Raw genomic sequence first — 114,500 nt, forward strand, 5'->3', positions numbered from 1 at the left:
AATGCCGAATGGCTAAGCAGCGCCCATGAATTCGAAAAACTTATTGGTTTCTATGACATTCTGGCAGAAGAAAAAGAGATTACCCTCGCAAGCCGGGGGGACATTTCATTCTATGCTGACCCGCAGCTTATCCAGCGGGCACTCTCAAATTTGCTCTCTAATGCCCTGCGCCACACGCCTGAAAAAGGGCATATCACGCTCAGTGCAAAAATTGCCGATGAACGGGTGATATTGAGCGTGAGTGATGATGGAGAAGGCATCAAACCCGAACATCTGCCGCTGATTTTTGATCGCTTTTTCCGGGGAGAAGCCTCCCGCAGCGCCACGGAAAACACCGGGCTGGGGCTGGCGATTGTGAAAACCATTGCGGAACTGCACGGCGGCAAAATCAGCGTGGTCAGCGAGCCGGGGCGCGGCAGCACGTTTACGCTCTCATTGCCGCTGCACGACAAGGCCTGAATCACGCAGAATAATCTCTCATGGCAGGAACAATACTAAGCGGAATGAGTCTCAGTGAGGTAAACAGGTAGCCTTTTGTGCCGACCTGAATAAAATCCAAACAGATGAAACGTGTTTAGCTCCAGTAGAGACTGGGGCGTTCACTATGAGTTTCTGGGATCATCGCTTTTATTGTTATGGAAAACCTGCCCAATGCTATTGAAACACTTTTCTCGCCGTGCCATTGCCCTGGCCGTGGCGCTGATCATCCTCCTGACTATCGCTCTGTTCTTCTTCCTCAGAAGCCCGGATACACCTGATTATGTGACTGCTCCTGTACGCAAGGGCGATATCGAAAACTCTGTCCTGGCTACCGGGCGAATCGATGCTATCGAGCGTGTTAACGTCGGGGCGCAGGTTTCAGGCCAGGTCAAGTCGCTCAAAGTGAAGCTGGGAGATCATGTCACCAAAGGGCAGTCCATCGCCGACATTGATGATGTGCCGCAGCGTAACGAACTGCGTAACGCCGAAGCCGCGCTCAATGTAGTCAAAGCCGATCTGCAGGCTAAGCAAGCGCTCCTGAAACAATCTGAGCTACGGTTCAAACGCCAGCGCCAGATGCTGAGCGAAGATGCCAGCTCGCGCGAAGATTTTGAGTCTGCAGAAGCTACGCTTGCCACTACTCGGGCAGAATTGCTGTCTCTGAATGCCAAACTTGTTCAGGCGCAGATTGAAGTGGATAAGAAAAAAGTCGATCTTGGCTATACGCGAGTCGTGGCACCGATGGACGGGATTGTTATCGCCGTTGTCACGCAGCAAGGGCAGACCGTGAACTCCAGCCAAAGTGCGCCGACCATCATCAAGCTGGCTCGTCTCGACGTCATGACCATCAAGGCTCAGATTTCTGAAGCCGATATCACCCGCATTTCAGCAGGGCAAAAAGCCCGTTTCACTATTTTCTCTGAGCCGGACAAACATTATGACGCGACACTGCGCACCGTTGAACTGGCGCCGGAGTCGGTGATGAAAGATGACTCTCTTGCTGGCAGCAGCACGGCATCTGGCTCTGGCACGTCCAATGCGTCCGTCTATTACAACGCGCTGCTCGACGTGCCGAATCCGGAAAATCGCCTCCGTATTGCGATGACGGCTCAGGTCACGCTGCTGGCCGGAGAGGCCAAAGACACGCTGCTGGTCCCGATTCAGGCCGTGCATAAAGCCGAAGGAAATAAACAGGAAGTACAGGTGCTGCGGGCTGACGGCAAGCTGGAGGCTCGGGAGGTGAAAACAGGGATCACCAACAGCGTCGATATTCAGATCCTCGAGGGCGTAAAAGTCGGGGAAAATGTCGTGCTGTCACAGCCTGGTGAGAAAGCACCAGGGGAAGGGTTTGTCCTGTGAGTAACATCATCGAGTTAAAGGGCATTAGCCGGACCTACGGCAACGGCGGGCAGGCGCTAACCGTGCTGAAAAATATCGATCTGACCATAGCTGCCGGGGAAATGGTGGCGATCATCGGTGCATCAGGATCGGGTAAGTCGACCTTGATGAACATTATGGGCTGCCTCGATGTACCTGACAGCGGCGATTACTACATCGGCGGGCAAAATGCCGCCCAGCTTTCGCCGGATGAACTGGCTCGAGTGCGGCGAGAGCATATCGGTTTTATTTTCCAGCGCTACCACCTGATGCCTGACCTTAGCGCCCTAGGCAACGTTGAGATCCCGGCTATTTACGCCAACAGTGAGCGTGACAAGCGTCGCCTGCGTGCCGCCGCACTGCTTGGCAGGCTCGGGCTGGAAGGGCGTGAGCACCATAAGCCCGGCGAGCTTTCTGGCGGCCAGCAGCAGCGCGTCAGTATTGCCCGCTCGTTGATCAATGGCGGGGAAATTATTCTTGCCGATGAGCCGACCGGCGCGCTGGACTCTCAGTCAGGTCAGGAGGTGTTAGCCATCCTGAGCGAACTTAACCAGCGTGGTCATACGGTCGTGATGGTGACCCACGACATGAAAGTGGCCCAGCACGCTCAGCGCATTATCGAACTGCGGGACGGCGAAATCATCGCCGACAGCGGCAGCCACGTAACGGCCACACAAACGCTGCCGCCGCCTAATCGCACCCGCCAAAGCCGCTGGCAAAGTCTGCTCGACCGCACGCGAGAATCGCTACAAATGGCGATCAAAGCGATGAATGCGCATCGCTTACGCACCACGTTGACCATGACAGGGATAATTTTCGGTATTGCCGCCGTTGTCACCGTTGTGGCGTTGGGCGAGGGCGCGAAGCAGAAAACGCTGGAGAATATTAAGGATCTGGGGACCAACGTCGTCAGCATTTATCCGGGCCGGGACTTTTTTGATGACGGTATCGAAGGCATTCGGACGCTGGTGCCAGCAGACGCGGAGGCGCTGGCAAAGCAGGGTTTCGTCGACAGCGTAAGCCCGGAGGTTAGCGCCTCAGACAATATTCGTTTTCTCGGTAAATCCGCAACCGCGTCGATCAACGGCGTCGGGCGAGATCACTTCCGCGTTAACGGCATTCAGCTTTTGCAAGGGACAACCTTCAGGGATGACCGTAACGCCCTGCAGGAAGTGATTATCGATGAGAACGCCCGTAAGGCGCTGTTTGATGAAGCCGGGCTACAGGCGCTGGGGCAAATTGTTTTCCTGGGCTCCGTTCCGGCACGCGTGGTGGGTATCGCCCAAAGCAACAATCGCAGCTATGCACCCAACCGTATCACCGTATGGATGCCCTACAGCACGGTGATGTACCGCATGGTCGGTAAAACGGTGCTGACCAGCATCAGTGTCCGGCTAAAAGACAACGTGGCTAACGAAGCTGCGGTGAGCGCCATCTCGCAGCTATTGACCCAGCGCCACGGCGTTAAAGACTTCCAGCTTTATAACTTCGAGCAGATCAGAAAATCTATCGAACGCACTTCGATGACCTTCAGCATTTTAATTCTGATGGTCGCCTGTATCTCGCTGATGATCGGCAGTCTCGGCGTGATGAATATCATGCTGGTGTCGGTCACCGAACGAACCCATGAAATCGGCGTGCGCATGGCGGTAGGGGCGCGGCGAAGCGACATTATGCAGCAGTTTATGATTGAAGCCGTGCTGGTTTGCCTGATTGGCGGTGCGCTGGGTATTGCCCTGTCGTATGCCGCTGGTGCGCTATTTACCGCCCTGGCAGGCGGGATGTTCACGGCGATTTATTCGTGGCAGGCCGCAGCAGTCGCGTTTTTCTGCTCAACATTAATCGGCATGATCTTCGGTTATCTCCCCGCCCGCAAAGCGGCAAGGATGGACCCGGTCGTTTCACTGGCCAGCGAGTAACCTATGAAAATTTTATCACCTTTGGCTTTGTGCCTCGCCGCCGCGCTCAGCGCAGGCTGCGCTAATACGCTGAAAAGCGACTATCACGCGCCGGAAGTACGCTATCCCGTCAGCTGGGACAAGAGCGATGCTACCCACGACCTGGCGCCGTTTGACTGGCAAGCGTTTAACGATCCCCATCTCGATAACTGGCTGCGCCAGGTCATGGCAAGCAATAACGATGTCGCTATTGCCGTGCTTCGGGTATACCGGGCGCGACTCGACGCGGAAAGAGTCGGTATCACCAACGATCCCGGGTTGAAAGGTTCATTGGGTGTAGACGGGAAAAATCAGCTCAATAACTCGTCCGGCTGGACAAAAGGCAGTAGCGCCAGCCTCAGCACCAGCTATGAGCTGGATCTCTGGGGCAAAATAGCCCGCCAGCGCGATGCGGCGGAGTGGGCAAGTCATGCCAGCGAAGAAGATTTACGCGCCGCACGCCTGACGCTGCTTTCCGAGGCCAGCAATAATTACTGGCGCATTGGCTTTGTGAACCAGCAGATTGCCGTCCTCCAGCAGAGCATTGGCTATTCAAGAGAGACGCTGCGTCTGGCCGAGTCTCGCTATCGTGCAGGCGGTGCTTCCGCGCTGGATGTCGTGGACGCGCAGCAAAGTTTGCTCGCGCAGGAAAACCGACTTACCGGGCTGCAGCGAGATCGTCTGCAGGTGCTGAACCAGCAGGCCGTATTGCTGGGGACCGCTCCGGGCAGCTCAGTGGTTGAGCCAACAAAACTGCCCAACGGCCCTCTGCCGCAAGTTAACGCGAATATTCCTGCCAGCGTACTGAGACACCGACCTGATATCAGTGCGCAAGAGTGGCGGGTACATGAAGCCCTGGCCAACGTTGATATACGGCGTACCGAATACTATCCCGCGTTCACCCTGACGGGGTCGCTGGGTTCCGGCAGCAGCACGCTGCTGAACGTGCTGCATAATCCCATCGCTTCCGTGGGCGCAAGTCTGACGCTGCCGTTCCTGGACTGGCGGCAGCGGGGCGTGGAGGTGAAAATCGCCCGTAACGATTACGAGCAGCGGGTGCTGGCGTTTAAACAGTCGCTTTATAAAGCCATGAGCAGCATTGAAGACGAACTCTCCCTGCGCAGTCAATTGCTGGAGCAGGAAATAAGGCTCCGGGAGGGGCTTGAGCTTGCGCGTAAGTCAGAGCGCTTAAATGAAGTGCGCTACCGTCAAGGCGCGGCACGTATTTCATTCTGGCTCGATGCCCAGGAAAAACGCCGCCAGGCAGAACTGTTGCTGGATGAAAACCGCTTTAATCAGTTCCAGAATCTGGCAAAAATTTATCTCGAGTTTGGCGGGTCGTCTACTTTCCCCTAAATCTTGCTAACTAATTCTCCTCAAACAGAAAACGGTTTTTCTTTCTCCGGCGCTCGTTTAAAGTCTTGCTGGTTTAGCGTGTTTAAACGAACAAAATGATAAACGAGCGCTTATTTTATGGGGAAGGGTGAAGGCATGCGTGTGTCAGATTATATCAGGCTGTTATTTCTTGCCGCAGTATGGGGAGCCAGCTTCCTTTTTATGAAAATAGCCACGCCCGAGTTTGGGGCGGTAAACACAGCTTTTTTGAGGGTGTTTTTTGGTTTTGTCGGGCTGGCGGTGATTCTTGTCACCCTTAGATCTTCTTTTCGCTTTGAGGGTAAATTCCGTTCGGCGCTTATTTTAGGCGCGATTAACTCCGGGCTGCCTTTCTTTATGTATTGTCTGGCCGCAAAATGGCTACCGGCCGGATACTCCGCTATTTTAAACGCGACCACGCCGCTAATGGGCGCCATTATTGGTTTTTCTTTTTTTGGTGAAAAATTAACGGCACGAAAATGGCTGGGGGTAGTGCTGGGCCTGGTGGGGATTATGGTGATTACCTCGGTCGGTGACGCACAGTCAAACGAGGATAAAATCGCCGGGATTATTGCCTGTTTGGTCGCCACGAGCTGCTACGGCGTGGCGGGCTTTTTAACCCGCCGCTGGATCTCCAACAAGGGCGGGCTTAACCCTAAAATCGTCGCATTTGGCAGCCAAATTGGTGCCGTGCTTTTCCTGCTGCCGTTCTTTGCCTGGAGCGTGGCGACCGGTCCTTCCATAAACTGGTTACAAGGCAATGTCTGGTTCAGCGTGTTGGGATTAGGTATTCTCTGCACCGCCGTGGCCTATATTTTTTACTTCCGTTTAATCGCCGATATCGGGCCATTACGCAGCCTGACGGTGACCTTTTTAATTCCGCCGTTTGGCGTGCTGTGGGGATACCTCATTTTGCATGAAACCATCAGCGAAGTATTTATTATCGGCGCGGCGATTGTCTGTTTCTCCGTCTGGCTGGTGATAAGCCCGGACAAGAAAGTGCTCTCTCCCAAAGTGAATCCGAACATCCGCTAACGAATAATTGTAGTTATACTAGCCGCGAGCCCGGATAAGTTTTCCGGGGCACGCGGTTAAGGAAAAACGATGAAACGAGAAGCGCTGTTCGCGGCGGTGTTTGACAAGTACCAGGTTGAGCCGGACTACCCGTGGGATAAATTTAAGGATTACGCCGTGCTCCGGCATCGCTATAAGCGTAAATGGTTTGGCGTGGTGCTGAGTATTTCCGCCGCAAAACTGGGGCTGGAAAGCGATGAGGTGGTTGATATCCTCAACGTGAAAGTCATGCCTGGCGCCGTTGGTTCGCTGAGAATGCAGCCCGGTATTTTACCCGCTTACCATATGAACAAAGAGCATTGGGTAACGGTGTTAATTGACAAGGTGCCGGATGAATTCATTCTGGGGCTTATCGACGAAAGCTTTAGCCTGACACGGTAGTTTTATTATCCCGGGCATAATATTAAATAAGATGCCCGGGGGCGTATTACAAATAATCCTTCGCTATTTTAATGACCGCTTTTTTGACTGGGGCGGCATTGCCATTAATCATGCAAAGTGGCTTATGAACTTCACCGGGATAAAAAATAACAAAGTCCCCGACATTCAGGTTAATAATCCTTTCATCATCCGGCGTTTTAATAAAAGCAATATCACTTTTTGCCAGCTTATCCTCCATCATTTCCGTATGTAGTGGCTTCAGGCTAAAAGCCATACCTTCTTGCCCACTTAGCACAAGCTGAACGTCCAGATATCTTTCATGATACTCCGGGAGCGCATCCCAGGCGGATCGCGTATTACCCTCAATGACTAAAGCCCACACACTCTCGCCTGCAACCGCGTATTTCCCCGTCGGAGAATCGGCATTGATATTCTTCAAAACATAATCCAGGGCCTCGATTATTTTCGATGGCAGCCACGGATTTAAACCTAGCTCATTAATGTTTCCAACAATCATATAACATCCTTTATTCAATACGGGCGGGAACGTCTTTTTTATTAAATAGCCACCATTAAAAAATAAAGATATTAGTGAAATATGGAAATGTGATCTACTTCACGCATTTAAATTATAAATAACCTGGCAGGATAATAAGTTGCTTCCCTTAACGTTTTTTAGGCTAATTTCCGTATATTGTTTCACATATGAGTTGCACTGTTCTATATATGAAACAAAACGACGAATTAATTCGCAGTAAAATAAGTTCGATATATAAAACAAACGAGCATTCTATATATAAAACAAATAATCAAAGCGGAAATAAACATGCGTATTCCAGAGAGCCTAAAAGAGAGCAAAGCCCCCGCAGCCGTCAGGCTGGTGGCTATTCTTGATTTTATTGCGGAGAAAGGTAGCGCCAGTTTTAGCGAAATCAGCACCCAACTGGCGATCCCAAAAAGCAGCACGCACCATTTGCTGGAGGTGCTGTGCGCCACGCAAATGCTGCGTCTTCGCGTTGACGGGCGTTACGCGCTCGGGCTGCACCTGTTTGAGCTGGGTGGCCTGGCGGCCAGCGGGCTGGATATTCGCCTGGAAGCTATTCCGTACCTGCACGAGCTGGTTGAACTCACCGGGTTGACCTGCCATCAGGGCATTATGGAAGGTGATGAAGCATTTTTCCTCAGCAAAATTCAGTCGCCACAGGCGATTATATTGACGTCCTGGGAAGGGAAGCGCATTCGGCTACACAGTACGTCATTAGGGAAAATTCTGCTGGCCTGGCGTCAGACAGAACAGGTTGAGCAGATTCTGGCGAAGGCTACTTTCGTGAAAAAAACGGAAACTACCATCACCGATAAGCAGCGCTTTATTGAGCATCTTGCCTTAGTGAGGCAGCAGGGCTGGGCCTACGATGACGGCGAGAACATTAATGAAATTCGCTGTATTTCCGCCCCGGTATTTGACACCAAAGGTGACGTACTTTGTGCCATTGGCCTGACGGGAATGGTTTCTCAATTTACCAATGGCAAAAAGGAAGAGTATTTAAGCCATTTACTGGCGACCACCGAGCGAATATCAAATGCAGTTAATTTTGGTATGAAGTCCAGGGCCGTAAGTCAGTAGCTAGTCTGTATTAATTAAGTCGTAAATTATCCGTGAATTATTCACGGAGGTTTACTTTTGGGGTTTTTCAATAAAATGGTTAATTTCTTTTATCTTTTACTGAGGAAACAAACATGCAAATCAAGAAGGCAATAGACAAAATCCCCGGGGGATTAATGCTTGTGCCGCTATTTTTAGGTGCCCTGTGTAATACATTTGCTCCCGGCACCGGTAAATATCTTGGCTCATTTACCAACGGGCTAATTACCGGGACGGTACCGATACTTGCCGTCTGGTTCTTTTGTATGGGGGCATCCATTGAGCTTAAAGCCACGGGTACTATGTTGAAAAAGTCTGGTGTCCTGGTGGTAACCAAAATAGCCACTGCATGGGTTGTGGCGATGGCCGTCGGGTCGTTTCTGCCGCTGAACGGCGTTGAGGCCGGGATTTTTGCCGGGATCTCAACGCTGGCGCTGGTTGCAGCGATGGACATGACAAACGGTGGGCTGTATGCCGCGCTGATGAATCAGTACGGTTCTAAAGAAGAGTCAGGGGCGTTTGTGCTGATGTCGCTGGAGTCAGGGCCGCTGATGACGATGGTTGTGCTGGGCACCGCGGGGATTGCCTCTTTCGAGCCGCAGCTGTTTGTCGGGGCGGTGCTGCCGTTCCTGGTGGGCTTTGTACTCGGTAACCTTGATCCAGATCTGCGGAAAATGTTCGGCGGGGCGGTACAAACGCTGATCCCGTTCTTTGCCTTTGCACTCGGTAACACCATCAAACTACAGGTGATTATCGAAACGGGTTTTGCCGGGATATTCCTGGGCTTTGCGGTGATTATCATCACCGGCATTCCTTTAATCCTTGCGGATAAGTTCCTCGGGGGTGGCGACGGTACCGCAGGCGTGGCGGCGTCCAGCACGGCTGGTGCGGCGGTGGCCACACCGGTATTGATAGCGCAGATGGTGCCCGAGTTTGCGCCAGCGGCTCCTGCGGCCACGGCTCTGGTAGCAACCAGCGTGATCGTGACTTCCGTAGTGGTGCCGATTATTACCGCGCTTTGGGCTAAACAGGTTAAAAAAGAAAAGCTGGAACAAGAGGTGATTATCGCGAAATAACGGGTGCGTTAATACCGCTTAAAAACACATTTAATTAATAAATACTCTAATGGCATCAATTACGCCAGGGGCCCACTCGCATTAAAATTGACGTTAACTAAGGAATTAAATATGGATATCAGACAAAGTATTCACAGCGATCACGCTAAAACGCTGGACACCGCTGGAATTAGAAAAGAGTTTTTAGTTGAAAAGATTTTCGAAGCCGATAAATACACGATGGTTTACAGCCATATTGATCGCATCGTGATTGGCGGCATTATGCCGGTGAATAAAAGCGTTTCTATTGGCGAAGAAGTGGGCAAACAGTTCGGCGTGAACTATTTCCTAGAACGCCGCGAGCTGGGGCTGATTAATATCGGCGGTGCGGCCGTGATTACCGTGGATGGCACCGAATATCGCGTAGAAAAAGAAGAGGCGATGTATATCGGTAAAGGCGCTAAGCAAGTGATGTTCACAAGCGTGGACAGCGCAACACCCGCCAAACTCTATTACAACAGCGCCCCGGCACACCATACGTACCCAACCCGCATTATCACAGGCGCAGATACGGTGGCAGCGCCGTTGGGCAGCGTGGAAAGCTGTAATAAGCGCACCATTCGTAAGTATCTGGTGCCGGAGGTCCTCGACACCTGCCAGCTCAGCATGGGTATGACCCGCCTTGAAGAGGGCAGCAACTGGAACTCGATGCCCAGCCACACCCATGAACGCCGCATGGAAGTCTACTTCTACTTCGACATGGATGAGGACACCATCGTGTTCCACATGATGGGCAAACCGCAGGAAACGCGCCACGTTGTCCTGCACAACGAACAGGCGGTGATTTCGCCGAGCTGGTCCATTCACTCGGGCGTCGGAACCAAACGCTACACCTTCATTTGGGGCATGATCGGCGAAAACCTAACGTTCGACGACATGGACCACATCGCTATGAAAGATATTCGCTAACTCGCTATCGCACGTAAGGAGTACACCATGGTTTTAGAAAAGTTTGCTTTAACAGGAAAAGTAGCGTTGGTGACCGGCTGTAACACCGGGCTGGGGCAGGGCATGGCGGTTGGCCTGGCCCAGGCGGGCTGCGACATTATCGGCGCAAATATTGCCGAACCGGTGGAAACCCGCCAGCAAATTGAAGCGCTGGGGCGGCGTTTCGTGAATATCGCCGCCGACCTGGGCCGCTATGAGAATCTGCAAAACGTGGCTAATGAAGCCGCCGCCGTTTTTGGGCGCATAGACATTCTGGTGAACAACGCCGGGATCATTCGTCGCCAGGATGCCCTCGAGTTTTCCGAACAGGACTGGGACGACGTGATGAACGTGAACGTCAAAACGGTTTTCTTCCTTTCTCAGGCGGTGGCGAAGCAGTTTATTAAGCAGGAAACCGGGGGCAAAATCATCAATATTGCATCGATGCTTTCATTCCAGGGCGGGATCCGCGTGCCGTCCTATACGGCGTCCAAAAGCGGCGTCATGGGCATCACCCGGCTGATGGCGAATGAATGGGCGAAACACAACATCAACGTCAATGCGATTGCGCCGGGCTATATGTCCACCAACAACACCGCGCAGTTAAGAGCGGATGCGGAACGCAGCAGCGAGATCCTGGAGCGTATTCCTGCGGGGCGCTGGGGGCTTCCGTCTGACCTGATGGGGCCGGTTGTGTTCCTGGCTTCACCGGCGTCGGACTACGTTAACGGCTACACCGTTGCCGTCGACGGCGGCTGGCTGGCTCGCTAAAGTTGCTGACGAAGAGGGAAAAAGCGTGGTTTTTCCCTCTACGTGGTGAAAGGCTGCCTGGGTAACAGGCGGCTTTTTCGCTTACTTTTTCTGCCAGCTAACAGCGTAGTGATAATGCGTCCCGGAGAGCAAAAACTCCGGCGAGACGCTCGGACTCCAGGAATCATCCCCACCCACGCCCATATGATAGCCGTCGATATTCAGCCAGCAGCCTTCTTCTTCATTTAACAAATGCCGGTGCGTGGTTTCCCGCAGCTGTTTTTGGCTGTAGCGGCTGATGTTGAAGTGAAACGCCCCTCGCCAGCGGTGGCTGCCGTATTCAAGTCGTGAAGTGTCGCAGCGCAGGCCATTTTCGCTCGGGAAAACATAAGGCGTGTACATGTCGGCCAGCGGCAGCGTCCATTGGTCAAACAGCGCCGAGCTTTTACGGTCGGGGTAGTTTTCATGTGGGCCACGGCCAGACCAGGTCACCTCAGATTCAATATCTGCAAGCTGGCAGCAAAGACCAATGCGTGCGGGCGCTGGCGTGCCGAAGGCAATGCCCACATCCACCGTAATATGCAGCTCACCCAGGCTGTCGATGAGATAGTTTTTGTGGCTGATAAACAGCGTTTTACCGTTGCCCTGCCAGCGATGAACGGTGCGAACCAACACGCCGTTGCTCAGCCTGTCCACGTCGAAACTCAACAATTCCGTCTTCAGGTCGTACATGCCTGCGGCCTTCCAGCGTTCCACCCAGGCATTAGGATCAATGTGCGCGGCCTCGCTAATGCCGATGTCATTATCCAGCGGCGCACGAGTGAAGTTATCCTGCAAAGGCGTGAGCAGCGCAGGGCGTTGATGGCTAAACCACTGGCTGAGCAGGCCGCTTCTACGCTCAAAACGCCAGTGCTGATCGCCGTGGAACACATCAACGTGCCTGTCGTCCATTTGCATCAACGGAGCAGAACCGGCGGGAAGGGTCGTGGGCTGCGCTAACGCTGACGGCAACTGCCACTGCGCCTGAGCGCAACAATGCCCGGCTTCGCTCCATGAGGTTGCCTTTATCTGCCGGATTTCAACATTCAGCCAGAGATCGCCAGGACAGCTTATCTCCGGCATAACAAGCTGAAGCACGCAGGTTTGTTCTGGTTCCAGAGCCAGTGCCAGTTCACCGCTGGACAGCAATTCACCCTCGCTTTTCAGCATCCATACCAGGCGTTCGTTATCGCTTTGGCGGAACAGGTATTCGCTGGTCACTTCCAGTCTGTTGTCCGACAGCAGGCGGAACTGGAAGAACTGCTGCGCATATTTCGCTTCATGTAACGCTGGATGCGGCGTGCGGTCGGCGAAGACCAGACCGTTCATGCAGAACTGCCGATCGTTTGGCTTGTCGCCAAAATCACCGCCATAGGCGGCCCAGGGCTGGCCGCTTTCGTCATATTTCACCAGCGACTGATCGACCCAGTCCCAGACAAAACCGCCCTGCAGCCGTGGGTGCTGGCGAAATGCCTCCCAGTACTTGCTGAACCCGCCAAGGCTGTTGCCCATCGCGTGGGCGTACTCACACAGAATCAGCGGGCGGCTTTCTTCAGGCAGCCCCAGCCATTTCTTTATCGACCACTTCGGCACCTGCGGGAAGGGCTGATCCTGATCGACCCTGGCGTACATCGGGCAAATAATATCGGTGGCCGCCGTGTCCGCGCCGCCGCCTTCATACTGCACTGGTCGGGTGGGATCGTTGGATTTTATCCAGCGGTAGAGCGCGTCGTGATTACTGCCGTGGCCGGATTCGTTGCCGAGCGACCAGATGATAATGGACGGATGGTTGCGATCGCGCTGCACCATCCGCGTCACGCGCTCGGCCATCGCGGGCAGCCAGGTCGGGTTGTCGCTAAGGCGATTCATCGGCACCATGCCGTGGGTTTCTATATTGGCTTCATCCACGACATAAAGGCCGTAAAAATCGCACAGCTTGTACCACAGCGGATGATTGGGATAATGGGAACAGCGCACGGCGTTGAAGTTATTCTGCTTCATCAACAGAATGTCACGCCGCATGGTGTCTTCATCCATCACCTGGCCGTTTACCGGATGGTGTTCGTGTCGGTTGGTGCCACGTAAAAGCAGCGGTTTGCCGTTGAGCTTCAGCAGCCCGCCGGTAATCTCCACTTTGCGGAAACCAACGTCATAGCCTTCAGCTTCAAGAATATCTTCACCTTGCTTCAGGACAACGATCGCCCGATAAAGGTTTGGCACTTCTGCGCTCCACAGCAGCGGTTGTTCAACCGGCAAGCGCAGGGTAGTGCGGTCATGATAAGCGCCGCGTTCGTCAATAATTTCGCTGCCGATGGGGTACTGTTTTTCTGCCAGTAGCGCTTCTCCGCGCCAGAGCTGTACCAGCACTTCGCAGGCGCTGAGGTTCTGGCCCTCGAGCTTCACTAAAGCCCGCAGCTCGCCGCGTGAAAAATCGTCGTTAAGATCGGTCTGCAGCTGCACGTCGGCGAGGCGTGTGTCCGGCTTATGCAGCAGCGAAACATCCCGGAAGATACCGCTCATGCGCCACATATCCTGATCTTCCAGGTAAGTGCCGTCGCTCCAGCGCAGAACCATCACCGAAATGCGGTTATGGCCGGTGTTTAGTACAGCGCTGAGGTCAAATTCAGAGGGCAGGCGGCTGTCCTGGGCGTAGCCGATCCAGATACCGTTGCACCACAGATGAAAGGCGGAGTTTACGCCATCAAAAATAATCCTCGTTTGCCCGCTCGTCAGCCAGCTTTCATCCACATTAAATGTGAGCGAGTAACAGCCGGTGGGGTTTTCCTGCGGGACAAAAGGGGGATTAACCGGGATCGGGTAAGTAATATTGGTATAAACAGGCGCATCATAGCCCAGCATTTGCCAGTTCGACGGGACGGGAATAGCGTCAGCATTGGGAAGATCCTCGCTGAGCCAGCTCTCCGGCACCGCTTCGGGACGAGAGAAATAACTGAAGATCCATTCGCCGTTAAGAGCTTGTCGCGATGGTGAGCGCTTATCATTCCTGGCATCCTCCAGCGAACGCCAGCTGGAAAATGGGGGATGCGCCGCCAGCGAGTTAAGCTGGGTCACGCCGGGGGATTCCCAGTCGCGGCGGGCCAGCGTGGCATGGAGTGAAGGTGATATGTTGGTCATAGTGATGCGCCTGCGAGAGAATTGTTATTCGCTCACAATTTAACGCTAGTTGTTCAGGAGTAAAGCCATCGCGCCGCATTCGGTGATGGGCTTCACAAAGAACCCCGGTTTTATTTCAGGCGCGAAATCTGCTGCGCGAGGCGAGTAAGCTCGTCGGCCAGCTGTGCTGCCGTGGGCTGCATCAGGCTACCCGGTGCGGCGGTCGTTTTGCGTTCTACGAGGTTGACAGGGTGCAACGCCGCTAATTCGCCTCCCTGATGAATTAGCGTCACTATGCCGTTCACGCTGGCTTCTCCGAGTTGCCTGAAATCCTGCCGGATGGTGGTCAGCGGAGGAAGAAAGCAGGCGCTGTCTGCGGTGTCATCAAAACCAATAACGGAAATGTCCTGCGGCACCGCGAACCCGGCTTCGTGAATGGCACGCAGCGCGCCCAGCGCCATCTGATCGTTAGCCACAAGGATCGCCGTCGGCTTCTGCTCATCGCGTAAAAGCTGGCTAACCTGCTGGTAGCCCGAAAGGGAACTCCAGTCCCCACGCATAAAAGCCACCGGAGAAAGCTGATGCTGTGCCAGAGCACGCTGCCAGCCTTCACGCCGCAACCGGGCGGAGACTGAATTTTCAGGGCCGGCCAGCAAGGCAATATGGCGATGCCCAAGCGTCACCAGATGTTTCACAGCAAGCTCAGCCCCTGATGCGGCGTCGGTAACAATGTGATTAGCTTTCACTTCAGGCGAAACATCAAGGAACAACACGGGAACATAGCCGCAGGCCGCCTGTACGGTCTCCACTTCCGCCGTTTCCAGCGGAATGTTCACAATCAGCCCGTCAACGCGCTGGGCAAGCAGGCTATTCACGGCGGCGCAGGCCGCATCCACACCAGGCTGTTCAACCATCGAAATCATCACGTTGAACTGCAGCTCACCGGCTTTGGATTTTATTGCCGCCGCGATCTGTGAGGGGGCATGCAGGGAAAGTGTGGTGGTCGCCAGGCCAAGCGTCTGGCTGAGTTTCCCCGCCAGCTGCTGCGCCACGCGATTCGGCACATAGTTCAGCGCTTTCATTGCGGCTTCAACTTTTTGCCGGGTTTTTGCTGAAACATGCGAAGCCTGGTTGATCACTCGCGAAACGGTTTGATACGACACGCCCGCCGACTCGGCAACATCGTACAGTGTCACAGATTTCGCTTTCATTGCAGGCTTCCTTCTCGCAGACGCTGGTAGGGCGGCTATTCTACACATAACGCGAAAGCCGGGAGAAACTTATGTACAAACTGTATGGCGTGTCGAGTTTTGGGTCGGCCATTACTGAATTGATGCTAACGCTGGTTGAGGAACCTTACAAATTCATTGACGTTGACGGGTTTGACACTCCCGGGCCGATGCGGGATCGGCTGCTGGTGATTAACCCGCTGGCGCAGGTGCCAACCCTTGTGCTGGACAACGGGGAAGTACTGACCGAAAGCGCGGCCATCGCGCTCTGGATCCTCGATCGCCACCCGCAGTATGCCCCGCCCATTGGCACACCGGAGCGGCAACAGTTTTATCGCTTGCTTATCTGGATTGTGGCCAACGTTTACCCCACCTTTACCTACGGCGATTACGGTGAACGCTGGGTAGAAGAAGAGGCCACGGTGCTAACCGAAAACCTTTATCGCTACCGTGAATCGCTGTGGCTGTGGTTTGAAACGCAGCTCGGTGCCGGCCCCTATATTTTTGGCGAACAGCTGACGCTGCTGGATTTGTATCTGCCGGCGATGACCCGCTGGCGGCCGCGGCAGGCCTGGTTTGACCAACACACGCCCAAGCTTGCCGCCGTGGCAAATCAGGTTCGCGCGCTGCCGCAGCTTAATAAAGTGTTGGGCAGAAACGGCATGCTTTAAAGCACTAACGATCATCCGCCTGCGGGCTGCCGCATTTATAGTGAGGCCATTCATTCGCAGCAGGGAATCCGCAAAATGGCATTAGATCTGGGGCTTTATTTCGACCGCATTAACTATCACGGGCCGCGCGAGGCCACCGTAGAAACGCTACGTGCGCTGCATCTGGCGCACGCCTGCGCAATTCCGTTTGAGAATCTGGACGTTTTGCTCGGCAGAACACTCCATGTCGACGACGAGAGCGTCTTTGAAAAGCTGGTTGTGGCCGGGCGCGGCGGCTGGTGTTTTGAGCAAAACGGCCTGTTCAGAAATGTCCTCGCCGGGCTTGGGTTTGAGGTGGAAAACTTAGCGGCGCGCGTGCTGCTGGCCAACCCGCCGCAGATGCCCGCCAGGACGCATCGCCTCACGAAGGTTACCGTCGATGGACAGGACTGGATTGCTGACGTTGGTTTCGGGGGCAAAACGCTGCCCGAACCGGTTCGCCTGGTGGAAGGTGAGATGCAGCAGACGACGCATGGCGTTTACAGTTTCGAACGAGTTGAGCACGACTGGCTGCTGAAATTCCATGATGCTGACAAGGTGATTAACCTGTATCGTTTTAGCCTCGAACAGCAGTACGACTCTGATTACGAAGCCGGGAACCACTACGTGGCTACGTGGCCGCATTCGCACTTCCGCCACTGCCTGACGCTGAGTTTGTACAAGGCCAATGGCGAAAAGAATACGCTCTATAGCGCCGGGGAAAACGCACCGGTCTTTACCCATGCACAAGAGGTTTATGACCTGCTGCAGCAAAACTTCAATTTGCGCTTCGATCATCCGCGCCACGGCATCAGCCTCGAAGAGTTTTCAGCGATGCTGATACGGATTGGCGTGATAAAACCAGCCTGATATTTCCGCTTAAACGCCGCAGTTCGTGCCAGCACGCTGCGGCGATCCTCCGCGATCGTAAAATCACACCTAAAAACTCAAAATAAAATAGCGACGGTACGCGCGTAGATGGTGGATATATCTTGTTTCAAAACCAATGCAAGGGTAAAAGGCCGAATAATATGAGGAATATTCAAAAATTGACGTTACTTTGAAAATTTCCTTTATCAATTTGAGCCTTTTTCTTTTAGCATAACGGCGGTTCTCATCAGGCGGCACAGCGGTTAACACAGGTTATGAAAAACATCTTTCTGGCAATTATCCTTTCTCTTATGGTTATTGGCGCTTTTGCTCACGATCCGCAGCCGGGTACCGGCCTTGATACTCTCGCTTCTGTACAGGGCAGGTGACAGCTAAGCCACCCGCCTGACGTCGCTTAGCCCGCCCAGCGGGAAGCTCGAATAATGCTGCAGAAGTTCAGCGGTTCGAACCCAGGTTCTTTATCCTGAATGACATCGGCCTTCACGTTGCCAAACGTGGTGGCCGGTTTGTTTTTAATCCCGTCGTAAAACGCCTGAATAATCTCCTCTTTAAATGCCGCCGGGCGAGGGTGCAGTTTCACCACCTGCTCACGCTGCTCGTCGCTGAATTTATCGTAATCAATCCCCAGCACGTCCATTTCTACGCCCGCCGTCACCAGCGCAATTTCCGGGGCCATAAACTCAGGAATACCCGGCGTGGTATGCAGGGCAATCGCCGTCCACACTTTGTCGATATCGGCCTGGTTGACGCCGTACTGGCGCATAAAATCCTGCGCGGCAAACGCGCCGTCCACTTCAAAACGCCTGTCGCAGCTGCAGTGTTCGTGGGTCAGCCCCATATCGTGGAACATACAGCCGATATACAGCAGCTCATGGTCAACCTTCAGTTCACGCCGCTGCCCGGCCAGCGCCGCCCAGTAGTAAACCCGGCTGGAGTGGTGGAACAGTAAATCTGATTCCGTGTCGCGTACCAGCTGGGTGGCCTCACGCGCCATTTTGGTGTCTGGAATGGCGATACCGTTAATTTTTAAGCTCATCTCTTTCTCCTCATGTGGGTGTTGGAGTAGCATAGGCCGCAGTTGAAATGTCTCAAATAGTCACATAGCGACGATTTAAGACTTATGCCGCAGTTCGCGACGTGGAGAAAAGAATGGCGCATCAAATCCTGATCCTGGCGGTACCCGGCGTTCAGCTGCTGGATGTTTCGGGGCCGCTGGATGTGTTTGCCGAAGCGAACCGGGTGCTGCACCGCGAGGTTTACCAGCCACAGATTATTGCGCTGGAAGCCCCGACTATTGTTGCTTCTTCCGGAGTGAAAATGCTGGCTGACGATGTGCTTGAAACGGCAGTTAGCGGCCGGGAAACCACCTTTCTTATTGCCGGTGCGCCGGATGCGGCAGACAGAACGTTGAGCCGCGAACAGTGCAAAAAAATGACCGCGCTTTGTGCCCGGAGCCGCCGCTTTGGCTCCGTCTGTACCGGCGCGCTTTTGCTGGCACAAACCGGATTATTACAGGGCAGGAAAGTCACTACTCACTGGTCAGCTGCATCGCTTTTAGCGGCGCGTTACCCTGAAACGGAAGTGACCGCCGATGCGCTTTACGTCATGGACGGAGCCTTACGCACGGCGGCAGGTGTGACTTCAGGGCTTGATCTCGCACTAAGGCTTGTAGAGGAGGATCTGGGCCGGGAAGTCGCGCAGGACGTCGCGGCCAGGCTGGTGATGTTCTTCAAGCGTCCAGTGAACCAGAACCACTTCATCCGCGAGCAGAAAACCTCACTCAGCGGCCGTAGCGCGCTGCAGGATCTCCAACGCTGGACCATCGCCAACATAACGGAAGTTGCCACGGTGCAGCAGATGGCGGCACATATTCACCTCAGCGTGCGGCATTTAACACGCCTGTTTCATCAGGAAATGCAGATCACGCCGGGCGACTGGCTGGAAGCGGAGAAAGTGGCAAGGGCGAGGCAATTGCTGGAATCAGGAGATCTTCCGGTAAAAGCCATTCCTGCAGCAAGCGGCTTTTCCGGGGTAGATACGCTGCGGCGGGCGTTTGTGCGCCGAATGGGCATAACGCCCGCCGCGTATAAAAAGATTTGCTAACGCTACACGTTCGGGAACGTAATGCTGTTCCCCGGTGCCTCACGGTGCAGGTGGATAAAGTTCAGGTGGCGTTCGTACTGGTCGAGAATGTCGATGATCACCTGTTCTTTGCTGTAGTCCATCAGGTCATTGCCCTGGCTGCCCTCCAGCAGGAAGGTTTCCAGTCGGTAATAGGTCGATTTGCCGCTGCGGGCCCGGTAGGTAAAGCCCGGCACCGAGTATTTCTGCGGCCAGATCTGGTAGACGAAGTTTTGCTCGTCGCCCATATGCACCCGCAGCTCCAGGTGCCCCAGCTTCTCATCCGGCAGCGGCGGCTCAACGGAAAGTTCCACCTTCGCGCCACGCAGCTCCAGTTCCTGAGAAACCTCTTCCATTGCCGGGTAGCAAACGGTGTCCATCATCTTCTGGGTATAGCGCGTGCCAGGGTAGTTCATCAGCCGGGACAGGCGCTTTTTCCAGCCGAGGCGATCCTGCGCGGTCATCATGTACGGCGCGGTGTCGCGACTGGCGCTGACGCGGCGGTAATCCTCTATTTTCAGAGATTTGTACAATCCGGCCATCACAAAGAAAATCACGAAGCTGAACGGCAGGCCCATAATCACCGTCATGTTCTGCAGCGCGGAAATGCCGTTGGTCATCAGCATCCCCATGGTCAGCAGGCCAATCGCAATGGACCAGAAGATACGCAGCCAGTTGGGCGCATCACTGTTGATGTCCTTCAACTTAGAGGTGAAATTCCCCAGCACCAGCGCACCTGAATCCGCCGAGGTGACATAGAACAGCAGGCCGGTGATCGTCGCCACCGAAGCGCTGAAGGTAAAGCCGGGATATTGCGCCAGCAGGCTGTAGAAGCCACGCTCCGGGTGGGCCATCGCTTCCTGAGCAAATGTACCGTCGCCGTGAATAATTTCGTAGAGCGCGCTGTTACCGAACACCGACAGCCAAAGCAGGGTAAAGGTGAACGGAATAATCAGCGTGCCGAGCACAAACTCACGAATGGTGCGGCCACGGGAGATTCGTGCGAGGAACAGGCCAACAAACGGCGACCACGCTACCCACCAGGCCCAGAAGAACAGGGTCCAGTTGTTCATCCATTCCACCGGGCGGTCAAACGCAAAGCTGTTAAGCGTCATGCCCATAAAGCGGTTGATGTAATCGCCCACGTTCAGCACCAGCGCGTTCAGCAGAAACTCGGTGTTGCCCATGAACAGCACGAACAGGATCAGCCCCAGCGCCAACGCCACGTTCAGCTCGGAAAGAATTCGAATGCCTTTATCGACGCCGGAGGTCACCGAAATAGTGGCGATAATCACCGACAGCACGATCAGTGCCGCTTTGGCCCCCAGGCTGTCCGGGATATCAAACAGCACGTTCAGCCCATAGTTCAGCTGCACAACGCCAATCCCCAGCGTAGTGGCGATGCCGAAAATGGTGCCGATCACCGCCGCGATATCCACCGAGTGACCAATCGGGCCATTAATTCTTTTGCCAAAAATAGGGTACAGCGCCGAGCGGATCGTCAGCGGCAGGTTATAGCGGTAGCTGAAATAACCCAGCGCGATGCCCATCAGCGCATACATCGACCAGCCGGTCAGGCCGTAGTGGAACAGCGTCCAGACCATCGCCTGGCGAGCCGCTTCAATGGTTTGCCCGGCACCTTCCGGCGGCTGCATATATTGCGTTACCGGTTCGGCAACGGAGAAGAACATCAGGTCGATGCCTATCCCGGCGGCAAACAGCATTGCCGCCCAGCTCAGCACGCTGAATTCAGGCTTCGACTGTTCCGGCCCGAGCTTGATGGAGCCGAAACGGGAACAGGCGATAAACACCACAAACACAATGTAGAGCGTAGCGGCAAGCAGGTAGTACCAGCCAAAGCGAGAGGAGACCCAGTTCAGGGTATGACTAATCAGATTTGCGGAGAAATCGCTATAAAAAATGGTCATCAGGGAAAAGCACAAAATCAGCCCGGCGGACGTGTAGAACACCACCGGGTTGATTTTGTCTTTTTCGCTGGCAGCAGAAGCAGTAACGGGATTCGTCATCGATTACCTCAGGTTAAGTAACGGTGACTACTCAGATGAGCAGTTAAGTTTTTCTTGTGAATGCAGGTGAGATTGTTTTTTAACAATTCCATAATCAATTTATGGTCTTAAATTGTTCATTGATATTAATATATTGAATATATTCAAATAAAATCCTCATTTTTATTGTTTGGAATGCGAACACATCGCTGTTTTCTTGCCTTTGCGTAACAATTAATACACATTTTATATTGAACGTTCAATCAATAAACGCTTAAATAGATAACAATTACTGATGAATGGAGCAGGGCGATGCCGAAAAAAGGTATGCAGCCGATACGGCGGCGACAGCTGATCGACGCCACATTAAACGCCATAAATGAGGTCGGCATGCATGATGCCACGGTGGCGCAGATTGCCCGCCGGGCCGGGGTTTCGACCGGCATCATCAGCCATTACTTTCAGGATAAAAACGGCCTGCTGGAGGCCACCATGCGGGACGTCACCGCCCAGCTTCGCGATGCGGTAGTGGGGCGACTGAAAGCTTTACCGGGCGCTTCTGCCGAACGGCGCCTGTGCGCCATCGTGGATGGCAATTTTGACGAAACGCAGACTCACAGCGCGGCGATGAAAGCCTGGCTGGCATTCTGGGCCAGCAGCATGCACCAGCCGATGCTCTACCGCTTACAGCAGGTGAGCAGCCGCCGCCTGCTGTCCACGCTCACCGCCGAATTCAGGCGCGAGCTGCCGCAGGAGGAAGCCAGGCTGGCGGGTTATGGCCTTGCCGCGCTGATAGACGGCCTTTGGCTGCGAGCAGCCTTGAGTGGCAAGCCGTTTGACCGCAAAGCGGCGAGCGTACTCACCACGCAATTTATCAACCAGCACCTGGTTGCTGCGGTGAAAAAGTAATTAGCAAGGAGAAATCATGTCCCGATTTGGTGAACAACAGCTCTATATCGACGGCGCTTACGTGAATGCGCTCAGCGGTAAAACGTTCGAAACCATCAACCCGGCTAACGGCGAAGTGCTGGCGGTCGTTCAGGCCGCAGGCCGGGAAGACGTTGACCGCGCCGTAGCTGCGGCGAAGAAAGGGCAGAAAATATGGGCAGCAAAAACGCCCGTTGAGCGTGCACGCATTTTGCGCCGTGCGGTCGACATTCTGCGCGAGCGTAACGATGAGCTGGCCGAGCTGGAAACGCTCGACACCGGCAAAGCTTTCAGCGAAACCTCCAGCGTGGATATCGCCACCGGTGCAGACGTGCTGGAATATTACGCCGGGCTGACAACCACCCTGGAAGGCCAGCAGATCCCGCTGCGGGATACCTCATTCGTCTACACCCGCCGGGAGCCATTGGGCGTTGTGGCTGGCATCGGCGCATGGAATTACCCGATTCAGATTGCGCTTTGGAAATCTGCCCCCGCGCTGGCAGCGGGCAATGCGATGATCTTTAAACCGAGTGAAGTGACGCCGCTTACCGCGCTTAAGCTAGCCGAAATCTATACCGAAGCCGGGCTGCCGGACGGCGTCTTTAGCGTGCTACCTGGCGTTGGCGCAGAAACGGGTCAACTGCTGACGGAACACCCTGGCATCGCCAAAGTTTCCTTCACCGGCGGCGTTGCCAGCGGCAAGAAAGTGATGGCCAACGCTGCGGGTTCAACGCTGAAACAGGTCACGATGGAGCTGGGCGGCAAATCACCGCTGATTATCTTCGACGATGCCGATCTTAACCTGGCGGCAGACATCGCGATGATGGCTAACTTCTACAGCTCCGGCCAGGTCTGCACCAACGGCACTCGCGTATTTATTCCCGCGGCGCTGAAAGCCGAGTTTGAGCAGAAAATTATTGAACGCGTCGGTCGCATTCGCGCCGGTGACGTGATGGATCCGCACACCAACTTTGGCCCGCTGGTCAGCTTCCCGCACCGCGAAAACGTTCTGCGCTACATCGAATCCGGCCGCGAAGAGGGCGCCACGCTGCTGTGCGGGGGCGACAAGCTGCGCGGAGAAGGTTTTGATAACGGTGCCTGGGTTGCGCCCACGGTGTTCACCGACTGCCGCGATGAGATGACAATCGTCCGCGAAGAGATCTTCGGGCCGGTGATGTCGATCCTTAGCTATGAAACAGAAGAGGAAGTGATTTGCCGCGCCAATGATACGGATTATGGCCTGGCGGCAGGCGTGGTCACTAACGATCTCACTCGCGCACACCGCGTTATCCATCAGCTTGAAGCCGGGATTTGCTGGATTAACACCTGGGGTGAATCTGCAGCAGAGATGCCGGTCGGCGGCTACAAGCATTCCGGCATTGGCCGCGAAAATGGCCTGATGACCCTGCAAAACTATACGCAAGTTAAGTCAATCCAACTGGAGATGGGCACCTATCAGTCAATCTTTTAACCCCACCTGAGGAGGATGAATGGAATTTGATTACATCATTATTGGAGCTGGTTCCGCAGGTAATGTTTTAGCTGCACGTTTAACGGAAGATCCTGATACCACCGTCCTGCTGCTTGAGGCGGGCGGCCCGGACTACCGCTTTGATTTTCGCACCCAAATGCCCGCGGCGCTGGCGTTCCCGCTGCAGGGCAGGCGCTACAACTGGGCCTATGAAACCGACCCCGAGCCGTTTATGAATCACCGCCGTATGGAGTGCGGGCGGGGCAAAGGGCTGGGCGGTTCCTCCCTGATTAACGGCATGTGCTATATCCGTGGGAACGCGATGGATCTCGACAACTGGGCGTCGATGCCGGGCCTGGAGAACTGGAGCTATCTGGACTGCCTGCCGTACTACCGCAAAGCGGAAACCCGCGATATTGGCCCGAATGATTACCACGGCGGCGAGGGCCCGGTGTCCGTCACCACACCGAAGCAGGGGAACAATCCGCTGTTTCACGCGATGATCGAAGCGGGCGTTGAGGCGGGCTATCCGCGTACCGATGATCTGAACGGCTATCAGCAGGAAGGCTTTGGGCCGATGGACCGTACCGTGACGCCAAAAGGCCGCCGCGCCAGCACCGCTCGTGGCTATCTTGACGAGGCAAAGCGCCGGGATAATCTGACCATTGTGACCCATGCAACCACCGACAGGATTATTTTTGATAATTTGCGCGCGGTTGGAGTGGAATACCTTGTGAACGACAGCACGGTGCATTCCGTAGCCAAAGCGCGCAAAGAAGTTCTGCTGAGCGCTGGCGCGATTGCTTCGCCGCAAATTCTGCAGCGCTCTGGGGTGGGCGATGCAGAATTCCTGGCGAGCATTGAAATCCCTGTGGTTCATGACCTGCCGGGCGTGGGCGAAAACCTGCAAGATCACCTGGAAATGTACCTGCAGTATGAATGCAAAGAACCGGTGTCACTTTACCCGGCGCTGCAATGGTACAACCAGCCCAAAATAGGCGCAGAATGGCTGTTCAACGGCACCGGCGTAGGCGCGAGCAACCAGTTTGAAGCGGGGGGCTTTATCCGCAGCCGCGAAGAGTTTAGCTGGCCGAACATTCAGTATCACTTCCTGCCGGTGGCGATTAACTACAACGGCTCAAACGCGGTGAAAGAGCACGGCTTCCAGTGTCACGTCGGCTCTATGCGTTCTCCAAGCCGGGGCCGCGTGAAGCTGAAATCGCGCGACCCGCACGAGCACCCAAGCATACTGTTCAACTATATGTCCCACGAACAGGACTGGCAGGAGTTCCGCGACGCGATTCGTATTACCCGCGAGATCATGCAGCAGCCCGCTCTGGATAAATACCGAGGCCGTGAAATTAGCCCCGGCGTTGACTGCCAGACGGACGAACAGCTGGATGAGTTTGTGCGTAACCATGCGGAAACCGCTTTTCACCCGTGCGGCAGCTGTAAAATGGGGCACGATGAAATGGCCGTTGTGGACGAGCAGGGCCGGGTTCACGGCCTGCAGGGGCTACGCGTAGTGGATGCTTCCATCATGCCGCAGATCATTACCGGCAACCTGAACGCCACCACCATTATGATCGGTGAAAAAATTGCCGATGCCATTCGCGGCAAAGCGCCTCTGCCGCGCAGTACCGCCAGCTATTACACAGCGGGGCAGTCGCCGGTGAGAAAAACGCCGGTGCGAAAAATCCAGTAACCATTCAAGGCCAGTAAAACTGGCCTTTCTTCTATCCACCGCTTGCCCGATCCCCTCGTGAAGCAGTAAAACTACTGTTCAACAACAAAAAGGAGAATCACCGTGCCGCATATCGAAATCAAATGTTTCCCTCGTGAGCTGACCGAAGAGCAAAAGCAGGCCGTGGCCAGCGAAATGTGTGACGTGCTGAAAAAGCACTTCGGCTCGAAGGACGAATCGCTGTCCGTGGCGCTGAAAATGATCGACCAGGCGAACTGGAAAGCCGAAGTGTGGGATACGCAGATTGCGCCCGAGATGGATTCACTGCTGAAAAAACCGGGTTACAGTCTTTAAGACATCATAAAGTGACAATGTCACCTTATGTGTAACGGATTATCGTCAACCCTTCGCGCTCATCGGGCGCAACGAAGTAGCTAGTAATCAAATCAAACTGCGCGTCCGTGGCGGCAAAATCATGAATCCCGCGGCTGTTGCGGGCGCGTAATCTCTCCCGGCAAACGTCATCAGGCACGTCCAGGTAATGCAGGCGATTATCTGCCCCGGCTTCATCCACAATCGACTTCATCCACTGCCTATTCGCCAGCGTATTGGCCGGGAAATCGAGCACCACCGAAAGCCCGTTCCTCAGCAGGGAAACAAGATGCGGCGTTAGCGCTTTTTTCAGTTTGCCGGAGCAGGCGACATAATCCGCCACGCTCAGCATTTGCTCGCCGTAAAGCGCCGCGAGCCAGGTGTCTTCACTGACCAGAATGGTATTGGGCGCTTCCATCAGCTTTGCGCTTAGCGTGGATTTACCGGCGGCGATTTTGCCGCAGAGAAGGTGAAGTGTCGGGGGATTGTTGGCAGCGACCATTTGGACCTCGTCAGTAACATTCTATGAGGCTTCACTCTCTACCGTAAAAGTGAGATATGCAATGGTAAGAATGAATACCCTTCAATTCAAACTTTTACTTAGAAACCGGAACAGGTAGACTTCTGGCATCCCGCAAAAACTCGGCTAAATACATGAAATCTCCTTTACGCCCATTACTTGTTTGTGTCTTTCTTTTTGTGCTGCCACTGTTAATGGCCAATATTTATTATATTGATGACAATGGTCGGGCTGCATTTGGTTATACCCACTGGGGACCGGACGGCAGGCCACTTGCGGATATCATGGTCAAAGCACTTTTTCTCAGTTCTCATATTGCTGATATTTTTCCACTGCCTTTGATTCTTGCTGTTGTTCTACTCAGCGTAAGCCTGGTAAAATTTTCGAGCCACTTTTTAAACAATTACCGGATGAGTTATGCTGTATTGGTCGCATTAACCTTTTTCTGTAATCCCTATTTGGCTGAAGTTTTCTCCTATCGTTTTGATGTGCTGACATTAAGTGCCGCACTTAGCCTTAGCCTGCTCTACTGTAGCGTGATGGTGGGAAAGCGATTGTGGATCCGATTCGCAATCGGGACACTAATTATTGTGGCGATATACTGTCTCTATCAGACAATTATAAATATTGCTGCGATAATGGTTATCGCAGCACTTTATTATCAAATGAATTCTCGCGAACCAGCTAAAGTTATTTTTATTTCTTTGCTGAAAAGGCTAGGAGAGTTAATCGCTGGCACCCTTATCTACATGAAATTAATTTTGCCAGCGACTTTTTCAGGAAAAGTTGAGATTAATCATCCCACGCTAGCGGGGAGCGATCTCATTTCTACCGCCATTAACAATCTGCATATCTATAGCCAATTTATAAACGATACCTTGCTGAAAGGACAGGGCGGGATCCGTTTCCTGGTTCTGCTTCTGGCTGTTGCCAGCATCGCATCAGTCGTCGTCTCGCTACGTTATCTGCGTCAAAATCGTGAGCCTATGGCTATCATCATTTGCATTGGTGCTGTTATTGCGCCTTTTGTGGCTATTCTGATGATTCCTGGCAGTTTGCTTTTACTCCAAAACCCATTACTTTCACCACGTTCACTGGTGGGATTAAGTGGATTTACGTTGCTAACTGCACTCTTGCTGGCCATAGCACTACCGGAACGACTCAAAATGCTGACATGGGTACTACTGATACCTATAATGCATTCGCTTGTATTTTATTATGCTTATGGTAACTCGCTTCGTGAACAATCGAAGTTTAATGATAACCTGGTCCGGCAAATAAAATCAGATACTCGTGACCTGAATTATAATTCGGTCTATTTCATTTACAGTGGAGAAGCGCCCCGTTCACCTGTTTATGAAAATGCGGCACAAAACTATCCGGTATTATCATTCTTAGTGCCTAACTATTTTAGCAACTGGTATTGGCCGGAAGGAAACATGAGAATGAACGGTCTGCAACAACCCTGGGTTGCTCCTGATGCGGGTGTGGACTCTGATATCAGTCACTATATCTGTCAGACCGCAGTATTTGCCAGCAATCAGGATTATAAAATGTGGATGAAAGGCAATGTGATTGTCATTGATTTCAATAGAACACACTGCCCGTAATTAAAATACGCTCAGGCTAAATTTATTTAGCCTGAGCGTGCTTTTACTTTTTAATGATATAACGAGGCCTTCTTTTTGTCTCGATATAAATTCTACCTATATATTCCCCAAGCACACCGATGCCAATCAACTGAACGCCACCTAGAAAAAGTATTGAAACTAACAGAGAAGGGTACCCGGCGACAGGATTTCCCCAGATTAATTTGTCAATAATCATCCATACGCCGTATAGAAAAGACAACATAGCAACAAAGAAACCAATGTAGGTCCAAACGCGTAGGGGCACGGTAGAGAAACTCGTTACGCCTTCAAGTGCAAGATTCCAAAGTTTCCAGCCATTAAATTTGGTTTTCCCTGCTGAACGGGAAGGTCGAGTGTATTCAACTACGGCAACCTCACCGCCAACCCAGCTTAATATCCCTTTCATGAAGAGATTTCTCTCGCCTAATAGCTTTATGTTTTCTACGGTTTCTCTGGATAATAGCCTGAAATCGCCCACATTTTCTTCTATCTTAGGTGAACTGATTTTATTGTGCAGTCGGTAAAACCATGTTGCAGTTTTACGCTTCAAATGGCTATCCGTACTCCTGTCAATCCGCTTAGCAAGAACAACCTGACAGCCGCCAAGCCATTTATTCACCATCAAAGGAATGACTTCTATTGGATCTTGTAGATCAACATCTATAGGGATAACGACATCACCAGTAGAGTGTTCAAGCCCCGCCAGCAGTGCCGGTTCTTTGCCAAAATTACGAACAAAATTTATGGCCTTAACAGAGGCGTCACTTTCAGATAATGAGTTTATTATTTGTTCGGTTTTGTCTGTGCTGCCGTCATTTATAAAAATAATTTCCAAATTATATTCAGATAACGTTTTCTTGACTGCTTGATAAAATACAGGAATGGCATCTTCCTCATTGAACACTGGAATTATCAATGAAATTATCACTTTTTAGCCCTGAATATAATGTAATGTGAATAGACGAAGCCTGACAGTAGACTTATAAAAGAAAATGCGATAAGCGTTACTAACGGACTGGTATGAGTCAGGTCGGCAAGCCAACCGACACAGGCAGCCATGGCACCCATAAAAAGCACGTAAAACATATAGCGCAGGCTTGTCGCTTCGGCATTGAATGTCCATCGAGCATTAGCAAAAAATGAAAAGGTAACAGCAGCGCAGAACGCCAAAATATTAGCCAGGGATTGCCGTGCGCCGCAGGTGTACAAACCCGCAAATATCAGCCAGTGTATCAATGTATTAATCACACCTACCGATGTGTACCTTGCAAATAACTTCAGCATATTTAAGAACCAGCGGAACCCGAACTATAATTTAAAATATTCTCAACTAGCGTCACTTTATCAGCAACATTGTAAGATAGGAAGGCGTAGCGACTTAGTGCTTAGGGATTTCAAAAGGTACTGTATACTCTTGAGGCGTTCGGCCTGTCGACTTGAGGCTCAGGAATGAGGCTGGATGCAACAGAAAGCAGCGGGATTAGCCGCTGCTCCATTTTTACTTTAGCTTCGTCCAGTAGGTTCCTGTTTCTTTCACCGCCAGAAACTGCCGGTTCATCTCATCCAGCGTTTGCTGCGGATCCATATCCGCGAACAGCTGCGGGTGGAAGGTTTTGGCAAAGAATTCAACGTCCAGTAAATGCCACGGCGAGAGGTAGAAGTTATGCCAGACCGCCCAGGCTTTGCCGTTTTGAATCGCGTTCAGGTTAGAAATCACTTTCTGCTGGCTAAGCACCTGCGTAAAGCTTTGCTGCGCCTGACTGGCCGTGACTTCCGATCCCAATTGCAGCCTGCCAGTTTGATCCGGCCCGGCGCTGCCGGTGGCGATGTAAATATCCGGGTTCACCGTCAGCAACGCCTCCGGGGAAATCTTGCCGTACACGCCGGGGAAGCGGCTCACGGCAATGTTATCCCCACCGGCAAAGGCCAGCAGATCCGCCAGGTTACCGCGCCCGACGGTGGTGCAGCAGTCGCTTTTATCCCCTAAATGCAGCTGAAGCATTACCGTAGGTTTCACGGGTTTAGCCTCAGCCAGGCGTTCGGCTATTTTCGCCATGTGCTGCTGATAGAAGGCGATAAACTTTTCCGTTTTCGGCTGGTCGTTTAGCGCTTCGCCCAGAATACGCAGGCTCGGAACTGTGTTATTCAGCTGATCGACGCGGAAATCAACGTAAATCACCGGAATATGCGCCTGGGTCAGCTGGCTAAGAAAACTGTCGTGACTGCTCTCTTTTTTGGCGTAAATAGGCAGAATTACAAGGTCCGGATGCAGGGCAATGACTTTCTCCACGCTTATCTGCGAGAAGTTATTGTTGCCGATAATCGGGATGTTTTTGATATCCGGGAACGCCGCGGTGTAGCGGTTCCAGGTCTGCGGATCCAGACGCTGCAGATCCGCAGGCCAGCCGACGACGCGCTTCGCCGGGTTGCCGTCTTCCACCAGGGCGAGGGTATAAATCATCCGGCTTTCGCCGACGATCACACGCTGCGGGTTATCCGGCACCTCAACTTTACGCTGCAGAATATCGGTTATCGTTTTGGCCTGACTGCCGGCGCTAAGCGCCAGCAGGGCCGCGAGCAACAGCGACTTTTTCATCTCAGAAGTCCACGCTGGCGGAGAGATAAGCGGTGCGCGGTTCGCCTTCGATAACGCGCAGGTTACCGGCGCTGGATTCATAGTACTCGCGGTCGAACAGGTTTTTGACGTTCAGCTTCAGCTCGGTATTTTTGCCCAGCAGCTTGCTGTCCCAGGCGACAAACGCATCCGCCACGGTATAAGCCGGCATGGTGAAGCTGTTTTCCGGATCACCCGCGCGGCTGCCGACGTAGCGCCCGCCGCCGCCCAGACGTAATTCACCCGGCAGCCAGGAGAAACGCAGGGTATGGCTGAGGTAAAGCCCGCCCATCGTGGTCGGGGCGTTCACCAGACGGTTGCCGACGTTCACCGGGTTAATATCGTCTTCGACGATCTCGGTTTTGTCGTAGCTGTAGTTCGCCGTCAGGTTCCAGTCCTGTGCAATTTCGCCGTTAAGCTCTAATTCCGCGCCGGTAGAGCGCGCTTTCGGGATGTTACGAGTCACGCCGTTGATAAATACCGACATGTCTTTTTCATCAATGCGGTAGAGCGCCAGGCTGCTGGTCAGGCGAGGGGCCATCTGCCATTTCGCGCCCACTTCCCATGTTGTCCCTTTTTCGGTGGAGGCGACGTTGCCGTTGTCATCCGTTTGCGTGGAAGGAGTGAACGACTTGCTGTAGCTGCCGTACAGCGACACGTCAGGCACGATTTTGTACACCAGGCCCAGCTGCGGCAGGAAGGCGTTGCCCCTGTCTTCCAGCGTGGTTTGCGGGTTCACCCAACCTGCGCTGGAGGTCTGGGTATAGCGCTGCAGGCGGCCACCTAATACGGCAATCCACTGGTCAGTCAGGTGAATGCTGTCTTTCGCAAACACGGAGCGGCTGTAGAGATTCGTGCGCAGGTTACTGTTGGAATCGCTATAGGTGCTGCTGTTGGTTATCGGCGAAACGCCGTACACCGGGTTATACATATTGAAGGTTTTCGTCACCTTCCCACGGTACGAATACTTCTTGTAGGTTTCGTTTTGCTCGTAATCCGCGCCCAGCGTGACGTCGTGGGTCATGCCCAGCAGTTCTGGGCTGCCACTGATGTCCCAGGAAGCGTAATCCGTCTGGTGGTTAAAGCCCCGGTTAGCATCCGCGCGGCGGGAAACCAGGCCGCTGTTAGGATCGACCGCCGTGGCACGGACTTCGTTGCTGTCGTAGCGGCGCTGCATCCACGCGTAGTTCAGGTTCGTTTCCCAGGTGTCATCCAGCTTGTACGAGTAATTAGTCGTCAGCCGTTTGTTCTTGCCCCAGGCGTGGTTGGCGTAATCGTCAATGCGGCGATCGTAAGGGATATTCAGCGGTTTGCCGTTGATAAACGCGGTGCCGCGGTCATAGGGAATGTCGAACTTATATTCCACGTAGCTGATATTGAAGGAGGCTTTATCGCCGTACCAGCTGAGCGACGGGGCAATCAGCGTGTGTTCGTCGGTGCCGAAATTCCGCCAGTAATCCTCATGCTGGCGCTCGGCGACCAGGCGGAAAGCGAAGCCGTTACCGAGCGGGCCGGTGACGTCAACCATGCCGGAGCCACCCCCGTTGCTGCTGCTGGTGCCGCTGACGTGGGTGTTCCAGGTGTACTGCGGTTTCTTGCTGACGAGGTTAATCACGCCGCCGGGGTTCAGGATGCCATAGAGCAGGGAGGCTGAGCCTTTCAGCACCTCGACATGGTCGATGCTGGAATCCATCGCCAGCCCCTGGTTGCTGCGCACCCCGTCAATAAACACGGAGCCGTCGCTGTTCGAGCCAAACCCGCGTTTGACAAAGCCATCTTCGATGCCGCCGAGGGTATTACTCTGCGTAACGCCGCTGACAAACTTCATAGCGTCATTGACCGAGGTCACCGCGTAGTCGTCAATTACCTGCGGCGTGACCACGCTAACGGATTGAGGGATTTCGCTGCGCGGCGTTTTGCTGCGGGAGGCGATGGAGGAGTCATCCTGGGTATAGCTGGTTGGTGAGCCGTCCGGGTTAGCGTTGGCGACCACGGTTAAGGTGTCTTCCTTCGGTTTGTCAGCGGCGAAAGCCGGGCCACCAACGATGAAGGTTGAAATGATTAATAATTTTGAATTAAGAAGTGCCTGGCGAACAAAAGTGGAACCAAAAGGAATGCGATTCATGATGTTGTTTATCTGAACTGAAGCGATTTTATAATGGGAATTGAGATGATAATAACAATAATTAGCATTTACAATATTAACTCTGCTTACATAATTACTGGTTTTATATCCAAAATCCTGATGATTTAGCGGGGAATTAGCAGAAAAAACGAAGAACGCGGGACGAATGCCCCGCGTGAATATCAGGAACGTTAACCAACTTCCGGCAGCAGGCCGACGGTAATTAAAAACTGAATAACAATGACGGCGATCCCGCAGGCAAAGACCAGCGCCAGCAGCGGTTTACCGCCCGCCACGCGCCACGTCGCCTCCGCGTGTTGTTTACGGCTTTGCCACACCAGCATTGAAGGCACCAGCAGGGCAAGTACCGCCAGCGCCACGCCCGCATAGCCCAGCGCCATCACAAACCCCTGCGGGTAGAACAGCGCAAAAACCAGCGGCGGCAGGAAAGTCATCAGCCCGGTTTGCAGGCGGCCAGAGGCTTTCCGGTTACGGGCAAAGAGATCGCTCAGGTAATCGAATAAACCCAGGGAGACGCCAAGGAACGAGGTTGCCAGCGCGAAGTCGGCGAACAGATGAATGGCCAGCTCAACGTGAGGAGTCGCCACGACCTGACGAACAACCTGCAGGAACCCGTTCAAGCCGGAATGCTCCGCCATCAGCCCGGTAAAGGTTGGCGAGTCAATGGCGCCGAGAGTGGCGAGCTGCCAGAAAATATAGGCCACCAGTGGAATGGCGCTGCCGACGATAAACACCCAGCGCAGCTTACGAATATTGCCGTTCATGTAGCTGACAATACTCGGCACGCTGCCGTGGAAGCCAAACGAGGTAAAGATGACCGGGATAGCGGAAAGCGCCAGGCCTTTCTCAATCGGCAGCGTGAGCAGGTTGGTGTGGTGGATATGCGGCATCATCAGCGCCAGCATTACTACCAGCAGAATGATTTTGGCGCTGAACAGTACGCGGTTAAACATATCGACCATGTGGGTGCCGATACAAACAATCCCGCCCGCCACAATGGTAAAGAGCAGTACGCCGGAAGTAGCAGAGATAGACGTGGACAGCCACTGGCTAAGGCTTGCCGCCAGCAATTCACCGGCACCGCTGATGTAGGCCGCCGTCAGGGCATACATCAGGAACAGCATACTGAACCCGGTTAACCACTGCCCGGGGCGGCCAAGATAGCGCCGGGCGAGGGTGCCCAGGCCGGTGTCCGCAGAAACATGCTGATAAACCTCGACCAGCAGCAGCGCGGTGTAACACATCAATGCCCAAAGCCCGACGAGCATCAATAACGTGATGCTAAACCCTACGCCAGCAGAGGCCAGCGGCATCGCCAGCATTCCTGCGCCAATTGTGGTTCCCGCCACGATAAAAACACTGCCAAGAGTCCTGTTCTTCACGCTTTCCTCTGATTTTACGAAGAGCTGTATGTCATTATGCCGCGCAGGGTAAGGTAAAAGCGCGGGTGCGTCAAATGAGGGTTACGGGTGGTGTATTGATATGTTTACGATTTTGTTTAAGTTTGTGTGACGTTGTCACGTAATAAAATTAAACCAATCAGTGCTTGCCATGTCGCGGGAAATTAAGGCTTTATTAATATAAATAGTAATAATAACTAATCTCTTTCTCATGGAGAGCATCAAACAATGAAAGCAAATTTGGTCCTGACAGGGTTACTGCTCGCTTCGGCGGGCTGCGGCGCCACCACTTATCCCATCACGGTTACCGACATGGATAACCAGCGTATTACCATTCAGAAAGAACCTCAGCATGTGATCCTGCAGGACGGGCGTGACATTTTGTCTCTTGCCTTGCTTGACCGTGAAGATCCGTTCAAACGCGTCGTGGCCTGGAATAACCTGCCCAAAAAACAGGACACTCAAACCTGGGATGTGCTGAAGCGCAAATGGCCTGAAGCCACCAAAATTATTGATATGGGCTTTAGCGACCAGGGCGAAGTAAACCTTGAGAGCGTGCTGGCGCAGCAGCCGGATATCATGATTGCGCAACTGCGGGCCAAACCTGCGCTGGAGCAAACCGGCGTGATTAACTCCCTTAAAAAGCTCAACGTTCCTGTGGTGTTTGTTGACTATGAACTGCACCCGGTAGAGAACACTGCCAACAGCGTGAAGCTGCTGGGCACCGTGCTTAACCAGGAAAAACGCGCCAAAGAGTACACTGATTATTATCAGCAGCACCTGGCCCGCATTAAGCAGGTTGCCGACGAGGTGAAAAATAAACCTACGGTGTTTATTGAGCCGATCGCCGGTAACACTGAGAACTGCTGTTTTACTCACGGACATAACGGCTGGGGCGCGCTGGTAGAAGCGGTAGGTGGCAAGAACATCGGTTCTAAGCTGCTGCCTGGCAGTGCCGGGTTTGTGTCTATGGAGCAGATTATTGCCATGAAACCGGACGTCTATATCATGTCCGGCTCTAAGCGCCCGAACCCGAGCGTATTGCCGTTTGGCTACGGTGGCACGCCGCAGGAAGTGAACGCGACGTTCAGTAAACTGCTGGCTCGCAACACGTTCCAGAACATCGAGCCGGTAAAAGAAGGCAAGGTCTACGGCGTTTATCACCATTTCTATAATCACCCGTACAACATCATCGGGATGGAAATTTTAGCCAAAGACCTGTACCCGCAAAAACTGCAGGATCTTGACCCTACTGCGGATTACCACCAGATAATCACGCAGTTCACCCAAATTCCTGACGATCCTATCCTGCTGAGTTACGCCTACAAAAAGCCGTGATTCAAAGAACACCGCAATAATCAAACCCGCCAGCAGGCGGGTTTGGCTTTATCAGTCGCGAATAACGTCGATCCCGGCGTCTTTCATTTGCTGCAGCGCCTCGGCCATGTCCAGCAGCGCCTCGGCGGCAAGCAGCCCACCTTTATCACATTTCAGCATCGCCCTAATCACTGTCAGTACGCCAAAAGCAGTCATATGCGCCTGGCCGAGTGGGTCGGAAGCAATCACACGCTTTTTAGCATGCGCACCGGCGTGATCCGTGCCGGCAATATCAACGTACAGCTCAATCGACGGCTTGCCACGCTGATGCGTACCCATTGAGGTGCCCGCCGCGATATCCAGCCTGACAGAACTCGCATGGGTCATGGCCGACACCGCAGTAACATCCAGAATGCTGAACGGTACACCCTGAATCACTTCGCCATTCTGGAGCGTGATATCCCGGGGAGTGGATGAATGCGTCCAGTTTCCTGAGTCCCGGATCAGCGCGGGCGCAAGCTCGTTGCCTAATTCGCTGCTGGAAAGTTCTCCCAACGGATCTGCCAGGTCATGAAGCGCGGAAAGCTGCACATGATCAACCACGCTAAAATCAGCGGCAAGCAGGCTCACCAACGGTAAAAACATGCCCGCTTCGTAATAGCCCAGCGGCACGACGGGCTGAGTCGGCTGATAGCGCTGAGTTAAATTCAGCAGCGGCAAAATAGCGTCGCCCGTTGCCTGGGTAATATTGATGAAGGCGATGTTATTTTTAATAGCAAACTCCGCCAGCAGGTTCTTAGGGTCAGGTACGGCAGCAATAATCAACTGCGCGTTAGCGGCCTGCTCAGGCACTTCCGCTCCGGTGAGGTCGATAAACGCCGGATGCGCGAACCCCAGTTGCTCAATTAACTTCGCGCCTTTTGCCGGATTTCGGCCTGCAATCACCAGTTCAACCGCAGGAAAATGCTCACGAATCTGGCAGGCAATAGCTGACCCAATCATGCCGTAGCCACCGGCGATAAAGACTTTTTCTAATTTAATATTTTTCATCTTAAAACCTCGTTATCAGGGATATCTATTGCGATAGCGAGACTTTATCCTCCGTCTGGTGTGTAATAAAGATCATGAATTTTCTTGGGGAAGTGAGGAATATTCACTAATGAGCATCAAACTGGTGGATTTCAGCTATTTCGTGATCGTGGCGAAGTACCGTAGTTTTCGTCAGGCGGCGGAAGAGGTTGGGTTAACGCCCTCGGCGGTTAGCCATTCCATTCGCCAGTTGGAGGAGCGGCTTAAAGTCAGGCTGTTCAACCGGACGACGCGCAGCGTGTCGCTTACCGAGGCGGGAAGAAAACTGTATGAGAAGGTTGCTCCGGCGTTTGACGACATCAGCCTCACGCTTGACGAACTCAACCTTTATCGCGATACGCCGATGGGCATTATTCGGCTCAATGTTGTGCGCCAGGGCGGCAGGCTTCAGCTTGCGCCGCTGATTGCCGACTTTACCCGTCAGTACCCTGACATTCAGGTTGAAATACAAATGGATGACCGGCTGGTGGATATCGTGAAGGCGCAGCTGGATGCAGGCGTGAGGCTAAACAGGGTCATAGAGAAGGACATGAAGGCGATCCCTTTAGGCCCGCCGGTACGCTACGCGGTTGTCGCCACGCCAGAGTATTTTGCGCTTCACGGTTCCCCGACCGAGCCACAAGGGTTAACTCAACACCAATGTATTCAATTCCGTTACCCCAGCGGGAAAGCTTTTGGCTGGTATTTTGAACAGGCTGAGCAGCGTGAAGAAATTGTTGTCAATGGACCGGTGGTCGTGGACGACCTGGATATTGCTCTCGACATGGCACTTAACGGTGTGGGGCTGGCCTATGTGCTGCGGGAGATGGCCGAACCGTATCTTAAAAGCGGGAAGTTGATTTCCGTCCTGGATGACTGGCTGCCAGAGTTGCCAGGTTTTCACCTCTATTTCCCTAATCGTAAGCATCCGTCCGCCGCTTTCCGCGCTTTTCTGGACTTTCTTAAGACGTGGCAATAAAAACGCAAAAAGTCTTATTGACGTGCATCAGGTAATTACCCTGGTGTAAATCAGAATATACTGCGTAGATTCTAATATTTAAAAAATATAAAATATACATTTGTATTTTTAGAAGGAGCTAATATGTTTACGTCACGAGAGCGTAGTCTGGGAAAGTTAGTTGTTGAGCGTTTTAGAAAAAGACGGGCCGAGCGAATAAATAACCTGATGGTTAAGGAAGGCGCTTATTGGTACGATAATTTCATCACCCGAACGTCACTGCTTGAAGGGCTATCACTTTTAATTCCAGGCCTTAAATTTGGTGAAAATGTTAATGATTTTAGAGATTTAGGCAACAGCAATTACAGGGCGCTATTGAGGGCTCTTGATAAACTTGATGACAATGAGTTACAGTTCTTTAAAACATTTATCAATTCGCATTTTTATGTTTGCCATGCCACAAATAACCCTGCCATAGCAACCAAAAAAGATATGGTGTTATTTTCCAGAAGAAAATTAATTGAGCAAGATATAAAGTTTAACACTTATAATACCGCGTATGTAGACATTGCTGGACTTGCAAATGATGATAATGTCTTTTTCTCTTTAGAAATAGGTGCCAGACCGCAAAAAGCAATCCCCGGCGCAGGTGGAAGCCGATTCGGCAATACTTATTATAAAGTTGCTTACACAGATCCTTCCTTTGATTTTTCATCTTTATATCTTTTTGATCAAGCATTGATGGATATACCTCAGTGCAAAATATCAGATATTAGTGAGGAGGCAAAAGCAATTTTAAATAGCCGGAAGTATACCAGAAAATCAATTTGTTTTTATGGCAGAAAGTCGCTTCCCGCACTGGCATTGTCAATCATATCTGCAACAAGGCTGTTGCCTGAAAGAGACAGGCTGGTGTTACTTGGCTGCAGAACAGAAAAAGAAAAAAACGAACTGCTGCGTTATCTTTTTAGAATTGAGATCAGGGTTCCGAGGTTAGTAGGAATTAAACATGGAGGATACTACCGTTTCGCTCGGAAAAAATAACACTCACATGTTATCTCAAACTTATTTTTACTCCGACTCATTAATCTCGTTCCTTACCCAATAAAAAACCCGCCGAAAGGCGGGTTTGAACACGTACCACAATGGCTTCGTTAGATGGAAGTCCGGCGATAGTCGCGGTATTCCGGCAGCCAGAAGTTATCGTCGATAGCCTGCTTCAGGGCTTCAGCGGAGGTGACCACCGCCACGCCTTGCTGCTGGGCGATCTTCGCTACGGCAAAGGCAATAGCGCGGGACACTTTCTGAATGTCCTTCAGCTCTGGCAGCACCATGCCTTCCCCGTCGTTCAGCAGTGGGGAGTGCTGCGCCAGCGACTCGCTCGCCGCCATCAGCATTTCGTCCGTGATTCGAGACGCGCCGGAGGCAATCACCCCAAGGCCAATGCCCGGGAAGATATAGGCATTGTTGCACTGGGCGATAGGGTACGTTTTATCTTTCCAGGTAACCGGAGCGAACGGGCTGCCGGTCGCCACCAGCGCAGCGCCGTCGGTCCAGGTGATGATATCCTGCGGCGTCGCTTCCACGCGGGAAGTCGGGTTAGACAGTGGCATCACGATCGGACGAGCGCAGTGCTTGTGCATCTCGCGGATGATCTCTTCGGTGAACAGGCCGGTCTGGCCAGAAACGCCGATAAGAATGTTTGGTTTCGCGTTACGCACCACGTCCAGCAGGGAAATCGCTTCGTTTTCCAGATCCCACTCCGCCAGGCTTTCGCGGCTCTGCACCAGTTTAGTCTGGAAGGAGAGCAGGTTAGGCATGTTGTCGGTGAGCAGGCCAAAACGGTCAACCATGAACACGTTGCCACGGGCGGCTTCTTCGCTCAGCCCTTCGCGCTGCATCTGAGCAATGATCTGCTCGGCGATACCGCAGCCCGCGGAGCCTGCGCCCAGGAAGACAATTTTCTGCTGGTTAAGCTGGCTGCCTGCCGCACGGCTGGCGGCGATCAGCGTCCCGACGGTCACAGCGGCGGTGCCCTGAATGTCATCGTTGAACGAGCAGATCTCGTCGCGGTAACGGGTCAGCAGCGGCATAGCGTTTTTCTGCGCGAAGTCTTCGAACTGCAGCAGCACGTCCGGCCAGCGATGGCGCACAGCCTGAATAAACTCATCCACGAACTCGTAGTAGTCGTCGCCGGTAATACGCGGATGACGAGAACCCATATACAGCGGATCGTTCAGCAGTTGCTGATTGTTGGTGCCGACGTCCAGCACCACCGGCAGGGTGTAAGCCGGGCTGATGCCGCCACAGGCGGTGTACAGCGACAGCTTACCGATAGGAATGCCCATCCCGCCGATGCCCTGGTCGCCCAGGCCGAGAATACGTTCGCCGTCCGTTACCACGATGACTTTGATGTTGTGGTTCGGCACGTTCTGCAGAATATCGTCCATGTGGTGACGATTTTCATAGTTGATGAACACGCCACGAGAGCGGCGGTAGATTTCTGAGAAACGTTCGCAGGCGGCACCCACGGTTGGGGTGTAGATCACCGGCATCATCTCTTCCAGATGATTTTCAACCAGGCGGTAGAACAGCGTTTCGTTGGTGTCCTGGATGTTGCGCAGGTAGATGTGCTTATCGATTTCGGTTTTGAAGCCCTGGTACTGAATCCAGGCGCGTTCCGCCTGTTCTTCGATGGTTTCAACCACTTCCGGCAGCAGGCCAAGCAGGTTGAAGTTGCGGCGCTCTTCGATGCTGAAAGCGCTGCCTTTATTTAACAGGGGGAATTCAAGTAAAACGGGTCCGGCGTAAGGGATGTAAAGCGAGCGATGTTTTTTTGGTTTGATGTCCATGTGCATACTCTTTTTTCGACGTAACGTCTTGCCAATAAGGCTCATTCGGTAAGTTTTCGCGCGATATTATGGCACAGCGATTTTGCATCCGACACCGTCAGGCCAAGAACTTTGGTTACACAAGTCCTCAAATCAGCAGGAATTTTGTTTCAGCGCGTTCCGTGAGTGTGTTTAAATAGCTAAATCAGTTTAGCAATATTTAGCTTGATAATGGAGACACCATGAACGTACAAGTTTGGGTTCTGGGCGATGCCGTCGTCGATCTGCTTCCGGACGGTAATGGCCGGTTGCTGCAATGCCCCGGCGGGGCACCAGCCAACGTCGCCGTCGGGATTGCCCGTCTTGGCGGTAGCAGCGGATTCATTGGCCGCGTGGGGGACGATCCCTTTGGCCGCTTCATGCGGTATACGCTGCAGGAAGAAAGAGTAAACACGGATTTTATGCGCCTGGACGCCAATCAGAGAACTTCTACAGTAGTGGTAGATCTGGACGAACACGGCGAACGCACGTTCACCTTTATGGTTCGCCCCAGTGCAGATTTATTTCTGCACTACGATGATATTCCCTCCTTCAACCACAATCAGTGGTTGCATGTCTGCTCGATAGCCTTAAGCGCGGAACCCAGCCGGAGCACAACGTTTTCCGCCATGGAGCAGATAAAAAAAGCCGGCGGCCAGGTCAGCTTTGATCCCAATATCCGCCACGACCTTTGGCATGACGTCGCAGAGCTGCAGGCTTGCCTGACGAGGGCGCTTCTGCTGGCTGATGTCGTCAAACTTTCCGTTGAAGAGCTGATTTTTATCAGCGGGAAAACCCACCTCCATGAGGGCATCAAAAAACTGGTCAGCCGCTTCGATATGCGACTTTTGCTGGTCACTCAGGGCAAGGAAGGAGTACTGGTGTATTACCACGGTCAAATCTACCACTTTGAGGCGAGGCCAGTAGTCTGCGTGGATACCACCGGGGCGGGCGATGCCTTTGTGGCAGGATTGCTCAGTGGCCTGGCCACCAAAGGTTTACCCGACAGCGAAGAAGCGCTGGCCGGGATTATCGCTCAGGCACAGCTTTGCGGCGCGCTGGCGACGACGGCAAAAGGTGCGATGACAGCGCTGCCTCACAGGGAAGAGGTCGAGCAGTCTCTGTAAGACGGTAAAAATATATTCTGATTGTCGTGCCTGTCACATTTACTAAATCGGTTTAGCAAAATTCATTGCCTTCGGCATTTCGCCCTGGTTACCATTTTTTAACTAAACCGGTTTAGCTAAACAAATGACATTAGCCTCTCAGGGACACGACGAACATGTATAAGAAAAACAAACTGGCGGTGATGATAGCCTTGCTGATCGGCACGGCGTCCGCGCACGCCGCTACGGATTTGAGTAGTATTGAATCACGCCTGGCCGCAATGGAGCAGCGCTTGCAGGATGCAGAAAGCAGGGCGAAGGCCGCAGAACAACGCGCCAGCGCCGCCGAAAGCAAAGCGCAATTGCTCGCCACTCAACAACAGCAAACTCAGGCAACTGCGCAGGCGGTTGCAGACCGGACTACCCGGCTGGAATCAAAAGCAGATAAGCAAAGTGGTTTTGAATTCCACGGCTACGCGCGTTCCGGCCTGTTAATGAATGATTCCGCATCCAGCAGTAAAAGCGGCCCTTATTTAACACCAGCCGGGGAAACAGGGGGCGCAGTCGGCCGACTGGGTAACGAAGCAGACACCTACGTTGAGCTGAATCTGGAACACCGCCAGACGCTGGATAACGGCGCGACGACTCGCTTCAAAGCCATGCTCGCGGACGGGCAAAAGACCTATAACGACTGGTCGGCGGACACCAGCGATCTGAATATTCGCCAGGCTTTCGCTGAACTGGGCAATCTCCCCGGTTTTGATGGCCCGCTAAAAGGCAGCACCTGGTGGGCAGGCAAGCGCTTTGATCGCGACAATTTCGACATTCACTGGCTGGACTCCGACGTAGTGTTTCTCGCTGGCACCGGCGGCGGCGTGTATGACGTGAAATGGAACGACGGGCTGCGCAGCAACTTTGCGGTCTATGGCCGCAATTTCGGCAACCTCGAAGACACCGGCAACACCGTCCAGAACTATATGCTGACCATGAATCACTTTGCCGGGCCGTTACAACTGATGGTCACCGGGCTTCGGGCGAAGGATAACGACGATCGCAAAGATGCCAATGGCGATCTGATTCAAAAAGAGGCCGCCAATACCGGCGTGCATACTTTGGTAGGGCTGCATAATGACAGTTTCTACGGCTTGCGCGAAGGCAGCGCCAAAACCGCGCTGCTCTATGGCCACGGTCTTGGGGCCGAAGTGAAAGGGATCGGATCCGATGGCGCGCTGCTGTCGGAGGCGAATACCTGGCGCTTCGCCAGCTTTGGCGTGACGCCGATTGGCGGCGGCTGGCATATTGCTCCGGCGATATTGGCGCAAAGCAGCAAAGATCGCTACGTGAAGGGGGACAGCTATGAATGGGCCACGGTCAACGCGCGGCTTATCAAAGAAGTCACCCAGAACTTTGCTCTGGCGTTTGAGGGTAGCTATCAGTACATGGATCTGCGGCCAGAAGGCTATAAAGATCGTAATGCGGTCAACGGCAGCTTCTACAAGCTGACCTTTGCTCCGACGTTGAAAGCTGGCAGCATCGGCGACTTCTTCAGCCGCCCGGAACTGCGCCTGTTTGCCACCTGGATGGACTGGAGCAGCAAGCTGGATAAATACGCCAGCAATGACGCCTTCGGCAGCAGTGGCTTTAACGCCGGTGGGGAATGGAACTTTGGCGTTCAGATGGAAACCTGGTTTTAACGAACTGGCCTCCCGCCCCGGCGGGAGTGCCACGACATAACAAGAAAGCGTTTAGAGGTGACTATGGATTTCAATCACATTGCCCGCGAGCTGATTCCTCTGCTCGGCGGCAAAGAAAATATCGCCAGCGCGGCCCACTGCGCAACGAGGCTGCGGCTGGTTCTGGTGGATGATTCGCTGGCAGACCAACAGGCTATTGGCAAAGTAGACGGCGTAAAAGGGTGTTTTCGCAACGCAGGGCAGATGCAAATCATCTTTGGCACCGGCGTAGTGAATAAAGTGTATGCCGCCTTTATTCAGGCTGCAGGCATTGCAGAGTCGAGCAAGTCCGAAGCCGCAGATCTTGCGGCGAAAAAGCTTAACCCGTTCCAGCGTATTGCCCGTTTGTTGTCGAACATCTTTGTGCCAATCATTCCAGCCATCGTAGCCTCAGGGTTACTGATGGGGCTGCTCGGCATGGTGAAAACCTACGGCTGGGTAAGCCCGGATAACGCGCTCTATATCATGCTCGATATGTGCAGCTCCGCGGCGTTTATTATCCTGCCCATTCTGATTGGTTTCACCGCCGCCCGCGAGTTCGGCGGTAACCCTTACCTGGGCGCAACGCTGGGCGGAATTTTAACCCATCCGGCATTAACCAACGCCTGGGGCGTGGCGGCCGGGTTCCACACCATGAATTTCTTTGGGCTGGAAGTGGCGATGATTGGCTACCAGGGCACGGTTTTCCCGGTGCTGCTGGCGGTGTGGTTTATGAGTCTGGTGGAAAAACAGCTGCGTCGGGTCATCCCGGATGCGCTGGACCTTATCCTGACGCCATTCCTGACGGTTATTATTTCCGGATTTATCGCGCTGCTGATCATCGGCCCGGCAGGGCGCGCGCTGGGAGACGGTATCTCGATAGTGCTCAGCACGCTTATTGCACACGCGGGCTGGCTCGCCGGGCTGCTTTTTGGCGGGCTATATTCCGTTATTGTGATCACGGGAATTCACCACAGCTTCCATGCTATTGAGGCCGGGCTGCTCGGTAATCCGGCTATCGGCGTCAATTTCCTGCTGCCTATCTGGGCAATGGCAAACGTCGCGCAGGGCGGAGCCTGCCTGGCTGTCTGGTTTAAAACCCGGGATGCAAAAATCAAGGCGATCACGCTTCCTTCTGCATTTTCGGCCATGCTGGGCATTACCGAAGCGGCGATTTTCGGGATCAACCTCAGGTTTGTTAAACCCTTTATCGCGGCGTTGATTGGCGGCGCGGCAGGTGGCGCATGGGTGGTTTCCGTGCATGTGTACATGACGGCGGTAGGCTTAACCGCGCTGCCGGGCATGGCGATTGTGCAGGCCAGTTCGCTGGTGAACTACATCATCGGGATGGTTATCGCCTTTGGCGTGGCGTTCATCCTTTCCCTGTTGCTGAAATACAAAGCGGAGTCTGAAGCATGACGCTTGCTTCCCGTTTACCGGCCATTTTGCAGGCTGTGATGACAGGCCAGCCCAAAGCCCTGCGGGATGAGCATTATCCGCAGTGGCATCACGCCCCGGTGACAGGATTAATGAACGATCCAAACGGGTTTACCTGGTTTGCCGGGCGCTGGCACCTGTTTTATCAGTGGAACCCGCTGGCGGCGGACCATAAATATAAGTGCTGGGGTCACTGGAGTTCGGCTGATTTAGTGCAGTGGCGGCACGAGCCGCTGGCGCTGATGCCGGATGAGGAGTACGACCGCAGCGGCTGCTACTCCGGAAGCGCCGTCGATTTCGAAGGCAGGCTGACACTGTGCTACACCGGCAACGTTAAATTCGACGATGGCAGCCGCACGGCCTGGCAATGCCTGGCTGTGGAAAACAGCTCAGGTGGCTTTGACAAAACGGGGCCGGTTTTACCACTGCCTGCGGGTTACACCGGGCATGTGCGTGACCCGAAGGTCTGGCAACACGAAGGCGTCTGGTACATGGTGCTGGGCGCGCAGGATCTTCACAAGCACGGCAAGGTGCTACTGTTTTCTTCGCCGAATATGCGTGACTGGGAAAACAGGGGCGAAATCGCCGGGAACGGCGTCCATGGGCTGACTGACGCAGGCTATATGTGGGAATGTCCCGATCTCTTCCCTCTGGACAGTAAACACGTGCTGATCTGCTGCCCACAGGGGCTGGCCCGTCAAAATGAACGCTTTCTGAATGTTTACCCGGCGGCGTATCTGATCGGCGATTTTAATTACGCAACAGCTACATTTAGCCACGGCGAATTGAACGAGCTGGATGCCGGCTTCGAGTTCTATGCCCCGCAAACGGCGCTGGCGCCGGACGGGAGGCGTTTGCTCGTCGGCTGGATGGGCGTGCCGGACGGCGAAGAAATGCTGCAGCCCACTCGCGAGCATGGCTGGATCCACCAGATGACCTGCCTGCGGGAGCTTACTCTTAACAACGGTAAGCTTTATCAGAATCCGATAGCGGAACTGGCTTCACTGCGCGAAGAAGAACAGCGCTGGCAAGGGCAGGCCAACCAGGCTCCGGCGCTGGATGCAAAACGGCTGGAACTCCAGTTAGAGGCCACGGGTAACTTCAGTCTCCGCTTTGGCGGTGGCCTGACGCTGGACGCTACCGGGCAGGGCATTACGCTTCAGCGTCCGAGCCTGGAGACGGGGGAGCCGCTCTACCGTTACTGGCATGGCGCGGTTGCCTCGCTGCAGATCCTCTGCGACAGCTCAAGCGTTGAGATCTTTATCAATAACGGGGAAGGCGTGATGAGCAGCCGCTATTTTCCACTTCCTTCGGAGCGGCTCTCTTTCAACGGTGAGTCGGAGGTCACGTTGCGCTACTGGTCGCTGCGTTCCTGCATGATAGAATGAGGGTTTTCGACTCATTGCCACGGTTGCGCTGTGAAAAAAACCAAACGCGTCACGATTAAAGATATTGCTGAACTGGCGGGCGTCTCAAAGGCGACCGCCAGCCTGGTCCTGAATGGCCGGGGTAAAGAGCTGAGGGTGGCCCAGGCCACTCGCGAACGCATCATGACCATCGCGCAACAGCAGCACTACCAGCCGAGCATTCACGCTCGCTCGCTGCGGGATGACCGCAGCCATACCATTGGGCTTGTAGTCCCGGAGATCACCAACTACGGGTTCGCCGTCTTCTCCCACGAGCTGGAAATGCTCTGCCGTGAGGCGGGTGTTCAGCTGCTTATCTCCTGCACCGACGAAAATCCGGGCCAGGAGAATATGGTGGTCAGTAATATGATTGCACGCCAGGTTGACGGCCTGATTGTGGCCTCCAGCATGTTAACCGCCGGGGATTACCACAAGCTGAGTGAGCAACTGCCGGTGGTGCTGTTTGACCGGCACATGAACGACACCGCGCTGCCGCTGGTTGCCACCGACTCCGTTCAGCCCACAGCTGAGCTGATCGCCCCGATTGCCCGTCAGCATGCGGATGAATTCTACTTCTTAGGCGGCCAGCCGAGGCTTTCCCCCACGCGGGATCGTCTCGAAGGGTTTACCCAGGGGCTGGCTCAGGCGGGCGTCACGCTGCGCCCGGAGTGGATTATTCACGGTAACTATCACCCTAGCTCAGGCTATGAGTCCTTTGCCGCGCTTTGTGCGCAGCTTGGCCGTCCGCCAAAAGCGTTGTTTACCGCCGCCTGCGGCCTGCTTGAGGGCGTGCTGCGCTACATGAGCCAGCACAACCTGCTGGAGAGCGATATTCACCTGGCCAGTTTTGACGACCACTATCTTTATGACTCGCTGTCGGTGCGCATCGACACCATTCAGCAGGATAACCGCCAGTTGGCTTTTCATTGCTATGACCTGATCAGCAAATTGATTGACGGGCAGTCGCCCACGCCGCTGCAGCGCTACCTTCCGGCCAAAATATTACGTCGGCATCCGTAACAAACAGCCTGCCAACGGAGATGTTCGGCCTGTTGGCGGCTGATAAAAATACCTGGTGCCTCTGGCTAGCGCTGGTCGGGGAACCACAAACCAAACCGGGTAACGCCGTCCTGGCTTTCCACCCAGCAGCGCCCCTGGTGCAACTGCATGATGGAATGAACGATGGATAAGCCAAGTCCGCTGGAGTGCGCCGAGTCGTTGCGGGAAGGGTCCGCCCGGTAGAACCGGTCGAAAAGCCTTTCCTGGTGCGCCGGAGGGATAGTCTCGCCACGGTTCACCACGATGATGGACATACCGTCATCTTCAGATCTGGCAGTAATCTCAATCTCACTGCCAGGCTCGGCATAGCGTACTGCGTTAGACAGCAGGTTCGCCAGCGCGCGGCGCAGCAAAAGCCCATCTGCATTGACCGTGCCGCTGGCACGAGTCTGAATCGTCACTTCACGGTCAGCCGCCAGGTCCTCGAAATACTCACCGAGGCGATTAATCTCTTCGGCAACGTCAATATCGCACCGCTGGATCTCCTGGTCAGGCTGCTCCGCCTGCGCCAGAAACAGCATGTTGTCTATCATTCGCGACATGCGCTGCAGCTCTTCAAAGTTCGAACCCAGCAGGCGCTGGTAATAGGCGTTGTCCCGGGCTGCGCCGAGGCCAACTTCCGTCTGGCCAAGCAGGGTGGTGATCGGCGTGCGCAGGTCGTGGGCCATATCGGCGCTGACCTGTTTTAACTGCTGGAACCCGCGCTCCAGGCGTTCAAGCATCGCGTTGATTTGATCAATCAGCGCATCAAGCTCAGTTGGCACATCCAGCTTATCCAGCCTTGATGACAGCGTTTTGGTGCCGATCGTAGCCGTGCGGTCGGCCAGACGACGTAAAGGTGAAATGCCACGCCGGGCAAAGATCACCGCCAGCACGACCGAGATGGCCGCCATCATTGAGGCAAAGAGAATAATCTTGGTGCGGTATTCATCAAGAATGTGGGTTCTGTCGCTCAGCACCCGCGCCGAAACGATCTCCAGCGGCGGTAAATTATTGGCCGAAGGGCTAATAGCGGCCATATAAACCATTGGCGTGCCGTCCGCGTTATTGGCGTGATGCACGGCCTCAAGCGTTAGCCGCTGGTTGGCGGCAACCGGCGTCACGGTGGGAATAGCGCGCTGCATGGGATTAACTTCCAGCAAGGTAGCGCCGCCGACATAGCGAATGACAAGCAGGGATTCCGTATTGCCCAGCATATTGGCAAACAAATGGGGTTTCTCGCGGATCAGCTGCCGTGCGTCCAGATCCCGCAGCAGCGTGCTGATCTGGTCCACGCGGGACACCAGCGCCGCGTCATCACGGATAGAAAGTTGCTGGCGCAGGGCGTAATAGAGCGCGCTGCCCATGACGGTAAACGCCACAAAGGAGAAGGCGGCCAGCAACACGGCAAGGCGGAAAGTTAGCGAGGTACGCTTCATGACTCAGGCTCGCAGCGGTAGCCCACGCCATGCACGGTATGGATCAGCCGCACCGGGAAGGGGTCATCCACTTTTTGCCGCAGCCTGCGTACCGCGACATCCACCACGTTAGTGTCGCTGTCGAAATTCATGTCCCACACGCGTGAAGCCAGAAACGTCCTCGATAGGACTTGCCCGCGGTGCTGGAGAAAGCACACCAGCAGCTTGAACTCTTTGTTGGTCAGCGTGATGCGTTTACCTTCGCGCTCGCAGCGAAACTTGGCGACATCCACCAGCAGATCGGCCATCGTCAGCACTTCTTCGGTTTCGGCCTGCGGCTGGCCGCGGCGTAGAATAATGCGGATCCTTGCCAGCAGTTCGGCAAAGGAGAAAGGCTTGACGAGGTATTCGTCGGCACCCAGCCCAAGCCCGCGTAAGCGGTCTTCCAGCGTACCGCGCGCGCTCAGAAACAGCACCGGCGTCTGGCTGTGGGCGCGTAAACGCTCCATCACCGTCCAGCCGTTCATTTCCGGCAGCATGACGTCCAGCAGGATCAGGTCATAACTTTCTTCCCGCGCCAGATGCAGGCCGTCAATGCCGTTGGCCGCCCAGTCTGCGGTATAGCCCGCTTCGTTCAGCCCGCTCACCAGGTAGGCGGCGGTTTTCGCTTCGTCTTCGATAATGAGGATTTTCAAGCGGCGGGTCCTGTCAGAAAGAGAGAAAAGGGCGTGGAGACCGCCCCAGTCTCGTCATTATAAGATGCGTGAACCTCAGTAGCCAGGCACGTGCGCCGCTTTCAGGATCAGATTAGCCACCGCTTCAGGCTGGGAAATCAGCGAAACGTGGCTGGATTTAAGCTCGATGGTTTGCGCGTGCATACGCTTCGCCATAAACCGTTCCAGATCCGGGTTGATCGTGCGGTCTTCGGTCGATACCGCGTACCAGGTCGGTTTGTCATGCCAGGCGGCAACCGTGGTTTTCGCCATAGTAATGGCTTTGCCGATCGGCTGCTGCACGGCGTAATAGGCTTTGGCTTCGCTTTCCGGCAGATCGCCGGCGAAATCGTGGATAAACGCCGACTCGCTCAGCGCGCCGTAGCCATCGTCATTCCATTTCAGGCCAGCGGAAGCCGGTGCCGCCGGGTATTTTTTGGTCAGTGCGGGGTAGTCTTCACCCGCTTCCGGGGCACGGGCGGCGATATACACCAGGCCTTTGACTTCTGGCTCATCGCCCGCCTGGCTAATCACCATCCCGCCATAGGAGTGAGCCACCAGAATCACCGGGCCGTTTTGTTGCGCCAGCGCGCGTTTTACTGCGGCCACATCGTTATCTAATGACGTTGTCGGGTTCTGGACCGCCGTGACGTGCAGACCTTTAGCCTGTAGCAGGGGGATAACTTTGCCCCAGCTTGAGCCATCGGCAAACAGGCCGTGCACCAGCACGATGTTTTTCACTTCCTGCGGTGCAGGGGTGGTGTCGGCATGGGCGGCCGTGGTGCCAAAAGCGGCCAGCGCAAGGGTGGCAAGCGCAGAGAGATGGCGTAATTTCATGGTCTATCCTCAGATTCAACAAAGGGGGTCAGGGCCAATTTAGCTCTCGGGCGCCAACAAAGTGCTGACGTGGAAATGACAAAAAAATGACAAACTGGGGGTTCTTGCGGTTCACGATGAGGGGATCTACACTGATTTTTCTCAGCCTGAAAGAGATTGTAAATGCCTAATAATATTACGCCTTTTGCCTTCGTGCTGGCGGTAATCAACCTTGATGACACTGCGGGTTATTTCCGCGATACGTTAGGCTTTACCCTTGAATGGCCTGGCACGAACGGCTGGCAATTAGCGGTGCGAGGGACAGTGAAGGTGATGCTGGGCCATTGCCCGCAGGCGCTGGCCCCAGCTTCCCTTGGGGATCACAGTTATTTCGGCTATCTGCATGTTGATGACGTGGATGCGCTCTACGCCGAGTTTGTGCAGCGCGGTGCCATCATTTTACAACCCCCCGCCAGCCGTCCACACGGGATGCGAGAATTTCTCGTCGCTACGCCAGAAGGCCATAAAATCATGATTGGCCAGGTGTTGTAAAAAGCCATCAGCCACCACGGGCTTTGCTTTCACGGGTAACAATCACCGCCAGCAGCCCGGCCAGCGCAAAAGTAGCGGCGACGTAAGGAATAGGGCGTGGACCGGTCAGGTTTATCAGCACCCCGCCAATCAGCGAGCCTAAGCCAATCGCCGCATTAAATACCGACACGTTGACTGAGGTAGCGGCATCTGCACCACCTTCGAGCCGAGAGGCTTCCTTGAACACCAGGGTTTGCAGCAGCACCGGCAGCGCACCGTAAGCCGCGCCCCACAACGCAATGGCCGCAAACACCGATGCGTGACTTGTTGCGGCTACGTTCAGGCAGGCAAGGCTGGCGGTAAACAACGCGGCGACGATCCCCAGACTTATGCGCGGTGCGCGGGCGGCAAAAGGCCCTACGGCAAAATTCGTCAACACGCCCGCCGCACCATAAACCAGCAGCAACATACTGATTTGCCCGCTGCTTTGGCCGGCGACTTGTTCGAGGAACGGCGTGACATAGGTGTAAGCCAGGAAGTTACCGGAAACGACCAGCGCGGTGATGCCGAAAATGGCCAGCAATGCACCGTTTTTAAACACGGCGGAAATCGCCCCGCGCTTAGCGGACCTAGCGATTCTCACCGCCGGAACGGACCAGACAATAAGCGTGAATACGGCCAGGCAAAGAAGGCAAAGCGCAGCAAATACCGCCCGCCAGCCGTAAAAATCACCCAGCATAGTACCCGCAGGCACGCCGAGTACCGTGGCCAGAGAAACGCCGCCAAACACGACGGACGTTGCCCGCACCGCGTTACGTGACGCCACCAGGTGTACAGCGGTCACCACCGCCGTAGACCAGAACACCCCGATAGCGGCGGCCACCAGAATGCGCCCCACAAAGACAACAAAATAGTCCGACGCCAGCCAGGTAATCAGGTTGCCCGCAAAACAGGCGGCGAGCAGGCCAGACATTAACGCTTTGCGGTTGATGTGCCCCAGCAGGCCGGTCAGCGGGGCGGCGGTGAGCGCCACCATAAAAGCAAAAATAGTGACCAGGTAACCAGCCACACCAAGTGATACGTTTAGCCCGTCGGCCATGCCCGGAAGCACACCTACCGGCATCAGTTCGGTACTGACAAAAGTGAAACAGCCCAGGCTCAGCGCCAGCACCGCCGCGATGCTGCGGGCCCGGGACACATGTGCGCCCTGCGGCGCAGCGATATTTGTACTGCTTGAATGCATAAAACCATCCTGAAAATGTGAACAGGTCGAGATGACGAGCAAATTGTGGCGTCGCGCAGAGCAGAATGCGATAGCATGAAAGGCATATCACTTATGACTGAGAATCAACAATGAGAGCCTTAAGTTCGCAATTGCTGGAAGGCGTGGATGTGATGGCCGCGGTGGTGGATACCCTGAGCTTTGGCGCAGCCGCCGAAATGCTCGATATGTCGCAGTCCGGCGTCAGCCGGGCCATTGCTCGCCTTGAAAAGCGGCTCGGCATTCGCGTTTTTGACCGAACCACGCGTTCTGTGCGGCTGACCGACGAGGGGCGGGAATTCTACGAGCAGGTCATGCCGCTGATTGGCGCACTGGCTGAAGTCACCGGCGGCGCGGCAGGGGACGGGCAAACCCTGCGCGGGAAGCTGCGAGTGAATGTTGACCCATTGTTTGCCAGCCAGGTTTTAGGGCCACGCCTCGGCGCGTTTATGGATAAACATCCTGAGCTTGAAATCGAGCTGCGCAGCCGGGATGAACTGGGCGATCTTATTTCTGACGGCTTCGACCTGGCTCTGCGTTTTGGCCACCCTCAGTCCTCGTCGATGGTAGCCAGAAAGCTGTTCGACACCCGCGTTTTTGATATGGCCTCTCCCGAGTATTTACGCCGCTTTGGTTATCCTCAAACGCCCCAGGAACTGGAGCAGGCACCACACCGCTGCATATTGTTTCGGGAACCGCTGACGGGAAAACCGTTTTCCTGGGAGTTTCACCAGGGGAAAAAGAAAGTGATGATCCAGCCCAGAGGCATGTTAACGGTCAACGATGCGGAAACGGCGTTCAGTACCTGTCTTGCGGGCCTGGGCGTGGCGCAGATCTTTGAGCTGGGCAGCGAAGAATACGTTGCTTCCGGGCGGCTGGTACCGCTGTTTCCCGAATGGTCAGATCACCGTTTCCCGCTCTATGCGTATTATCCGTCCCGGCATCATGTGCCGGCAAAAACCCGGGCGTTGCTGGATTTTGTTAGCGGGCTGGTAGGTTGAACGGCTTAGGCAAATCAGGCAAAACGGAAATAGATATTTCATCGGAAAGGAAAGTGCATATGCAAATACCAGAGCTCCATACAGAACGCTTGCTGCTAAAGCCATTAGCCGCCGAAGATGCCTCACAGATTCAGGTGCTTTATCCACGTTGGGAGATCGTTCGCTATATGGTCTCCTCAGTACCATGGCCCTATCCGGATAACGGGGCTGAAAATTACGTCAATAACGTTGCCCTGCCTGATATGGAAAAAGGGATTGCCTGGTTCTGGACTATCAGACACCGTCAGACCCCGGACGAACTCATGGGGTTAATCTGCCTTTATGACGTTGAGGATAATAACCGTGGATTTTGGTTAGCGCCGGAATATCAGGGGCAGGGTTTTATGCGTGAGGCCTGTAATGTCGCGACGGATTACTGGTTTAATACATTAAATAAGACAGTATTGCGTGCGCCGAAAGCGGCTCTCAATAGCCGTTCCAGACGTATTTCAGACAGTAGCGGCATGCGGCTTATCAGAACTGAAAAGAAGGAGTATGTCAGCGGCCTGCTGGATTCCGAACTCTGGGAAATCACGCGCAACGAATGGAACGCTCGTCAGGTTGATTAATGTAAGTTATGGAATGTCTGCTTTCCGACCATTGAGGAATTAGCCCAGTAGGGGTGTCCGCTTTGTGCCAGGAGCGGACGTTGTTATCCATGTAGTGTGTTAATCTGTCGGGAGAATATCCTGGAGGTTCGAATGCTTTATAGCTGCATGAATAATACAAAATGGGATCAGATCCGTGTGGCAATGGTTAGCATGGAATCTTCTCCCTTATGGAAAATCACTTTTCTCAATGGCAATGAATCCGCAGTTGATGGCGAGTGGTTTTACCATTTCAGTGAAGGCGGTTATTTGGATATCCATTATCTTGATATTTTGACGAATTCAGTTGAACAGCATGCCACAGTAGGTACTATTCTTCGTGCTATTCATCTCCCTGGAATGGAGACATCAACCGGTTATAGGATTTTGGGGTATGCAGATTCGGTCAGCTATGTAGATTATCTTTAACTGAATAAAATCGTTTAATGGCTAACAGGAATACTTTAGTCTTTGCGTAGAATTGGCCTCTACTCCTCGCTATCTGTTTTGTGGATGAAGCGTTACACTGAAAGCTATTAAATCAAAGTCAATACAGTTAGGCATCTTCCCACAGCGACATCATTTCTCCTGGTAATTGTTCCTTATCAAACCCCTCAAACCAATATACTAAGCCTTGTGGCCCTACAATTGGCACTTCTCCCCAACCCTGATGAAACAATGCGCGATTCCAGTCCGGCTTGAGACGACCACGTCGTTTAAGACGTTCACCATTACATGCAGCTGCGCGTATTGAGGGAAAGCTCATAAAGAAGCTCAACGGCATTTCCTCTGTTTTCGCACGTTGTAATTGTCTTGATATCCAGTCTTGGTTACGTTTGCGAAGCTTTTGTTTCATTGGTTACTGTTCTGATTCGACTAACTTATCAATCAATAATCTTACTGTAATCCGACGCCACGCTTTGTACAAGAAGGTCCGCTCCTCGCTCAGAGCGGACCTTAATCCATGTGAGCTGCACGCCTGGCGCTAACATAGTCAATGCAAAGCCTCGACTCTCACGTAATGGTTCCGTTAAGCAGAAGACTTGCAATCAGGATGCCGGAATGGCGATTCCCGATCATCACGCATCGAAGTTAAACTCCAGCAAGAAAAAACCATTCTTCGTGTCGAAAGCAAATATATCCCAGTTTATTGCATACCATACTGGCGGAGACATGGTGACTCGATAGATATTAGGTGCATAAATAACCTGTTTCAGCATATCCATAAATCCTGAACGCAGAGCAGATAATTTATCGTTCAAAATCGCTGCATTTCCGAAGTGGAAAAACCACATGTTGATGTTATCGGCAAGTTGTTTTTCGCTAACCTGCTCCAGACTAATATGCCAGTTCGAAACAATCGTATCCGGATATGCTTCTGTAATATTTCTCTCAACAGATTTAAGCAATGTCCGCTCCGGTGGCAAACGAACAAACGTGTATTCAACGCCAATATTATCTGCGACATTCAATATTTCTATTGCTGACAGAAACCCATTTATTTTTTCGACATCAAGCTGTATTTGTTCTTCTGTCATTTTTTTAAACTTCATTGCCTTTAATTCCTGCAAGATACGCTGCTTTTGATTATAGGGCACAATGATTTAGCTTTCGATTGCCTTCGGCTCAACCGCATTCGGCGTAGTGTTTGACCACCTCCTGAGCGCATTCGCCCTGACCTTTTTCACCTCAAAGCAAAACACAAACCCACAGTAGTCACTGCCGGGTAAAGGTGACCTGCTCCCGGTTGATTATTACATGTCAATGTTAGTCCTGCATCCCTGTGACCCTGACCCCGAATATGCTCCAGTCATAATCAGGAATAACCGGCCTCTGACCCTGACCCCGAATATGCTCCAGTCATAATCAGGAATAACCGGCCTCATGTTGGCTGCATATTCTTGCAACCGACAGACTTCTCGGCAAATTCAGATGGCGTCATCCAGCCCAGCGCAGAATGGGGACGTCTCTGGTTATAGTGTATGCGCCAGGCCTCGATTTTGCACCGTGCATCCTCCAGGGACATGAACCAGTTCTCGTTCAGACATTCCTGCCGCAGCCTGCCATTAAACGACTCCACAGTGGCATTGTCCGTCGGTGTTCCCGGGCGTGAGAAGTCTATACGGATCCCTCGTTCATATACCCATTTGTCCAGCATTTTCCCTGCAAATTCAGAGCCATTATCGGTTTTCAGTAATTGTGGTAAGGACCGTCTGAGCGCAATGGTGTTCAGCATCTCTGCGACCTCCGTTGAGCGCAGATTCTGGCCCACGCAGATCCCCAGACATTCGCGGGTGTAGAGATCAATTACCGTCAGCAGACGTAACCGACGCCCGTCAAATAAGGCGTCAGAGACAAAGTCCATGCCCCAGATATGATTCGGATACAACCCCTGAGGCTGGGGCTGCCGACGCTGTGCCGATTTATTCCGGCGCGGGCGTTTGAGACGCAGGGACAACCCCTGCTCACTGTAGAGCCGGTAAATGCGTTTATGATTATCCCGCCAGCCCTCCCGCCTGAGCATGACGTGAACCCGGCGGTAGCCATAGTGGACCCGGGTTTCGGTGATCTCCCTGATACGCAGGCGTAGCGCACTGTCGTCTGCTGCCACAGAACGATAGCGGAAAGAGCTGCGGCTGATCCGTAGCGCAAAACAGACCTGCCGCTCGCTGGCCCCGTAGCGTGCCTGCAAGTCCCGGACCCATTCACGCAGACGCGCCAGCGTCAGGTCTTTTTTGCCAGTACATCCTGCAGCATGGCCTTGTCGAGGCTCAGATCGGCAACCAGCTTCTTCAGCCTGAGATTCTCTTCCTCAAGCTGCCGCATGTGCTTCAGCTCCGAAGGAGAAATCCCGCCGTATTTCTTGCGCCACGTATAGAACGTGGCATCGGAGATGCCCAGTTTGCGACAGACGTCCGGCACGGACGTCCCCAGTTCAGCCTGCTTCAGGGCAAAAACAATCTGTTCTTCGGTGAATCGTGATTTTTTCATCGGCACCACCTCCGTTCAGGGAGTGTAGATCATGCCGGAATTCTGTTTCTGAATGGAGCAGGATTTCGGGTCAGGGTCATGAACTTCCGCTCCTCGCTCGCAGCGGACCTTCAGCTCTGATCACTTATTCGCTTCGTGCTAGAAGTGGACTTTTTGGTAGTTGCCAGTGGAAAGGCATTTCAGCAGAATGAGACTGCCTTTAAATATGACCGTTTTTTATGCAGTCATAAGCTATTGAATCTAGCTCCGACAGGGGTTACTGACTTACAGAATAATGGATGCCGAGATCGAGCTATGCGTACTCACCAACTGAATAAGACCCGTAAACTTTATCGCAGCGTCAACACGACTACGCGGCATCGTTCTAATAATCCAGGTGCTGAGTATCGCTGGGAACGTAATCGTAAAAAAGTCGGAGATGAGCTACTGGCAAAGCGCGAGACAATGCATGGCAGACAGAAGCGTGGTCGAGACTACACACCATTGTTTTATTTTCTGATCAAACAGATTGGCAAACCATGGAATGACATATTCAGCGAGGTATGTGGACGTCTTGATACCACTGAACCTGTATTCTGGTTGGTCGCGCTACATGAGCGCCAGCGAAGGGATTTAGTCTGCATTGGCGAAAGCAGTTTTTATCCGGGTCTGTTTGTTGATGAGAATGGAGTTCTGCAACAGGTAAACCCTTCGATTACGAGAAAGGATGTGAAGGTGACTTGTCGTTGCTGCACACACACTTACATTGGTGAACCTGTACCCTGGATAGATTGAGTGACAAAACTTTCTATTTTACCGCAGGTGCGGTCGTCATCAGCAATGAGAGCGATGACAAACCTCCGCTCACCACTCAAAGCAGCCGTGCCTAAAGGTTTTCCATATAATAAAACGCTTTCATTAACTCATCTTCTGTAAGCGGCGATGCCAAACTCGCTCCTGTATCTTTCTCAACCTTCTTCAATAGCTCGCTGCGGGTTATGCCCAATCTATTCGCAACATGGTTAGCGCAACTCCGTGCGTGTGACGCTCTATGAGCAAGAAGGTCTTCTTCGGCTAGAACTTTTCTTCTTGATGATGAATGTGACATTGATTCCTCCTTTACCCTAAATTATTCCCCATATAAATATTATGCGATAAGAAAAATAACGATGTTTCTGCTAGCTTTAACCGGGAAACACCGTAAGCGCCACTTCGTAAACCACAATAGCTGAAGCTGGTAATAGTGTCCGCTCCTCGCTGTTTGGCAGACGTCATGTTCCTCGGGCCTGACCACTTAGTGCCAAAAGCGAACCTTTTTTGCATTGATGCTGGAACGAGTTTCCCCCCACTTAGCGTTCAACAATCCACAAGAACGACACAACCGGCAGGGCGAAGATCGCTGCAAAAATGGCTAGCTCTTCGCCCCAGCCGTAGCCGACTTTAATCACCCCGATCAGCATATTTGCCGCCGCAACCAGGCACCACAGTACCGCAAAGCCTCGGGCGATCAACGCCTGGGCTGGTGGATAGTCCGGGGTAAACAGCCGGATAAGCAGGTAACAGCCGCTGGCCAGCAGAAAGCCGCTCAGCAAAAATAACAACGTGCGCATAAAAGACTCCAGGAAATGGCCTGCGGCTTAACCCTGGCGAGATAAGCCGCAAGCGGGGGAATTTACTGCCGGGGAGTTAACAGGTCGCCTAAACCAATGCGCTGCAAAAACTCTTTGCGGATACGGTCAGCGACGGCGTTTACCACTTCTGCACCGTCGTCAGAAGGATCAACGTGCACGCGGAACGGGCGTTTGCCATACGGCGCATTCACAATATCCACCAGCGCCGCCGCCACGTCGGCAACATCGGCATCCTCTGGCTCACAGGCCGCCAGGCCTTTCAGCGCTTCATCTTCCAGCCCGGCCGTCGGGCCAGTTTGGGTGTAGGCCTTTTCACGCTCGCTGTCTGCAGGCTTTCCGGAGTGCAGGAAATGGTTGGTGCCTTTGGTAAAAGCACCTGGCACCAAAATCGAGCTTTCAATTCCCCAGCGGCTAAGCTCGGCGGCATAGCTGACGGCTACGGCGTCCATCGCAGCTTTGGCGGCAAAATAAGGTGCCAGATAAGGCGGGGTGCCACCTCGCGTACTGCTGCTGCCGACCCAAAGCACTAAGCCTTTTCTTTGCTCACGCAGGTAAGGCAGTGCCGCCCGGTTAACCCGCTGAGTCCCCAGGACGTTAATATCGAACAGCTGGCTGAACTGTTCCGGCAGAAACGCCTCGGCGGGCCCGTAGGACATGTGACCGGCATTGTGCACCACGACGTCCAGCCGGCCTTGCTCCGCGATAATTTGTGCAACTGCCGCCTCCGCCGAAGCCTCGGACTGCACGTCCAGTTCGATAGCCCGAAGATCAACGCTGTGATGCCACGCATAATCCTTCAGGCTGTCAACCTGAGGTGCGTTACGGCCCGCGATGTCCCGCATACTGGCGTAAACGATGTGTCCGGCATGGGCGAGGGCGCGCGCGGATAACGCACCAAAGCCGCTGGATGCGCCGGTTATCAGAATAATTTGCTGCATGGTTTTCTCCTGTTCGTCGAGAATCTTAGGCAAAGCCACCGTTAACGCGGATCACCTGAGAGTTCACCCAGCTGCCGTCCGGGCCAGCCAGCGTGGCCACAATGCTGGCGATTTCATCTGGCTTGCCGATGCGTCCGAGCGGGGCGAGGTTGGCGATGGTTTGAATTTGTTCTTCGGTTTTACCGTTCAGGAAAAGATCGGTGCCGGTTGGCCCAGGCGCAACGGCGTTAACGGTGATATTGCGGCCACGCAGTTCGTTGGCAAGAACGTGCACCAGACCTTCAACCCCGGCTTTGGAGGCGATGTAAGGGCCGTAAGCCGGGAATGATTTGGCAATAACGCTGGTTGAAAGGGCGATAATGCGGCCGCCTTCCTGCAGCGACTCAGCGGCATTCGCCAGCACCATAAATGCCCCGCGCAGGTTTGTGCTGATGATTTTGTCGAATTCCGCGAGGCCAGCCGGAGTGATTTTCACCATTGGCATCACGCCCGCGCTGTGCACCACCACGTCCAGCTGGTTGTGAATGGCTTTTGCTTCGGCAAACAAGCGGGTGACATCGTTTTCAGAGGACACATCCGCCTGAATCGCCACGGCGTGCCCGCCGTTGTTTTTAATGGCCTGGACCGTTTCATCGGCGCTGGCTTTATTCCCGGCGTAGTTGACGACGACGGTGAAGCCGTCGCGGGCCAGCCTTTCGGCAATTGCCCGGCCAATCCCACGGGAAGCGCCGGTCACCAGGGCAGTTTTCTTTGCAGTTGTCATGTTGTTCTCCAGATACTGTGAATGAATCGCCCCGAGTGGGCGTGGGTGCATTGTTAATGTTTTTGTATTCGGGATAAATGGTGCTAATTTGATTAGATAATTCCGTTATGGTTAATAATAGATGGACAAATTTGACACGCTGCAGCTGTTCACCCGCATTGTTGAGCTGGGCAGCTTCAGCCAGGCTGCCGACCAGCTTGGCATCCCGAGAGCCACGGCAAGCAATGCCATTAAAGAGCTGGAGAGCCAGCTTGGCTGCCGCTTGCTGGAGCGCACCACCCGGCATGTGCGAGCCTCCCAGGATGGCAAAGCGTACTACCAGCGCTGTGTGTACATTCTTGCGGAGTTGAATGACGCTGAAGCCGCGCTGCGTCCGGTTGTTGCCAGACCTAGAGGGATCTTACGCATCGATCTGCAGGGGACACATGCGTCGCACATCGTTTTGCCGCAGCTGGACGAGTTTCACCGCCGCTATCCCGACATTGAGCTGATTATCAGCAGCGGCGACAGGCTGGTTGATTTGGTGCGCGAGGGGATAGATTGCGTGGTGCGTGCCGGTAAGTTACAGGACTCTTCGCTGGTTGCCCGTCACCTGGCTGATCTACCGCAAATTGTGTGCGCCAGCCCGGACTACCTGGCGGCATTTGGCGTGCCCGAGCACCCGGGCGATCTCGAACACCACCAGTGCGTTAACTTTTTCTCGACAACGGGCGGTGTGAATTATCCCTTTGAATTCATTATTGATAACGAGCGCCGGGCTTTCTCACCCAAAGGCTGGGTGACGGTTAATGAAGCGGAGAACTATGTGATCTGTGCGCTGCGCGGCTGCGGCCTGGTTCAGCTTCCGCGTTACCACGTCGAACAGGCGCTGGCTGAAGGTCGGCTGGTAGAAGTCATGGCTGACTGGCAAAGCCCGGCCATCGCCGTTTCTGCGGTGTACACCCAAAACAGACAGCTTTCGCCGCGCGTACGGGTGTTTATCGACTGGCTGAAGGAGATTTACAGCGCGCGGTTTCCTGGCTGAACGCACGTTAAACCACACCGCGATTTAACTGGTTTTTGAAAGGCTGCGGCATCCATACTGACTCCCCCTAAAGTGCTTCTCAGACAGGATGCCCGGATGAACGTACGACAAGGTCTGAACGTATCACGCATAGCGCTCTGTGCTTTTTTATTATCTCCATTCGCTACGCATGCCGCCAACAGCGGCCCCTTAAACATCGCCATATACCGGGGTGCCGCGGGCTGCGAAGGCTGCTCTGAAATGGTGGCAAAATCCCTGCAAAACACCGGGCAAAACATTGTTATTTCCTACATCGGTGAAAAGGAAAAGCTCAAGCTGACCGGCCAGAACTTGAGTCAATTTGATCTCTACGTGCAGCCCGGTGGCGGGCAGGATATTCCGGCCGCGTATGATGCCATTGGCGATGACGGCGCGCGGGCCATCAGAGAGTTTGTGAGACGCGGGAAAGGTTATCTTGGCCTGTGCATGGGGGCTTACCTGGCGGACAAAGACTGGATAGGGCTTATCGACAAGCCCCTTGAGTCCGAGGCCGGGCGGTCCGGATCCGGCGTCTCAGATGAAGGTGACTACACGCTGAATATCCGCTGGGGGAATAAAAAAGAGCCTTTTTATTATCAGGACGGCCCTTATTTTACTCCCGGATCGAAAAACAGCGGCTTTACGCCCGTGGCCTGGTACAGCAATGGCGATGTGGCAATAGCGACCTTCCGCTACGGTAAAGGAAATGTGGTGCTGACCGGGCCACATCCGGAGGCGGATGGCAGCTGGTTTGACAACAGCGTCGCCGGGCATACCTCGCCTCAGAGCAAAATGGCCCGGCTACTTAGCTATTTCGAGACGGGTTCGAACGGCACTCCCAGCGACTGAACAAAGGTTTTGACCTGCGGGTACCAGAGCTTGACGCCCGCTTTGCTGTCGGCAAAGTCATGGGAGTTTTGACCGAAGGTGCCGATATCAATCATCCGGGCGCGGCTTGCTGCCCCGGTGGCCTCACGGGTGTAGGCACTGAACATTTGCTGCGGCATTGGCTGCGGCCAGAGCTGATCGTTGTCCCCGTAGAACCAAAGCGACGGATAGCGAGCCTGTTTGCCTATCGCGCCATAGGTACGTACCAGATTTTGCTGCCAGCCTTCACATTTTGGCTGGCGCAGCCCCCCCGAGAAATTAATCACGCCCAGCACGCCGGGGAGTGAATGCGTGCTCAGCGCCATGGTCACCAGTCCGCCGTCAGATTGACCGGCAATCACTATGCGTGAGCGGTCCACGTAGGGCAGTTTGGCCAGCTCATTGAGGGCTGCAGCCACGCCATCTGCTTCATCCAACGCGTGACGGCGCACATCGCACCCGTCTTTCGGGTACTGGCCGCCGGAGGCCGCAAAGCCTTCGCGCATCGGGACCGCAACCACAAATCCCCGGTGAACAAATACCGAAGCGATTTGAAGATGCCGGGAACGCGGCTGCGTGCGCGAATGGCCTGGGTTTTTACCATGATTCATTAACAGCAGGGGAAAAGGGCCATTGCCAGGGGGCTTATACAGCGTGGTTTCCAGCTCAACGTTTCGGCCCTCTATCTGCACGGGCAACATCACAATCTGTTCGTTGAGCTGGCGATCCAGCCTCAGGGATGATGAAGCGTTATTACCGGGGGAGCTACAGCCGCTGACGCAGAGAAGAAGTGCCGTAACCGGCAGCCCGGTGAACATGCGAAGTAAAGAACCGGGCGCTATCCGCCACTTCAAAGAACCCATTTATCTGCCCTGGCAAAGTTACTGCGGTGGAATTATGCCGTGTCGTCAACGGACGGCTGTTGTTTTGCATATAAATAAACCGATGCCCGGGAAACGCCCAGATGCTGCGCCACGGTTTCCATCGACTTACGGATATCCAGTAATCCTTCTTTTTTTAGCGTCTGCAACAGCTCAATTCTTTCTGAAGTTTTCAGCGCGCGTGGCGTGGTCGCGATGTCTGCCGCATAACGATCGATCCTCAGCCTGAGCGCTTCGGAACCTGCGGGTTCAATATGTTCTTCCACCGGGCCAGGGCTGGTATCGGTGAAGCGGGCAAGGGCGCTTTGCATCCCTCTGAACAAAGTCATATCCAGGTTGAGGCAAAGCGCGGCGACATAGTTTCCGGCGTCATCTTTCAGCCCAATCGAGGTGCTTTTTACCGGGCGTCCGTCGGCAAACTGGTTGGCATAATTGGCGATCACTGCCGGGAAATCAGGGGAGGCAATGCGCGCCAGCCCCATTTCCGTGGCGCCCTGGCCAACCTCACGGCCGGACAGGTTGTTGTGGATGGAGAGAATAGAGTGATCGGGCTGCGTCAGGTCGTGTACCACCACCTCACAAAAAGGGGCGAAGGTTTCACTCAACCCCTGGGCGATGGTTTCGAGCTGGTCGAGCAGGGCACTGTTTTCTGATGTTGACACTCTATTTCTCCTTCTGATTAACGTGGCCCGGCGAGGTATTCAGCGTAGCGGCTGATGTCGACGTTACCGCCGCTGATGATAATCCCGATTCGCTTCCCGCGCAGGCTCTCTTTCATTCCTCGTGCGGCGGCAAAGCCAAGACAGCCCGTCGGCTCGACCACCATTTTCATCCGTTCGGCAAAGAATTTCATCGAGTCGATCAGCTCTTCATCCGTGGCGGTGAAGATGTCGTCCACGTTCTGGCAAATCATCTGAAAGGTGTAGTCGCCCAGGAAGGTGGTTTGCGCGCCGTCGGCGATGGTTTTTGGCGTATCGATACGCACAATTTGCCGATGCCGGAATGACTGCTGGGCGTCGTTCCCGGCTTCCGGCTCCACGCCGTAGACTTTGCAGTTTGGGGAAAGGTGGCGCGCCGCCAGCGCACAGCCGGAAATCAGGCCGCCGCCGCCCAGGCAGACAAACAGCGCGTCCAGCTCGCCAACCTCGTCGAACAGCTCTTTCGCTGCCGTGCCCTGGCCGGCAATGACGTGCGGATGGTCGTAAGGCGGGATCAACGTCAGGCCATATTTTTCCGCCAGATCTTTGCCAATCTGCTGGCGGTCTTCGGTGTAGCGGTTATAGAGAATGACTTTGCCGCCGTATTCACGCGTGGCGGCTATTTTGGCCGCAGGGGCATCTTCCGGCATGACAATGGTGGCCGGGATCCCCAGCAGCCTTGCGGCAAGGGCAATCGCCTGGGCATGGTTCCCGGAGGAGAAGGCCACCACGCCAGCTTCTCTCTGCTCCGGCGTGAACTGAGCGAGGGCGTTCATCGCCCCGCGGAACTTAAACGCGCCCATTCGCTGGTAGTTTTCACATTTGAAAAAGACTTCGCCGCCAAACTCTTCATTCACGGTACGGGACGTCATGACCGGAGTACGGTTGGCATGACCTTCAATACGCTGAGCAGCCGCAACAACATCATCATAAACAGGAAGAACTAATTCACTCATTTTGCCACCTTTAAACGGTTGTCTTATTCAGAGAGCGCCACGGCTTCGATTTCGAGCGCCGCGCCGTAATGGAGTTGTGCCACGCCAGCCACCGCACGGGATGGGCGATGTTCGCCGATCCACGTTGCATAGAGGCTGTTAAACTGCGGCCAGAGATTGATGTCCGTGATGTACACCCGCACGGAAACAAGATGCTGTTTTGTCACGCCCGCGCAGGCCAGGCAAGACTCAATATTCTGCAGCACCAGTTGAGCCTGTTCTTCGAAGGGCGCTTCACAGCGAGGCGTGCCGTCCGCCGCCACGGGAAGCTGGCCGGAAATAAACACAAAACCGCCTGCGGTGGCGGTGTGGGAATAGTGCCCCACGGGGGCAGGAACCAGTTCGATATTGCGCAGCGTAATCTCCGGGGCCATGTTTCCTCTCAATCGCGGTCAGATTTAGACAAATAATCTATATCTGGACTAAGTGTTGATCAAGAGATTTTCAACGTAGGAAGCAGCAAGGGGGTTTGTGGTGAACTGGAAGGGAGGAGAAAGTCCGGATCGCGGCTGTTAGAGCTGAAAATGGCAATGTGTTACTATAATAAACATGGGGTTTTAAGGGTTTAGGGATTATAACTGTATGAGATTTTATGGCATCGATTACCTACAAACGCAGTCTAATATTAATGATTATTTAAAATACATCATTATATTTGGTGCCTTATTTGTTTTAATCGTTTTTTTTAGTCTGTACATGCGTCATCGCTTACAAACCAAATACCGAGACTTAACAATTATCGTATTTTTGTTTTTACTCTTCATTTCTGGTGTTCAGTATGCAGATTACACTGACAGTCAAAATATACACTCTCAATCATCACAAATGGTGAGCTTTGTTAAATTGTTATCAAAAGAAAAAGAAGTGGGTATGGATTCTATATTTTCAAACTCAATACAGCTCTCGGATGGCATTATCGTTAAAGTCAATGATCTTTACTATCGCGTCAATTTAAGTCCGGATCAAAAAACATATAGTTTAGTTGAGGTGTCGTTAGTAAACCCAGGCATAGAAATCATAAAAAACTGAGGAACAGAAATGATAATTTATACGCCGATCATGATAAAATTGGGCCTGGGGATACTGTGTCTGATTATTCAGATAAACCTCATGGGGAAGGGCAATCTGGCCCCTTCATCCGCAATGGACCAGGTTCAGAACTATGTGCTCGGGGGGATTATCGGTGGCGTAATTTATAATGAATCGATAACAGTACTACAGTTTGTTTTGGTGTTAATTATATGGACCTTTCTCGTCTTTGTCCTTAAATTTTTAAAAGAGAACAATCGACTGATTAAAAGAATTATTGATGGGAAGCCTATCACCCTGGTACATAATGGCAGTGTTAATGTTAAAGAGTGTTTACGCAATGGTGTTTCTGCGAATGATTTGATGTTCAAGTTAAGGGCGAACGGCATTTATGAAATAGAACAATTGAAGCGCGTAGTGCTTGAGCAGAATGGGCAATTAACCATTATACAAAGTGGTGATGAGAATATACGTTACCCAATTATAGTTGATGGTTTAGCTAACCATGATTTGCTCGAAATCCTTAACAAGAACAACGACTGGTTAGAAAATGAAGTTATCAAGCAAGGCTTTAATAAAATTAGCGAAGTATATTTGGGCGAGTATCTCTCGGGTAGAATTAATTTATACGGATATGAAAGATAAAATCTAAAACTAAGTGCTTGACCTATTAGGGTATAGATAAAAAACGCATGCACTTAATCCCTTGTATGTCCGTTTCCAGGGGAGCCTCGCGGTCTCCCCCCAGATTTGCGCTTTAAACAGGGGCTTTCTCGTCGAGGAAATGCTGACAGACGATGATGCCGCTCACCGCTGACTTAGAATGGGCGGCAAGGAAGCGCAACAAACTTACAGAAATTATTCGTGCTTAAATTGAGCGATCAAATCCACGCATAACGCCCAGTGTTCAACAACAGGCACAGTAATCCGCGAACGCTGATCTATAGATAACTGGGGGGCGCTCCAGAGGTATGGATAAAAGGAGTACACCAAATCGCCATTCATTGAAGTTGTATCTTCTCGCCAATCTGTCCAACGCACATTTTTGTAGAATAAGTTCAAATCACCGCAAAGCGCCCAATGCAGAAAACCTGAATAGTTAGTATCGAGGCTTTCCCATTCAAGAGTATCAGGTGGGAGGTAATACACACCGCCACGATCTTCACCGAATTCTCCCCCGTTAAGTGCAAAAAAGCCTCCCGATGCATCATCCGCAATCAATAATGCCTTAAATGGCCGGGTGGCTATCACCTCTTGTGTCCAGGAAGCCAGCCTTCGTGTCAGTCTGTTATGGCCGGAGCCTAAAATACGCAACCAACCATTATCAACAACTATACCTCCCGTTTCGTATGCTACAGCACCGAGCGGAGAGGATGTGGTTACCTGAAGCTGGTGTAAATTGAAGCTTGCTTGTTCTGGGTCACAGGGAAGAATTTCATAGTTATTGGTTGCTACGTTCAACGATTGTTGGACTGTAAGCCAGCCAGACTTATGCTCATCAACTAATTCAGCTAGATCCCTCATCATTTTCCTTATCCGCATTACGCAGTGTTATCTCTTTAATCGGACGCTCAATCGATAACATGAGTATGAATCGCATATATTTCTTAAAACATTTTGGGGGATCTTTCTGACATCCCCCAGATTTGCGCCTTAAACAGGGGCTTTCTCGTCGAGGAAATGCTGGACAGCGGTAAACACCTGCCAGCGGTTTTTCTCCATAAAGACCGAATGCGTCCCTTCACCAATTTCAACCCAACGGCGATAAGGAGCCTGGGTTAGCTGTGAAAATAGCGTTTTTGACAACTCAAGCGGGCAGTCTCTGTCCCAGTCGGCATGAACGATAAGCACCGGAACACGGATCTGCGCGGCATCATACAGCGCACGACCTGCCGACCAGATTTCGCGGCTATCCTGCACCGTGCCATTAGGGGCTTTGATAGCCGCATCTTCGGCGGGCCCAAACGTCGCATCCGCCCAGGCGTCAAACCAGGCTTGCGGCAGCACACTTTCCCGCTCACTTTCAGGTACACCATTCAGCCAGCGGGCTTTGGCCGAGCTGCGCTTGACCACCCGATAGGCGCCAAGCTCTCCGCCGGTATCCGAAGCGCTGGGGGTATCGCGGATCCACTGCGGAGCAAGCAGCACCAGCTTATTCACTGCGCCATTGTGCGCGGTAGTGTAGGTTGCCATCAGCGCCGCTCCCCAGGACCAGCCAATCAGATTGATCGCTGCATGCCCAGTCTGCCGTCGAATAAAGTCCACTGCTGAAGCCACATCGCTAACGGCCACCGGTGTTCGCACCACGGGCGCATTTTGCTCCGGCGGCTCGGCCATTTCTGCAGGTTTTGATGACTGGCCATAACCACGCACATCCACCAGCCAGGCGTCGTAACCCGCGTGAGCCAGATTATCCATCCACGAACTGCCGTCCAGGGCTAAATCAAACGAGGTCGACGCCGGGTAGGTCGATCCGGCGACAAACAGTACCGTGCGGGCACCGGGGATCGCGGCGAGATCGCCGCGTCTCTTGTTACGGACATAAAGCTCAATGCCTGGCGTTGTAGTGGGAATATAAAAGTCGTTACGTAGAATCTCAGGTGTCATTTCACGTTCTCCGGGTGAATAAAATGCCAGTCAAAGCTGTCCCCACGACGCGTGACGTGCCCGGCTGAGGTGCTGGCAAAATGGGCGGTAAAAAGGGTGCTCTGATGCTCGGCAGCATGTTCAAGAAGCCAGCGGCGCGACTCACGAGCCTGCTGCTGGTCAGCACAAAACCGACTGTTCCAGGCCGGCCGATAAACCTGTAGCGGCTGGTGCATAATGTCGCCGCAGAAAAGTCCGCCCCGCTGGCGATGCCCGTTATTCAGCAATTCAAAAGTGATGTGCCCTGGGCTGTGCCCCGGTGTCGGGTGAATAAGAAGCGCATCGGCAATGGCCGTGGTGCCTTCCACAATAAGCGCCTGGTTGCGCTCAAGAATCGGCCTGACGCTGTCGTTGAAGACGTTGGCGTTGAACCCCTCATCGTCCTGATGCGTCAGCCAGTAATCGTATTCTTTGCGAGAAAACACGTAGCGGGCGTTGGGGAATGTCGGTTCCCAGCGGCCATCAATGAGCTGTGTATTCCAGCCACAGTGATCGGCGTGCAGATGAGTGCACATCACGTAATCCACGCTCTCTGGCGTCACGCCAGCCTCCGACAGCCGGTTCAGAAACGGCAAATCAAGCTGGTGGAAGCGGGGCAGTGAAGGGCGCTCTTTGTGGTTGCCTGCACAGGTATCAATCAGAATAGTGTGATGCCGGGTGCGCACCACCCAGCTATGAATGCTGGCGATAAAACGCCGGGAGACCACATCGAAGCACTCGGGCACCATCAGCCCACGATGTTCCTCCAATAAAACCGGATCCCAATCAGGGTAAAGAAAATCAGGGGCAAACCCTGGTCCGCGTTGTTCAACCACGCGGGTAACGGAAATATCATGGAGCTGGAATTTCAACACGGCAGGTAACCTCATCAGGTTTTAACTTGCGGTTGATGCTAATGAGATAAGTCAGTACCGTGAAATCGATAATCAGGATGCCAGGTATAAGCTACATGAATCTCTCCGGTCACAATCTTGCATTGCTTGCCTCATTGAATACTCTGCTGGAGGAGTGCAACGTCACCCGCGCGGCGGAAAAGTTGAATATCAGCCAACCTGCACTGTCTGCTCAACTGGCGAGGCTACGGGATCTGTTTGAGGATCAGCTCCTGATCCCCGCACATTCGGGCAGAGGAATGGTGCGGACGCCATTGGGGTCGCATCTGCGTGAACCTTTGCGCCGGGCGCTGCAAACGCTTGAAGAAGTGGTGGCACAGCAGCCGGAATTCGATCCCGCCCGCGCGCACCGTACGTTTACTCTGGGAGCAAACGACAATGCCGCCGCGATTATTGCCCCTCGCTTGATTAAACTCACCCGCGACGCCGGCTGGCATCATATTCGCTTTGCGTTTATTGCCCCGCAGACGAACCGGCTTCAGAGCCAGTTAGAAACGGGTGAAATCGATATAGCTTTAACCTCACGGGATGCCGTGCCGGGTGCGCAGCAACTGCCGCTGGTCGATGAGGCGTTCCAACTGGCGCAGAGAAAAGGCCATCCGAGAGGAAATGAGCCGCTGACGTTGGAAAGTTATGCCAGTCTTGAGCACATTTTAGTGTCCGGCCAGGGAGGCGGGTTTCGGGGATTTATTGACGATTTGCTGGCTGACCAGGGCCTGGCCCGCCGGGTGGGCGTTTCCGTGCAGTTTTACAGTCTGGTGCCGCTGATTTTGCAGAACAGCGACCTGGTCTGCACGCTACCGGCCCGTTTTCTGTCTCGCTATCACGAAGTGCTTGATTCATTCCCGTTGCCGTTTGATGTTCGCCATTTCAGCCTGTATGCCTCCTGGCACCGTCGGTTTGACGATGATGCCGCCCACCGCTGGCTTAGAGCGCAGCTTCAGGCCAGCGTGGCGGCATAAAAAACCCCACCGCACGGGTGGGGTGAGACAACTTATTTCCCGGACCAGGTACGCAGCGCATTTTCACGCGCTTCGGCCTGCTGGGCGGTATTGAGCTTGTAATAGTTTGGCGCTAAAGCGCCTTCCCAGTCGCCGTACATTGGGTTCGGCAGCACAATAAACTGGGTGCCAAACTTGTTGCGGTTATCGCTGGCGAACTGCTGGCGCTGGGACTGATCCTTGTGGTAGGTCGCTTTGCCAAAGTCATTCAGGTTGTCGCCGATGTACATCACCACGTCATAGCCTTCGGCTTTGATCGCATCAAAACGGGCCTGCTTGTTGGAGCTGTCGGTTTTCAGGCGCACAGTTTTGTCGCTCACACCGGTAAAGCCCAGGGCTTTCATGTTGGCAACGGTGGCGTCATAGTCTTTGCTGTCGCGGTTAGACACATAGAACATCGTGCCGCCGTGGCTGTTCACGTAGTTAGCAAAATCCACGGCGCCTGGGACGGCCAGCGCCTGGCGAGCCTGAGTCCACTGGGACCAGGTTTTGTCGTCAAACGCTTTGTTGTTTTTGGCCTGCCACGCGCTGTAGGCGCTGTTGTCGAGCATGGTTTCATCCAGATCCACAATAACGGCACGCTTAGCGTTACCCTGTTTAGCGGATTGATCCCACGCCGCGCGAGCGCTGTTAAACGACTGGTATGCCAGCGCACGATATTCGCCAGATTGCTGGAACCAGTCCACTGCCATTACCGTCTGGCTGGCCAGCTTTTGATCCGCCGCCTGTTGCTGATTGGCACAACCCGTCAGGCTGACCAGTACCAGCGCTACAGCGCCACCCAATAAACTTTTCTTCATTTTTATGTCCTTACCCTTGCTTTTATCATTAACGCCATTGATACCTGCCAGCCCCCACATTGAACAATGCAGTGACTTTTTCTAACAAAATCAGCAGGTATTGTTAAAAAGTGTTTTACCGAATATTAAAGCTACGTTATCAATAGCTTTTTAATGGATCGACACTGGATACTCAATATGACAAAAATATTTCGATGCAATTTTTTTCCCCTGATGGTGGTAGCGGCATTACCCGGTATGAGCTTCACTGCCCACGCCGCAGGCTGTGAGGAGACGCGTGCGGGTATCGACATGGGCTCCGGCACCACAAAGCTGGTGGTTGCCAAAGTAGATACCTGCAAGCAGCGCATCAACAAAGTGCTGTTCGAAGATCAGCGACCAATCGGTTTTAACGAGGATTTGTCCAAATCGGCGGATAACACTCTCAGCCCGACCATTCAGCAACAGGGGGAGGCGGCGCTACGCGAGTTAACTGCAGAAGCTGCCCGTTATCATCCTGTCCGCTTTAACGGCGTGGCTACCGCTGTTTTCCGCAGCGCATCTAACGCCCAGCAGACGATCGATGCCTTCAACCGTGCTGCTCCGGTGAATCTAAAAATTATTACTCAGGAACAAGAGGCCGAGCTGGGCTTCCTGTCCGCCAAAGCCTCGATGCCCGTGCCGCTGGCAGACGACCAGATGGTGGTCTGGGACATTGGCGGCGGGTCGATGCAAATGACCACCTGGCTGCAAAAACAGGACAAATGGCAGCCGGAGATTTACCAGGGCAAGCTGGCCTCCGTCACGCTGAAGAACTACATCATCGACGTAGTGAAAAACAAAGATTTGCATGACGTCAGCTCGCCAAACCCGATTGGTTCCCTACGCGACGGCGTGCTGCGGTTTGTTCGCTTCTACGCCACCACTCACGTCAGCCCGGAGATGAAACAGGCGCTGGCTAAACGTACCGTCGTGGGCATCGGCGGGGTGCATGATTTCTCCGTCAGCAAGCAGCTTAACGAAAAGGTCTACACCCTCGCCGATCTGCAAAAAGCCTCCGCCAGCCAGGTGTGGAAAGGGGACTCAGAGCTGCGCGGTGATTACCGGGCCACGGACGTCAGCAACCTGCTGCTCGTTCAGGGCTATATGGAAGCGCTGAAAATCCCTCAGGTGACCGTAGTGAAGGCCAATCTTGTTCAGGGCGTGCTGATTCAGTAACGTCTCATGCTTCAGGCGGCGGCGATTATCGTGCCGCCGTCTGTGGTATTAACCGCGTTTTCGTTGTCCGATCAGATGAATGATGAGTCCGAGAAGGCTAAGCCCACCGCCCAGCATCGAAGCCAGCTCCCAGCCCCCCAGCCGCCACATCAGGCTCGCGCCCCAGGATCCCAGCGCGCCGCCGATAAACATGCCGCTCATAAAGACCGTATTGATACGACTGCGGGCTTCCGGCCTCAGGGCGTAAATCACGTGCTGGTTGGATATCAGCGCTGACTGCTCGCCCAGATCCATCAGGATGATGCCAATCACCAGCCCGGTGAGCGAAGTCCACAGCCCCAGCACCGCAAAAGAGATAACCATGACCAGCGCCCCAAGCCCGATAACGGCATACGGCCCGCGGCGGTCGGCAATCCGCCCGGCAAGCGGCGCAATCAGGATGCCTACCGCGCCCACAATCCCCATCAGACCCGCGATGTCGGCACCAAGATGAAAAGCGGCGTGCAGTTGCAAGGCCAGAATAGTCCACAGGCCGATGAACGAGCCAAACAGCGCCGCCTGTATTAAGGTAGCCCGGCGCAGCAGCGGTTCTTCGCGCCACAGAGAAACCAGCGAGCGCATCAGGGTCATGTAGCTCTGTTTATTGCCCGACGTGTGGTGCGGCAAGGTGAAGAACAACATCAGCCAGCCGAAGGCTGTGGCCACGCAGCCTAACCAGAAGGTCGCCCGCCAGCCCCAGTGATCGCCGCTAAAACCGCCCACCGCCCGGCCAAGTAATATGCCGCACAGCACGCCACTCATTACCGTGCCAACGACCTGCCCACGGCGTTCAGGTTTAGCCAGTTCGGCGGCAAACGGCACAATTTGTTGGGCAACGGAACCCGTCACACCCACCGCAGCGGAGGCAATCACAATCGTGACTACATTGGGCGCTAAGGCGAGGCACGCCAGCGCTACCGCCAGCCCGGCGGACTGGCAAAGGATCAGCGTGCGGCGGTTAATTTTGTCGCCCAGCGGTACAAGTAAGAACAGGCCAAAGGCAAACCCGAGCTGCGTTGCCGTCGGCGCAAGGCTGACGAGCGCAAGCTGCCCCGGAAACGCCTGCTGAAGCAGTTCGAGCAGCGGCTGGTTGTAGTAGACATTGGCGACGAACACCCCGCAGGCCAGCGCCATGATCAGCAGCAGAGTGGAGGTTAAAGGCGAATTTTTTTCCGCCTCGGGCGGGCGGGTCAGGGTGACGCTCAGCGGATTATCCGACATGATTTTTCTCTCTGGGGATGACGAGCCCTGATGCTGAACGATTGTCCGCTCGCAATCTTTGCCCTAGAATTTCAGACTTCTGAAATCACCTGAAAAGCGACCGTTCTTATGCCTGCCGCCCAGACTCAAGCCCCTTTAGAAAGAGATGACGATATGGTGGTCTTTGGCCGCTATCAGCTGTTTCCCGATTTAGGGCTGCTGCTAAGGGACGGCGTCCGGCTGGAGCCTGGCGAGCGGGCGATGGCGGTGCTCAGACTGCTGGTCAGCGAAGCCGGGCAGGTGGTGACCAAAGAGACGCTGCTGGCCACCGTCTGGCCGAAAGAGATCGTCGAAGAGAATAACCTGCAGGCGCAAATTTCCGCCCTACGCAAAATTTTCGGTGCCGACCGCAATCTCATCACCACAGTGTTTGGCCGTGGTTACTGCTTTACCGCCACGGTGAATAAATTGCAGGCGGCCACGTCATCGCTGCCAGTAGCCGCTCCTTCAGCGGTTTTACCTCGCCCCCGTTCACCGCTGATAGGGCGCGAAAAAGAGCTGGGTGACATCAGAAAACGGCTGATCGAGCATACTATTTGTACGCTGGCTGGCCCGGCAGGCATCGGTAAAACCCGGCTGTTGCTGGAAGTGGCGCGCGAGTCGGCCAGCCTTTATCCCGATGGTGTTTTCTTTGCTGATTTGTCCAGCCTGAATGCCGGGTCAGATCCGGTACCTGTTTTACGCGCCGCGCTGGCCGGTATTCGTGGAGCGGGGCAGTTACAACCTCGCCCCGCGCTACTGGTGATTGATAACTGTGAACACCTATCGGCCGCCTGCGCCCGGGAAATTGAACATCTGCTGCAGAGAAACGAATTACTGAGCATTTTGCTGACCAGTCAGTCTCCGCTGGGGCTTGAAGGGGAGCAGGTGTATCGCGTCGGGCCGCTGACTTTGCCCCCAGCGCAACTGGCCGCCAGCGAGGCGCAAAGTTTTAGCTCGGTTGAGTTTCTGGTACAGCGCATTCAGGCGGTGGATTATGCATTCCGCCTGAGCGAAGAGAATATCCAGCCGATCCTGGGGCTTTGTCGGTTACTCGATGCCGTGCCGCTGGCGCTGGAAATTGTTGCTGCTCGCGTTGCAAGCCTGGGCCCGGATGTCGTGCTGGCCGATCTGAGCGGGCGCGAGACATTGCCCGAGACGCCGGGGCTTACAGCGTCCAGACACAGAACGCTTACCGAGGCGCTGGACTGGAGCTACCGATTGCTCACGGCTGAAGAACAGCGAGTGTTTCATGCCCTGGCGGTATTTCCCGGTGAATTTGACCTTGCCGCCGCGAAAGGATTGTTAAACCAGGAAGAGATCAGCGACGTGGTGGCCAGTATGGTGGCGAAATCCCTGCTGGTTTTGCAGGCGGGTACGCGCCCGGCCAGGTATCGCTATCTCAACATTGTGCGCACGTACGCTCGCCGGACGCTGGCCGAAAATAGCACCTCGCTTTTTCTTCGCCATGCGCAACTCGTGGCCGACAGCATGGTACGAGCCAGAGAAGCCTGGGCCGAAGAGTCCAGTCTGCAGTGGCGCCGTCAGTATGGCTATTTAATCGACGATCTCCGGGCGGCGGCAGACTGGTGTTTTGGCATAGGCCAAAATGCCCCGCTGGGACGAAGTATTCTCGCTAACGCCACGCCGTTCTGGATCCAACTTTCGCTGCACGGCGAGTGTCGCCAGCGGATTACCGCCGCGATTAACGACCCGCACAATGGCCAGGCCACGCCGCGCGAAGAGATGCTGATGCAGGCGGCGTTAGGCTCGGCGCTGGGCTGGGCGCAGGGGCCCATTGAAGAAAATGGCCAGGCCTGGCGGCGAACCGGGGAGATTGCCAGCGCGCTAAGCGACGTGGAAATGCAGTTGCAGGCCGAGTACGGGCTGTGGTTGTATCACCTGCGCAGTGGTCGTTACGATCTGGCCGCAGAGAACGGCAAAAAAATGGCTGAACTGGCGACCCAAACCGGTGATTATGGCGCGCTATTAACCGCCCGTCGTCTGGTAGGGACCGCGCTGCATTTTTCCGGGGAGCAGCAGGCCGCGCTCAGCGAAATTCAGGCTTTGCTGGACCGAACAGTGGACGATGACAGCCAGAGAGCGCCTTTCCGCTTTGGGCTGGATCAGCGCGTGGCGGGCTGGGCTTTCCTGGTGCGGGCGCTGTGGGTGACTGGCGATGTGGCAAAAGCCAGAAGAGCGGCGCAGCTGGCGGTAGAAGAAGCCCGGGCGCTGGATCACGCCTGTTCACTGTGTGCGGCCCTTGCGGAAGGGAGCTGCACGCTGGCGGCCTTAACCGGAGATGTCGCTGGCGTGCTGCAAGTTGCCGCGCAAATTGACGCCATCGCCCTGGAACACGGCCTGGGCTTCTGGCGGCTTTATGCGGCGGCCTTTACTTTCTGGGGCAGGCTACGCCAGCAGCCTGAAACAGTGCTTCCCCAGCAGATCCTCGCCATGCTTACCCGGCTGAAGGACAATGGTTTCGATGCTGCTTATTCGCTTTTCCTGTCTGATTTCGCCGCCGCGCTGGCGCAAAAAGGCCAGCCAGAGATAGCCGAGACGCTGATCGCGGAGCGGTTGTCCGCGCTTGGCGTCAACCAGTCGCTGTGGAACCTGCCCGAGCTGATGCGGGTACAGGCGCAAATTCGCTATGGCGGGCAACCAGAATATGACCTGGAGCTCAGCATGGCGCTGCAGTCTGCGCTGCTGCTGGCACAAACCCAGACGGCCAAAGGCTGGATACACCGAATAGAAACCGATTTGCGTAATCTCTAATCTTCCCCGCGAAATGTCCGGCGGCAGAGAAGCCGCTTGCTTGTTACTCTCACCGATATTAATCTAAATATAAGATTTAAATAAAAATAATATTCACATTTTGAGATTAAATCAATGAGAGTCATGACAATGCATTTCAGACCAGAAATTCGTGCGCTGCTGCTGGCGCTTGCGGGTGCGGTGGTGCTGGCGATAGGTATGGGCTACGGGCGTTTTTCCTATACCGGCATTCTGCCGGTGATGCTGCAAGAAGGGCTACTGTCGCTGCATCAGGGCAATCTCGCCGCATCGGCTAACTACGCAGGTTATCTCATTGGTGCCTTACTGCTGGCGAAAGCTAAGCCCGCCGACGCGCGGCGGTTAAACATGGCCTCCGTCGGGCTAACCATTGGCTGCCTGCTTCTGTTGGCATGGACGAAATCGCCGTGGGCGGTGGTGGCGGTTCGGGGTTTTGCCGGGCTACTGAGCGCGGTGTCGCTGATTGCAGCTTCACTGTGGCTACTGCAGCACATGAAACACCATACCGGCGCGCCGGTGCTTTATGCCGGGGTTGGACTGGGGATCTTTTTATCTGCCGAATTTATCGCGCTGGGTAAAACTTATGGCTATACCAGCCAGCAAATCTGGCTGCTGTGTGGGCTCACTGCGCTGCTATTGTTTGCGCTGGTGTTTAAACTGCTGCTTAGCCCGCCGGATTACCTGATCGACTACCAAAGGCAGGCGTCCAGTCAGGCTCAGCCGGAAGCAGGGGGAGCTAAAGCGGCGTGGAAACTCCTGGTTATCTACGGCCTGGCGGGATTTGGGTATATCATTACGGCCACCTATTTACCGCTTTTTCTTTCCGGGTCACTCAGTACGCTGGATCCGGTGCAGCTTTGGGCTATCTTTGGCCTGGCCGCGATACCGTCCTGTTTTGTCTGGCATCAAATCATCTCAAAATATGGTTATCGCCGCGCATTTGCAGCCAATCTCCTGGTTCAGGCCACGGGCGTGGTACTTCCGGCCTTTAGCCACTCACTGCTTTTTTGCCTGCTAAGTGCGGTGCTGGTGGGCTTTACCTTCACCGGCACGGTGACGATAGCCTTACCGGAAGCCAGGAGACTGGCGCATTTGGTGCGATTTAATATGATCGCGGCGATGACCGCTATTTACGGCATCGGGCAGATTATTGGGCCGCTGGTTGCCGGGGAGCTTTACGGTATAACGGGCAGTTTTAACGGGTCATTAGCCGCCGCCACCGGCGCATTGCTGCTGGCCGGTAGGCTGGTGCTGACGGGACGTTCAGAGGTTGCTGGCTGAGGCCAGAATCTGCTTCATCGCTTCAAGAGCGGTAGAACGATAGCCCTTGCGCCAGACTAGCTGGGTGAGGGCGTTGGCCACAAACTGTTGCTGTGTCCCCTCCGGCAGAATCAGGGTCGCCGCGACGCCTTCCGGCAACACGCCGCTGCACCGTCCGGCGGCAACAGAAGCGATCATCGAGTGATAAGAGCTAACGTCCTGCACCTCCACAAGGGTTTGAGCGTTGAGCAAAGCTTCCGCCCGTGCCCGGTAAGAACACCCTCGAGGAAAAGCGGCAAGAAGAGGCTTAGTGCTACTGGCGGTTTCAGGCACGAGCAACACCAGGCGTTCCGTGAATACGTCCAGATACTCCAGATCTTCCGGGCACTGAATGTGTCCCCCGGCATCCGGCAGCAGGCTCACCAGCGCGCAGTCCAGCGAAGCGTGTCGAACCTGCTCCAGAAGTTGCTGCGTGGGCTGGGTGGTTAAGGCCAGTTCGACATCAGGGTAGCGGCGGTGGAACTGCTGGAAGACCGGCATCAGGCGGCTGACAGCGGTAGCTTCCATTGAACCCATATTCAGCACACCTGCGGGTTTTCCCGGATGCAGCGCCTGCCGCGCTTCTTCCGCCAGGCTAAGTATTTTTTTGGTGTAGGAGAGAAAACTCTCGCCCTCTGGCGACAGGATCATTTTCTTGCTGTCACGTACGAACAAAGTGACGCCAAGATCTTCTTCCAACTGCTGAATGCGGGTGGTGATGTTCGACTGCACGCGGCCAAGTCTTTGGGCGGCTTTCGTCACGCTTTGTTCTTCAGCGACAATTTTGAACATCTGCAGTGTGGTGTGGTTCATATTTTTCATTCTCAATATGACAATGATCTTGATCTTAACATCTCCAAATAAGATGTTAAGCACTCAATGTCTCATTTCCTGAGGTAGCGCCATGTTTCGTAGTCTTACCCAACTGCTAGCGATTGACCATCCCATCATACAGGCGCCTATGGCGGGCGTCTCCACCCCGGAACTGGCGGCGGCGGTCAGCAATGCCGGCGGCCTTGGTTCGCTTGGCGTGGGCGCAAGCAGCGTCGGGCAGGCCAGGGCCGCGATCCTGAAAACGCAGGCCTTAACCTCGCGCTCGTTTAGCGTGAATCTGTTTTGCCATCAGCCTGCCAAACGGGATGAGGCGCTGGAACGTGCATGGATTGACAGTCTGCGCCCGATTTTTACTGAGTTTGGCGGCACACCGCCAGAAGTGCTCAGCGAAATTTACCAAAGTTTTATCGGGCAGGAAGCAATGCTGGAGATGCTGCTGGAAACCGCTCCGGCCGCAGTAAGCTTCCACTTTGGCGTACCTGAGCGTGACGTTGTTGAGGCCTTCCGTAGCAAAGGTATTGTAACGCTTGCCACCGCCACACGGCCTGAAGAGGCTTCGCTGATTCAGGCAAGCGGCGTGGATGTGATTGTGGCGCAGGGCTTTGAAGCGGGCGGGCATCGCGGGATGTTCGACGATAAAGCGCACGATACCCAGCTCAGCATCTTTGCGCTGGTGCAGCTTCTGAAAAAGCAGGTGAATCTGCCGATTGTTGCCGCTGGGGGGATTATGGACGGGGCAGGTATTCACGCCATGCTAAGCGTGGGGGCGGATGCGGTACAGCTGGGCACCGCGTTTTTGCTTTGCCCTGAGTCCGCCGCCGACGATGGTTACCGGCAGCGGCTTAAATCAAGTCGCTCACATCGAACGGAGATGACTCATGCTATCTCTGGCAGAGCGGCGAGAAGCCTGGAGAACGATTACTGCCGCCACGGACGAATCGCCGGCCAGCATGCCGTCCCGGCTTACCCGGTGGCCTACGATATTGGTAAAGCGCTAGCAAGCCTTGCAAAAAGCCACGGCCATCAGGGCTATAGTGCGCACTGGGCCGGGCAGGGTGTGAACCTGATCCGCGAAATGCCCGCCGCTGAACTCCTGCAAACGCTGGTGCGCGAAGCCGGGCTGTAACACGGGTTTACTTCAACAACGCCATTAAAATAGCGGCGACGTGCTGCAGGGCGACATCCTGGCTTCGGCGTTTGTGCCAGGCCAGGTGGAGAGAGAACCCCGGCAACGTGACAGGCGCGGGGACGGCGACCAGTCCTTCAGTAAAAGGTATGACCCGGGAAGGCAGCAGGGCCAACATATCCGACGCCAGCAGTAGCTGTGGCACCATCTGGAAATTCGGCAATACCAGCCCAACGCGGCGGCGTAATCCCAACCTTGAAAGTTCCGCATCCACCGGGGTGACGCTTTCCCCTTTGCCGGAGGTGATGATGTGCGGCGAGGCAAGCCAGCGTTCAAGACTGAACCCGACTGCGGCCGGATGGCCTTCGCGCATCGCCACGACATAGTGCTCATCCATCAACAGCTCGCTGTGGATACCTGCGGCAGGCTGAGGAAAAACCGAGATCGCAATATCCGTGGTGCCGTTAAGTAATGCGGTTTCGGCCTCTTCCGCACCAGCCCAACCCTGAACGATGAGGTCAATCCCCGGGGCCGACTGTTGAAGGTTTTGCATCAGAGGCACCAGCACGAACAGCGCCGGGAAATCCGCCATGGTTATCCGCAGTTTCTGCTTAATTTGATGCAGCGGGATCACCGGCGGGTCGATAAGTTCAGCAATGTCGCCGAGGACGGATTTCAGAGGTGCACGAAGGGACTGAGCAAAGGGCGTCAGCCGCATGGTGCCTCTGCCACGCTCCAGCAGTTCGTCGTGAAAAAGATCGCGGCAGCGGGCAAGGGCTGCAGACGTAGCAGATTGCGACAGGCAAAGTCTGTCTGCGGCACGGGTGACGTGCGCCTCGTCAAGCAGGGCGTCCAGCATCACCAGCAGGTTAAGATCCAGCGTTCTTAAATTCATGTCATCGATAATAGATTATCTTGATTATCTGTTGGAGTAATTTTTAGAGCCTCGCCATTATCGTCTCATCAACCCAAGGAGACGCCCCATGAACAAAACCCTGATTTTACTTTTCCATCCGGATCTTTCCCGTTCCAGCGCCAATGCTGCGCTGGGGCAAGAAGCCGCAAAACTTGAACACGTTGAGCTGGTCGATATCCAGGCACTGTACCCTGACGGGATCGATATTTACCGCGACGGCGAGCGTGAAGCCGCTCGGTTACTTGCCGCCGACCGCATTGTGCTGCAGTTCCCGATTCACTGGTATTCCATACCGGCCATTATGCGCCAGTGGCAGGATGCAGTGCTGACCCGGATGTTCTACCTGAATTACGAGGAGGAAGGGCAAAAGCTGGAGGGGACGCCGCTGTTCGTGGCGGTCACCGCCGGTAACGTGGAAGAGTCTTATCAGCCCAGTGGCCGAAATCTTTTTACCATCGAATCTCTGTTAGCGCCCCTCAGGGCCACGGCAAACCGCTGCGGTCTTACCTGGCATGCCCCGTTTGTGGTCTACACTGCCGATAAGCTTGATGCTGCTGGCCTGAAAACTGAGGCGAAAGCGTATGCGCAGGCGCTTAACCGGTGGCGGGAAAATAAATTTTGAAGTTTTTTTCATTTTTTTAGCAATATTTCTCGCGCTGATTCGTCTACCTCATCACAAGTGATTAGCCGTGACTTTACTGAGGTAAACATAATGAGAGATTTTGATATGCACCGACATGAACACCGCCGCCGTGGATTCTGTGGCCACCGCATGGGGAAACCGATTTTGCTCTGTGTGGCGCTGTTTGTTGCACTCGGCCTGATCGTTATGACGCTGTGGAACGCAGTGCTGCCTGGTCTGCTTGGGGTGAAAGATATTGGCTTCTGGCAGTCTTTAGGCCTGCTGGCGCTGTGCCGCATTCTGTTCGGTGGCCTGGGCTTTCGCCCGGGCATGTTTGGCAAAGCCCGTCGCCGGATGCACGAACGCTGGATGCAAATGACGCCGGAGCAGCGTGAAGAGTTTATGCAGCATCGTCGCGAAAAATTTGGCTTTGGTCACCGCGACCGCTGCGGCTGGCATTCCCGTTGGGATGAGAAAATGGATCCGCGTCCTCAACCTCAGCCGCCGGTGCAGCCAGATGAAAACAGCGCTAAAAAACCGGACGCTGAGTGACAACGATGAAAGCCGGAATAGTGGGGGAATCTCTGCTGATGGTAGCGCTGAACGGCTGCCGTGCCCGACTGAAAGCGTTTATTCGTGGGAGAACCGCCGGGCATGAAGATGCCGACGATATCCTGCAAGAGGTTAGCTACCAGCTAATGAAGGTTGAACAGCCGGTGGAGAACGTCGCCGCCTGGCTGTTCCGAGCCGCCCGGAACGAAATGACCGACCGGGCGAGAAAAAAACGCGAGCTGCCTTTAGCAAGCTGGTTTGGCGGGGATGAAGAGGACGATTACCCGGAAGATGAGCTGGCCGAAACGCTGTTCGGTACGCCGCAAACGCCGGAGGACGAGTACCTGAAGCAGCTGCTTTGGGAGGAGCTGGAGACGGCCCTGTCAGAACTGCCTGCGCCTCAGCGTGAGGTGTTTATCAAAACCGAGCTGCAAGACTACAGCGTAAAAGACCTTGCTGGCGAGAGCGGCGACACCGTCCAGGCGCTGCTCTCCCGCAAACACAAAGCCGTTCTGTATCTGCGCACCCGGCTGCGCAATGTGTATGACGACCTGGCTGGTCAGTAAGACAGCCCCCGGATCTGCCCAGGGAAGGGCGATCCGGTTTTTTTTGCCCATCATTGACCCCAACGTTCCCTGATGTAATTCACCGCCTGCTGAGTCTGGGGTTGGTTAAGATAATTTTCCCGGAACAAAATAGTGCCGTTAATTTGCGGCAAGGCCTCGTTTAAATCGATCTGTTTTTTCAGCTCCGGTACGCCGCCTCTCACCGTCCAGTCAGGTTCATTCTTCGAAGGCTCCCCGACTTTATACAGCGCAATCCCAATATAAAGGCGCGTGTTAGTCGGCTTCACTACGTTAGCCCACCATTTAGCCAGCACGTCGTAGCGGGCTGCACTGCGGGAGAAAGGCCAGTAGATCTGCGGGGCAATATAGTCCAGCAGGCCTTTTTGCACCCAGAGACGCGTGTCGGCATAGGACTCATCATAAGCGGCAGCCCCACGCGTTTCAGACCCGGCTGGATCGTGGGAGATATTGCGCCAGACGCCTGCCGGACTCACGCCAAACTCAACGCCGGGCTTAAGCTGTTTGATAGTGCGTGAGACTTGCTCGATAAGTTGCTCAGTATTGTGCCGCCGCCAGTCGGCTTTGGACGCGTAGCCCTGGCCGTAGGTTCTAAAAGTCTGGCTGTCGTTAAGGGTAGAGCCCGGTGATTCGGTATAGAAGTAATCATCAAACTGCACGCCGTCGATGGCGTAGTGAGAGACAACTTCGGCGACGATGCTGGTTATCCAGTCGCGCACTTCCGGGATGCCGGGGTCAAGCACGAAGCGGTCACCGGAGGTTCTAATCCAGTCCCGATGTAACACAAAAACGCTGGCCGGCTGCAGAGAAAGCGTGCGGTTCAGGGCGGCAACTGTGCCCGGCGTGATGTTGGTAGAAACCCGATAGGGGTTAAACCAGGCGTGTACCTTCATGCCGCGTTTATGCGCCTCATCAAGCATAAACTGCAGCGGGTCGTAGCCCGGATCTTCGCCAATTTTTCCCGTCAGCATATCTGACCACGGCAGAATCTTCGAAGGCCACAGCGCGGTGGCGTCGGGCTTCACCTGGAAAAACACCGTGTTGATCCCTAATGACTTCAGCTTATCCAGTTTGTCTTTTAAGGCTTGCTGCTGCTGGCTAATACGCACGGCTGCGCTGCTGCCATTAACGGAAGAAACCGGCGGCCAGTCAAGGCGGGAAACCGTTGCCAGCCAGACGCCACGCATCGGCTGGTTGTGCTGTGAAGGGGTCTTCACATCCGGCTTAGTGCCCGGCAAGGGCGTAACGAGAGAAACCGGCGGTTTAGAGGCACAGCTCGCCAGAAACAGCGCGGCGGCAAGTATCGCACCAGATTTTTTAACCCTGGCGACAGAGTAGAAGCGGCGTGAAGTGGCGATGATATGCTCCAAATTTTTGCCAGTCGGTGAACAACAAGCATTTTCATACTATTCGACATCAAGTCAATCTCTAACGCCGTTAAGTAAAGCAGATGCCGGCTAACCTTGCTTACGATCAAAATCCTTATTTATCATCACAATAAAAAGAACACATTTCGTGTTTCATCCTATTACGCTTGTGCACCATGCCTTTACTGACAGCCTAATCACCCGGTTGCTACTATCCCTTTAGAAATTGTTCATTTTTTATCTGCGTGCCAGCACGCCGTTATTTTATGCTGTGAGAGCAACAAGGTGACCCGTCATGAAGCCTAAAACGCTGTACGATAAAATCATCGATACCCACGTCATCCGCCCTCTGGACGATCAGGGCAATGTCCTGCTGTATATCGACCGTTCCATCCTCAACGAATACACCAGCCCGCAGGCTTTTAGCGGACTGCGTGACGCCAACCGCCAGGTCTGGCAGCCCAAAAGCATCCTGCTCAACGTGGACCACGTTAACCCGACGCGGCCAGAGCGCACGCCAGAAATGACCGACCCGGGCGGCGAACTGCAGGTTCGTTACTTTGAGTCCAACAGCCGTGATTTTGGCCTTGAGTTGTTCGACGTGATGGACCCGCGCCAGGGCATTGAGCACGTCGTTGCCCATGAACAGGGGATCGTGCTGCCGGGCATGGTGATTGCCGCAGGGGATAGCCATACCACCACTTACGGCGCGTTTGGTGCGTTTGGTTTCGGTATCGGCACCTCTGAAATTGAACATATGCTGGCGACGCAGACGTTAGCCTATAAAAAGCTAAAAACGCTGCGCGTGACGGTGAACGGTGAGCTGCCGTTTGCCGCGACGGCAAAAGATATCGTCATGCTGCTAATCGCCGAAATTGGTGCCGACGGCGCGACCGGCTTTGCCATTGAATTCTGCGGCAGCGCCATTGATGCACTTAGCGTGGAAGGGCGTATGACCATTTGTAATATGGCGGTCGAAGCCGGGGCCCGCGGCGCATTTATGGCACCTGATGAAAAAGTTTATGCCTATATCAAACCGGCACCACGCGTCCCGAAAGGCGAGATGTGGGAGCAGGCGTTGAAATACTGGCGCACGCTCCGCAGCGATGCCGATGCGGTCTTTGATAAAGAAGTTGTGCTCGACTGCGCCAACTTAACGCCTCGCGTAACCTGGGGCACCAGCCCGGATCAGGGTGGCAGCATCACTGACCAGGTGCCCGATCCTGCCAATGAGTCTAATACGGCCAAACGCCGTGACATCGAAAATGCGCTGAGTTATATGGGCCTTAAGCCCGGTACGCCGCTGAGCCAGATTCCTATTACCCATGCGTTTATTGGCTCCTGCACCAACGGCCGCATTGAAGATCTCAGGGCAGTTGCCCAGGTGCTGCGAGACAGAAAAATCGCGCCAGGTGTAAGAGGTATTATCGTGCCTGGCTCAACGCAGGTTCGCGCCCGCGCCGAACAAGAAGGTTTAGCCCAAATATTTATCGACGCCGGGTTTGAATGGCGGCAGTCAGGCTGCTCCATGTGCCTGGCAATGAATGAAGATGTGCTGCAGCCGGGCGACCGCTGCGCCTCCAGCACCAACCGTAATTTCGCTGGCCGCCAGGGTGCCGGGGCCAGAACGCATTTAATGAGTCCTGCAATGGTCGCTGCGGCGGCAGTGGCAGGCCATTTGACGGATGTCCGTCCTTATTTACAACAAGGGGATGCATAAATGGAACCCTTTAACCGTGTAACCGGCGTGGCCGCGCCGATGATGGCGGCCAACATTGATACCGATGTGATCATGCCGAAGCAGTTTTTGAAAGGTATCGATCGTAACAATCTGGACAGAGGCGTCTTCTTCGACCAGCGTTTTCTGACCGACGGCTCGCTGAACCCAGAATTTGTCCTTAACCAGCCGGCATGGCAGGGCGCGCAGTTTCTTATCGTCGGCCCTAACTTTGGCTGCGGCTCCAGCCGCGAACACGCTGTGTGGGGCTTACGTCAGCTTGGTATACGGGCGCTGATCGGTACCAGCTTTGCCGGGATATTTAACGACAACTGTCAACGTAATGGCGTGCTGACCCTGACGCTACCGGCGGCGGATATCGAGTGGCTGGCGCAGGCGGCTAACAACCCTCAAGCCAACAGCATTACCGTCGATCTCGCCCGGCAGCAGATAAGCGCGGAGGGCAAAGATATTGCCTTTACGGTCGATGAGCTGAAAAAGCATATGCTGCTGGAAGGCCACGATGCCATCAGCTACACGATGCAGTATCAGCAGGAGATTCGCGAGTTCGAACAGCGCCATTTTGCCGCGCATCCGTGGCTACTGACTCAGGATTAATTTTCAATGATGAAAGAGAACGCTGATTTTATTTGCGACAGGGGGGCATCGCCCTTTATCCCGGATTTCCAGCTCATGGACGTGGTGCTGGATAACGGGATTACCCTGCGCGCTGCCGTGGGTGGGCAGGGTGAACCGTTAGTTTTACTGCATGGCCACCCGCAGAACCACGTTACCTGGCGTAAAATCGCGCCGGTTCTGGCGCAGCATTTCACCGTCATCATGCCGGACATCCGTGGCTATGGCGACAGCGCTAAGCCCGACAGCGACGACGATCACCGCAGCTATTCCAAGCGTGAAATGGCGAAAGATATTGTCCTGCTGGTGGCGAGGCTCGGTTTCCAGGACGGTTTTGCTTTTATGGGGCACGATCGCGGGGCACGGGTCGGGCATCGCCTGGCGCTGGATTACCCGGCGCAGGTTAAGCGCAGCATCTTTATTGATATCGCCCCGACGGCAACCATGTATGCGCTAACGGATAAAACCTTCGCCACTCGCTATTTCTGGTGGTTTTTCCTGATCCAACCTTCGCCAATGCCGGAAAAAATGATCGCCGCAGATCCGGCGTTTTTCCTGCGTAAGCATATTGATGGCCAGCTTAAAACCTCCGGTGCAACGGAGCCCGAAGTGTTTGCCGAGTACCTGCGCTGTTACCAGAATCCCGAAACACTGCGGGCCATCTGCGAAGATTATCGCGCCTCAGCAGCCATCGACCTTGAAGATGATGAAGCCGACAGGCATCTGCGCATTACCAGCCCTTTGCTGGTGCTGTGGGGAGAGAAAGGCACCGTGGGCCAGCTTTATGATGTGCCCGCGACCTGGCAGGAAAAAGCGCTGGACGTTCGAGGGCGAGCCATGCCCTGCGGTCACAGTCCGCAAGAGGAGTGTCCTGATGTGCTGTTGAGCGCTATTATGCCTTTCTTAACCTGACGCAGAAGATGGCATACCGATGAGCCCCAACGAAACCCCACGCGCCGCCTGGCCGCTTGTTGAAGATTTGAATGTCTTTGTCACCGTGGTGCGCAAAGAAAGCTTTGCCAACGCGGCGGCGGAGCTGGGGCTTTCTCCGTCTTATGTCAGTAAACGCATTGCGCTGCTGGAAAAAAGTCTGGGTATGCGGCTGTTCCATCGCAGCGCCCGCGCGATTCATTTAACGGCCGACGGCCATAAGGCGTTAAGCGGAGCACTTTCGGTACTGGATAGCATGGGGGATTTTGTCTCAGGACTTGCCGCCTGGCGGGACACGATCGAAGGCAATATTCAGATGAGCTGCTCATTTGGTTTCGGCTCAGTATATATGCCTGATGCGCTTTCGGCGCTGGCGGAGCGTTATCCGGCGCTAAATATCAAGCTAACGCTGACGGACAGAGTCGTTGATTTGATAGAGGAGGGCGTTGATATAGAGATTCGCGTTGGCGATGACATCAAAGACCTGTATATCACCCGGCAGCTCTCTACCAACAACCGCGTATTGTGCGCGTCGCCAGGCTACCTGGCAAAACACGGAACGCCGGAAAATATCGCCGATCTTAAATCTCATAAATGCCTCGTTATTCAGGAACGCAGCGCCCAGTTCGGCGTGTGGCCGTTAACCAACGGCGAGGAAAGCGTGCAGACTCATGTCAGCAGCCAGCTCTCTTCGAATAGCGGTAGCGTGGTATTAAGCTGGGCGTTGAAGGGCCACGGCATTATTCTGCGTTCACAATGGGAAGTTCAGCGCCATATTGCCCGCGGCGAGCTGGTGCAGGTTTTGCCTGACTGGCATCAGGCCGCTAATATTTGGGCAGTTTATTCTAATCGTACTAGCGGCTCAGCGAAATTAAAGGTCTGCATTGATTTTCTGGTGGATTATTTTCAGCGCTTTCCGCCAGTGGCGGTGTGACTAATTTCAACACCTGAATACTGTGCACAAGCGGCCAATAAACGTTGCTGGAGGACAGGCTCTAAAGCGGCCTTCAAGGTATCTCCCGGCTTTTGATGATAGAAATAACCGCCGGTTGGTGCTGCAGAAAGCGAAGGATCGGCCGACAGCCACACCTGAGTGGCCGGGCCAAGGTCAAGCGCATCCGGCGCCTCCGCGCCCCCCATTTTTGTCGGTACCCAACCGGGATCGACACAGTTGGCCATCACCTCAGGCCAAAGTCGGGCAATAGCGAAAGTCAGTAGCGTGATGTGCAGCTTTGAATCCGAATAAGCCTGTTCGCTATTCCAGGCTCGTTTCTCCCACACCAGATCCTGTAGCGTGACATCACCCTCCGAGTGCAACGACGAACTCAAATAGACCAAACGTTTAGGGGGTTGAATTAACGCCGTCAGAATGTAAGGGGCAAGAGTATTCACGGCAAATATTTGCGGTAACCCATCTATGGTCATCAAGCGTTTGCTCTCCTGATATCCGACGGCGGCATTATGAATAATCGCATCAAACCGGCCAGCTGCATTTACCGTCTCAGCCAGGTGTTTTGTCTCGGCAATGCTTGAAAGATCGGCCGAAAAAACAGTTTCTGCGTCAGGAATCTGCCTGAGTGCCTGGGCGGCACGGGTTTTATTGCGGGCATGGAGCACAACCTTGTGCCCCTCGGCGACCAAACGCTGGGCGGCCATTAAGCCAAGGCCATCGGCTGAGCCAGTAATAAAAATCCTTGCCATTTATAACCTCCTCGAATGAAAGATGAAGTCCCTGCTGACGGTATACGTTTTTGTAAAATAAAACATATTCACTGGGGCGTGTGTCCGATTATGCTTTATCAGATAAACGTTGCCCTTCGTTGTTGCCAGGTAAGGATGAAGAAATAATGAAAAGAAACGGAATTGCGCCCCTGGTTTTTACCAGCTTAAAACGAGGTGTGATCCTTGCCGCGCTCTTCATGCTGGTGGGCTGCGCCCGCTCCGATGCGCTGTGGGGCGTGGTCGATAAGGTTTGCATGACTAACTATCAGCAGACGAGCAATCCGGCACCCTGCCAGCAGATCTATATGCCTGAAGGGAAGGCCCACGGCTTTAGCGTTATCCAGAACCCGCGTTACCCCTACCATTTTATCCTGGTTCCCACGACGAAGATGACCGGCATCGAAAGCCCGGCGCTGGCAGCGGAAGGGCGCACGGACTACTTCGGCTATGCCTGGCTCATGCGTCGCCTTTTAGCCTGGCAATATGGTGCCCCGGTCCCCGACGATAAACTTGGGCTGGCGCTTAACTCGGCTTATGGCCGCAGCCAAAACCAACTGCATATTCACCTTACCTGCCTGCGGGAAGACGTCAGGCGTCAGATGCTGGCAGAACGTCCCTTTATAACGGAAGAATGGCGCCCCTTGCCCGATAAACTCCTGCGTTACACCTGGTATGCTCGCCGGGTAATGCAGCCGACGGTGATGGGCATTGACCCCATTCACAGCGTCGCCAGCTATTTTCATTTATCACCAGAACAGCTGGCAGAGTGGGGCGTGGCTGTCATTCCAACCACCTACGGCGCTCAAAAAGGGTTTATTTTGTTAGCCACTAAACGTGGTTGGGACCGCAATAATAGGGCCTCGGTGGAAGCGTTACTGGATAAAGAGTGTGCGATATTGTCACCTGAAGCGCTCCTTTGAAGAGAACTTCAGCTGAAGTTGATGAGATACGCAGCATCAGATTTTTTTACACATAGGTTATGTCTTTTTCTTATTTGCCAGTATCAGTGCAGTTTGAAAAACTCTCCCTGCCTCATCTGAACGGTGGGTAATTTCAAATTTGCTGTTTTTATTGGTTTAAGGAAGACGTTATTTATGCATTCGGCGATAAAACATACTGTGAAAATTTCTCTGCTGGCTGTTTCACTGGCTGGCACTATGCTGCTTACCGGCTGTGGTCCTAAACAGGACGCGAATCATATTAAAGTGGGTATCAGCGCAGGCATCGATCAGCCGCTTTGGGATACCGTCAAAAAGGTCGCAAAAGAAAAATACAATCTTGATGTCGAAGTGGTGACCTTCACTGATTATGTTTTACCCAATTCTGCATTAAGCAGCGGCGATATTGATGCCAATTCTTTCCAGCACGGCCCGTATCTGGATAAGCAAATAAAAGAACGTGGCTATAAATTAGCCGCGGTGGGCAATACTTTTGTTTATCCCATTGCCGGTTATTCCCGCAAAATCAAATCTGTGTCTGAACTGAAGGATGGGGCGCAGGTGGCTGTGCCTAATGACCCAACGAATCTAGGCCGTTCACTGCTGCTGCTGCAAACGCAAGGTTTGATAAAACTAAAGGACAATGTAGGCCTGCTGCCAACGTCTCTGGATATTGTAGAGAATCCTAAGCACCTGAAAATTGTTGAGGTTGAAGCAGCGCAGCTAACTCGCGCTATTGATGACGACAAAATCGATCTCGCGATCATCAATACCAACTATTCCAGCCAGATAGGGCTGACACCCGCCAAAAACGGCCTGTTTGTAGAAGATAAAAACTCGCCGTATGTGAACATCATTGTTGCCCGGGATGATAATAAAGACAGCGAAAATGTGAAAAATCTTGTGAAGGCATACCAGACCGATGAAGTGGCCGCCGCCGCTGATGAAATTTATCACGGTGATGCCGTCAAGGGCTGGTAAGCGTTATGTTGGGATCCCGATGTTCGGGATCCTATTCAGATAGCTGAGCCAGCATCGTGGTGTCTATCGAGTAAACAGATGCGTGCCTACAGACAGGCACCCCGTCAGTATAAAAAAGGATGAATATACGACCAGGATAATTAACGGCTTCATGAGTTTCCCTGATATTTAAAAAAGCGAAACGCAGCCGCTCAAAACGGCCATCGAACACAGAAAAAATAACCAATACGTCAATTTTCTACACATACATGCCCTTCCAGACTCACCTTAATATTTCACTCAGTGTGGCAGAAGGGCATCAAGAAACTGTCAATGCAGTATGTAGAAATACTCAAGGTCTGCAGGCAATCTATTAGCCCCCAAATTATCTATGCGAAAACGATTTACTCACGCTCGTTTGAGAGACAGAAGCGTGAAGATCACAGAACATAAAAATATAAAACCAGTATCAATGCCAGTACTCCCCCTAAAAAACACAAGGGATATAGCATGCTATTGTGTTCATCATCATCCGCGATAGAATTCTTTATCACCGTTTTGGCATTCAAAATGCCAGGCTCGCTAATTTCTTCTACAGCATCATTGGGTTGAGCAAGCCCTTTCTGTTTGACTTCAATGCTAACGTGAACCGACTCAGGAATACACCATCCACGTCGGGTATGTGTTTCAATAATATTTTTATCTGCCCCTACGGCAGCCAGGGCTTTTCTGATAATAGAGATATTCTGATAGACGGTGTTATCGGAAACGACCGCTTTGTTCTTTTCCCAAACCAGTTTATGAAACTGCTTTATGGTAACAACCTCTCCCCGCAGTGATAGCAACACCTTCAGACAACGTGATGAAGAAGAGGGCAGAGTGATTTTTTGTTCCGGCAACGTCATCGATTCGAGGGCATTGCGACCTGGTTCAAATTTAACCTGGCAATTAACTAAAATAACCTCAGACATTCCATATCCTCCAACTAATCCAATCTCATTTAGGTTCATTTACTTTTAAAAACATGTTGCCGACATGTAAATTAAAAACATAAGATGAATTAATACTTCATAGATATCATTAAATTAACCATTAACTCATATGATTATGAACACATAACGCTTAACAACTCTAAATAAATATAAAGTCTGACACACCAGAGTGGAAATATCTACCATGTCCTCGTAAGATAATTCCCAGGCAAGAAAAAAGACAAGCAAACATCGATAAAAAATTACAGCATTACGTAAGTGCATTGCCTTAAATGTTACGGTAACCATTATCATTCAGTCGAACAGAATAAGATAATGATGACTGTGACTTATCACGGCTAATGAACGCGAATAATTAAACCATTAATAAAATAAGAGCATTCCCATGCAAAGAGCCTGCATCATATCAGATGACTTCTTCTATCTCGTAGGAATTGAAGAGATGACATCCAATGGCGTTGATACCATATTTTTTCTCGACATAAATATATGCATGAAAGAGCTTATCAGCAGAACCTATTCACTCTATATTATATCCTTGCACTCGTTAGCCATGAGCCATCAACTCGTCAGGAAAATGGCCGAGCAAAATTTAAAAATAATCATGGTGTATGATATTCCTGCAGAGATGCTTTACTCTCATGCTCGCTGCCTTTCTAAACGGGATAGCATAGAAAACATTAACCGTTTTTTTATTGATACCACACTGGGTAGAACAAAAGGATGGAGCAATATCACCTTAAGGCAAATGCTGATTATTAAAAAACTGGTTGCCGGAAAGACACAGCATTTAATTGCCAGGGAAGATGGTTGTTCGATCAAAACCGTATCTGGAATAAGAAATAGACTGATGGTAAAGCTAGGACTAAAGCCGATGAACGATTTATCGCTGTTGATAATCGACATGATTATTTGCTCTGTAAATTCTGATAAAACTTAGGATCGCGCCTGCTACGGAGGTTAAAGATAGACCCGGCGTCTTCATCGGTGATTATTTTACATCCATATTTTATTTCACGCCTGTGACTTTTTGCCAGACAAAAAGATTGAACTCTCTTTGTCTGGCTTTTTATTAAATCTGTTCCGTTGGGAGTATATATATTTCGGCAACATTTATATGTGCAGATGTTTTTGCTGCATAGACAATCGATTGTGCGATGTCCTCTGGGGATAGAAATTGGATGCTTTTTTTATAGTCCTCAAGAGCTTTGCGTTTTTCAGGAGTTGTGGTTTGCTCGGGTAATTCAGTGGCAACAGCACCAGGCTGAATAGAAGTAACTCGAATATTATGCTTGTTACCCAGCTCCATTCGCAATCCTTCACTGAGCGCCGAAATAGCGAATTTCGTCGCTGAGTAAACTGTAAACCCAGGTCCAAAAACTTTTCTCCCGGCAATGGATGATGTGTTAAATATATGGCCTGATTCTTTTTTTATCATATGAGGCAAAACAGCGCCGAGGCAATTTAACACACCCTTGACATTAATATCGACCATGTTATGCCATTCATCTAACTTGAATTCATCTATTTCTGAAACAGGCATAATCCCTGCATTATTAAATAGAATATCAATTTTCCCTTCTTTTTCGATAAGCTGCCCAACACCATTCTTTACCGATGTTTCATTTGCAACATCCATTTCAATAACAATAGCCGCTCCGCCTTCACTTTCAATTTCTTTTTGGAGTGAAATTAATTTTTCTATCCGTCTTGCGGCTATTGCTACAATAACACCTTCACGAGCAAGAGCAATTGCTGTCGCTGCACCAATGCCACTTGATGCGCCGGTTATGAGTGCTATTTTTCCTGATAAATCATTCATATAGAGAACCTCTGAATTATAAGTGGATAAGTAGTTTTGATTTGAGGGTTTATTACAAAAGTCCTTCAATACCTAAGGATGATTGAGCTTAGTTAAGCCTGGAATATTACTGCAGTGCATAAAAACGGGTGAAAATAATGTGATGATTAATTTATATCAGTAGATTTTGAAAGTTCATGCCATTTTATAGCGTCATGGCGCAGATCATTAGCACGAGCCATCAACGTATCATAAGCATTACTACCCGCCCCCCATCTAACGGGAGGATTGTCAGATTCAACAAGTTTGACAAGAGCATGGCCAAATCTGACAGGATCGCCATTTTGTTGATGATTAGCCTGTGAAAGTAACTCTCGCCGGGCCTGGCTAATGGACTGATAATCATCAATAGTAATATCGCCAAATACTACTGAGCTGTTGTCTAAAAAATCAGTCCGAAACGGTCCAGGATATACGCAGGTTGCTTTTATGCCAAAACGTGCCAGTTCAATACTGAGAGATTCTGACCAGCCCGAGATTGCGAATTTAGTTGCACAATATAAGGAAGCACCTTCGAATCCCGTGATGCCACAGGTTGAAGAAATGTTCACAATATGGCCTGACTTCTGTGCACGCATGATCGGTAATACTGCCCGGGTAACATTAAATACGCCGAACACATTGGTTTCAAACTGGCGATGAACAAGCTCTGATGAAAGCTCCTCAAAGGCACCCAGTTGGCCAAAACCTGCGTTATTGACCAGCACATCGATGCGAGGCATAAAGGAAACCGCCTGCTGCATTGCCGTATTCACTGAATCAACAGATGTGACATCAAGCGGGAGTGCTATCAAGCTATCTTCGTATCCTGAAAGGGTAGTGTGGATACTTTCAGGCCTGCGGGCTGTAGCAATCACCCGATCTCCGTTCTCCAGCGCAGCCCGAGCAACTTCCAAACCAAGACCTCGATTCGCACCCGTAATAAACCAATTTTTCATACTTGTTGCCCTCCGATGCCAAAATGTTTTATAGCCTGGAGGGTCATCCTACGTTCATGCCGGGTCTCAGCAAAGATACATTACTTCCGATTAATTGCCCGATCCTCTTGCTATAACAACAGTGGATGTATGTTTTTCACCCAGCTTATTATCTGTCCAGTCACATATAGGAACAAATATTCCATTTTCAAAACGGGCTTGAGGCTTTATTCTGATTAATAGAACCCTATGATTTGATACATTTATTATCGTTTTCAGATGTCCTGGAAGCACTGATTGTGGAAATTAACCATGCTGGATAAAAATGTGCGCCTGCAGCTTGCAACCTATATCAAAGAGCTAACTTCCGAAACAGAGGTTTTAGAAACGGCGATACCGGGTATCACTTTGTTCAGGCGATCAAGTCCAGTTGCTCCACAGGCTGTTGTCTATGAGCCAAGTCTTGCCATTATTGCTCAGGGAAAGAAACAGACGCTGGTTGGGAACGAAGTTTATATTCATGATGAAACCCGTTTTTTACTGACTTCTATTGATCTTCCTACTATTGCTGAGGTTGTTGATGCCAGTGAAGATAAACCCTATCTATCTATTCTGATAAAACTTGATTTGCAGATAGTACGTGAATTAATTACAGAAATAGACTTGCTTGATATTGATCCCGCAGCAACATTTAGTGGTCTGGCAACAGGCCCTTCAACCGACGATCTTTTTGAGGATTCAATCAGATTGCTTACATTACTAAGCACGCCTAAAGACATCCCCATTATGCGTAACATCATTCTCCGTGGGATGTTCTATCGAGTTCTGACCAGTCCGGCGGGTTCAAGGCTCAGGGAGATAGTTTCTGCAGGGAGTAATAGCAACCGTATCGCTTTGGCTGTTAACTGGCTAAGAGAAAATTATCTGTTGCCTCTGCGTATTGAAGAGCTGGCGGGAATAGCCAATATGGGGATATCAACACTGCATCATCACTTCAGATTATTAACGTCAATGTCCCCCCTTCAATACCAAAAGCAACTGCGGCTTCACGAAGCCCGTCGGCTGATGCTAAACGATGGGCTTAATACAAGTACGGCGTCACTTCGTGTTGGCTATGAGAGTACAACACAATTTAACAGAGAATATCGTCGTCAGTTTGGTGCTCCGCCAATGACGGATATTCGCTCGATCCGTTCTGGTAAAAACGGGTGAGAGTTTGTTGCGCTCAAATGAATAATGCAAATTTTTTTCACACTCGTTTTCCATTTGCTTATTGAAATCCTGGCAGGACATCGTCTACACATGCTTGACGCGTTACAAATTATTGTTAATATACAATAATTTACGATCACCAAACTGCCTCTTATTATCATCTTTCAACAACATCAATAATTGTGAATGATGTTCCCGGAGGTGCGCCCGAAGAAAAGTCGTAGCCTGGTTGCGGTCACCATCAGATAGTGCCCGAATAATCTGCTGATGATCCTTCCAGCCTTGATTCTGTGGCTCTGTCTCCAGCCATCTCACTCTCGATAAGCGAGCGAGGGCGTCAGTCAACGCGTTAGTCAAAAAGGGATTGTTGGCAAGCCTGACAATATCCAGATGAAACTGAGTGCCGCTTGCGTGCAGTTCTTCTTTAGACAGATGTGCCTCTCCTGATACTGCATTGTGAGCAAGTCTCCGTAGAATTTCTGCATCAGGTTCATCAGGAATTAACTGAAGTGCAGAAATTTCCAGTATCTCCCGATAATCCATGAGTTGGTGAATTTCCTGTATATCAATAGGGGTCACCATCCATCCACGTTTCTCGCGTCGTACCAGGCCTTCCATTTCCAACTTCATCAGGGCTTCTCTGACTGGAGTGCGGGAAGCTGATGTTTGTGTTTCAAGCTGCCGTTCCGAAAGTCGTTCTCCCGGCGGGAGCTTAACATCAAGAATGAGTTTTCTAAGTTGTTGAATAATCGCTTCTGCCTGATTTATAGCCTTCATCACCGTCTCCAGACGCAGTTGAATGTGTTGACAGATATCATAACATACTACTATGGTATACCAGTTTGGTATACCAAGGTGATGCAATATGTTTAAAATAGAACCATGGCAGCGTAATTTGATTGTTTGCTTGTTTGGGGCGCTTACCACAAACATGTCTATGACACTCATGCAACCCTTCATGCCAGTGTTCGTGGCACAGTTAGGGATCAAAGAACAAGCTTCTGTCCTCCAGTGGTCGGGAATTGTTTACAGCGCGACTTTCGTAACAGCTGGACTCATCGCGCCTGTATGGGGGCATCTGGGGCACAGATATGGGCGTAAAGCGATGTTGGTTCGTGCCAGTCTGGGAATGGCCATATGCGTATTACTGATGGGGGTAGTATCAAATATCTGGCAACTTCTAGGCTTGCGTCTCCTTGTTGGATTGGCCGGTGGTTATGCTTCAGGGGCGACTATTCTGGTGGCAGTTCAGACGCCAAAAGAGCGGGCTGGTTATGCTCTCGGACTCCTTGCATCCGGTATTATGGCGGGTAATTTACTTGGTCCGCTTGCGGGGGGAATACTGCCTTCTCTCATAGGTATACGCCCCACCTTTGTTTGTGCCGGTGTTTTAATATTCATTGCATTTCTGGCGACCATTACTATGGTGAGCGAGGTACGATCACCATCTGTTAAAAAAGAAGAAGCTGGCGGTAACTGGTCACAGGTGGATAATAAGAAAGGGATTCTTGCAATGCTAGTAGCCGGATGCGCGCTGATGATAGGCAATATGTCAATTGTGCCTGTCATCACCAGTTATATTCAGCCTCTAGTGGAAGACCCGAAAAAAGTGACATTTATTGCAGGTTTAGTGATGTCTGCAGCTGCGCTTGGTAGTGTGATTTCTTCTTCCATTTTGGGAAATCTTGCAGACAGAGTAGGACATCAGCGAGTCATTATCATATCCCTTACTATTGCAGCACTACTTCTCATTCCGCAAGCGTATGTGACTGAGTCCTGGCAGGTGCTTATCCTCAGATTTCTGATGGGGGTCGCTTTAGGGGGGTTGCTACCATGCATTTCTGCAGTTATTAAAAATAATGTACCTGAACACTTTGTGGGTACTGTGCTCGGGTATTCTTTGTCTGCTCAATTTATTGGACAATTCATTGGACCACTGGTTGGCGGGTTTGTTGGTGGCCATCTTGGTCTCCCCGCAGTTTTCTTTACAACAAGCATTATTCTGCTGGTCAGTGTTTTTTTAACCTGGCGCTCACTATAAATTATCCTGACTACTTTCAAAGGAGATCTCGCATGCCCATGAGTATCAATGTTACAAACTCAGCATTATTGGTGATGGATTTTCAGAATACGATAATATCAAATTATTTTTCTGAAGATGAAATAGAGCCAATTTTAGCAAATGCAGCTGAATTAATAAAAACTGCGCGACATGCTAATATCCCAGTAATTTATGTGGCTGTTGGATTTAGACCAGGCCACCCTGAAATTAACTCTGACAATAGAATATTTGCTGCGGTAAAAAATTATGGATTATTCATCGTTGATGAGGAGGGGACAAAAATACATGATCTTGTCAAACCTCAAAATGAAGAACCAGTGATTATAAAAAATCGTATTGGAGCATTTTCAGGCACGGAACTTGAAACTATTCTGCGCTCTCAAAAAATTGAAACACTGATCATGGCAGGTTTAACGACCACAGGTGTTGTTTTGTCCACTGTCAGGCAGGCATTCGATCTTGACTACAGAATTATCATTGCCTGCGATTGCTGTGCCGATCCTGATAAACAGGCTCATGATGTGCTGATTGAGAATATTCTTACCTTGCATGCAGATGTTCTTACCACTAAGGCAATTACATCCTCAATTAAGTGAAGTAAAAGCAACCAAAGATTTTGGTTGCTTTTATTGTTCTTGTGACATTGATTTAATATAGATTAAATAAGAGAGATAATCGCTTCCAGATATATTTCAGCAGTTTTAAGAGCCAGGGCGGTTTTTTCTTTTTCTTCAAGTCATTGATAAGTGCAACGTCTCCTATCAATAATCCGGACTGTGTGGCTGATAAGGAAAATACAGGCTCTCTAATTGATGTGTGTCATGGCATAGTGCACTAAATGTAAAACTATCAACTCTGGCAGTGGTATCAGTCTCACCTGGTGGAGGAGGGGAGTGAGTGCCTTCTGAGGAAACTCCGATATTACGACTATATAGCGAAACATGATATCCATGGTTAACCAGTCCTGTCGCAAGTTTAATACCAGATTCACAATCACCTAAAAAAGCATTTTTTTTCATTTTCATCACCGTAAATAAGACTTGATGACATTTATAACATAAACAAAGCTATTCATAAGTTCCTGCGGCGGGTCAGTTGTGATGAGGTTTTTCAGTGCGTTCGCTTTTAGTCTATCAAATTATTTTTTTATTCTTCAATCATATGATTTTATTTGTTCATTTTATATTTTTAAACTTAAGTCACTATTGTAATTTTGGTTATTGCTTTCATTTTGTTACAGGGTTAAACATTGTCATTGGATATGATATTTCAATATTTCATAAGGGTTTTAAGATGAAAACATTTTTTTCACAGGTGCTGTGGTTTGAAAAAGAATCTGACTTTGAAGATTTCATCTCTAAGGTGGACATTTTTGAAGAAAAAAACTGGAAGGATTGGCACTCACGGACGATAGCTTCCATTTATGCTTTGAACAGATACGGAATTGTTACAAGAAAAATAATTGTCTTAGCAGATGATTTTATTACATGGTGTAATAATCAAGAACTGAAGCAGAATAAAGAGTCTATGGATTTATATTTAAAGTATTTATCTGCTTGAGTTGGATGTATTAATGCTGGGCACCCTGCATTCATTAATAAACTTGAAGAACCATCTCCAGGTGCTCCGCCATTTCCTTGAATTTGTCCGCCGACCATGGATGTTTTAAGGTCATTTTTGCTGACTGGAAGGCCTTCAGTGAATCCGCGCTGAGTGGTTGGCTGTCCTTCAGAGCTTCCTCCCAGCTGGAGGGGGATTGAGATGGACGTAGTTTACGACCAATCACATCCTGCAGGATTCTGAGACGGTCAACATCTTTCATCGTGAAGATACCAAATTTTGCCATAGGCATAGCGCACCTCTGCATGAAGTCTGATGTGAAACCATGAGTGAAGCGTACCCAGGACTTGTGAACTGTAGAATAAACATTCCCATCTAGCCACGAATAAACATTAGCATTTAGCCTCCACAACATTGGTGCGCATAATGTATATTATGTTAAATTGAATTTGCACTTCATGGTCCTTTCGCGCAGTCATAGTTATCTGCATATTGTGAATGTTGAGTTACCTCCCTTTTCTTACGTTCGGTGTCCCGCCAACTACTGATTGGATGCCGGCTCTATCCAACATCGGGGTCATCATACTGCCGCCACTCAGCAATATGATGACCCACTCCTGTCACTCATTTAAAAACTGTATTTGATCGCTACCATGTCAGACGAACCGCTACAGGCACCCGCTGTTTGTTATTCGCTTCGTGCCGACTCCTCGTACGCTGCGTGATGAAAATCAATTTCCCACTGCAGAACATCCCCATAAAGCGCCGACAGCGCCTGCTTTTCTTTTTCACTCAGCGCCATGGCGCAGCGATCGAGTTCGTTCTTTAGCCAAAGCGCCTGCTGGTAGAATGCGTCTTCCGCGTGCATCTCCACCCAGCGCCGGATGTCCGCATCGCTCTGGCGATGTTCGCTCACCCGCTTGCACCAGAAGTAGTACATCCATTCTGCACCGAACATCATTGTAACGATCTGCTCATAGCTGCCCTGCTGAGCGGTCAATAACATACCGTCGCGAAAACGCCGCACGCCGGGCAAATCGCCCGGGTACTTAGCCGGATCGATCCGCCGCTCTGATAACACCTGTTCAAACCATGCGATCTGGGTGTCAACCAGGGCATTCAGCACGCCAATCAGCCAGCGCTGCTGCTGAATATCCGGCGCTTTGCTGACCCCGTGGGCAAAAATTGCTATTGCCGTCGCGACAAAGTTGCCTTCAAATACTAGATAACGGTTAAAGACATCAGATGGCAGACGATCCTCTTCGATATCAACCACAAAGCGGTGCTTTTGCATCGCCTGCCACACCGGCTGATGCTCTCTTAGCAGGCGCTCGCTAAACGCTTCCATTATTCCTCCTCGAGCGCGGCCTGGGCGACCGACATAAAATGCTTAACCCGGGCCAGCTCAACATCATTCCACCAGACGCCATCGACCTTCATCGTACTGGCCACAATAACCCCTTGAGTTCGCCCAAGTATCTGGCGCACGTTGCCCGGCGTCACCCCTGAGCCTACCAACAGCGGTAGCTCCGTGGCCGCGCGGATCTCATCAATTTCCTCCATCGTGGCGCTATCCCCCGTACGCTGGCCGGTGGCGATCACCGCATCAGCCTCGAAGAAATCAACATCGCGGGTCAGTTCCTGAATCGAACGGTCGGCCACGATGGCATGACTACCGTGCTTGACGTGGCTGTCGGCAAAAACGCGAATATGCTCGGCGCGAAGCATACTGCGGTAGCGCAGAGCCTTGGCGGCCGCCCCTTCAATAAACCCTTCGTTGGCAATATAGGCGTTGGCCCACTGGTTTACGCGGACGAAATCTGCCCCGCCCGCCAGGGCGACAGCCATAGCCGGGATCGCCGCGTTAGCCAGGACATTAATACCCAGCGGCACGGCAAAACGCTCTCGGACTTTCTCGGTAATCACCGCCATCAGCGCGGAGGTTTCATGCCCGATATCTTCAGGTTTGGAAAAAGGAATATCCCCGTGGTTTTCGATAATAAGGCCATGAACCCCTCCGGAAATATAATTTTCAGCATCACGAAGCGCACGTCCAACAATATCAGAAACTGATTTTCCTCGATATTTTGGTGAGCCAGGAAATGGGTCGCAATGAATAACACCAATGACAGCTTTGTTACGTGAAAAAATAGCTTGTATTGCGTTCGTTTTTTCTGCTGAGATAGCAATCATCTTATCCATCCTATTAAGGAAACACTATGCGTGTTTACGTTGTCGGTAATATTGTCGTAGATGAAACCTGGTCCATTTCGGACATGCCAAAAAAAGGCACTTCAATTCACGGAGTTAAAGTTTCGCAGGATGTCGGCGGCAAAGGCGCGAATCAAGCGATCATATTATCCCGCTGCGGAATCGATACACGTTTAATTGCTGCCACGGGAAATGACAGCAATGGTGAGTGGATTCGTCAGCAGATAAAAAATGAACCGCTGACGCTACTACCCGACGGCCATTTTAATCAACATAGCGACACCTCGATTATTTTAAATAGTGCTGACGGCGACAATGCCATTATTACCACCACAGCTGCGGCTGATACGTTCAGCCTCGATGATATTATTCCGCATATGGCGGAAGCCACTGCGGGCGATATTCTGCTCCAACAAGGCAATTTCTCCCTGGATAAAACGCGGGCACTGTTCCAGTACGCTAAAACCCGCGGTATGACAACGGTATTCAATCCCTCCCCCGTCAACCCTGACTTTTGCCATCTTTGGCCGCTGATCGACATTGCGGTGGTCAATGAATCCGAGGCCGAGCAGCTGCAACCCTATACCGTAAGAAGCTTAGTGGTGACCCAGGGCGCAACAGGCGCCTGGCTTATCCAGGCTGGCCAGCGCCAGTTTTGCCCCGCCTTCCCTGCCGAGGCGCTGGATACCACCGGTGCAGGCGACACCTTCCTCGCGGTTATGCTGGCATCGACGATCCTGCGCGGTGTTGCGCCGGATGCGCTGGCGCTGACTCACGCCAGCAAAGCCGCTGCCATCACCGTCAGCCGCCGTGGAACGCTCAGTGCGTTTCCCGACGGCCACGAACTTACCGCCCTGTTAGCCTTGAAGGGCGAACATTGACCTACTTGAACAGCGAACGATAGGTATCTACGTTCGCTTTGGTGACAACCGTGGCCGGAACCAGAATGGTTTTCGGTACGGTTTTACCCGAGGTGATCGTGTTCAGTGCCTTCAGAGCTTCAGCCCCCATCTTTTCCGGATCCTGCTGCAAAACGGCGGTGACGTAACCACCGTCGATACCCGAAATGGCCTTCGCGGTCAGATCCCAGCCAAAGACTTTAATATCCTTCTGGCGCCCCTGGTTTTCCACGGCGGCAATGGCGCCCAGCAAAGCGGGTTCGCCAGTGGCATAAATCACCGTCAGATCGGGGTTACCGGTAATCAGGTTTTCGGCCGCGATCATGGCTTTATCCTGCACGTTTTGGCCGTCGACAACGTCGGCGATGGTGATTTTCGGATTGCTTTTCAGCGTCTCTTCAAATCCTTTCTGCCGCTGGTTCTGAATGGCCGAATTCAGCGCACCAACAATACCCAACCGTGCCTTGCCGCCCATTTCTTTCTGCACATAGTCCACGAAGTATTTACCAATGATTTTACCACCCTCAATATTATCAACGCCGACCTGAGCCGCCTGCGGCCCGGCCGGTAATACGGCATCAATCGCAATGACAGGAATTTTTGCAGCGGCAGCTTCTTTTATCGCAGGCATAATGCCGTTAACGTCGATAGCATCTACCAGAATGCCTTTAACACCTTGTTGAATATAATTTTCTATCGCATCGTTCTGAGCCACAGGATTATCATTAGAGTTAAAAATCACTAAATCCTTGCCACTGGATTTGGCCGCATCCTGCGCACCTTTATTCATCAGGTTAAAGAACAGAGCCTGTTGGTTAATTTGTACCAGCGCATAGGTTGGAGCAGCGGCGCTGGCGGCAGAAATAAAACCGATTGATGCCAGCATCGTCGTTGCTACAGCAATAGAACGCAGTTTTCCGGTGTTAAATAACATCATCATTATCCTCTTCGGGAATAGTTTATAGCCAGCAGAGTTCCGCGCCGTATGTGAACGCAGAAGAGTTATTTTTTGGCGGGCAAATATCGACGATATGGCCAGAACAGTCATCGACGTTCGGCGGAGACCTGCTTAATTTCATTCCGGCAACCGGTCCGTATCGGTGCTCGACTGGAATGACTTAAACGGGTTTGGGAATGATTTCCCGGATGATGCGGTAAACTGCCTATACAATTCTCCGCAGATTAAATTTTGTCAAGAATTTATTTCTGCTTGTGGTGAGCAGAGAAATCGCTGTATCCAACCCGATTAACTATGTTACAGATAACCGATTCTGGGAGTAATGGCGCAAGCAATGAGCATAAAACGCGTATTGTTATCCGATGTGGCAAAGCTGGCGGGGCTGTCGAAGTCGACACTATCGCGTTATATGAACAACAGTATTGTGCTGCCGCAGGACACCATTGACCGTATCGAAACCGCCATTCGCGAGCTGGACTATCGTGGCAATAGCCTGGCCCGTCGCCTTAGCAAAGGTGGCAGCGAAACGCTTGGCCTGGTGCTGCCCGATATTACCAACCCCTTCTTTGCTGAACTGGCCGACGCCGCCGAAGAAGCCGCTTCTGCCAGCGGTTTCAGCCTGGTGCTGTGTATCACCCGTAACAATCCTGAAAAAGAGTGCCAGTTCATCCGCTGGCTGGATACCTGTCAGGTCGACGGCCTGCTGTTCACCACCAACCGCCCCGACAACGGCCTGCTGCGCAAAGAGCTCCAGCGCCACGAACGCATTGTCTTGCTGGATGAGGATATTCCCGGCAGTAAGGTACCGAAAGTGTTTGCCGATAACGTCCAGGGCGGGCGGATCGCCACCGAACAACTGATAGCCGCCGGGCATCGCCATATCGCTTTCGTCGGTGGCCCGGATCAGTTGATGAGCGTCCGCGAGCGTTATCAGGGATTCTGCACCGCAATGGAACAGGCTGACCTGAACTGGCCGCCCGAATGGGTTATTTACGGAGATTACCACCGCGAGTTTGGCCAACAGGCGTTGCAGTACCTGTTCAGCCAGCCGGCTCCCCCGACCGCCGTATTTGCCGCCAGCGACTATCTGGTGCTCGGTCTGTTGGACGGCCTGCGCACTCTCGGACTTCAGGCGCCAGAGGCGCTATCGTTGGTCGGCTTCGATGACGCCAACTACGCCGATTTTACCCAGCCGAGGATTTCGACTATCCGACAGCCCGCCCGGGAGCTGGGCCGCACCGCGGTGAACATCATGATGCGCCTGCTGAACAACGATCATGACATCCCGGCGGAAACCCGCCTGCCGGTGGAATGGATTGGTCGCGACTCGATCAAGAAGCGTTAAGCACGTTCCAAAATGGCGCAAATAGCGCCCAGTTTTGGCGCAAAAAACGTTCAACTCACAATTCTGTCACCACGAATGGTAAACCGGTTTACCGATGCTGTGAAGAATAAATTCTAGTTAATACATATTGCTAAGTGAAGTTGATGCCGTGTTGTTCCTGCCCTGGCACGGATGCTGCAATGTTCCTCCTGGCGAACAAATATCATACATAGCGTTTGTCCTGACTGTACTGGCGAGTGCTCTTTTCCACAGGTAAACCGGTTTACTAGAATGTAAACCGTGTCGGATAGAGCCTCTCCCACAGGAGGGCGAACATTTCCCTGCCACAGCGATGGGAGTTATCAGATGCAGCAGCCACACACTACCCCGGCAAGGGTGGAAATGATCAATATCACCAAGACCTACGGGTCGATACGCTCACTGCGCGGAGTCAACCTTGCGCTCGCCCCAGGCGAGGTGCTGGGCTTAGTCGGTGATAACGGCGCGGGAAAATCCACCTTAACCAAAGTGCTCTCTGGCGCGGTTATCCCCTCCAGCGGCACGATCCGTATCGACGGTGAACAGCAGCAGTTTACCGATCCGGCCGATTCACGCCGCTGCCATATCGAGATGGTGTATCAGGATCTGTCGCTGTGCGACACGGTCGACGTCGCGGGCAATCTGTTTATGGGCCGCGAGCCGATGAAATCGGTCCTGGGTATCCCCTTCCTCGATGAAGGCAAAATGCACGCCGACGCCAGGGAGATGCTTAAAGGACTTGGGATCTCCATTCCTGATACCCGACTGCTGGTTCGAAATCTCTCCGGCGGCCAGCGCCAGGCTATTGCCATCGCGCGCGCGGCGGCCTTTGACCCGAAAGTGCTGATCATGGATGAACCCACCGCCGCGCTGGCCGTCGCGGAAGTCGAAGCGGTTCTCGAACTCATCCGCCGTGTTTCCGCCCGCGGGGTGAGCGTGATTCTGATTACCCACCGCCTGCAGGATCTGTTCCTGGTCTGTGACCGGATCATGGTGATGTATGAAGGTACCAACGTCGCCGACAGACGGGTGGCCGACACCAGCCTGAGCGATATTGTTAACCTGATTGTGGGCGAAAAATTCACCGCCCACTCTGCGGCTGCACATTGAGGTAACAGGATGAGTATCATGAACTTAAGCAGCTCCCGCATGATCCAACATTCGCTGCCGCGCCGCCTGCTGCATAACCACTCAGGCGTAGTCAGCATTGCGCTCTTTTTCGTCTTCTGCTGCGTGGTGTTTTCGCTGATCACCAGCAACTTTCTCACTGGCACCAACTGGCTGAATATTATCCGTCAGAGCGCCCCGCTGCTAATAGTCGCAACGGCAATGACCCTGGTCATTACCACAGGCGGTATCGATCTGTCAGTGGGCTCTACCCTTGCGCTGGTCGGCGCGCTTTCGGCAATCGCCCTTAATAACTGGGGGCTGCCGTGGCCGGTGGTCATGCTCGGTGGCCTTTTGCTTGGCGGGTTCGTGGGCGCAATCAACGGCTTTTTTATTGCCTATGAAGGCATTCCGGCGTTTATTGTCACGCTTGCTACCCTCGCCGTGGTTCGCGGCATCGCGCTCCTGGTCACCCAGGGCTATTCGATTCCGATCCCGGCTGACAGCCTGTTTACCTTTATAGGACGCGCGTGGGTAGTCGGTATTCCCATGCCTGCACTGATCGGCATTTTATGCCTGGTTAGCGGACATATCGTACTCAATCATATGCGCTTTGGCCGCTACGTGACCGCTATCGGCGCTAATGCCGAAGGGGCACGGCGCAGCGGCATTAACACCCGAGCGGTCACCATGAAGGTCTATATCATCAGCGGAATGGCTGCCGCCCTGGCGGGGATGATCATTACCGCACGCCTCGGCAGCGGCTCTTCCAACCAGGGTGAAGGCTTTGAGCTGCAGGTAATAGCGGCCGTTGTGCTTGGCAGTACCAGCCTGTTTGGCGGCTTCGGCACCATTATTGGCACGCTGCTGGGCGCGCTGTCGATTGCGGTCATTCAGAACGGGCTGATCCTGTCGCATATTTCGCCGTTTTACACCCAGATAGCCACCGGCACCATTATCCTGCTGGCTATCTGGCTGAACACCCGCATTCTCAACCCGACCCGCTCCACGGCGAAAGGATAGTTGATGAAAGGATCAATTTTTCGTCACCCTTCCCCGCTGCCGCTTGGCGTCAGGAGCGGTTACGTGATGACGGTGCTTGGCCCGCTGCCGGTTAACGAAATGGGCGTGACCCTGATGCATGAGCATATTCTGCTGGATGCTTCCGGCAAATGGGTGCCGCCCTGCTGCTGTAGCGATCGCCATCTTGCCGAACTGCCTGTGAAAATGGAGAACCTCGGCGAACTGTCGCTTAATCCGCTGATGAGTCGCGATAACTGCCAGCTGTTTGATGTCGATGTTGCTATTGACGAGCTGATGAAATATCGAGCCCTTGGCGGAGAAACGGTGGTTGACCCGACTAATATCGGTATTGGCCGCGACCCCAAAGCGCTGGCGCGCATCGCGCGTCTGACCGGTCTGAACATTATTATGGGGACTGGCCTCTATCTCGAACCTTCGCACCCTGAGTGGGTAAAAAAAAGCAGCGTCGAACAGCTGACCGAGCGGCTGATGTACGATCTTGGCGGCGCGGAAAATAAACCAGAGGTGCTCGCCGGGCTCATCGGCGAAATCGGTATCTCAAGTCGATTTACGCCAGATGAAGAGAAATCCCTGCGCGCTGCGGGTCGGGCCAGTGCCGCGACAGGTGTGCCGATCGAAGTTCATCTGCCCGGCTGGGAGCGACTGGGGCATCGGGTGCTGGATATTCTCGAACAGGAAGGCGCCGATTTACGCCATACCGTGCTTTGCCATATGAATCCCAGCTTTGCCGATAAGCGCTACCAGCGCGAACTGGCCCAGCGCGGGGCGTTTCTCGAATACGACATGATCGGCATGAGCTATTACTACGCTGACGAGTCGGCACAGTCCCCCTCAGACGAGGAGAACGCCCGCGCGATTCGTGAGCTGATTGACGACGGCTATATCCAGCACATTCTGCTGTCGCAGGACGTCTTCCTGAAAACCATGCTCACCCGGTACGGCGGTCACGGCTACGGCTACATACTCAAACATTTTGTTCCGCGTCTGCGGCGCCACGGCATCAGCGGCGAGCAGCTTGAAACCTTAATGATTGGAAATCCCCAACGCGTCTTTGGCGGATAAAAGGAAAATCATAATGAAGAAAAAAGTCTTACTGGTCGGTGAATCCTGGACCAGCACGTCAACTCACGTTAAAGGTTTCGACCAGTTTGCCACCGCCACCTGGCACACCGGCGCAACGGATTTTTTGGCCGCGCTGGCGGATAGTCCCTACGCCGTGACCTATATGCCCGCCCACGCGGCGGCGACAGATTTTCCGCTGACGCTGGAAGCGCTGCAGCAGTGGGATGCGATTATTCTCTCGGACATTGGCGCCAACACGCTGCTGCTGCATCCGGATACCTGGCTGAAAAGCCGTCGAACCGCCAACCGTCTGACGCTTCTGCATGACTACGTGGCCGGCGGCGGCTCGCTGATGATGATTGGCGGATATTACAGCTTCCAGGGCATTAACGGCGGTGCACGCTATCGCCATACTGCAGTTGAGACTGTTTTGCCAGTCCGCTGTCTGGCATGGGACGACCGTATTGAAACCCCGGAGGGTTGCTATCCAGAAGTGACGGAACCCCACAGCGTGTTTAACGATATTCCAGGCGAATGGCCGTGGCTGCTAGGCTATAACGAAGTTGAAATGCATCCGGAAGGTAAACTGCTGGCAACAGTCGCGGGTACCGGTCATCCGCTGCTGGCTATTCGCGAATATCTTCATGGCCGCTCGCTGGTGTGGACCAGCGATATGTCGGCACACTGGCTGCCGGAAGAGTTTGTTCGATGGCCCGGCTATCGCCAGCTATGGATTAACTGCCTTGACTGGTTGACGGAACATCGCTGATGGTCACCACCCTGCACCTGGCCCGGCAACTGCTGGGCTTCAACACCATTAACCCGCCTGGCAGCGAAGCAGATTGCATGCGATTCTTTGCCAGCTGGCTTGGCGATAACGGTTTTGACGTTTCGCTGTCATCGTTCGGCGAGGGGCGCTGCAATCTTATCGCCCGGCTGCCCGGAGCGAAGGCCGGTAAACCGCTGGCCTTCACCGGACATCTGGATACCGTTCCGCTGGGAAATAACCGGTGGCAGTACGATCCTTTCGGCTCGCAGATTGAAGACGGGCGTCTTTATGGCCGCGGATCCAGCGATATGAAAGCGGCAATAGCCGCGTTTGCCGTGGCCTGCGTTAAGCTGCGGGAAACAATCCTCGCCGGACGCGGCGCGTTATTGCTAATTACCGGCGGTGAAGAAACCGGCTGCGACGGTGCACGGGCACTGATTGACTCCACGCAGTTGCCCGACGTGGGCGCGCTTATTGTCGGTGAGCCCACCGCCAACTATCCGGTTATCGGCCATAAAGGCGCCCTCTGGCTACGCTGTGAGACTCGGGGGAAAACCGCCCACGGCGCGATGCCGGAGCTGGGCATTAATGCTATCTATCTGGCGGCGGATGCGCTGGGTAAAATCCAACATTTTTCGCCGGGCGCGCCGCATCCACTGATGAAGCAGCCCACGGTGAGTGTCGGATGTATTCACGGCGGGCTAAATATAAATTCCGTGCCGGACCACACGCATTTCGATGTTGATATCCGTAGCGCGCCCAATTTACAGCACGCCATCATCCGCCAGCGGTTGACTTCGCTGCTTGGCGAGAGCGTCACGGTGTCGACGCTAGTCGATCTGCCCGCAGTACTCAGCGAGCAAGAGCACGCGTGGATAAAACAGGTTTATCAACGCTGCCAGCCGCTGCATGCCACGCCGCTTGAGTCTCGCGTAGTGCCATACTTTACCGACGCTTCTCTGTTGCTGCCTGCGCTTGGAAACCCGCCCTGTATGATTCTCGGCCCCGGCGAGCCGTCTATGGCTCATCAAACCGACGAGTATTGTCTGCTCAGTCGGCTGGAGGAGGCCGAGCAGCTGTATGGGGAGATTATTCACGACTGGATGGCGTGAACCGATCGCGATAAATGCGAAATATGAGTGACAACGTCACTTAAAACCGATACTGCGCGATCAATCCGCCACCAGCGCCGGATATTTTAGCCGTGCTATGATGCATCAGGATTCACGTACGGTGTACAGAATCATGGCCAATAAATCCCCATCTATTTTGATGATATCGGACATCATACGTTTACCGCTCAGCTTTTGGGTTGGGTTTATACGACGCTAAGATCGTATTTTTTTATCTTGCGGTACAGCGTAGCAATCCCAATGCCTAACTCGTCTGCCGCTTGCTTTTTATTGCTATAGCGGGTTAAGGCATCGCGGATCATCTGCCGCTCCATCTCCTCCAGCCCGGTGACGCCCTCTTCTTCTGTTCCAGCCTTAACGTGGGAAACTGATGTTACCGGTTCGCTGCCCCCATTCAGTTTTCCACTATTGATCAAGTTTGGTGGTAACAAAGATACATCGATCACTTCGCCAGACGGCACGACATTCACTAAATACTCCATCAGGTTACTCAATTCTCGGATATTACCAGGCCACCGATAATCTTTTAATAGCGTAATCACTTCAGGGGAAACACCAGGGTAAACCAGCTCAAGCCTCCGGGTATGTAGATGAAGAAAATAATGAATAAGTAGCTCAATATCATCTTGCCGCTCGCGCAGCGGTGGTAACCGCAGAGGAATAACATTCAAACGATAGTAGAGATCTTCCCGAAACTTGCCGTCAGCGATGAACCGATCAAGATTTTGGTTTGTGGCAGAAATAATTCGAATATCAACCGGTACGGGATGACTTGCGCCTACGGGTTGGATTTCACGAGATTCAATAGCCCGCAGCAGTTTGGCCTGAAGCGTTAACGGCATGTCACCAATTTCATCGAGAAACAAAGTTCCGTTATTGGCTGCCTGAAGTAACCCGATTTTACCGTTGGTTGATGCCCCGGTAAACGCTCCTTTGACGTAACCAAATAACTCGCTCTCCAATAGTTGCTCTGGAATTGCCGCACAGTTAATAGCGATAAAAGGTTTGTCTTTACGGTCACTTAGCTTATGTATTGCCCTGGCGACAACTTCTTTCCCGGTACCGCTTTCTCCTGAAATCATCACGCTAGAGGGACTTGGTGCTATGCGGCTAATCAGCTTTTTCAATTGCCGCATAGGCCGACATTCCCCCACCATCTGTTCAATTTGTGGCCCGTCCTGCTGTGGTGAAAAATCTGCAGAAGAATGTGACTGGTGAAATGCCATCAGAAAAAACCACTGATCCTGAATAGCGTGCAGTTGACCAATGATGAGCTCTTTTTCTCCGTCAATGGCAATAACGTGTTGCATATGCCCACGAATAAAATTCTGCGCAAACGTCAGAGGCTGAAAATTAATGGTTTTGCCGATAATACTTCCCTGATTTGCGCCAAGAATTTTCAATGCAGCCTGATTAACATACTTAATACTTTGTTCCTGACTAACAACAATCACGCCCTGATCCATATGTTCAAGCATCGTTAAAAACATTTTATGAATGTTATCACTGCCGCGTTGATCTTCCAGGAGTCGCGAAACAAATATAGAAGAGACATGACGCACGTAATCGGAAAATTCGGTAATGTTATCGTTTATTCTTTCTTGCTGATCGCAGGTGACTGCGATCAAACTAATTACGCCCACGCATTGTTCTTGATAAATAATAGGTGTGCCGAGAAAAGCTTTTTCTTTACAAGTTTCTTTACTCTCACACCCTTTACACAGTGGGTCAAAACGTGAGTGGGCGACCACCTTCTCCTTTTTTGTTTCAATAATGTAACGAAGAAGTCTGGAGTCTTTATTTAATTTTCGCCCAAGAAACTTTCCGTAAGTACCCGTACCGGCAACCCGGCACAGCGCATTGTCGACAATTTCAACCTCAAGCTGAAGCACACTTGAAAGCATGCGGGCAAATCGTTGAATAGTAGGTTGAATGTGCATCAAAATGGAGGGACTCTTCGAAGGTATCATCATATCACTCGCTGAAAGCATTACCGGGCGAACAACCGCGCCGGGGATTCTTTGAATGATACTACCCCAGCCCCTGACAATAATTGATGCAGGCACATTCTCTTTTTCATCCTTTGGGGAAATATGGAATTGATATCACATTTTCATATCAACATGATAATTGAGAGTGAAATTTATCAATTTGACACATTTCTCACCGGGAACTTCTCCCTCCTCTCCACCAGTGATATGAAATCAATTACACAGCGAGTTGAATGATTGAAATTACGGCTGATAATTTCATTTTATTCGTTTAATTTCGTGATTTGCCTCTCATATTTCTGCCATTTGTTTATTCAAAACAGAATGAGTGTGAAATTGGCATGCTTATTGTTAGTTGAATTACAACGCCGGTATCCCGGAACTGCCACCAGTCATCAATAAGCTGCCACTTACAACCAGGATTGAAAGAATGAAAACAGTTAACGAACTGATTAAGGATATCAACAAACTTAATTCCAGCCTGCATGAGAAAGATTTTTTGCTAACATGGGAACAAACCCCTGACGAACTGAAACAAGTTCTGGATGTCGCTGAAGCCTTAAAAACCCTGCGCGCCGAAAATATCGCCACCAAAGTGTTCAACAGTGGTTTAGGTATCTCCGTTTTCCGCGATAACTCCACCCGTACCCGTTTCTCTTACGCCTCAGCACTTAATCTCTTAGGGCTGGCACAACAGGATTTAGACGAAGGAAAATCACAGATTGCTCACGGCGAAACGGTACGTGAAACCGCCAATATGATTTCCTTCTGCGCCGACGCCATTGGGATTCGTGATGATATGTTCCTGGGCGCCGGTAATGCCTATATGCGCGAAGTGGGTGACGCGCTGGATGATGGTCATAAACAAGGCGTTCTGCCCCAGCGTCCTGCGCTGATTAACTTACAGTGCGATATCGACCACCCTACCCAATCTATGGCCGACCTTGCCTGGCTACGTGAACATTTCGGCTCATTGGACAACCTCAAAGGCAAAAAAATCGCTATGACCTGGGCATATTCACCCAGCTACGGTAAGCCGCTTTCCGTGCCGCAGGGCATTATCGGCTTGATGACTCGTTTTGGCATGGATGTCACTTTAGCGCATCCGGAAGGTTATGACCTGATCCCGGATGTGATTGAAGTGGCTAAAAACAATGCTAAAGCTTCCGGTGGCAGCTTCCGTCAGGTGACCGATATGGCCGAAGCCTTCAAAGATGCGGATATCGTCTACCCGAAATCCTGGGCACCTTATCAGGTGATGGAGCAGCGCACAGCGCTGCTTCGTGCCAACGATCATGATGGCCTTAAAGCACTCGAAAAAGCCTGCCTGGCGCAAAACGCCCAGCATAAAAACTGGCACTGCACCGAAGAGATGATGGCAGAAACGCACAACGGTGAAGCCCTTTATATGCACTGCCTGCCAGCCGACATTACCGGCGTTTCTTGCGATGAAGGTGAAGTAGAAGATGCCGTGTTTGAAAAATACCGTATCGCAACCTACAAAGAAGCAAGCTGGAAGCCGTACATCATCGCCGCCATGATCCTCTGCCGTAAATATGCCCGCCCCGGACAACTGCTCGAAGCGCTGCTCAATGACGCGCAGAAACGCATTAAATAACTTTTCTGGCTGGCCTACGGGCCAGCATTACCTGCGCCATCATGACGAATAAGGACAGAGTATGTCTGCTTTCTCACTGAAAATGGATATTGCCGATAACCGGTTTTTCACAGGTGAAACCTCGCCGCTGTTTTCACGTAAACAAGCGCAACAGGCACGGCATTTCCATCAAAAAATAGTCGGTTATAAACCAACTCCGCTGTATGCCTTGAACGAACTGGCCGCGCTGTTTGGCGTGCGAAAGATTCTGGTTAAAGACGAGTCACAACGCTTTGATCTGAACGCTTTCAAAATGCTTGGTGGCTCCTTCGCTATCGCTCAACTGCTGTGTGAAAAGTATCAGCTAAATATCGATGACCTGTCGCTTGACGAGCTGAAAACGCGCATCAGCGAAAAGATGACCTTTGCCACTACAACCGATGGAAACCACGGGCGTGGCGTCGCATGGGCAGCAAGGCAGCTTGGGCAAAATGCGGTGGTGTATATGCCCAAAGGATCGGCCCAGGAACGTGTTGACGCCATTCTGCGTCTCGGCGCTGAGTGTATCGTCACCGACATGAACTACGACGATACCGTGCGTTTCACGATGCAAACCGCGCAGAAAAACGGCTGGGAAGTCGTGCAGGATACGGCCTGGGATGGCTATACCAAAATTCCAACCTGGATAATGCAGGGCTACACCACGCTAGCCGACGAAGCCGTTGAACAAATGGCGTCAATGGGGATAGCCCGCCCCACCCACGTGTTCTTACAGGCGGGTGTGGGCGCTATGGCAGGCGGTGTGCTGGGCTATTTGGCTGATGTCTATGGTGCCAGCAACTTGCATTCAGTGATTGTTGAACCGGAACTGGCCGACTGTATTTATCGCTCAGGCGTTAAAGGCCAGATAGTTAATGTCGGCGGCGAGATGGCCACCATCATGGCCGGTCTGGCCTGTGGCGAGCCAAACCCACTCGGTTGGGAACTGCTGCGCAATTGTTCTACGCAGTTTATCTCTTGCCAGGATGCTGTCGCTGCGCTTGGGATGCGCGTGCTGGGCAATCCAATAGGCCACGACCCTCGCATTATTTCCGGTGAATCTGGCGCCGTCGGTCTCGGGACGCTGGCTGCCATTCACTACCACCCTCAGCGAGAAGCGCTAATGAACAAACTGCAGTTGGAGAGCGATTCTGTCGTGCTGGTGATCAGCACCGAAGGCGACACCGACGTGAAGCACTATCGGGAAGTCGTTTGGGCAGGCAAGCACCCGGCCGCATTGTAATGCATAACAAATTCAGAAAAGGAGAACACATTCATGGCTAAACATATTCCGTTTAAACTGATTCTTGAAAAAGCCAATCACTACCAGCAGGACATGACCCGCTTCCTGCGCGACATGATTGCTATCCCGAGCGAAAGCAGCGACGAAAAACGCGTCGTTCACCGTATAAAAGAAGAGATGGAGAAAGTCGGTTTCGACAAGGTAGAAATTGACCCAATGGGCAATGTTCTGGGGTATATCGGCCACGGCCCACGCCTGGTGGCAATGGATGCGCATATTGACACAGTGGGTATTGGTAACATTAAAAACTGGAGTTTTGACCCGTATCAAGGGATGGAAACCGAAGAACTGATCGGGGGGCGTGGCGCGTCTGACCAGGAAGGTGGTATGGCCTCCATGGTTTATGCAGGAAAAATCATCAAAGATCTCGGTCTGGAAGACGAATATACGCTGCTGGTAACCGGCACAGTGCAAGAAGAAGACTGCGACGGTCTGTGCTGGCAGTACATCATTGAACAGTCGGGTATCCGCCCAGAATTTGTGGTCAGTACCGAACCCACCGACTGCCAAATCTATCGCGGCCATCGTGGTCGTATGGAAATTCGTGTCGATGTGCAAGGCGTTAGCTGCCATGGCTCTGCGCCAGAACGCGGTGATAACGCCATT

Annotated in this window: 109 protein-coding genes (2 of these 109 cut by a window edge); 64 read left to right on the plus strand and 45 right to left on the minus strand. The window is 52.9% G+C overall.

Annotated features, from left to right (window positions below):
- The 6 genes from LH23_RS16585 to LH23_RS16610 all read left to right on the plus strand — a co-directional run.
- Nucleotides 1-459: the 3' end of a heavy metal sensor histidine kinase gene (locus tag LH23_RS16585; RefSeq protein WP_039293475.1), read on the plus strand. 945 nt of this gene lie to the left of the window's left edge; only the last 459 of its 1,404 coding nucleotides appear in the window; the start codon falls outside the window, past its left edge; its stop codon occupies nt 457-459.
- Nucleotides 460-651: 192 nt separating this feature from the next.
- Nucleotides 652-1,839 (plus strand): efflux RND transporter periplasmic adaptor subunit, encoded by a 1,188-nt coding sequence (locus tag LH23_RS16590; protein ID WP_039293477.1) that lies wholly within the window; start codon nt 652-654, stop codon nt 1,837-1,839.
- On the plus strand, nt 1,836-3,776 hold the full coding sequence (locus LH23_RS16595) for a MacB family efflux pump subunit (RefSeq protein WP_039293484.1): 1,941 nt from the start codon (nt 1,836-1,838) through the stop codon (nt 3,774-3,776). Before LH23_RS16590 ends, LH23_RS16595 begins: the two co-directional genes overlap by 4 nt.
- Nucleotides 3,777-3,779: 3 nt before the next feature.
- Nucleotides 3,780-5,150 (plus strand): efflux transporter outer membrane subunit, encoded by a 1,371-nt coding sequence (locus tag LH23_RS16600; RefSeq protein ID WP_039293486.1) that lies wholly within the window; start codon nt 3,780-3,782, stop codon nt 5,148-5,150.
- 135 nt (nt 5,151-5,285) lie between these two features.
- Nucleotides 5,286-6,203: a DMT family transporter gene (locus tag LH23_RS16605; RefSeq protein WP_039293487.1), complete on the plus strand. Its 918-nt coding sequence runs from the start codon at nt 5,286-5,288 to the stop codon at nt 6,201-6,203.
- A gap of 69 nt (nt 6,204-6,272) precedes the next feature.
- Nucleotides 6,273-6,623, plus strand: coding sequence for an MmcQ/YjbR family DNA-binding protein (locus LH23_RS16610; RefSeq protein WP_039293490.1), 351 nt, complete (start codon nt 6,273-6,275; stop codon nt 6,621-6,623).
- 46 nt (nt 6,624-6,669) lie between these two features.
- Here LH23_RS16610 and LH23_RS16615 read toward each other — a convergent pair whose 3' ends face one another.
- Nucleotides 6,670-7,140: a YhcH/YjgK/YiaL family protein gene (locus tag LH23_RS16615; protein WP_039293493.1), complete on the minus strand. Its 471-nt coding sequence runs from the start codon at nt 7,138-7,140 to the stop codon at nt 6,670-6,672.
- Nucleotides 7,141-7,449: 309 nt separating this feature from the next.
- Between LH23_RS16615 and LH23_RS16620 the strand changes: the two genes are divergently transcribed.
- The 4 genes from LH23_RS16620 to kduD all read left to right on the plus strand — a co-directional run bounded on the left by LH23_RS16620 (nt 7,450) and on the right by kduD (nt 11,078).
- The gene (locus tag LH23_RS16620; RefSeq protein WP_039293496.1) at nt 7,450-8,247 is read left to right on the plus strand and encodes an IclR family transcriptional regulator; all 798 of its coding nucleotides are present in this window, start codon (nt 7,450-7,452) and stop codon (nt 8,245-8,247) included.
- A 113-nt stretch (nt 8,248-8,360) separates the two neighbouring features.
- On the plus strand, nt 8,361-9,341 hold the full coding sequence (gene kdgT, locus LH23_RS16625; protein WP_039293498.1) for a 2-keto-3-deoxygluconate transporter: 981 nt from the start codon (nt 8,361-8,363) through the stop codon (nt 9,339-9,341).
- A 111-nt stretch (nt 9,342-9,452) separates the two neighbouring features.
- Nucleotides 9,453-10,289: a 5-dehydro-4-deoxy-D-glucuronate isomerase gene (gene kduI / locus LH23_RS16630; RefSeq protein WP_039293501.1), complete on the plus strand. Its 837-nt coding sequence runs from the start codon at nt 9,453-9,455 to the stop codon at nt 10,287-10,289.
- Nucleotides 10,290-10,316: 27 nt separating this feature from the next.
- Entirely contained in the window at nt 10,317-11,078 is a 762-nt protein-coding gene (gene kduD, locus LH23_RS16635; protein WP_039293504.1) for a 2-dehydro-3-deoxy-D-gluconate 5-dehydrogenase KduD, read from the plus strand.
- 81 nt (nt 11,079-11,159) lie between these two features.
- On the opposite strand, the gene LH23_RS16640 is transcribed toward kduD, so the two are convergent.
- Together LH23_RS16640 and LH23_RS16645 are read right to left on the minus strand one after the other, a co-directional pair.
- Nucleotides 11,160-14,231 (minus strand): beta-galactosidase, encoded by a 3,072-nt coding sequence (locus LH23_RS16640; protein WP_039293507.1) that lies wholly within the window; start codon nt 14,229-14,231, stop codon nt 11,160-11,162.
- A gap of 110 nt (nt 14,232-14,341) precedes the next feature.
- Nucleotides 14,342-15,421 carry a LacI family DNA-binding transcriptional regulator gene (locus LH23_RS16645; protein ID WP_039293510.1) on the minus strand — a complete coding sequence of 360 codons (1,080 nt, stop codon included), beginning with the start codon at nt 15,419-15,421 and terminating at the stop codon, nt 14,342-14,344.
- 71 nt (nt 15,422-15,492) lie between these two features.
- On the opposite strand from LH23_RS16645, the gene LH23_RS16650 reads away from it, so the two are divergent.
- Entirely contained in the window at nt 15,493-16,110 is a 618-nt protein-coding gene (locus LH23_RS16650) for a glutathione S-transferase family protein (RefSeq protein ID WP_039293511.1), read from the plus strand.
- A 75-nt stretch (nt 16,111-16,185) separates the two neighbouring features.
- Entirely contained in the window at nt 16,186-16,998 is an 813-nt protein-coding gene (locus tag LH23_RS16655) for an arylamine N-acetyltransferase family protein (RefSeq protein ID WP_039293514.1), read from the plus strand.
- A gap of 415 nt (nt 16,999-17,413) precedes the next feature.
- On the opposite strand, the gene LH23_RS16660 is transcribed toward LH23_RS16655, so the two are convergent.
- A complete protein-coding gene (locus LH23_RS16660; protein WP_039293517.1) occupies nt 17,414-18,055 on the minus strand; it encodes an HD domain-containing protein in 642 nt (213 codons plus the stop codon).
- Between the two features lie 113 nt (nt 18,056-18,168).
- Here LH23_RS16660 and LH23_RS16665 point away from each other — a divergent pair, with 113 nt between their 5' ends.
- The gene (locus LH23_RS16665; protein WP_039293520.1) at nt 18,169-19,122 is read left to right on the plus strand and encodes a GlxA family transcriptional regulator; all 954 of its coding nucleotides are present in this window, start codon (nt 18,169-18,171) and stop codon (nt 19,120-19,122) included.
- A 2-nt stretch (nt 19,123-19,124) separates the two neighbouring features.
- Here LH23_RS16665 and LH23_RS16670 read toward each other — a convergent pair whose 3' ends face one another.
- On the minus strand, nt 19,125-21,167 hold the full coding sequence (locus tag LH23_RS16670; RefSeq protein ID WP_039293523.1) for a choline transporter: 2,043 nt from the start codon (nt 21,165-21,167) through the stop codon (nt 19,125-19,127).
- A 291-nt stretch (nt 21,168-21,458) separates the two neighbouring features.
- Between LH23_RS16670 and betI the strand changes: the two genes are divergently transcribed.
- The 4 genes from betI (at nt 21,459) to pptA (ending at nt 25,582) form a co-directional block, all read left to right on the plus strand.
- Nucleotides 21,459-22,055 (plus strand): transcriptional regulator BetI, encoded by a 597-nt coding sequence (gene betI, locus LH23_RS16675; RefSeq protein WP_039293527.1) that lies wholly within the window; start codon nt 21,459-21,461, stop codon nt 22,053-22,055.
- A gap of 16 nt (nt 22,056-22,071) precedes the next feature.
- Nucleotides 22,072-23,544 (plus strand): betaine-aldehyde dehydrogenase, encoded by a 1,473-nt coding sequence (gene betB / locus LH23_RS16680; protein ID WP_039293531.1) that lies wholly within the window; start codon nt 22,072-22,074, stop codon nt 23,542-23,544.
- 19 nt (nt 23,545-23,563) lie between these two features.
- Nucleotides 23,564-25,249, plus strand: coding sequence for a choline dehydrogenase (betA, locus tag LH23_RS16685; RefSeq protein WP_039293533.1), 1,686 nt, complete (start codon nt 23,564-23,566; stop codon nt 25,247-25,249).
- Between the two features lie 102 nt (nt 25,250-25,351).
- Nucleotides 25,352-25,582: a tautomerase PptA gene (pptA, locus tag LH23_RS16690; protein ID WP_039293536.1), complete on the plus strand. Its 231-nt coding sequence runs from the start codon at nt 25,352-25,354 to the stop codon at nt 25,580-25,582.
- A gap of 25 nt (nt 25,583-25,607) precedes the next feature.
- On the opposite strand, the gene LH23_RS16695 is transcribed toward pptA, so the two are convergent.
- Nucleotides 25,608-26,102 (minus strand): AAA family ATPase, encoded by a 495-nt coding sequence (locus LH23_RS16695; protein WP_039293539.1) that lies wholly within the window; start codon nt 26,100-26,102, stop codon nt 25,608-25,610.
- 152 nt (nt 26,103-26,254) lie between these two features.
- Between LH23_RS16695 and LH23_RS16700 the strand changes: the two genes are divergently transcribed.
- Complete coding sequence (locus LH23_RS16700; protein WP_039293540.1) at nt 26,255-27,730, plus strand: glucosyltransferase domain-containing protein; 1,476 nt, start codon at nt 26,255-26,257, stop codon at nt 27,728-27,730.
- A gap of 43 nt (nt 27,731-27,773) precedes the next feature.
- Here the strand turns inward: LH23_RS16700 and LH23_RS16705 are convergent, their stop codons facing one another.
- The 5 genes from LH23_RS16705 to tyrP form a co-directional block, all read right to left on the minus strand.
- A complete protein-coding gene (locus tag LH23_RS16705) occupies nt 27,774-28,679 on the minus strand; it encodes a glycosyltransferase family 2 protein (RefSeq protein ID WP_039293543.1) in 906 nt (301 codons plus the stop codon).
- Nucleotides 28,676-29,035, minus strand: a complete 360-nt coding sequence (locus tag LH23_RS16710; protein WP_039293546.1) for a GtrA family protein — start codon at nt 29,033-29,035, stop codon at nt 28,676-28,678. The genes LH23_RS16705 and LH23_RS16710 overlap by 4 nt, the downstream gene beginning before the upstream one ends.
- A 214-nt stretch (nt 29,036-29,249) precedes the next feature.
- Nucleotides 29,250-30,347 (minus strand): ABC transporter substrate-binding protein, encoded by a 1,098-nt coding sequence (locus LH23_RS16715; protein WP_039293549.1) that lies wholly within the window; start codon nt 30,345-30,347, stop codon nt 29,250-29,252.
- A gap of 1 nt (nt 30,348) precedes the next feature.
- Entirely contained in the window at nt 30,349-32,490 is a 2,142-nt protein-coding gene (locus LH23_RS16720; protein ID WP_039293552.1) for a TonB-dependent siderophore receptor, read from the minus strand.
- Between the two features lie 191 nt (nt 32,491-32,681).
- On the minus strand, nt 32,682-33,893 hold the full coding sequence (gene tyrP / locus LH23_RS16725; RefSeq protein ID WP_039293555.1) for a tyrosine transporter TyrP: 1,212 nt from the start codon (nt 33,891-33,893) through the stop codon (nt 32,682-32,684).
- A gap of 246 nt (nt 33,894-34,139) precedes the next feature.
- On the opposite strand from tyrP, the gene LH23_RS16730 reads away from it, so the two are divergent.
- On the plus strand, nt 34,140-35,249 hold the full coding sequence (locus LH23_RS16730) for an ABC transporter substrate-binding protein (RefSeq protein WP_039293558.1): 1,110 nt from the start codon (nt 34,140-34,142) through the stop codon (nt 35,247-35,249).
- 51 nt (nt 35,250-35,300) lie between these two features.
- On the opposite strand, the gene LH23_RS16735 is transcribed toward LH23_RS16730, so the two are convergent.
- The gene (locus tag LH23_RS16735; protein WP_039293561.1) at nt 35,301-36,278 is read right to left on the minus strand and encodes a hypothetical protein; all 978 of its coding nucleotides are present in this window, start codon (nt 36,276-36,278) and stop codon (nt 35,301-35,303) included.
- A gap of 109 nt (nt 36,279-36,387) precedes the next feature.
- Here LH23_RS16735 and LH23_RS16740 point away from each other — a divergent pair, with 109 nt between their 5' ends.
- Nucleotides 36,388-37,275: a LysR family transcriptional regulator gene (locus LH23_RS16740; RefSeq protein ID WP_039293564.1), complete on the plus strand. Its 888-nt coding sequence runs from the start codon at nt 36,388-36,390 to the stop codon at nt 37,273-37,275.
- Between the two features lie 123 nt (nt 37,276-37,398).
- Complete coding sequence (locus LH23_RS16745; protein WP_039293566.1) at nt 37,399-38,298, plus strand: hypothetical protein; 900 nt, start codon at nt 37,399-37,401, stop codon at nt 38,296-38,298.
- 110 nt (nt 38,299-38,408) lie between these two features.
- On the opposite strand, the gene LH23_RS16750 is transcribed toward LH23_RS16745, so the two are convergent.
- The gene (locus tag LH23_RS16750) at nt 38,409-40,106 is read right to left on the minus strand and encodes an NAD-dependent malic enzyme (RefSeq protein ID WP_039293569.1); all 1,698 of its coding nucleotides are present in this window, start codon (nt 40,104-40,106) and stop codon (nt 38,409-38,411) included.
- Between the two features lie 221 nt (nt 40,107-40,327).
- Between LH23_RS16750 and LH23_RS16755 the strand changes: the two genes are divergently transcribed.
- From LH23_RS16755 to LH23_RS16775, 5 genes are all read left to right on the plus strand, one after another.
- Nucleotides 40,328-41,251: an aminoimidazole riboside kinase gene (locus LH23_RS16755; protein WP_039293572.1), complete on the plus strand. Its 924-nt coding sequence runs from the start codon at nt 40,328-40,330 to the stop codon at nt 41,249-41,251.
- A gap of 155 nt (nt 41,252-41,406) precedes the next feature.
- Entirely contained in the window at nt 41,407-42,924 is a 1,518-nt protein-coding gene (locus LH23_RS16760) for a carbohydrate porin (RefSeq protein WP_039293576.1), read from the plus strand.
- A gap of 63 nt (nt 42,925-42,987) precedes the next feature.
- Nucleotides 42,988-44,361 carry a sucrose-specific PTS transporter subunit IIBC gene (locus LH23_RS16765; RefSeq protein ID WP_039293579.1) on the plus strand — a complete coding sequence of 458 codons (1,374 nt, stop codon included), beginning with the start codon at nt 42,988-42,990 and terminating at the stop codon, nt 44,359-44,361.
- Nucleotides 44,358-45,767 carry a sucrose-6-phosphate hydrolase gene (locus LH23_RS16770; protein ID WP_039293582.1) on the plus strand — a complete coding sequence of 470 codons (1,410 nt, stop codon included), beginning with the start codon at nt 44,358-44,360 and terminating at the stop codon, nt 45,765-45,767. The genes LH23_RS16765 and LH23_RS16770 overlap by 4 nt, the downstream gene beginning before the upstream one ends.
- A gap of 30 nt (nt 45,768-45,797) precedes the next feature.
- The gene (locus LH23_RS16775) at nt 45,798-46,805 is read left to right on the plus strand and encodes a LacI family DNA-binding transcriptional regulator (RefSeq protein WP_039293585.1); all 1,008 of its coding nucleotides are present in this window, start codon (nt 45,798-45,800) and stop codon (nt 46,803-46,805) included.
- Nucleotides 46,806-46,870: 65 nt separating this feature from the next.
- Here the strand turns inward: LH23_RS16775 and LH23_RS16780 are convergent, their stop codons facing one another.
- The 3 genes from LH23_RS16780 to LH23_RS16790 form a co-directional block, all read right to left on the minus strand.
- Nucleotides 46,871-48,262, minus strand: coding sequence for a heavy metal sensor histidine kinase (locus LH23_RS16780; protein ID WP_039293588.1), 1,392 nt, complete (start codon nt 48,260-48,262; stop codon nt 46,871-46,873).
- The gene (locus tag LH23_RS16785) at nt 48,259-48,936 is read right to left on the minus strand and encodes a heavy metal response regulator transcription factor (protein WP_039293591.1); all 678 of its coding nucleotides are present in this window, start codon (nt 48,934-48,936) and stop codon (nt 48,259-48,261) included. The genes LH23_RS16780 and LH23_RS16785 overlap by 4 nt, the downstream gene beginning before the upstream one ends.
- Before the next feature lie 75 nt (nt 48,937-49,011).
- On the minus strand, nt 49,012-49,791 hold the full coding sequence (locus LH23_RS16790; RefSeq protein WP_039293593.1) for an alpha/beta fold hydrolase: 780 nt from the start codon (nt 49,789-49,791) through the stop codon (nt 49,012-49,014).
- Between the two features lie 162 nt (nt 49,792-49,953).
- Here LH23_RS16790 and LH23_RS16795 point away from each other — a divergent pair, with 162 nt between their 5' ends.
- Nucleotides 49,954-50,322, plus strand: a complete 369-nt coding sequence (locus LH23_RS16795; protein ID WP_039293596.1) for a VOC family protein — start codon at nt 49,954-49,956, stop codon at nt 50,320-50,322.
- Nucleotides 50,323-50,329: 7 nt separating this feature from the next.
- On the opposite strand, the gene LH23_RS16800 is transcribed toward LH23_RS16795, so the two are convergent.
- Nucleotides 50,330-51,544, minus strand: a complete 1,215-nt coding sequence (locus LH23_RS16800) for an MFS transporter (protein WP_039293599.1) — start codon at nt 51,542-51,544, stop codon at nt 50,330-50,332.
- A 110-nt stretch (nt 51,545-51,654) separates the two neighbouring features.
- On the opposite strand from LH23_RS16800, the gene LH23_RS16805 reads away from it, so the two are divergent.
- From LH23_RS16805 to LH23_RS16815, 3 genes are all read left to right on the plus strand, one after another.
- Nucleotides 51,655-52,563 carry a LysR family transcriptional regulator gene (locus LH23_RS16805; protein WP_039293601.1) on the plus strand — a complete coding sequence of 303 codons (909 nt, stop codon included), beginning with the start codon at nt 51,655-51,657 and terminating at the stop codon, nt 52,561-52,563.
- Nucleotides 52,564-52,622: 59 nt separating this feature from the next.
- A complete protein-coding gene (locus tag LH23_RS16810; RefSeq protein WP_039293604.1) occupies nt 52,623-53,171 on the plus strand; it encodes a GNAT family N-acetyltransferase in 549 nt (182 codons plus the stop codon).
- Nucleotides 53,172-53,303: 132 nt separating this feature from the next.
- The gene (locus LH23_RS16815; protein WP_052050282.1) at nt 53,304-53,618 is read left to right on the plus strand and encodes a DUF6678 family protein; all 315 of its coding nucleotides are present in this window, start codon (nt 53,304-53,306) and stop codon (nt 53,616-53,618) included.
- Nucleotides 53,619-53,745: 127 nt separating this feature from the next.
- Here the strand turns inward: LH23_RS16815 and LH23_RS24045 are convergent, their stop codons facing one another.
- The 3 genes from LH23_RS24045 to LH23_RS16825 all read right to left on the minus strand — a co-directional run bounded on the left by LH23_RS24045 (nt 53,746) and on the right by LH23_RS16825 (nt 56,180).
- The gene (locus tag LH23_RS24045) at nt 53,746-54,045 is read right to left on the minus strand and encodes a hypothetical protein (protein ID WP_156108050.1); all 300 of its coding nucleotides are present in this window, start codon (nt 54,043-54,045) and stop codon (nt 53,746-53,748) included.
- A 223-nt stretch (nt 54,046-54,268) separates the two neighbouring features.
- Nucleotides 54,269-54,742: a hypothetical protein gene (locus LH23_RS16820; RefSeq protein ID WP_039293605.1), complete on the minus strand. Its 474-nt coding sequence runs from the start codon at nt 54,740-54,742 to the stop codon at nt 54,269-54,271.
- Nucleotides 54,743-55,071: 329 nt separating this feature from the next.
- Nucleotides 55,072-56,180 (minus strand): IS3 family transposase gene (locus LH23_RS16825; protein WP_374733224.1). Its coding sequence is split into 2 segments (ribosomal slippage): nt 55,072-55,919 and nt 55,919-56,180, totalling 1,110 coding nucleotides; the frame shifts between segments, so codons are not numbered across the junction.
- A 294-nt stretch (nt 56,181-56,474) separates the two neighbouring features.
- On the opposite strand from LH23_RS16825, the gene LH23_RS24295 reads away from it, so the two are divergent.
- Nucleotides 56,475-56,954 carry a hypothetical protein gene (locus tag LH23_RS24295; protein WP_071842739.1) on the plus strand — a complete coding sequence of 160 codons (480 nt, stop codon included), beginning with the start codon at nt 56,475-56,477 and terminating at the stop codon, nt 56,952-56,954.
- Between the two features lie 554 nt (nt 56,955-57,508).
- On the opposite strand, the gene LH23_RS16835 is transcribed toward LH23_RS24295, so the two are convergent.
- The 3 genes from LH23_RS16835 to LH23_RS16845 form a co-directional block, all read right to left on the minus strand.
- The gene (locus tag LH23_RS16835; protein ID WP_039293608.1) at nt 57,509-57,769 is read right to left on the minus strand and encodes a hypothetical protein; all 261 of its coding nucleotides are present in this window, start codon (nt 57,767-57,769) and stop codon (nt 57,509-57,511) included.
- 62 nt (nt 57,770-57,831) lie between these two features.
- On the minus strand, nt 57,832-58,728 hold the full coding sequence (locus LH23_RS16840; protein WP_039293611.1) for an SDR family NAD(P)-dependent oxidoreductase: 897 nt from the start codon (nt 58,726-58,728) through the stop codon (nt 57,832-57,834).
- A 25-nt stretch (nt 58,729-58,753) separates the two neighbouring features.
- A complete protein-coding gene (locus LH23_RS16845) occupies nt 58,754-59,491 on the minus strand; it encodes an SDR family oxidoreductase (RefSeq protein ID WP_039293614.1) in 738 nt (245 codons plus the stop codon).
- A 121-nt stretch (nt 59,492-59,612) separates the two neighbouring features.
- Here LH23_RS16845 and LH23_RS16850 point away from each other — a divergent pair, with 121 nt between their 5' ends.
- Both LH23_RS16850 and LH23_RS16855 read left to right on the plus strand, forming a co-directional pair.
- Nucleotides 59,613-60,515 (plus strand): LysR family transcriptional regulator, encoded by a 903-nt coding sequence (locus LH23_RS16850; protein WP_039293617.1) that lies wholly within the window; start codon nt 59,613-59,615, stop codon nt 60,513-60,515.
- A 96-nt stretch (nt 60,516-60,611) separates the two neighbouring features.
- Nucleotides 60,612-61,382, plus strand: coding sequence for a BPL-N domain-containing protein (locus LH23_RS16855; RefSeq protein WP_156108051.1), 771 nt, complete (start codon nt 60,612-60,614; stop codon nt 61,380-61,382).
- Here the strand turns inward: LH23_RS16855 and LH23_RS16860 are convergent.
- The 4 genes from LH23_RS16860 to LH23_RS16875 are packed head-to-tail and all read right to left on the minus strand — an operon-like array spanning nt 61,343 to nt 64,348.
- A complete protein-coding gene (locus LH23_RS16860; protein WP_039293620.1) occupies nt 61,343-62,263 on the minus strand; it encodes a dienelactone hydrolase family protein in 921 nt (306 codons plus the stop codon). The genes LH23_RS16855 and LH23_RS16860 overlap by 40 nt on opposite strands.
- A 32-nt stretch (nt 62,264-62,295) precedes the next feature.
- Nucleotides 62,296-62,943 carry a helix-turn-helix transcriptional regulator gene (locus LH23_RS16865; protein WP_039293623.1) on the minus strand — a complete coding sequence of 216 codons (648 nt, stop codon included), beginning with the start codon at nt 62,941-62,943 and terminating at the stop codon, nt 62,296-62,298.
- A gap of 17 nt (nt 62,944-62,960) precedes the next feature.
- Complete coding sequence (locus LH23_RS16870) at nt 62,961-63,935, minus strand: threo-3-hydroxy-L-aspartate ammonia-lyase (RefSeq protein WP_039293626.1); 975 nt, start codon at nt 63,933-63,935, stop codon at nt 62,961-62,963.
- A 23-nt stretch (nt 63,936-63,958) separates the two neighbouring features.
- Nucleotides 63,959-64,348 (minus strand): RidA family protein, encoded by a 390-nt coding sequence (locus tag LH23_RS16875; RefSeq protein ID WP_039293629.1) that lies wholly within the window; start codon nt 64,346-64,348, stop codon nt 63,959-63,961.
- 208 nt (nt 64,349-64,556) lie between these two features.
- Between LH23_RS16875 and LH23_RS16880 the strand changes: the two genes are divergently transcribed.
- Both LH23_RS16880 and LH23_RS16885 read left to right on the plus strand, forming a co-directional pair.
- On the plus strand, nt 64,557-65,003 hold the full coding sequence (locus LH23_RS16880) for a DUF3290 domain-containing protein (RefSeq protein ID WP_039293632.1): 447 nt from the start codon (nt 64,557-64,559) through the stop codon (nt 65,001-65,003).
- A gap of 9 nt (nt 65,004-65,012) precedes the next feature.
- Nucleotides 65,013-65,648: a DUF421 domain-containing protein gene (locus tag LH23_RS16885; RefSeq protein ID WP_039293634.1), complete on the plus strand. Its 636-nt coding sequence runs from the start codon at nt 65,013-65,015 to the stop codon at nt 65,646-65,648.
- 213 nt (nt 65,649-65,861) lie between these two features.
- Here the strand turns inward: LH23_RS16885 and LH23_RS16890 are convergent, their stop codons facing one another.
- From LH23_RS16890 to LH23_RS16900, 3 genes are all read right to left on the minus strand, one after another.
- On the minus strand, nt 65,862-66,527 hold the full coding sequence (locus LH23_RS16890) for a DUF2625 domain-containing protein (RefSeq protein ID WP_039293637.1): 666 nt from the start codon (nt 66,525-66,527) through the stop codon (nt 65,862-65,864).
- A gap of 129 nt (nt 66,528-66,656) precedes the next feature.
- Nucleotides 66,657-67,610 (minus strand): alpha/beta hydrolase, encoded by a 954-nt coding sequence (locus LH23_RS16895; protein ID WP_039293640.1) that lies wholly within the window; start codon nt 67,608-67,610, stop codon nt 66,657-66,659.
- A complete protein-coding gene (locus LH23_RS16900; RefSeq protein ID WP_039293643.1) occupies nt 67,607-68,503 on the minus strand; it encodes an MBL fold metallo-hydrolase in 897 nt (298 codons plus the stop codon). The genes LH23_RS16895 and LH23_RS16900 overlap by 4 nt, the downstream gene beginning before the upstream one ends.
- Before the next feature lie 95 nt (nt 68,504-68,598).
- Between LH23_RS16900 and LH23_RS16905 the strand changes: the two genes are divergently transcribed.
- Nucleotides 68,599-69,504, plus strand: coding sequence for a LysR family transcriptional regulator (locus tag LH23_RS16905; RefSeq protein ID WP_039293646.1), 906 nt, complete (start codon nt 68,599-68,601; stop codon nt 69,502-69,504).
- 32 nt (nt 69,505-69,536) lie between these two features.
- Here LH23_RS16905 and LH23_RS16910 read toward each other — a convergent pair whose 3' ends face one another.
- Nucleotides 69,537-70,343, minus strand: coding sequence for a 5'-nucleotidase, lipoprotein e(P4) family (locus LH23_RS16910; RefSeq protein ID WP_039296790.1), 807 nt, complete (start codon nt 70,341-70,343; stop codon nt 69,537-69,539).
- A gap of 213 nt (nt 70,344-70,556) precedes the next feature.
- On the opposite strand from LH23_RS16910, the gene LH23_RS16915 reads away from it, so the two are divergent.
- A complete protein-coding gene (locus LH23_RS16915; RefSeq protein ID WP_039296793.1) occupies nt 70,557-71,540 on the plus strand; it encodes a Ppx/GppA phosphatase family protein in 984 nt (327 codons plus the stop codon).
- A 48-nt stretch (nt 71,541-71,588) separates the two neighbouring features.
- Here the strand turns inward: LH23_RS16915 and LH23_RS16920 are convergent, their stop codons facing one another.
- Complete coding sequence (locus LH23_RS16920) at nt 71,589-72,800, minus strand: MFS transporter (protein ID WP_039293649.1); 1,212 nt, start codon at nt 72,798-72,800, stop codon at nt 71,589-71,591.
- A 108-nt stretch (nt 72,801-72,908) separates the two neighbouring features.
- Between LH23_RS16920 and LH23_RS16925 the strand changes: the two genes are divergently transcribed.
- A complete protein-coding gene (locus LH23_RS16925; protein WP_081946115.1) occupies nt 72,909-75,593 on the plus strand; it encodes an ATP-binding protein in 2,685 nt (894 codons plus the stop codon).
- A 123-nt stretch (nt 75,594-75,716) separates the two neighbouring features.
- Entirely contained in the window at nt 75,717-76,892 is a 1,176-nt protein-coding gene (locus tag LH23_RS16930; protein ID WP_156108053.1) for a YbfB/YjiJ family MFS transporter, read from the plus strand.
- On the opposite strand, the gene LH23_RS16935 is transcribed toward LH23_RS16930, so the two are convergent.
- Nucleotides 76,875-77,723 carry a LysR family transcriptional regulator gene (locus tag LH23_RS16935; protein WP_039293655.1) on the minus strand — a complete coding sequence of 283 codons (849 nt, stop codon included), beginning with the start codon at nt 77,721-77,723 and terminating at the stop codon, nt 76,875-76,877. The genes LH23_RS16930 and LH23_RS16935 overlap by 18 nt on opposite strands.
- 91 nt (nt 77,724-77,814) lie before the next feature.
- On the opposite strand from LH23_RS16935, the gene LH23_RS16940 reads away from it, so the two are divergent.
- Nucleotides 77,815-78,870 (plus strand): NAD(P)H-dependent flavin oxidoreductase, encoded by a 1,056-nt coding sequence (locus LH23_RS16940; protein WP_039293656.1) that lies wholly within the window; start codon nt 77,815-77,817, stop codon nt 78,868-78,870.
- 7 nt (nt 78,871-78,877) lie between these two features.
- Here LH23_RS16940 and LH23_RS16945 read toward each other — a convergent pair whose 3' ends face one another.
- Entirely contained in the window at nt 78,878-79,765 is an 888-nt protein-coding gene (locus tag LH23_RS16945) for a LysR family transcriptional regulator (protein ID WP_039293658.1), read from the minus strand.
- Between the two features lie 88 nt (nt 79,766-79,853).
- Here LH23_RS16945 and LH23_RS16950 point away from each other — a divergent pair, with 88 nt between their 5' ends.
- The 3 genes from LH23_RS16950 to LH23_RS16960 all read left to right on the plus strand — a co-directional run bounded on the left by LH23_RS16950 (nt 79,854) and on the right by LH23_RS16960 (nt 81,526).
- On the plus strand, nt 79,854-80,408 hold the full coding sequence (locus tag LH23_RS16950; RefSeq protein ID WP_039293660.1) for an NAD(P)H-dependent oxidoreductase: 555 nt from the start codon (nt 79,854-79,856) through the stop codon (nt 80,406-80,408).
- 90 nt (nt 80,409-80,498) lie between these two features.
- Nucleotides 80,499-80,960 carry a hypothetical protein gene (locus LH23_RS16955; protein ID WP_039293662.1) on the plus strand — a complete coding sequence of 154 codons (462 nt, stop codon included), beginning with the start codon at nt 80,499-80,501 and terminating at the stop codon, nt 80,958-80,960.
- Nucleotides 80,961-80,965: 5 nt separating this feature from the next.
- Nucleotides 80,966-81,526 (plus strand): RNA polymerase sigma factor, encoded by a 561-nt coding sequence (locus LH23_RS16960; protein ID WP_039293664.1) that lies wholly within the window; start codon nt 80,966-80,968, stop codon nt 81,524-81,526.
- Nucleotides 81,527-81,576: 50 nt separating this feature from the next.
- Here the strand turns inward: LH23_RS16960 and LH23_RS16965 are convergent, their stop codons facing one another.
- Nucleotides 81,577-82,905, minus strand: a complete 1,329-nt coding sequence (locus LH23_RS16965; RefSeq protein ID WP_419672751.1) for a glycoside hydrolase family 10 protein — start codon at nt 82,903-82,905, stop codon at nt 81,577-81,579.
- 301 nt (nt 82,906-83,206) lie between these two features.
- Between LH23_RS16965 and leuC the strand changes: the two genes are divergently transcribed.
- Genes leuC through LH23_RS16985 form a run of 4 tightly spaced genes read left to right on the plus strand, consistent with a single transcriptional unit; the run spans nt 83,207 to nt 87,128 of the window.
- A complete protein-coding gene (leuC, locus tag LH23_RS16970) occupies nt 83,207-84,631 on the plus strand; it encodes a 3-isopropylmalate dehydratase large subunit (protein WP_039293666.1) in 1,425 nt (474 codons plus the stop codon).
- The gene (gene leuD / locus LH23_RS16975) at nt 84,632-85,246 is read left to right on the plus strand and encodes a 3-isopropylmalate dehydratase small subunit (RefSeq protein WP_039293667.1); all 615 of its coding nucleotides are present in this window, start codon (nt 84,632-84,634) and stop codon (nt 85,244-85,246) included.
- Nucleotides 85,247-85,252: 6 nt separating this feature from the next.
- Nucleotides 85,253-86,176: an alpha/beta fold hydrolase gene (locus LH23_RS16980; protein ID WP_039293670.1), complete on the plus strand. Its 924-nt coding sequence runs from the start codon at nt 85,253-85,255 to the stop codon at nt 86,174-86,176.
- Nucleotides 86,177-86,195: 19 nt separating this feature from the next.
- Nucleotides 86,196-87,128: a LysR substrate-binding domain-containing protein gene (locus LH23_RS16985; RefSeq protein ID WP_039293673.1), complete on the plus strand. Its 933-nt coding sequence runs from the start codon at nt 86,196-86,198 to the stop codon at nt 87,126-87,128.
- Here the strand turns inward: LH23_RS16985 and LH23_RS16990 are convergent.
- Nucleotides 87,101-87,895: an SDR family NAD(P)-dependent oxidoreductase gene (locus LH23_RS16990; RefSeq protein WP_039293677.1), complete on the minus strand. Its 795-nt coding sequence runs from the start codon at nt 87,893-87,895 to the stop codon at nt 87,101-87,103. The genes LH23_RS16985 and LH23_RS16990 overlap by 28 nt on opposite strands.
- 218 nt (nt 87,896-88,113) lie before the next feature.
- Between LH23_RS16990 and LH23_RS16995 the strand changes: the two genes are divergently transcribed.
- Nucleotides 88,114-88,836 (plus strand): CDP-diacylglycerol diphosphatase, encoded by a 723-nt coding sequence (locus LH23_RS16995; protein WP_081946178.1) that lies wholly within the window; start codon nt 88,114-88,116, stop codon nt 88,834-88,836.
- A gap of 237 nt (nt 88,837-89,073) precedes the next feature.
- On the plus strand, nt 89,074-89,835 hold the full coding sequence (metQ, locus tag LH23_RS17000) for a methionine ABC transporter substrate-binding lipoprotein MetQ (protein WP_419672491.1): 762 nt from the start codon (nt 89,074-89,076) through the stop codon (nt 89,833-89,835).
- Nucleotides 89,836-90,254: 419 nt separating this feature from the next.
- Here metQ and LH23_RS23115 read toward each other — a convergent pair whose 3' ends face one another.
- Nucleotides 90,255-90,785 carry a winged helix-turn-helix domain-containing protein gene (locus LH23_RS23115; RefSeq protein WP_052050295.1) on the minus strand — a complete coding sequence of 177 codons (531 nt, stop codon included), beginning with the start codon at nt 90,783-90,785 and terminating at the stop codon, nt 90,255-90,257.
- A gap of 406 nt (nt 90,786-91,191) precedes the next feature.
- On the opposite strand from LH23_RS23115, the gene LH23_RS17010 reads away from it, so the two are divergent.
- Nucleotides 91,192-91,746, plus strand: coding sequence for a LuxR C-terminal-related transcriptional regulator (locus LH23_RS17010; protein ID WP_039293683.1), 555 nt, complete (start codon nt 91,192-91,194; stop codon nt 91,744-91,746).
- A 132-nt stretch (nt 91,747-91,878) separates the two neighbouring features.
- Here LH23_RS17010 and LH23_RS17015 read toward each other — a convergent pair whose 3' ends face one another.
- Nucleotides 91,879-92,628, minus strand: coding sequence for an SDR family oxidoreductase (locus LH23_RS17015; protein WP_039293685.1), 750 nt, complete (start codon nt 92,626-92,628; stop codon nt 91,879-91,881).
- A gap of 146 nt (nt 92,629-92,774) precedes the next feature.
- Nucleotides 92,775-93,605, minus strand: a complete 831-nt coding sequence (locus tag LH23_RS17020) for an SDR family NAD(P)-dependent oxidoreductase (RefSeq protein WP_039293688.1) — start codon at nt 93,603-93,605, stop codon at nt 92,775-92,777.
- 291 nt (nt 93,606-93,896) lie between these two features.
- On the opposite strand from LH23_RS17020, the gene LH23_RS17025 reads away from it, so the two are divergent.
- On the plus strand, nt 93,897-94,796 hold the full coding sequence (locus LH23_RS17025) for an AraC family transcriptional regulator (protein ID WP_052050298.1): 900 nt from the start codon (nt 93,897-93,899) through the stop codon (nt 94,794-94,796).
- A gap of 102 nt (nt 94,797-94,898) precedes the next feature.
- On the opposite strand, the gene LH23_RS24050 is transcribed toward LH23_RS17025, so the two are convergent.
- The gene (locus LH23_RS24050) at nt 94,899-95,573 is read right to left on the minus strand and encodes a GntR family transcriptional regulator (protein WP_052050299.1); all 675 of its coding nucleotides are present in this window, start codon (nt 95,571-95,573) and stop codon (nt 94,899-94,901) included.
- A gap of 88 nt (nt 95,574-95,661) precedes the next feature.
- Between LH23_RS24050 and LH23_RS17035 the strand changes: the two genes are divergently transcribed.
- From LH23_RS17035 to LH23_RS24175, 3 genes are all read left to right on the plus strand, one after another.
- A complete protein-coding gene (locus tag LH23_RS17035; RefSeq protein ID WP_039293693.1) occupies nt 95,662-96,837 on the plus strand; it encodes an MFS transporter in 1,176 nt (391 codons plus the stop codon).
- Nucleotides 96,838-96,869: 32 nt separating this feature from the next.
- On the plus strand, nt 96,870-97,454 hold the full coding sequence (locus LH23_RS17040) for a cysteine hydrolase family protein (RefSeq protein ID WP_419672492.1): 585 nt from the start codon (nt 96,870-96,872) through the stop codon (nt 97,452-97,454).
- 697 nt (nt 97,455-98,151) lie between these two features.
- Complete coding sequence (locus LH23_RS24175; protein ID WP_039293697.1) at nt 98,152-98,418, plus strand: hypothetical protein; 267 nt, start codon at nt 98,152-98,154, stop codon at nt 98,416-98,418.
- 34 nt (nt 98,419-98,452) lie between these two features.
- On the opposite strand, the gene LH23_RS24055 is transcribed toward LH23_RS24175, so the two are convergent.
- The 3 genes from LH23_RS24055 to LH23_RS17060 form a co-directional block, all read right to left on the minus strand.
- A complete protein-coding gene (locus LH23_RS24055; RefSeq protein ID WP_231560142.1) occupies nt 98,453-98,704 on the minus strand; it encodes a hypothetical protein in 252 nt (83 codons plus the stop codon).
- Between the two features lie 402 nt (nt 98,705-99,106).
- The gene (locus LH23_RS17055; RefSeq protein WP_039293703.1) at nt 99,107-99,766 is read right to left on the minus strand and encodes a TenA family protein; all 660 of its coding nucleotides are present in this window, start codon (nt 99,764-99,766) and stop codon (nt 99,107-99,109) included.
- Nucleotides 99,766-100,611: a BtpA/SgcQ family protein gene (locus tag LH23_RS17060; RefSeq protein ID WP_039293707.1), complete on the minus strand. Its 846-nt coding sequence runs from the start codon at nt 100,609-100,611 to the stop codon at nt 99,766-99,768. Before LH23_RS17060 ends, LH23_RS17055 begins: the two co-directional genes overlap by 1 nt.
- A gap of 26 nt (nt 100,612-100,637) precedes the next feature.
- Here LH23_RS17060 and LH23_RS17065 point away from each other — a divergent pair, with 26 nt between their 5' ends.
- Nucleotides 100,638-101,510 (plus strand): ribokinase, encoded by an 873-nt coding sequence (locus tag LH23_RS17065; protein ID WP_039293709.1) that lies wholly within the window; start codon nt 100,638-100,640, stop codon nt 101,508-101,510.
- Nucleotide 101,511: 1 nt separating this feature from the next.
- Here LH23_RS17065 and LH23_RS17070 read toward each other — a convergent pair whose 3' ends face one another.
- Nucleotides 101,512-102,465, minus strand: coding sequence for a substrate-binding domain-containing protein (locus LH23_RS17070; RefSeq protein ID WP_039293712.1), 954 nt, complete (start codon nt 102,463-102,465; stop codon nt 101,512-101,514).
- A 343-nt stretch (nt 102,466-102,808) separates the two neighbouring features.
- On the opposite strand from LH23_RS17070, the gene LH23_RS17075 reads away from it, so the two are divergent.
- The 6 genes from LH23_RS17075 (at nt 102,809) to LH23_RS17100 (ending at nt 108,943) form a co-directional block, all read left to right on the plus strand.
- Nucleotides 102,809-103,831, plus strand: a complete 1,023-nt coding sequence (locus LH23_RS17075) for a LacI family DNA-binding transcriptional regulator (protein WP_039293716.1) — start codon at nt 102,809-102,811, stop codon at nt 103,829-103,831.
- Between the two features lie 381 nt (nt 103,832-104,212).
- A complete protein-coding gene (locus tag LH23_RS17080) occupies nt 104,213-104,959 on the plus strand; it encodes an ATP-binding cassette domain-containing protein (RefSeq protein ID WP_172744463.1) in 747 nt (248 codons plus the stop codon).
- A gap of 18 nt (nt 104,960-104,977) precedes the next feature.
- Nucleotides 104,978-105,979, plus strand: a complete 1,002-nt coding sequence (locus LH23_RS17085) for an ABC transporter permease (protein ID WP_172744303.1) — start codon at nt 104,978-104,980, stop codon at nt 105,977-105,979.
- A 3-nt stretch (nt 105,980-105,982) separates the two neighbouring features.
- A complete protein-coding gene (locus tag LH23_RS17090) occupies nt 105,983-107,062 on the plus strand; it encodes a phosphotriesterase family protein (RefSeq protein ID WP_039293726.1) in 1,080 nt (359 codons plus the stop codon).
- Between the two features lie 13 nt (nt 107,063-107,075).
- Nucleotides 107,076-107,831: a glutamine amidotransferase gene (locus tag LH23_RS17095; protein ID WP_039293729.1), complete on the plus strand. Its 756-nt coding sequence runs from the start codon at nt 107,076-107,078 to the stop codon at nt 107,829-107,831.
- Nucleotides 107,831-108,943 carry a M20 family metallopeptidase gene (locus LH23_RS17100; RefSeq protein ID WP_039293731.1) on the plus strand — a complete coding sequence of 371 codons (1,113 nt, stop codon included), beginning with the start codon at nt 107,831-107,833 and terminating at the stop codon, nt 108,941-108,943. Before LH23_RS17095 ends, LH23_RS17100 begins: the two co-directional genes overlap by 1 nt.
- Nucleotides 108,944-109,149: 206 nt before the next feature.
- Here the strand turns inward: LH23_RS17100 and LH23_RS17105 are convergent, their stop codons facing one another.
- Nucleotides 109,150-110,934 (minus strand): sigma-54 interaction domain-containing protein, encoded by a 1,785-nt coding sequence (locus LH23_RS17105; RefSeq protein ID WP_039296825.1) that lies wholly within the window; start codon nt 110,932-110,934, stop codon nt 109,150-109,152.
- 451 nt (nt 110,935-111,385) lie between these two features.
- On the opposite strand from LH23_RS17105, the gene ygeW reads away from it, so the two are divergent.
- The 3 genes from ygeW to LH23_RS17120 form a co-directional block, all read left to right on the plus strand.
- Nucleotides 111,386-112,573 (plus strand): knotted carbamoyltransferase YgeW, encoded by a 1,188-nt coding sequence (ygeW, locus tag LH23_RS17110; RefSeq protein WP_039293734.1) that lies wholly within the window; start codon nt 111,386-111,388, stop codon nt 112,571-112,573.
- A gap of 61 nt (nt 112,574-112,634) precedes the next feature.
- Nucleotides 112,635-113,834, plus strand: a complete 1,200-nt coding sequence (dpaL, locus tag LH23_RS17115; protein ID WP_039293737.1) for a diaminopropionate ammonia-lyase — start codon at nt 112,635-112,637, stop codon at nt 113,832-113,834.
- 33 nt (nt 113,835-113,867) lie between these two features.
- Nucleotides 113,868-114,500 carry the 5' portion of a YgeY family selenium metabolism-linked hydrolase gene (locus tag LH23_RS17120; protein ID WP_039293740.1) on the plus strand. 579 nt of this gene lie beyond the right edge of the window, so only the first 633 of its 1,212 coding nucleotides appear in the window; it begins with the start codon at nt 113,868-113,870; the stop codon falls past the right edge of the window.

Origin of the sequence: Cedecea neteri, from assembly GCF_000758305.1 — a bacterium.
In the GTDB taxonomy this organism is placed as follows: Bacteria; Pseudomonadota; Gammaproteobacteria; order Enterobacterales; family Enterobacteriaceae; genus Cedecea; species Cedecea neteri_C.

Bases quoted from the DNA above. Each gene is read 5' to 3' on its own strand.
- LH23_RS16590 (WP_039293477.1), top strand. From the start codon at position 652: ATGCTATTGAAACACTTTTCTCGCCGTGCCATTGCCCTGGCCGTGGCG.
- LH23_RS16600 (WP_039293486.1), top strand. From the start codon at position 3,780: ATGAAAATTTTATCACCTTTGGCTTTGTGCCTCGCCGCCGCGCTCAGC.
- LH23_RS16605 (WP_039293487.1), top strand. From the start codon at position 5,286: ATGCGTGTGTCAGATTATATCAGGCTGTTATTTCTTGCCGCAGTATGG.
- LH23_RS16610 (WP_039293490.1), top strand. From the start codon at position 6,273: ATGAAACGAGAAGCGCTGTTCGCGGCGGTGTTTGACAAGTACCAGGTT.
- LH23_RS16615 (WP_039293493.1), bottom strand. From the start codon at position 7,140: ATGATTGTTGGAAACATTAATGAGCTAGGTTTAAATCCGTGGCTGCCA.
- LH23_RS16620 (WP_039293496.1), top strand. From the start codon at position 7,450: ATGCGTATTCCAGAGAGCCTAAAAGAGAGCAAAGCCCCCGCAGCCGTC.
- kdgT (WP_039293498.1), top strand. From the start codon at position 8,361: ATGCAAATCAAGAAGGCAATAGACAAAATCCCCGGGGGATTAATGCTT.
- kduI (WP_039293501.1), top strand. From the start codon at position 9,453: ATGGATATCAGACAAAGTATTCACAGCGATCACGCTAAAACGCTGGAC.
- kduD (WP_039293504.1), top strand. From the start codon at position 10,317: ATGGTTTTAGAAAAGTTTGCTTTAACAGGAAAAGTAGCGTTGGTGACC.
- LH23_RS16640 (WP_039293507.1), bottom strand. From the start codon at position 14,231: ATGACCAACATATCACCTTCACTCCATGCCACGCTGGCCCGCCGCGAC.
- LH23_RS16645 (WP_039293510.1), bottom strand. From the start codon at position 15,421: ATGAAAGCGAAATCTGTGACACTGTACGATGTTGCCGAGTCGGCGGGC.
- LH23_RS16650 (WP_039293511.1), top strand. From the start codon at position 15,493: ATGTACAAACTGTATGGCGTGTCGAGTTTTGGGTCGGCCATTACTGAA.
- LH23_RS16655 (WP_039293514.1), top strand. From the start codon at position 16,186: ATGGCATTAGATCTGGGGCTTTATTTCGACCGCATTAACTATCACGGG.
- LH23_RS16660 (WP_039293517.1), bottom strand. From the start codon at position 18,055: ATGAGCTTAAAAATTAACGGTATCGCCATTCCAGACACCAAAATGGCG.
- LH23_RS16665 (WP_039293520.1), top strand. From the start codon at position 18,169: ATGGCGCATCAAATCCTGATCCTGGCGGTACCCGGCGTTCAGCTGCTG.
- LH23_RS16670 (WP_039293523.1), bottom strand. From the start codon at position 21,167: ATGACGAATCCCGTTACTGCTTCTGCTGCCAGCGAAAAAGACAAAATC.
- betI (WP_039293527.1), top strand. From the start codon at position 21,459: ATGCCGAAAAAAGGTATGCAGCCGATACGGCGGCGACAGCTGATCGAC.
- betB (WP_039293531.1), top strand. From the start codon at position 22,072: ATGTCCCGATTTGGTGAACAACAGCTCTATATCGACGGCGCTTACGTG.
- betA (WP_039293533.1), top strand. From the start codon at position 23,564: ATGGAATTTGATTACATCATTATTGGAGCTGGTTCCGCAGGTAATGTT.
- LH23_RS16695 (WP_039293539.1), bottom strand. From the start codon at position 26,102: ATGGTCGCTGCCAACAATCCCCCGACACTTCACCTTCTCTGCGGCAAA.
- LH23_RS16700 (WP_039293540.1), top strand. From the start codon at position 26,255: ATGAAATCTCCTTTACGCCCATTACTTGTTTGTGTCTTTCTTTTTGTG.
- LH23_RS16710 (WP_039293546.1), bottom strand. From the start codon at position 29,035: ATGCTGAAGTTATTTGCAAGGTACACATCGGTAGGTGTGATTAATACA.
- LH23_RS16715 (WP_039293549.1), bottom strand. From the start codon at position 30,347: ATGAAAAAGTCGCTGTTGCTCGCGGCCCTGCTGGCGCTTAGCGCCGGC.
- LH23_RS16720 (WP_039293552.1), bottom strand. From the start codon at position 32,490: ATGAATCGCATTCCTTTTGGTTCCACTTTTGTTCGCCAGGCACTTCTT.
- LH23_RS16730 (WP_039293558.1), top strand. From the start codon at position 34,140: ATGAAAGCAAATTTGGTCCTGACAGGGTTACTGCTCGCTTCGGCGGGC.
- LH23_RS16735 (WP_039293561.1), bottom strand. From the start codon at position 36,278: ATGAAAAATATTAAATTAGAAAAAGTCTTTATCGCCGGTGGCTACGGC.
- LH23_RS16740 (WP_039293564.1), top strand. From the start codon at position 36,388: ATGAGCATCAAACTGGTGGATTTCAGCTATTTCGTGATCGTGGCGAAG.
- LH23_RS16745 (WP_039293566.1), top strand. From the start codon at position 37,399: ATGTTTACGTCACGAGAGCGTAGTCTGGGAAAGTTAGTTGTTGAGCGT.
- LH23_RS16750 (WP_039293569.1), bottom strand. From the start codon at position 40,106: ATGGACATCAAACCAAAAAAACATCGCTCGCTTTACATCCCTTACGCC.
- LH23_RS16755 (WP_039293572.1), top strand. From the start codon at position 40,328: ATGAACGTACAAGTTTGGGTTCTGGGCGATGCCGTCGTCGATCTGCTT.
- LH23_RS16760 (WP_039293576.1), top strand. From the start codon at position 41,407: ATGTATAAGAAAAACAAACTGGCGGTGATGATAGCCTTGCTGATCGGC.
- LH23_RS16765 (WP_039293579.1), top strand. From the start codon at position 42,988: ATGGATTTCAATCACATTGCCCGCGAGCTGATTCCTCTGCTCGGCGGC.
- LH23_RS16770 (WP_039293582.1), top strand. From the start codon at position 44,358: ATGACGCTTGCTTCCCGTTTACCGGCCATTTTGCAGGCTGTGATGACA.
- LH23_RS16780 (WP_039293588.1), bottom strand. From the start codon at position 48,262: ATGAAGCGTACCTCGCTAACTTTCCGCCTTGCCGTGTTGCTGGCCGCC.
- LH23_RS16790 (WP_039293593.1), bottom strand. From the start codon at position 49,791: ATGAAATTACGCCATCTCTCTGCGCTTGCCACCCTTGCGCTGGCCGCT.
- LH23_RS16795 (WP_039293596.1), top strand. From the start codon at position 49,954: ATGCCTAATAATATTACGCCTTTTGCCTTCGTGCTGGCGGTAATCAAC.
- LH23_RS16800 (WP_039293599.1), bottom strand. From the start codon at position 51,544: ATGCATTCAAGCAGTACAAATATCGCTGCGCCGCAGGGCGCACATGTG.
- LH23_RS16805 (WP_039293601.1), top strand. From the start codon at position 51,655: ATGAGAGCCTTAAGTTCGCAATTGCTGGAAGGCGTGGATGTGATGGCC.
- LH23_RS16810 (WP_039293604.1), top strand. From the start codon at position 52,623: ATGCAAATACCAGAGCTCCATACAGAACGCTTGCTGCTAAAGCCATTA.
- LH23_RS16815 (WP_052050282.1), top strand. From the start codon at position 53,304: ATGCTTTATAGCTGCATGAATAATACAAAATGGGATCAGATCCGTGTG.
- LH23_RS24045 (WP_156108050.1), bottom strand. From the start codon at position 54,045: ATGAAACAAAAGCTTCGCAAACGTAACCAAGACTGGATATCAAGACAA.
- LH23_RS16820 (WP_039293605.1), bottom strand. From the start codon at position 54,742: ATGAAGTTTAAAAAAATGACAGAAGAACAAATACAGCTTGATGTCGAA.
- LH23_RS24295 (WP_071842739.1), top strand. From the start codon at position 56,475: ATGCGTACTCACCAACTGAATAAGACCCGTAAACTTTATCGCAGCGTC.
- LH23_RS16835 (WP_039293608.1), bottom strand. From the start codon at position 57,769: ATGCGCACGTTGTTATTTTTGCTGAGCGGCTTTCTGCTGGCCAGCGGC.
- LH23_RS16840 (WP_039293611.1), bottom strand. From the start codon at position 58,728: ATGCAGCAAATTATTCTGATAACCGGCGCATCCAGCGGCTTTGGTGCG.
- LH23_RS16845 (WP_039293614.1), bottom strand. From the start codon at position 59,491: ATGACAACTGCAAAGAAAACTGCCCTGGTGACCGGCGCTTCCCGTGGG.
- LH23_RS16850 (WP_039293617.1), top strand. From the start codon at position 59,613: ATGGACAAATTTGACACGCTGCAGCTGTTCACCCGCATTGTTGAGCTG.
- LH23_RS16855 (WP_156108051.1), top strand. From the start codon at position 60,612: ATGAACGTACGACAAGGTCTGAACGTATCACGCATAGCGCTCTGTGCT.
- LH23_RS16860 (WP_039293620.1), bottom strand. From the start codon at position 62,263: ATGGGTTCTTTGAAGTGGCGGATAGCGCCCGGTTCTTTACTTCGCATG.
- LH23_RS16870 (WP_039293626.1), bottom strand. From the start codon at position 63,935: ATGAGTGAATTAGTTCTTCCTGTTTATGATGATGTTGTTGCGGCTGCT.
- LH23_RS16875 (WP_039293629.1), bottom strand. From the start codon at position 64,348: ATGGCCCCGGAGATTACGCTGCGCAATATCGAACTGGTTCCTGCCCCC.
- LH23_RS16880 (WP_039293632.1), top strand. From the start codon at position 64,557: ATGAGATTTTATGGCATCGATTACCTACAAACGCAGTCTAATATTAAT.
- LH23_RS16885 (WP_039293634.1), top strand. From the start codon at position 65,013: ATGATAATTTATACGCCGATCATGATAAAATTGGGCCTGGGGATACTG.
- LH23_RS16890 (WP_039293637.1), bottom strand. From the start codon at position 66,527: ATGAGGGATCTAGCTGAATTAGTTGATGAGCATAAGTCTGGCTGGCTT.
- LH23_RS16895 (WP_039293640.1), bottom strand. From the start codon at position 67,610: ATGACACCTGAGATTCTACGTAACGACTTTTATATTCCCACTACAACG.
- LH23_RS16905 (WP_039293646.1), top strand. From the start codon at position 68,599: ATGAATCTCTCCGGTCACAATCTTGCATTGCTTGCCTCATTGAATACT.
- LH23_RS16910 (WP_039296790.1), bottom strand. From the start codon at position 70,343: ATGAAGAAAAGTTTATTGGGTGGCGCTGTAGCGCTGGTACTGGTCAGC.
- LH23_RS16915 (WP_039296793.1), top strand. From the start codon at position 70,557: ATGGTGGTAGCGGCATTACCCGGTATGAGCTTCACTGCCCACGCCGCA.
- LH23_RS16920 (WP_039293649.1), bottom strand. From the start codon at position 72,800: ATGTCGGATAATCCGCTGAGCGTCACCCTGACCCGCCCGCCCGAGGCG.
- LH23_RS16925 (WP_081946115.1), top strand. From the start codon at position 72,909: ATGCCTGCCGCCCAGACTCAAGCCCCTTTAGAAAGAGATGACGATATG.
- LH23_RS16930 (WP_156108053.1), top strand. From the start codon at position 75,717: ATGACAATGCATTTCAGACCAGAAATTCGTGCGCTGCTGCTGGCGCTT.
- LH23_RS16935 (WP_039293655.1), bottom strand. From the start codon at position 77,723: ATGAACCACACCACACTGCAGATGTTCAAAATTGTCGCTGAAGAACAA.
- LH23_RS16940 (WP_039293656.1), top strand. From the start codon at position 77,815: ATGTTTCGTAGTCTTACCCAACTGCTAGCGATTGACCATCCCATCATA.
- LH23_RS16945 (WP_039293658.1), bottom strand. From the start codon at position 79,765: ATGAATTTAAGAACGCTGGATCTTAACCTGCTGGTGATGCTGGACGCC.
- LH23_RS16950 (WP_039293660.1), top strand. From the start codon at position 79,854: ATGAACAAAACCCTGATTTTACTTTTCCATCCGGATCTTTCCCGTTCC.
- LH23_RS16955 (WP_039293662.1), top strand. From the start codon at position 80,499: ATGAGAGATTTTGATATGCACCGACATGAACACCGCCGCCGTGGATTC.
- LH23_RS16960 (WP_039293664.1), top strand. From the start codon at position 80,966: ATGAAAGCCGGAATAGTGGGGGAATCTCTGCTGATGGTAGCGCTGAAC.
- leuC (WP_039293666.1), top strand. From the start codon at position 83,207: ATGAAGCCTAAAACGCTGTACGATAAAATCATCGATACCCACGTCATC.
- leuD (WP_039293667.1), top strand. From the start codon at position 84,632: ATGGAACCCTTTAACCGTGTAACCGGCGTGGCCGCGCCGATGATGGCG.
- LH23_RS16980 (WP_039293670.1), top strand. From the start codon at position 85,253: ATGATGAAAGAGAACGCTGATTTTATTTGCGACAGGGGGGCATCGCCC.
- LH23_RS16985 (WP_039293673.1), top strand. From the start codon at position 86,196: ATGAGCCCCAACGAAACCCCACGCGCCGCCTGGCCGCTTGTTGAAGAT.
- LH23_RS16990 (WP_039293677.1), bottom strand. From the start codon at position 87,895: ATGGCAAGGATTTTTATTACTGGCTCAGCCGATGGCCTTGGCTTAATG.
- LH23_RS16995 (WP_081946178.1), top strand. From the start codon at position 88,114: ATGCTGGTGGGCTGCGCCCGCTCCGATGCGCTGTGGGGCGTGGTCGAT.
- metQ (WP_419672491.1), top strand. From the start codon at position 89,074: ATGCTGCTTACCGGCTGTGGTCCTAAACAGGACGCGAATCATATTAAA.
- LH23_RS23115 (WP_052050295.1), bottom strand. From the start codon at position 90,785: ATGTCTGAGGTTATTTTAGTTAATTGCCAGGTTAAATTTGAACCAGGT.
- LH23_RS17010 (WP_039293683.1), top strand. From the start codon at position 91,192: ATGCAAAGAGCCTGCATCATATCAGATGACTTCTTCTATCTCGTAGGA.
- LH23_RS17015 (WP_039293685.1), bottom strand. From the start codon at position 92,628: ATGAATGATTTATCAGGAAAAATAGCACTCATAACCGGCGCATCAAGT.
- LH23_RS17020 (WP_039293688.1), bottom strand. From the start codon at position 93,605: ATGAAAAATTGGTTTATTACGGGTGCGAATCGAGGTCTTGGTTTGGAA.
- LH23_RS17025 (WP_052050298.1), top strand. From the start codon at position 93,897: ATGCTGGATAAAAATGTGCGCCTGCAGCTTGCAACCTATATCAAAGAG.
- LH23_RS24050 (WP_052050299.1), bottom strand. From the start codon at position 95,573: ATGAAGGCTATAAATCAGGCAGAAGCGATTATTCAACAACTTAGAAAA.
- LH23_RS17035 (WP_039293693.1), top strand. From the start codon at position 95,662: ATGTTTAAAATAGAACCATGGCAGCGTAATTTGATTGTTTGCTTGTTT.
- LH23_RS17040 (WP_419672492.1), top strand. From the start codon at position 96,870: ATGCCCATGAGTATCAATGTTACAAACTCAGCATTATTGGTGATGGAT.
- LH23_RS24175 (WP_039293697.1), top strand. From the start codon at position 98,152: ATGAAAACATTTTTTTCACAGGTGCTGTGGTTTGAAAAAGAATCTGAC.
- LH23_RS24055 (WP_231560142.1), bottom strand. From the start codon at position 98,704: ATGGCAAAATTTGGTATCTTCACGATGAAAGATGTTGACCGTCTCAGA.
- LH23_RS17055 (WP_039293703.1), bottom strand. From the start codon at position 99,766: ATGGAAGCGTTTAGCGAGCGCCTGCTAAGAGAGCATCAGCCGGTGTGG.
- LH23_RS17060 (WP_039293707.1), bottom strand. From the start codon at position 100,611: ATGATTGCTATCTCAGCAGAAAAAACGAACGCAATACAAGCTATTTTT.
- LH23_RS17065 (WP_039293709.1), top strand. From the start codon at position 100,638: ATGCGTGTTTACGTTGTCGGTAATATTGTCGTAGATGAAACCTGGTCC.
- LH23_RS17070 (WP_039293712.1), bottom strand. From the start codon at position 102,465: ATGATGTTATTTAACACCGGAAAACTGCGTTCTATTGCTGTAGCAACG.
- LH23_RS17075 (WP_039293716.1), top strand. From the start codon at position 102,809: ATGGCGCAAGCAATGAGCATAAAACGCGTATTGTTATCCGATGTGGCA.
- LH23_RS17080 (WP_172744463.1), top strand. From the start codon at position 104,213: ATGATCAATATCACCAAGACCTACGGGTCGATACGCTCACTGCGCGGA.
- LH23_RS17085 (WP_172744303.1), top strand. From the start codon at position 104,978: ATGAACTTAAGCAGCTCCCGCATGATCCAACATTCGCTGCCGCGCCGC.
- LH23_RS17090 (WP_039293726.1), top strand. From the start codon at position 105,983: ATGAAAGGATCAATTTTTCGTCACCCTTCCCCGCTGCCGCTTGGCGTC.
- LH23_RS17095 (WP_039293729.1), top strand. From the start codon at position 107,076: ATGAAGAAAAAAGTCTTACTGGTCGGTGAATCCTGGACCAGCACGTCA.
- LH23_RS17100 (WP_039293731.1), top strand. From the start codon at position 107,831: ATGGTCACCACCCTGCACCTGGCCCGGCAACTGCTGGGCTTCAACACC.
- LH23_RS17105 (WP_039296825.1), bottom strand. From the start codon at position 110,934: ATGATACCTTCGAAGAGTCCCTCCATTTTGATGCACATTCAACCTACT.
- ygeW (WP_039293734.1), top strand. From the start codon at position 111,386: ATGAAAACAGTTAACGAACTGATTAAGGATATCAACAAACTTAATTCC.
- dpaL (WP_039293737.1), top strand. From the start codon at position 112,635: ATGTCTGCTTTCTCACTGAAAATGGATATTGCCGATAACCGGTTTTTC.